A 115,343-nucleotide genomic window follows, 5' to 3' on the forward strand; every position below is an offset into this window, starting at 1 on the left:
AAAAGCCTTGAAAATCCGCTAATGACAGCTGATTACTGTAACCTTCCGCTGTCACAACCGTTACGCAATTGCCATTTAATTGGTAAGGCATTCGACACCCACGGAATAAAAAGTAGAAAGCCGTTCCAGTGAATGTGAAGAAGGTGTTGGAAATAGTTAAGCGTCAAAATTATGCGTTGGGTTTTCGGAATTTGCTTGTTTGAGCCGAATGGCGAGTTGCAAATTTCGGAAGCCCGTTTTTAGCATAATTTTGACGCTTTAGTATTTCCCACCGACGGAACCTGAACAGGAACGGCTTCCTACTTTTTATGCAGGTCCGGGTAGTCATGCCTTCTAAATTAAATCCCAACTAAATTTAAATAGCCCGGGTATATTCCTTCAACCACTCACGTTCCTCATCACTAAGATGCGGAGCAACAATCTCATAAACCTTCTTATGATACTCATTTAACTGCTCGCGCTCCTGATCGGTTAACATTTCAGGAATAATCGCATCCAGATCGATCGGTACGTATGTGATAGGTTCAAAGTACAGGAACTGTCCATATTCATTCTTAGGACCTTTTCTTACCAGAAGTTCGTTCTCTGTACGGACTCCGTGGCTGCCTTCGATATAGATACCAGGTTCGTCTGTGATGACAAGTCCGTCCATCAGAGGAGCCTGTTCTTTTTCACGGATCGCACAGCGGAATCCGCAGGAAGCTTCGTGGATGTTCATCAGATATCCGACATCATGTCCGGTACCGTGGTTAAAGTTGATGCCACGTCTCCATGCCGGCATTCTGGCCAGAACATCCAGGTTGTATCCGGTAGTTCCTTCAAGGAACACGGCATGTGCAAGATTGAAGTTACACTGTAATACAGTTGTGAAATCTTCTTTCATCTGCTGTGTGAGTTCACCAAATGCAAAAGTACGGCTGATATCGGTAGAACCTTCTAAGTATCCTCCGCCTGTATCGGTCAGGAATAATCCGTTCTGTGTCAGAGGAACATCGGTCTCCGGAGTCGGTTCATAGTGAACGATCGCAGCATGCTCAGCGGAAGCGCAGATTGGTTCAAAACTCTGCCATAAGTAACCTTCCTGTTCTTTACGAAATGTTTCCAGTTTAGCAGCAGCACTGAGCTCTGTGATCTCGATCTTGCCGATATTTGTCTTCAGCCAGTACATCCATTTTGTCATGGCTACGGCATCTTTTTTATGAGCGTTGATGATGTTTCTGATCTCGACATCATTTTTCTTTGCCTTCATTGCAATCGTCGGGTTCACCTGCTGAACAACCTTTGTGCCGCCAGGAATGTTGTTGAACAATGCATAGTTCAGACGGTTCGGGTCTACCAGAACAGTAGATGCGGTGTCTAAGTTCTTGATGTCCTCATAGATTGCATTATACGGATGGATGGTGATGTTGTTCTTTGCAAGATCAGATTTCATATCGTCATTTAATTTGCGTTCATCGATGTAAAGCTTCATTTCGTCCATTGTGATGACTGCATAAGAAAGTAATAATGGGAAGAAATCTACATCATCTCCACGTAAATTCGTGATCCAGCATACATCGTCAAGTGCAGCGATAACATGTACATCGGCACCTGCCTTTTTCATAGCCTCACGGACACGTGCAAGTTTGCTCTCTGTACTTTCACCTGTGTATTCTTCGCCGAGTGCGAAAGCCGGCTTTTCAGAAAGCGCAGGACGGTCTGTCCATACTTCTCCGACAAGATCTTCGGAATAGTTGATCTTGGCATCTTTAGAAGCAACGGCTTCTTCCAGTGCAGCTCCCTCTTCGATGGCAACGACACGTCCGTCGAATCCGAGTGTACCACCTTCCGGTAATGCAGAAGCAATAAATTCTTCTACTGTAGGAACGCCAGGCTCGCCCATCTTATAGAGCTTTACGCCTGTTCCGGCTAACTGCTGGTCAGCCTGAAGAAAATATCTTCCGTCAGTCCAGAGGCCTGCTTCATCCTTTGTGAAGACAGCAGTTCCGGCAGAACCTGTAAATCCTGTGATATATTCTCTTACTTTAAAATGATCGCCGACATATTCACTCTGATGAAAATCATCGGTAGGAACCATGTAGACGTCATATCCTCGTTCTTCCATTAATGCGCGAAGAGCGGAGATTCGTTCTGGTATATTCATAACAAAAACCTCCTTATAATGAATTGAATAACCTACAAGAATGAATTTTAGCACAATTAATTGAAAATGAACAGAAAGAATTATATAATAAATCAATATGTAAAGGAGAAATTAAAATTGATAAAAATAATTCTGATAATTATGTCGGTTTTCATTTTATACTGTATGATAGAAACGGCAAGAGAACTGCGGGATTTCCGTCTGACGAAGTACCGGATTTGTTCGCCGAAGTTAAATGGAATCAGGGGGACAAAGAAGATCATATTTCTGAGTGATCTGCACAACCGGATGTACGGAAAAGAAAATGAGCGCTTGCTGGAAAGCATCAAAAACCAACATCCGGATCTGATCCTGATCGGAGGGGATATGTTGGTCAGAAAGGATGGCAATTCCTATGACAGGACGGTACGCTTCCTGGAAAAACTTCCGGCAATCTGCCCGGTCTACTGTGCGAATGGTAATCATGAACAGAAGCTGAAAGAACTGCCGGATAAGTATGAACAGTCTTATGAAGGATATAAGAAGGCACTGACAGCATGCGGAATATATATGCTTGAAAATGCTTCGGAGACGGTAAGATTGGATGAAGCACCTGTAAGAATCTCCGGGTTGGAGATTCCGCTTGGGGCATATGCAAGATTGGGGAAGAAAGACCTTCCGTTAAAAGAGATCACAGACCGTATAGGAGAGCACGGTGAGGAATATCAGATCCTGCTTGCACATCATCCCGGATATATACAGGAATATCTGGAATATGGAGCAGATCTGATCCTGAGCGGACATTATCACGGGGGTGTGATGCAGCTTCCGGGGATCGGCGGGGTGATTTCACCGGATTTTACACTATTTCCAAAATACTCCGGAGGAATATACAGGGAAGGAGCACAGACGGTGGTCGTAAGCCGCGGACTGGGAACACATTCTGTGCCGGTAAGATTGTGGAACTGGCCGGAACTGATCGTTCTTGAACTGTCCGGCACTTCGGAAGAAATGTAAATGAGAGAAAGTAAATAAAAGATAAAGACTTGAGTAATTTTCAGATGTCCTGTATAATAATTAAGTTGTGACAATGGAGGATGTGTATGGGAATTCCGGTAAAATTACAGGTGTTTGAAGGTCCGTTAGACCTGCTGTTACATTTGATTGAAAAAAATAAAATAGATATCTACGATATTCCAATCGTTGAGATCACGAACCAGTATATGGAATACATCAAAGCCATGCAGAAAGAAGATCTGAATATTATGAGCGAATTTCTTGTGATGGCAGCGACGCTTCTGGATATCAAATGCAGGATGCTTCTTCCCAAAGAAGTGAACGAAGAGGGAGAAGAAGAGGATCCGAGACAGGAACTGGTAGAACAATTGCTGGAATACAAGATGTATAAATTCATGTCCTATGAGTTGAAAGACCGGGAGCTGGACGGTGATCGGATCATGTATAAGACGGCATCGATCCCGGATGAAGTGAAAGGATATGTTCCGCCGGTAGATCTGGATAAACTGCTGGGCGATCTGACGCTGGTGCAGCTCAACCGCATTTTCAAAGAAGTGATGAAACGGCAGGAAAGTAAGGTTGACCCGGTACGAAGTAAATTCGGCAAGATCGAGAAGGAAGAAGTAACACTTCCGGACAAGCTTGATTATGTAACGGAATATGCGAGATCTCATAGAAAATTCGGATTCCGTGCACTGTTAAAAAAGCAAAGTTCTAAGGTGCAGGTAGTCGTCACATTTCTTGCAATCCTGCAGTTGATGAAAGAAGGCGTGATTTTTATCGAGCAGAATCAGCCGTTTGATGAGATTATGATCACATCGAAAGTGGAAGAAGTATAGGGAAGAGAACATGGCAAAGTTAAAAATAAAACAGATGGAAGGAATCATTGAAGCGATTCTTTTTACAATGGGGGATTCTGTAGAGGTCGGGAAGATTGCCCGAGCATTGGAACAGGATGAAGCAACGACCCGTAAGGTGATACATAAGCTGATGGATAAATATGCGGCCGAAGACAGAGGAATCCGCATTATAGAACTGGACGGTGCGTATCAGATGTGTACAAAGACAGAGATGTATGAATATCTGATCCGTGTGGCATCCCAGCCGAAAAAACACGTTCTTACTGATGTCCTTTTGGAGACATTGTCGATCATTGCATATAAGCAGCCGGTCACAAAGCTTGAGATCGAAAAGATCCGCGGGGTGAAATCAGACCATGCGGTGAATAAATTAGTGGAATATAATCTGGTGTGCGAAAGAGGACGTCTGGACGCTCCGGGAAAACCGATCCTTTTCGGAACAACGGAAGAATTCCTGCGCCGGTTCAGTATTCATTCGCTGGATGATTTGCCAAGTCCGAATCCGGAACAGGTAGAGTCGTTCAAGGAAGAAGCAGAAGAAGAAGTACAGTTAAAATTAGATATATAGAAGATGTGGCAGGAAATAACATGGAAAATCATTTCACGCGGCAGACAGCCGGTGGAGTGATTTTTTTGTTTTTTCGGGCATATATTTTCTTAACGGAATATACCCGGAGTGGAGAAATATGAAAAGACGGCCGCATAAAATCGTATCGGTGGTATTGCTGGTGGTATTGATTGCCGGCATGGGCATGGCATGCCGTATACAGAGTTTGGAATCAAGGAATAAAAGGTGGGCAGAGAATACGGAGACTGCCGGAAAGATTCTGACCGAATCGGGGAAAAAAGAGGCACAGAAGCAGACGGATGGAACGGAGAACGATGCTGCTGCACAGAATGCGAAGCGGGTGTTCGGGGATGAACCGGCAGAACTTTATGCCAGATCGGCGGTGCTGATGGATGCGGACAGCGGCCGGGTATTGTTCGGGAAGGATGCAGATGTGGTCCGTCCGATGGCAAGTACAACGAAGATCATGACGTGTATCCTTGCGTTGGAATACTTGCGGGAACATCCGGATCAGACGATAGAAGTATCGGATCAGGCTGCGTCCCAGCCGAAGGTACATCTTGGGATGCAGAAAGGGGAAGTGTTCTACATCAAAGACCTGTTGTATTCCCTGATGCTGGAATCGCATAATGACAGCGCTGTGGCTGTGGCAGAGGGCATTGCCGGAAGTGTAGAAGAATTTGCAAAAGAAATGAATGCAAAAGCTGCAGAGATCGGCTGCAAGAACACCCACTTCATTACGCCGAACGGACTGGATGCGGAAGATGAAGGCGGCGTACATTCTACAACGGCGGAAGATCTGGCGAAGATCATGCGGTACTGTATTATGACATCCGGGGAAAAGGAGACATTTCTTGAAGTGACCCGGACGAAGGAATATCAGTTCCAGGATACAGACAGGAAGCGTACATTTTCGTGTCATAATCATAATGCATTTCTGGATATGATGGACGGGGCACTGAGCGGCAAGACGGGATTTACGGCAGAGGCGGGATATTGTTATGTGGGAAGCTTAAGACGGGATGAGCGTACCTTTATCGTGGCACTTCTGGCATGCGGATGGCCGGATAATAAAGGATATAAATGGAAAGATACCAGGAGGTTGATGGAGTATGGACTGGAACATTATCACTACCGGGAAGCGTACAGGAATACGGTACCGGATAAATTACTGATAGTGGATGCATTTGATCCGGAAATTCCGTATCAGACCTCAGAAAAGATCTCGTTGAGAGTGAAGAACAGCGAGAAATCAAAAAAAATCCTGCTGCGGGAGGAAGAAGAGATCCGCATGGAAATAAAGACGGTAAAATGCAAAAAAGCACCAGTAAAAAAAGGAGAAAAAGCAGGAACCGTTTCGTATTATCTTGCTGATGAAAAAATTGCAGAAAATGTGGTTGTAACGGAGCGTGCAGTTGAAAAAAGAACCTGGGAAAAATGCATGAAAATAGTAACGGCAAAATTCTTGACGCTGGAAAGCCTTGTGTGGTATGTTAAATATGTCTGAATCACAGATGGTTGTATTCTTTTACATTTCTGTAGAGTATTCCAGAATATACAAGAGAAAAATGATGAGGGGAAAATTAAATATTGACATTCGGGATGAAGTATAATACTATATTAACCAAAGGACGAACACTCGTTCGATGAACGAAAAAGGAGAATTAACATGGCAAATGAAGATAAAAAGCGCGCATTGGATGCGGCGATCGCAAAATTAGAGAAAGATTTCGGTAAAGGAACAGTTATGCGTCTGGGAGATCCGTCAGCACAGGTAGCAGTAGAGACCATTCCTACCGGTTCATTAAGTCTGGATCTTGCACTGGGACTTGGCGGAGTACCGAAGGGACGTATTGTTGAGATCTATGGACCGGAGTCCAGCGGTAAGACGACGGTTGCATTACATATGATCGCAGAAGTACAGAAGAGAGGCGGTATTGCAGGATTTATCGATGCAGAGCATGCGCTGGATCCTGTTTATGCGAAGAATATCGGAGTAGATATTGATGAACTTTATATTTCACAGCCGGACAGTGGAGATCAGGCGTTGGAGATCACAGAGACAATGGTAAGATCAGGAGCAATGGATATTATCGTAGTCGATTCTGTTGCCGCACTGGTTCCGAAGCAGGAGATCGAAGGAGATATGGGAGACAGCCATGTCGGACTGCAGGCAAGACTGATGTCCCAGGCACTTCGTAAGCTGACACCGGTAATCAGCAAGTCTAACTGTGTAGTTATCTTTATCAATCAGCTGCGTGAGAAGGTGGGTGTAATGTTCGGTAATCCGGAGACTACAACCGGTGGACGTGCGCTGAAGTTCTATTCGTCTGTACGTATGGATGTCAGAAGAATTGAGACACTGAAGCAGAGCGGTGAGATGGTTGGTAACAGAACCCGTGTGAAGATCGTGAAGAATAAGATTGCACCTCCGTTTAAAGAGGCAGAATTCGATATTATGTTCGGTAAGGGAATTTCTAAAGAAGGAGATATCCTGGATCTTGCAGTGAAATGTGATCTGGTAAGCAAGAGCGGTGCATGGTTCGCATACAATGGTGACAAGATCGGTCAGGGAAGAGAGAATGCGAAGACATATCTTTCCGAACATCCGGAGATCATGGAAGAGCTGGAGCAGAACATCCGTGCACACTATCATATTGGAGCGGAAGGTGACATGGAAGAGACCGAAGAAGCTGCAGCAGAAGGAATCACAAAAGAGGAAGAATAATATATGATGACGGTTACGAAGATAGAACCGCTGTCAAAGACAAGATATAAAGTGTATTTAGACGGACAGTTTGCCTTTACTCTCTATAAGGGCGAACTGTCCCGTTATCATATAGCGGAAGAATCTGTGATCGAAGATGACATCTATGACAGCCTCCGCCTGATCGTTATTAAGAGGGCGAAGCTGCGGGCAATGCATCTGCTTTCCGATATGGGAAGAACAGAATCACAGCTTAGGACCAAGTTAAAACAGGGCGGCTATGCGGAAGATGCAGTGGAGGCGGCAATCCGGTATGTGAAGTCCTTCGGCTACATTAATGATATGGAATATGCAAGGAGCTTTATTGACAGCAGGAAAGATCGGAAAAGTAAAAAAGAACTTTATGCGGCACTTTTGCAAAAAGGGGTTCCGGCAGAAATTGTAGAACAGGTATTTGAAGAAGTGGACTACGGGGAGAAAGATTCCAGACAGGCGATCGAGGCACTGATGCGGAAGAGAAGTTATAATCCGGAAACAGCCGATGTGAAGGAAAAACAGAAAATGATGGGTTATCTGATGCGTAAAGGATTCAGTTATCAGGATGTCCGCAATGTGTTACAAGTTTGTGAGTGAAAGCTTGACATATTTGTGTAAAAAGTATAAAATTGTTTTGTTGTAATAATCGTACAATGAAAATTTAATAAGGAGGTGCTCCTGTGCCGATAGGAACAATGATTGTTGTAGCAATCGTACTTATCGTTGTGGCTGTTGCGGCCGCTGTGCTCAGTCATTTTTTGACAGTCTCCAACCTGAAGAACAATGCAGAATCCAAAATCGGAAATGCAGAGGCAAAGGCCAGAGAGATCATTGATGATGCAGTAAAGACAGCGGAGACCAAGAAGAAGGAGTCTCTTTTGGAGATCAAGGAAGAGTCTATCAGAAATAAGAACGAACTTGAAAAAGAGACGAAGGAACGCAGATCGGAATTGCAGCGTTACGAGAAGCGTGTACTTTCTAAAGAGGAAGCTCTTGATAAAAAATCAGAGGCCATTGAAAGACGAGAAGCAGGATTTACAGCGAAAGAAGAAGAACTGAAGCAGCGCGAAGCGAAAGTGGAAGAGCTGAGTCAGCAACGTGTACAGGAACTAGAAAGAATCTCAGGACTTACCTCCGAACAGGCAAAAGAATATTTGTTAAAAACTGTTGAAGAAGATGTAAAACATGACACTGCAAAGATGATCAAGGAATTAGAAGCGCAGGCAAAGGAAGAGGCAGACAAGAAGGCAAAAGAATATGTTGTTACTGCTATCCAGAGATGTGCGGCAGATCATGTTGCGGAAACTACAATTTCGGTTGTACAGCTTCCAAGTGATGAAATGAAAGGAAGAATTATCGGACGTGAAGGACGTAATATCCGTACTTTAGAAACGCTGACGGGTGTAGAACTCATTATTGATGATACGCCGGAAGCAGTGGTTCTTTCCGGATTTGATCCGATAAGAAGAGAAGTTGCAAGAATCGCGCTGGAGAAGCTGATTGTTGACGGACGTATTCATCCGGCAAGAATTGAGGAGATGGTTGAAAAAGCGCAGAAAGAAGTTGACACGATGATTCGTGAAGAGGGTGAATCAGCCGCACTGGAAGTTGGAGTGCACGGAATTCATCCGGAACTGCTCAAACTTCTCGGACGTATGAAGTTCAGAACAAGTTACGGACAGAATGCTTTAAAGCATTCCGTTGAAGTGGCTCAGTTGTCAGGACTTCTTGCAGGAGAGATCGGATTAGATGTCAGACTTGCAAAACGTGCAGGACTTCTTCATGACATCGGTAAATCGATCGATCATGACGTAGAAGGCTCTCATATTCAGATTGGTGTGGATCTTTGTAGAAAATACAAAGAATCTGCTACTGTGATCAATGCAGTAGAAGCACATCACGGAGATGTAGAACCGGAAACTCTGATTGCGTGTGTGGTACAGGCTGCAGACACGATTTCGGCAGCAAGGCCGGGCGCAAGAAGAGAAACATTAGAAACATACACAAACAGGTTAAAACAATTAGAAGATATCACCAACCAGTTCAAGGGTGTTGATAAATCTTTTGCAATTCAAGCAGGTAGAGAGATTCGTGTTATGGTAGTTCCAGAACAAGTATCTGATGCAGATATGGTATTGCTGGCTAGAGATATTGCGAAACAGATTGAATTTGAATTAGAATATCCAGGACAGATTAAAGTCAATGTAATCCGTGAGTCACGTGTTACAGACTATGCCAAGTAGAAGATAAATGAATGACAAAAACCGGTTGATCCATGTGTCAGCCGGTTTTTTGTTATCAAAACAAATAGCAGAATCGGGAGGAAAAGATATGAGTGAAGACGTAAAGCGTATGGGAAGAGAACTGGCATACCAGGGGACTGTTTTGAAAGTATATAAAGACCATATGAAGTTTTCCAATGGAAATACGGAAGACTGGGATTTTATCCATCATGACGGAGCGGCAGCAGTTATTCCGGTTATGGATGATGGTAAGATACTGATGGTAAAACAGTATCGGAATGCGTTGGAAAGAGATACATTGGAGATCCCAGCGGGCAAGCTGGATGATCCGGATGAAGAAGGGATTGTATGTGCATCTCGGGAACTGAAGGAAGAGACCGGGTACAGTTCCGATGATCTGGAATGGCTCCTTACAATCCGTACAACGGTTGCGTTCTGTGATGAAAGAATTGAAGTCTTTGTTGCAAGGAATCTGATTCCGGGGGAACAGCATCTGGATGAAGATGAATTTGTAGATGTGAAAGCTTACAAACTGGAAGAACTCAAGGAGATGATCTTTGAAGGAAAGATTCAGGATTCCAAGACGATGGCAGCAATCCTTGCGTATGAGTCGAAGTATCTGCATGGACAGAATGCATAGAACAGATAAACTGCGATAAAAGCATATCCACGGGAATAGCACATATAATGAAGTATCCGGACGAAAAAAAGGAGAATGCTGTGTGAGGATACAAGGCGAACAAAAATATGTGCTTTTGGCAGGAATGACAGGTTTTTTGCTGGGGATATGCAGTGCAAATCTCTGGATGAAACAGTATGTGCTGGATATCGGAATACTGAACCAGTATTTTCTGGAACAATATAACCGGGCAGACATCGTATATGAAGCGTATTTGTGGTATCTGGTAAAAAGCAGAGGAACTCCGTTTGTGCTGCTTTTGGCTGCAGCAGGAACGCGCTACAGGAAAACGGCAGTTATGCTGACAGTGGTATGGCTTGGATTCTGTTTTGGTATGGTAATCTGTATGGCAATCATAAAATTAGGAAGCAAAGGGATCGTACTCATCGTTACCGCACTCGCACCACAGGGAATCTTTTATGCAATGGCAGGGATCGTGTTATTCCGCTATATGCTGGAATATCCAATGGTGAGATGGGATGCGGGAAGAAGTATCCGGCTTGGCCTGTTCCTGATGCTGGGGATCATTACAGAGTGTTATGTAAATCCGGTACTTACAGGCTTGTTTTTGAAGACACTGTAAATATACAAAAATGTAGAATAAAAGAACCGATACATGGAAAAATATGTTTTATATCATGTATCGGTTCTTTTTTATGCGGAAAATCAGTTAATATTTGCCGGCGTATACAGATAACCGGAGAATGCAGCAAAGAAACAGGAATATCTGGCTGATCAGCAGACCGTTCAGATATCCGCTGATTCCGGCGGCGGGGATGAAAAGAAAGACACCGGTGATCCGTATGCAGAGGCTGAAAAGGTTGAACAGAAAAGAACAGGTAGTCTTTCCCAGTCCGTTGATCATGCTGAGAAGTACAGTGTTCGTATACAGAAACGGACAGATCCATGCGAGTGTCAGAATAAAATTTCCGGCAAGCGGACTTTTGAACAGAAAAATTCCAATCCATTTCCCGAGTATCAGAAGAACACCACAACAAAAACATCCAAGCAAAATGCAGGAACAGGTGATTTTTAAAATTAAGGAACGAAGTTGCTGCCGGTCTTTCATTTCCTGAAGCCCGGCTACCGTCGGCAGAAGCATGGAAGAAACGGCATTGGTAACTGCGGATGGAAATAAAATACACGGAAGTGCCATCCCGGTAAGAACACCATAGGTCTGCAGGGATTGTGCAGCCGGCATTCCGTAATATTGGAGGCAGACAGGGATAGAGACAGCTTCCACACTTTGCAGGATATTTAAGAATACGCGGCTTGCGGTAAGTGGAAGAGCGTGTTCCAGAAGTCTCTGTAAATGCCGGCGGAATGCAGCAGGGGGAAGGAAAACACTTCTGCTTTTTTCTGAAATCGGCTTCCAGGACTGCCGGATGGAGTGCAGGCTGTAAAAAGAAGCGGCAATCTCTCCGAATGTGAGGCCGGCTACAGCGAATGCGATCGAGATGTTCTGCCCCTGTCTGGAACAGTACATACAGATGACAATGACGGACAAAATGCGGAATGCCTGCTCCAGAAGCTGGGATACAGCCGGAATCTTTGTCTGTTTCAGTCCCAGCGAGTATCCACAGATGCAGCTGTGAATGGATGCAAATGGAAATGTGTAAGATAATAAGAACAAAAGACTGCTGCATCTGGAATCGCGGAGAAAAGTCAGCGCAATGGTATCTGCATTCTGCCGGATGAAAAGAGAGATCATACAGGAAATGAAAAAAGTAAAGATCAGACTCGCTTTTAACAATTCCCGTGCTTTCTGCATTCTGCCGGCCGCTGCTTCCCTGGCAACGCATCGGGACAGGGCGAGTTCCATTCCTGCACAGGATAGAGAGATACCAAGTGCATAGACAGGAAAGACAAGCTGATACAGCCCTACATTTTCTTCCCCGAAGGTATGACTTAGAAACATGCGGTAGAAAAATCCCATAAACCGGGTGGACAGACTCGTGACTGTGAGAACTGCGGTTCCGCGTATAAGTGCTTGCTTTCTGGACATGAAAGACTCCTTTTTTATGACAGGATTGTATCTTTATAAGTTATTCCGGAATAGTGCTTGACAGAACCAAAAAGCAGTGATATTCTACAGAAGTAAAAATCCTAGTAAAATACTGGGGATTAAAAGAGGTGATAAGATGAAACTTTCCACGAAAGGGAAATATGGACTGCGTGCCATGATAGATCTTGCCAGATACAGTGAGAAAGAACCGGTGTCAATCGGCAGTGTGGCCGCAAGACAGGGAATTTCAGAACGATATCTGGAACAGCTTGTAGCACTTCTGAAAAAGGCGGGGCTGGTGAAAAGCATTCGTGGAGCCTCTGGCGGTTATGTATTGGAGAAAAAACCATCGGAAATCTCTGTCGGAGATATCTTAAGGGCACTGGAGGGAAGTCTGGAGCCGGTTAAGTGTGCGGCCTTTGATACCACAACAGGAGAAGGGTGCATGGCGTCAGACGGATGCGTGACAAAGTACGTATGGCAGAAGATTAATGACAGTATCAATGACACAGTGAACCAGATCATGCTGGATGAACTGATCAGAGAGAGCAAAAGCATCAATCCGGATGGCGAATGTGAGAATCCAAAATGCAGTCAGTAAGAAAGAAATCTGATAAAAGAAATATTACAGAATATACAAAAAATGGAGGAGATAAAATGAGTAAATTATTATATCTTGACAATGCGGCAACAACAAAGACAGCACCGGAAGTTGTAGAAGCGATGCTTCCGTATTTTACAGAAAAATTCGGAAATCCATCCAGTGTTTACAGTTTTGCGGCTGCAAATAAAGAAGTAATCAACCAGCAGAGAGATGCAATTGCTGAAATGATCGGTGCAAAGACGAATGAGATATATTTCACAGGCGGCGGATCCGAATCTGATAACTGGGCATTGAAATGTACAGCGGAAGCTTATGCCAACAAAGGAAATCACATTATCACAACAAAGATTGAGCACCACGCAATTCTTCATACAGCTGAATATCTTGAAAAAAGAGGATTCGAGATCACATATCTGGATGTAGATGAAGATGGTAAAGTAAAATTGGATGATTTAAAAGCGGCAATCCGTCCGACAACCATCCTGATCTCTGTTATGTTTGCAAATAATGAGATTGGTACGATTCAGCCGATCAAAGAGATCGGAGAAATCGCTCATGAGCATGGAATCCTGTTCCATACAGATGCGGTACAGGCTTTCGGACAGCTTCCAATTAATGTAGATGAATGTCATATTGATATGTTAAGTGCCAGCGGACACAAGTTCAACGGACCGAAGGGAATCGGAATCATGTACATCCGTACAGGAGTAAAGATCCGTTCATTTATTCATGGCGGAGCACAGGAGAGAAAACGCCGTGCAGGTACAGAGAATGTTCCGGGAATCGTAGGAATCGGAACTGCAGCAAAACGTGCAGCAGCGAATATGGAAGAAAGAACAGCGAAAGAAAGAGAAGTCAGAGATTATCTGATCGACAGAGTCCTGAATGAAATCCCATACTGCCGTCTGAACGGACACAGAACAGACCGCCTTCCGAACAATGCCAACTTCAGTTTTCAGTTTGTAGAAGGAGAATCTCTTCTGATCAAACTTGATATGAAAGGAATCTGTGCATCCAGCGGATCTGCATGTACATCCGGATCACTGGATCCGTCCCATGTATTGCTTGCGATTGGTCTGCCACATGAAATTGCACATGGATCTCTGCGTCTGACATTGAACGAAGAGATTGAGAAAGAAGACATTGACTATGTTGTAGACAATCTGAAAGAAATTGTTGCACATTTAAGAGAAATGTCTCCTCTGTATGAAGACTTTATCAAAAAACAGAAATAACAGAGACAGGAATAAAAATTCAGATAAAAGATATAAAAGGAGTAATTGAGATATGTATTCAGAAAAAGTAATGGATCATTTTGAACATCCAAGAAATGTAGGAGAAATTGAAAATGCCAGTGGCGTTGGAACCGTAGGAAATGCAAAATGTGGAGATATCATGAGAATTTACCTTGATATCGACGACAATCAGATCATCCGTGACGTAAAATTTAAAACGTTCGGATGTGGCGCAGCTGTTGCAACCAGCAGTATGGCAACAGAGATGGTAAAAGGAAAGACAATCCAGGAAGCAATGGAAGTTACAAATAAAGCAGTTATGGAAGCGCTTGACGGACTTCCGCCGGTAAAAGTACACTGCTCACTGCTTGCGGAGGAAGCAATCCACGCAGCTTTATGGGACTACGCAGAGAAGCATGATATTAAGATTGAAGGACTCGAGAAACCGAAGTCTGATATTCACGAAGGTGAAGAGGCAGAAGAGGAAGAATACTAAGCCGGAGAACTTTATATGGAAAAGAAAAAAGTTGTAGTCGGGATGTCCGGAGGGGTTGACTCCTCCGTGGCAGCCTGGCTTTTAAAAAATCAGGGATATGATGTAATAGGAGTTACGATGCAGATCTGGCAGGATGAAGAAGAAGCCGCGATGGAAGAACATGGCGGCTGTTGTGGACTCAGTGCAGTGGATGATGCCAGAAGAGTGGCAGCAGCGCTGGATATTCCGTATTATGTCATGAATTTTAAAAAAGAATTTAAAGAAAATGTCATTGATTATTTTATCGATGATTATCTGCATGGCAGAACGCCGAACCCGTGTATCGCCTGTAACCGATATGTGAAATGGGAATCATTATTAAAGCGAAGCCTTGATATTGGTGCGGAGTATATAGCAACGGGACATTATGCTAGGGTAGAGAAGCTGTCGAATGGAAGATATGCAATCCGTAATTCTGCGACTGCGGCAAAAGATCAGACATATGCACTTTATAACCTTACACAGGATCAGCTTTCGAAGACACTGATGCCGGTTGGAGAATATACAAAAGATCAGATCCGTGCAATGGCAGATGAAATAGGCCTTCTTGTTGCACATAAGCCGGACAGTCAGGATATCTGCTTTGTGTCAGATGGAGATTATGCGTCTTATATCGAAGAAAATTCAGATGCAAAGATTACGCCGGGCAATTTCGTGCTTTCGGATGGAACGGTTGTCGGAAAACATAAAGGAATCATTCATTATACGGTGGGACAGAGAAAAGGTCTGGGACTGTCTCTCGGACATCCGGTGTTCGTATTGGAGATCCGCCCGGAAACCAATGAAGTTGTAGTGGGATCAAATGAGGAATCTATGTCCCGTTATGTGCGCGCAGATCAGGTGAATTTCATGACAGTAGAAGATCTGACAGAGCCGAAAAGAGTGTGGGCGAAGATTCGTTATAATCACAGAGGTGCATGGTGTACCGTTGAAAAGACGGGAGAAGATGAGATCCTCTGTACATTTGAAGAGCCGCAGAGAGCGATCACACCGGGACAGGCTGTTGTATTATATGACGGAGAATACGTACTTGGCGGCGGAACGATCATTGCGGATAAGTAGGAAACATAAAGAATATTGATAAAATACAAAATAAAGAGGAATAAGTTATGATACAGGCGGATATGCATATGCACACATGGTTTTCAACGGATTCCGAAGCCTGTCCATGCGATATGGCGGATGAGGCAGTCAGAAAAGGGTTGAAAACCATTTGCTTTACGGATCATTTTGACAAGGATGATCTGGAATGGGGAGAAGAAGGTATCTTTGATGTGGATGCTTATTTTGTGGAAATGCAGAAACTTCAGGAAGAATATGCAGGAAAACTGAATATCAGGATTGGAATAGAACTGGGACTTAGGACATATCTGAAAGATTATTATGAAGAACTGACGAAGAAATATCCGTTTGATTTCGTGATTGGATCGGTTCACAATGTTCCGTATAAGAAAGATGTGGAAGGGAACATATTATATACTGATCCTGCGGCAGGAAAGCTTTTTACAGACCGTACTGACAAAGAGGCGTACCGTCTGATGATGGAGACAACGCTGGAAAATGTGAGAACTTCGGACTGCTTTCAGACACTTGGTCATTTGGATTATGTTGTAAGATATGGAAAATCAAGGGAAAAAGAATATTCGTATACAGATTATGCGGATATTATAGACGAGATTTTGAAACTATTGATTGAGAAGGAAAAGGGTCTGGAAGTGAATTCGGCCGGATTGAAGTATGGCCTTCCGTTCGCACATCCACATCCGGATGTATTGAAGCGTTATCGTGAGCTTGGCGGTGAGATCATTACGATTGGAGCCGATGCACATAAACCGGAGCATATTGCGTATGATTTTGCAAAGGCAGAAGAAATTTTAAAGTCCTGCGGCTTTAAATATTATACAGAATTTTTTGAACAAAAGCCTGTTTTTAAGCAACTTATATAAAAATAGGAAAACCTCTTGAAATTTTGTATCAGATAAAGTACAATTATTAGCAGTTGAGAGGTCTTGATAGAGCTTCTAAAGGGCTTGAGAAAGATTTCACAATGTAGACTGCATAAGTAGTTAATAAACAAACTTTAGGAGGAATTAATCATGGCAGTAAAAGTAGCGATTAATGGATTTGGACGTATTGGACGTCTTGCATTCAGACAGATGTTCGGAGCAGAAGGATATGAAGTTGTAGCAATCAACGACTTAACATCTCCTAAGATGCTTGCACACCTGTTAAAATATGATTCTTCACAGGGAAAATACGCTTTAGCTGATACTGTAAAAGCAACAGATGATTCTATCATCGTTGATGGAAAAGAAATCAAAATCTATGCTAAAGCTAACGCTGAAGAACTTCCTTGGGGAGAGATCGGTGTAGACGTAGTTCTGGAGTGTACAGGATTCTATACATCTAAAGAAAAAGCATCTGCTCATATCAAAGCAGGAGCAAGAAAAGTTGTTATTTCCGCACCAGCTGGAAACGACCTGCCAACTATCGTATATAACGTAAACCACGAAACACTGAAACCAGAAGATACAGTAATTTCTGCAGCTTCTTGTACAACAAACTGCCTGGCTCCAATGGCAAAAGCTCTTAACGATCTTGCACCAATCGAGTCTGGTATCATGTGCACAATTCACGCTTACACAGGAGATCAGATGACTCTTGACGGACCACAGAGAAAAGGTGACCTCAGAAGATCTCGTGCAGCTGCAGTTAACATCGTACCTAACAGCACAGGTGCTGCAAAAGCAATCGGACTTGTTATCCCAGAACTGAACGGAAAGTTAATCGGATCTGCTCAGCGTGTACCAACACCTACAGGATCTACAACAATCCTTACAGCAGTTGTAAAAGGACATGTAACAGTTGATGAAATCAACGCAGCTATGAAAGCAGCTTCTACAGAGTCCTTCGGATACAACACAGATGAAATCGTATCTAGCGATATCGTTGGAATGAGATATGGTTCATTATTCGATGCTACTCAGACAATGGTACTTCCACTGGAAAACGGAACTACAGAAGTTCAGGTTGTTTCTTGGTATGACAATGAGAACTCATACACTAGCCAGATGGTAAGAACAATCAAATACTTCTCTGAATTAGCATAATTTAGAGCATGAATTAAGACTCACAAAGGGTCCGGTCTTATTGGGCCGGACCCTTTTTGCAGTTATAAAATATATAACCAGGAGGCAGTACTATGCTTAATAAAAAATCTGTAGATGACATTAACGTAAAAGGGAAAAAAGTACTTGTAAGATGTGACTTCAACGTTCCACTTATCGATGGAAAGATTACAGACGAGAATCGTCTTGTTGCAGCACTTCCTACAATCAAAAAATTAATCGCTGATGGCGGAAAGGTTATCCTTTGCTCTCATCTTGGAAAGCCGAAGGGACAGCCGGTTCCAGAATTATCTCTTGCTCCTGTAGCAGTTCGCCTTTCAGAACTCCTTGGACAGGAAGTAAAATTTGCAGCTGATCCGGAAGTTGTTGGACCAAATGCGAAAGCAGCAGTAGCTGAGATGAAAGATGGAGATGTTATCCTCCTTGAAAACACACGTTACAGAGCAGAAGAGACAAAGAATGAAGATGCATTCAGTAAAGATCTCGCTTCTCTTTGCGACGTATTTGTTAACGATGCATTCGGAACAGCACACCGTGCACACTGCTCTAACGTAGGAGTTACAAAATACGTAGATACAGCAGTTGTTGGATACCTTATGCAGAAAGAAATTGATTTCCTTGGAAATGCAGTCAACAATCCGGAAAGACCATTCGTAGCAATCCTTGGCGGAGCAAAAGTTTCAAGCAAGATTTCTGTAATTGAGAACCTTCTTGAAAAAGTAGATACTCTGATCATCGGTGGAGGAATGGCATATACATTCGCAAAAGCACAGGGCGGAACAGTCGGAAAATCCCTTCTGGAAGAAGATTACTGCCAGTATGCACTTGACATGATCGAAAAAGCAAAAGCCAAAGGTGTAAAACTTCTTCTTCCTGTAGATAACGTTATCGGAGATGATTTCTCTAATGATGCAAATACTCAGGTAGTAAAAGCTGGAGAGATCCCGGAAGGATGGGAGGGACTCGACATCGGACCAGAGACAGCTAAGATCTTCAGCGATGCAGTAAAAGATGCTAAGACAGTTGTATGGAACGGACCAATGGGATGTTTCGAGATGCCTAAATTTGCAAAAGGAACAGAAACAGTTGCAAAAGCACTTGCAGACACAGACGCTGTAACAATCATCGGCGGAGGAGATTCTGCAGCAGCAGTTAACCAGCTGGGATATGGAGATAAGATGACACACATTTCAACAGGTGGTGGAGCTTCTCTTGAATTCCTTGAAGGAAAAGAACTCCCGGGTGTAGCAGCAGCTAATGATAAATAGAATAAGGAGATTTGGAAAGATGGCAAGAAAGAAAATCGTAGCCGGAAACTGGAAAATGAACAAAACTCCAAGTGAAGCAGTAGCTTTAGTTGAAGAATTAAAACCATTAGTAGCGAATGAAGATGTAGACGTAGTATTCTGCGTACCTGCAATCGACATTATCCCTGTAGCAGAGGCTGTAAAGGGAACCAATATCCAGGTTGGTGCTGAGAATATGTATTTTGAAGAAAGCGGAGCATATACAGGAGAAATCTCTCCGGCTATGCTTACAGATGCAGGAGTAAAATACGTTGTTCTTGGACACTCTGAAAGAAGAGAATACTTTGCAGAGACAAACGAGACAGTAAATAAGAAAATGCTGAAAGCTTTCGAGCATGGTATTACACCAATCATGTGCTGTGGAGAGACTCTGGAGCAGAGAGAACAGGGTGTAACAATGGACTTCATCCGTCAGCAGGTGAAAGTTGGATTCCAGAATGTAACAGCTGATCAGGCTAAGACAGCAGTGATCGCTTACGAGCCAATCTGGGCTATCGGAACAGGTAAGACAGCTACTACAGAGCAGGCTGAAGAAGTTTGCGCTGGTATTCGTGCATGCATCGCTGAAGTATATGATGAAGCTACAGCAGAAGCTATCCGTATCCAGTACGGCGGATCTGTAAACGCTGGAAATGCAGCAGAGTTATTCGCTCAGGCTGATATCGACGGCGGACTTGTAGGTGGAGCATCTCTGAAAGCTGATTTCGGAAAGATCGTAAACTACAAATAAGATTTAGAAAATCAGCCGCAGGAGGCTTTCGTTTGACTGCTTCCTGCGGTTTTATGCTGTAAAAGTGATATTTAAGACGAAAGGTGATATTAAAAATGAGTAAGAAACCAACAGTACTTATGATCTTAGACGGTTATGGACTGAATGAAAAGACAGAAGGTAATGCAATTGCTATGGCAAAAACACCTGTTATGGATAAACTGATGTCAGAATATCCATGTGTAAAAGGAAATGCCAGCGGACTTGCAGTAGGACTTCCGGACGGACAGATGGGTAACTCAGAAGTTGGTCATATGAACATGGGTGCCGGACGTATCATTTATCAGGAACTGACAAAGATCACAAAGGCAATTGAAGATGGTGTATTCTTTGAGAATAAAGCACTTCTGGCTGCATGTGAGAATGCCAAGAAGAATGATTCTGCACTGCACCTGATGGGGCTGGTATCTGACGGTGGTGTTCACAGCCACATCGGACATATTTTCGGCCTTCTGGAACTGGCTAAGAGACAGGGACTTGAGAAAGTATACGTACACTGCTTCCTTGACGGTCGTGATACACCACCGGCTTCAGGAAAAGAGTATGTAGAGCAGTTAGAAGCTAAGATGAAAGAAATCGGCGTAGGAGAGGTTGCGAGCGTTTCCGGACGTTATTATGCAATGGATCGTGATAACCGCTGGGATCGTGTAGAAAAGGCTTACAAGGCACTTTCAGCAGGCGAAGGCGAGACAGCCGCTTCTGCAACAGAAGGAATCCAGGCTTCTTATGACGCAGATGTAACGGATGAGTTCGTAGTACCATTTGTAGTAACAAAGGACGGCGCACCGGTTGCAACGATCAAAGAAAATGATTCCGTAGTATTCTTCAACTTCCGCCCGGACAGAGCAAGAGAGCTCACAAGAACATTTTGTGACGACAGCTTTGACGGATTTGACAGAGGAGACAGAATCAAGACAACATTTGTATGCTTTACAGAATACGATGCTACAATCGAAAATAAACAGGTCGCATTTGTGAAAGAAGAAATCACTAATACATTTGGTGAGTTCCTTGCAAAGAACGGCAAGAAACAGGCACGTATCGCTGAGACAGAGAAGTATGCTCACGTAACATTCTTCTTCAATGGCGGTGTAGAGGAACCGAATGAAGGGGAAGACAGAATCCTTGTAAAATCTCCAAAGGTTGCTACTTATGATTTGAAGCCAGAGATGAGTGCATATGAAGTATGTGATAAGCTCGTTGCAGCAATCAAGTCTGATAAGTATGATGTTATCGTAATTAACTTTGCCAACCCTGACATGGTAGGTCATACTGGTGTGATCGAAGCTGCTGTAAAAGCGATTGAAGCAGTTGACGAGTGTGTAGGAAAGGCTTACGAAGCATTAAAAGAAGCTGACGGACAGATGTTCATCTGTGCGGATCACGGTAATGCAGAGTACATGATCGATGAAGAGACAAAAGAGCCATTTACAGCACATACAACCAATCCTGTACCATTCATCCTTGTAAATGCAGATCCTGCATACAAGTTGAAAGAAGGCGGATGCCTGGCTGATATTGCTCCTACACTGATCGAACTGATGGGTATGGAACAGCCGGCTGAGATGACTGGAACATCACTGCTTGTGAAATAATATAAACATATTCAACGTATGTTATATGCTATAATGAACAGATTGTGGAAAATGTAAAAGTGCATTTTCTACAATCTGTTCTGTATTTATCAGTATAATTATAAAAGGAACATCATGAGGAGAACGACATGAAGATTGTTATTGTAGAAGATGATCCGGGTATCCGAAAGGAATTAAAACAGCTCCTGGAAAATGCTTTTTATGAAGCAGAGATAATCGAAGAATTTAAAGATACGGCAGAGCAGATATGCAACATGATACCGGCACCGGATCTGGTACTCCTGGATTGGAATCTTCCGGGGGAAAGCGGCTTTGACATCTGTACGAAGCTGAAAGAACATTCAGATATTCCAATCATATTTCTGACCAGCCGGACAGATTCCATGGATGAACTGACCGGAATCTTGAAAGGGGCAGATGATTATATCACAAAACCGTTCAATCCACCGATTCTGCTGGCAAGAATAGGAGTAGTACTAAAAAGAACTACTGATAAAAATGCAGAGAAATCAAGGGGTAATGCCTTGAACATGGAATATAAAGGTGTAATCCTAAATGTTGTGGGAGGCTGCATAGAGCATGAAGGAAAAAAGACAGATCTTACGAAAAATGAGTTGAAGATCCTGCACCTTCTATATCAGAAAAAGGGTGAGATTGTTCCGAGACTGGATATGATCGAATACCTGTGGGACAATGAAGTCTTCATAGATGACAATACATTAAGTGTGAATGTTACAAGACTCAGAGGAAAACTGGCTGACATCGGAGTGACGGATTTCATTGAGACAAAACGGGGAATGGGGTACCGCATATGAGATTTTCGGAATATATAAAAGATAAGATTCTGATATGTCTGCTGCACCTCCTGTGTATGATATTACTGATGGGGTTCTTCTATATTACAGGGTATAACAGAAACGCAGCTGCACTGATTCTCATTTTCTGGTGGATCATCCTTGGAATATGGATTGTGACAGGATATTATCGCAGGAAGAAATATTTTGACAGGGCAGAACATATTCTGGAAAATGTAGATCAGAGATATCTGCTTGGAGAATTGCTGCCAGCTTCACCATATCTGGAAGATCGGATCTACCGGGAGTTGATCAGACGATCGAATAAATCTGTGATCGAACGGATCCGTATGCTTGAAGATGAACAGAATGATTATCGGGATTATATCGAAAGCTGGGTGCATGAGATCAAAGCACCGATTACCAGTATCCAGCTTGCGTGTGAGAATCATAAAGACGAAGTGACCCGACAGATCGGTCTTGAGAATCAACGGATTGAAAATGACGTAGATATGGTTCTGTATTATGCCAGAATGGAAAAGGTATACAAAGACTATATGATTGAAGAGACAGACCTTGGGAAGGCGGCTTCTGAAATTTTGATAAAAAATAAGTATTATCTAATTAGTAACGGGGTGCGCGGGGAAGTGGAGTGCCCTGATCTTGCGTATACCGATAAAAAGTGGATCCTTTTTATACTGAACCAGCTTATGCTGAACAGTGTGAAATATAAAAGTGAGAATCCAAAGGTCCATCCGTATATTCATATTTACACGGAAAAGTACGGTCATGGTGTCCGGCTGATCGTAGAAGATAACGGAACCGGAATACGGGAAGAAGAGATGTCCAGAATTTTTGAAAAAGGTTTTACCGGTTCCAATGGAAGAAATGGTAAGAAATCTACGGGGATGGGGCTTTATCTGTGCAGACGGCTGTGTGAAAAGCTTGGAATTGCCATCGAGGCGGAATCTGTCCGTGGTGAAGGCACGAAGATGATCCTTACATTTCCGGTCAGCAGTTATCTTTCAAAAATGTAAGATAACTGAAAGATACATCGATACATCTTTCTGGTCCGGACGGGTAAAGTAGAGATGAAAAAGAGTATTACAAAAAGACCGGAAAGGATGATATGGATGAGAAGAATAAGAAAGCATGGCAAGACAACAGAGAAAAAAACAGACAGAATCCTGGCAGGAGGCAGAATCCCGGATGGAGAGATCCGGGTATGTGATGTGGAAAAATATTACGGAAGTGATACGAACATCACCAAAGCGGTAGACAGGGTAAGCTTTTGCGTCCAAAAAGGAGAATTTGTGGGAATCATGGGAGCATCGGGTTCCGGAAAGACAACACTTTTGAATATGCTGTCTACGATTGACCGTGTGACTGCAGGGCATATATACTACGGAGAAACGGATATTACGGAGCTGAGTGATGAGGCACTGGCGGAATTTCGGAAAGACAATCTGGGATTCATATTTCAGGATTACAACTTGTTAGATACACTTACGATAGAAGAGAATATTGTGCTGGCAATGACGCTGCACAGCAAGAGTAAAAGAGAGATCCAAGAGAAATGTGATCACATATTGAAGCTGCTTGATATCGAAGAAATCCGGGATAAATTTCCCTATCAGGTATCCGGAGGCCAGAAGCAGCGTTGTGCCTGTGCCAGAGCGATGATTCATCGTCCGAAACTGATCCTCGCAGATGAGCCGACCGGTGCGCTGGATTCCAGAGCGGCACAGATGCTGCTCGAAACATTCCGCAAGATGAATCATGATATGCACTCTACGATCCTCATGGTTACACATGATGCGTTTTCAGCCAGCTACTGCAGCCGTATTCTTTTCCTGAAAGATGGAAAGATATTCCATGAACTGGTAAGAGGAGTGGAAGAAAGGCGGGAATTTCTGAATAAGATCCTGGATGTATTATCTCTGACAGGAGGTGAACTGTCAGATGTTCGGTAAGCTTGCACTGCGCAATGTCAGACGTTCCGCCAGAGATTATCTGGTGTATGTGCTGACGATGACATTTGTGGTATCATTGATGTTTGCATTTAACAGTATCATTTTTTCGAAGGATCTTCAGAAAATGTATGAAATGGCAGCGATAATGGCAGCGATGATCGGTATTGCCACATTCTTTATTGTACTGATCGTTGCATGGCTGATCAATTATATGGTACGGTTCATGCTGGAAAAAAGGAGCCGTGAATTCGGTATCTATCTGTTGATCGGAATGAATAAAAAGGAAGTGTCCGGGCTTTATATGAAAGAAAATCTGCTGCTCGGTGTGTGTTCCTTTGTGATAGGACTGGGCCTTGGAATGTTGCTTCAGCAGGTGCTGCTTGTTGTCCTTTATAGTGTCATACAGGTGGAACTAAGACCCCATCTGGAATTCAATGGATATTGTTTCCTTATGACTGTGTGCTGCTTTGCAGGATGTTATCTGCTGGCACTGTTCCGGTGCAGCCGGAAATTCCGCAAGATGAACATTCATGATCTGATGAGAGAAAATCAGAAGAATGAGGAATTAAAAGAAAAGAATGAAAAAATAAAGCGGTTATTACTGCCGTTTTCCATTCTGTTCATCTTTGCGTTCGGTGTCTGGATACTGAGCGGAAATATACAGTCGCCGGGAGAGGCAGCAGTATTTCTGACGGGTCTGTTTATTACAATGTATGTGTTTTATACAGGGCTTTCCGCATGGATCATCTGCTATGTGAAGAAAAAAGGAAATGCGGTCTACCGGGGGCAGAATCTGTTCCTGCTGCGTCAGTTTGCATCTAAATTGAAAACGATGCGGTTTACCATGGGAACACTTACGGTGCTTTTTATGGTCGCATTTCTGGGGTGCTCGGTTGCATTAATGTTTACGGACTGGCAGAATCAGGTTTTAGAGATGAAATTTCCATTTGATGTACAGGTGAACAGTCAGAATCCGGAATATGATTTTGCAAAGGAATTGGATATTGTCGGAGAAGAAGCAGGTGTAAAGGATTCGTGCGTGTACCGTATTTATGAAAATCATACGAACACAATGAATACATGGCTGTATACGCATCTGCGGTATTTTGGAGATGAGTACCGCAGAGAAGACGGAACACCGGATGAGAAAAAGATACGTAAAGGTTCCGATGATGATGCATATTGCAGATATGATACATATATTGGGCTGAGTGATTACAATCATCTGAGAAAAATGCTGGGATATTCCACGGAAACGCTTGGAAAAAATGAATATATCCTTCAGATGAAGCAAAGAGTGTATAAGGAAACCGGAGATTTTACGGATGACGTGAAGCTTCAGGACCGTGGAGAGACACTGACCTGCAGGAAGATCTGCACCGAATCATTTTCGCAGGACGGACATAACGGCGGTGATTATATCATCGTTGTGCCGGATGAACGGATACAGCAGATGACACCGTACTATTCGGAACTTGCGGTGAGTGTGAAGAAAAAAGTGCCGGATAACCTGCAGAATAAGCTGGATGATCTGTCAGATAAACATGATTATGCCGGTCATACATACATGGAAGAAGACGATGATAATGTATGTTATGGTACGGATACCATTGTCGCATATGATGCGGTGAATCTTGTGCGGGAAAATGCATCGGCTGAGGTCAGATATATGATGAGTTGTATCACATTCCCATGTATGTATATCGGGCTGGTATTTTTGTGTATTGCATTGACGGTGTTATCGGTACAGCAGCTGAGTGATTCGGCAAAATATAGGTTCCGCTACCAGGTGCTTTCGAAAATCGGCCTTGGAAGACGCGAGATCCAACAGACCGTATTCCGTCAGCTGTCCGGGTATTATCTGTGTCCGGCAATCCTTTCAGCAGTGATCAGCGGGATCATAGCGGTGTATATGGGTGCCGGATTTAACTTCTATACAGGAGTCAGTACACCGGTGTTACAGTATTTTGCAATTTCATTCGCCCTGTTCTTTGGCGTATATATAGTTTATTTTGGAGCGACCTATGTCGGATTTATCAGAAATATCGAAGAATGAAAATGGAGAGGGAAGTATGAGTAGAAATGCAATAAAATATCTGGCAATGGCAGCTATGTTCTGTAATCATTTTGCCTATATATTTTTAAAAGAAGGCAGTACAGGGCAGGAAGTTATGGTTGATATCGGGTATTTTACAGCCATTACTATGTGCTATTTCCTTGTGGAAGGATATCATTACACAAGATCTGTAAAGAACTATGCACTGCGGCTGCTTGTATTCGGGATCCTTTCGCAGATACCCTTCATGCTGGCATTGAAACAGACGAACCTGAACATGATGTTCAGCCTTCTTCTATGTCTGGGAGTGGTGTGGGTTGCAGATCATGTAAAACATAAAGGGGAGAAAATGCTATGGATGTGCGTGCTGGTAATCTGTTCGCTCTGGACGGACTGGGCACTTCTGGCACCGGTATTTACGATGCTGTTTGTAAATGCATATGGGGACAGGAAAAAAGTATCACTGGCATATGGAAAAGCAGCGGGACTCTTCTTTCTGTTGAATGTGTTGTCATACAGGGCGGACTGCGGGCTGGAGAGTGCGCTCATACATTCTGCATGCGCCTGTATCGGGCCGGCAGCATCGGGAGTGGTTATACAGTGTATGTATAACAAAGCAGACAAAACAGCACACGGCTGGGAAAAATGGTTTTTCTACGGATTTTATCCGGTGCATCTTCTGCTTCTCTGGATGATACAGTTTGCAAAAGTATAGATGGAACGGTTATAATAATACCGGGGTGTGACGGATGCGGAAAAAACGCAGAAGGACGGCTCCGGTATTTTTTTGAAGCAGGCAGGTAGAGAATATGGAAAAAGAAAAGCTTGATAAAATGTATGATATCTGTTTCTTTGATCTGGATGGCACGATCATCGATTCTTCACCGGGAATTACGAATTCGGTGATGTATGCGCTGGAGAAATTCGGAATTGAAGAGACCGAACGGGAAAAATTATATAAATTCATCGGTCCGCCGCTTACCGATTCGTTCGCCAGATTCTATGGATTTGACGATGAGAAAAGCTGGAAGGCGGTGGAGTATTACAGGGAATATTATCAGGATACGGGGATTTTTGAGTGTTCGGTGTATCCCGGATTTGAAAAATCATTAAAGGCATTGAAGGCAGCAGGAAAAAGACTTTTTGTCGCGACGTCCAAACCGGAAGTATATGCGAGAAGGATCATTGAACATTTTGATCTGGATCAATATTTTGAATATGTGGCAGGTATGGAACTGGACGGAGGCAGAGGCAGTAAGGCAGAGGTGATCGGATATTTGATCGATACCTGCCGGGTGCAGGATAAGAAGAGGATACTGATGATCGGTGACCGTGAACATGATGTGCTTGGGGCAAAGCAGGAAGGGCTTGACTGTATGGGGGTATTATACGGATTCGGCAACCGTGAAGAACTGGAAAAAGCAGGCGCAGTATACGTTGCCGGGACGCCGGAAGACATTGCCGGGATCATCCTGAAATAATGCGGTAATCCTGCATTTTGTGAAAAATGTAAAAATATGGGTGCCAATACTTGACAAAAGAAGAAGTAGTTGTTATTATAAAAAAACAGAACGCACTCTGTTTTTTATAAATGATAGAAAAGAGGTGCAATATGCAAAGAGTATTTTCATTATTGGTAGACAATAATCCCGGTGTATTAAGCCGTGTATCCGGACTGTTCAGCAGACGAGGATACAGTATCGACAGTATAACTGCCGGAGTTACGGCAGATCCGAGATTTACCAGAATTACCATTGTGGCCAGCGGAGATGAGCTGATCTTATCGCAAATCGAAAAGCAGGTCAGAAAGCTGGAAGATGTCATTGAGATCAAAGTACTTCATCCGGAAGATTCGGTATATCGCGAACTGATCATGGTGAAGGTTCGGGCGAATAAGACGGAGAGAACGGAGATCATATCTGTGGCGGATATATTCCGCGCGAAGATTGTTGATGTAGAGAAGGATTCCCTGATGGTGGAACTGACAGGAAATGGTTCAAAAGTAGATGCGTTTCTGGAACTTCTGGAAGGTTACGAGATTCTTGAACTTGCAAGAACAGGTATTACCGGATTACAGAGAGGAATCAAGGATGTAACAGTCATTGATCAGGAAGGAAACATCAACACATTATAATTGATATATTATAATGGACAAACAGTAACACATTTTAATCAGACATTAAACAGAGACGAGCCCGGTGGAAGGGCGACCCCTTGTTTAAGAAAATAAAAAATCATTTATTTTTTAGGAGGTATGCTATAATGGCAGCAAGAATTTTTTATCAGGAAGATTGTAATTTATCAGTATTAGAGGGACAGAAGATCGCTATCATCGGTTATGGTAGCCAGGGACATGCACATGCTCTGAACTTAAAAGAGTCTGGATGCGATGTTATCGTTGGTCTTTATGAAGGAAGTAAATCATGGGCAAAAGCTGAAGCTCAGGGATTCAAAGTATTCACAGCAGCTGAAGCAGCAAAACAGGCTGACATCATCATGATCCTGATCAACGATGAGTTACAGGCAGATATGTACAAGAAAGATATCGAACCAAACCTTGAAGAAGGTAACATGTTAATGTTCGCGCATGGTTTCAACATTCACTTTGGATGCATCAACCCACCAAAGAATGTGGATGTAACAATGATCGCTCCTAAGGCACCGGGACACACAGTAAGAAGTGAGTATCAGGCTGGAAAAGGAACACCTTGCCTTATCGCTGTAGAGCAGGATGCTACAGGAAAAGCTTGGGATCGTGCACTTGCATATGGTCTTGCAATCGGTGGAGCAAGAGCTGGTCTTCTTGAGACAACATTCAGAACAGAGACAGAGACAGACCTCTTCGGTGAGCAGGCAGTACTTTGCGGTGGTGTTTGTGCACTTATGCAGGCTGGTTTCGAGACACTTTGCGAAGCTGGATATGATCCAAGAAACGCTTACTTCGAGTGTATCCATGAGATGAAACTGATCGTAGACCTGATCTATCAGTCAGGATTCGCTGGAATGAGATACTCTATCTCTAACACAGCTGAATATGGTGACTATGTAACAGGACCTAAGATCGTTACAGCTGAGACAAAGAAAGCTATGAAACAGATCCTGACAGACATCCAGGACGGAACATTTGCAAAAGACTTCTTATTAGACATGTCTCCAGCAGGACGTCAGGTACACTTCAAAGCTATGAGAAAACTTGCTTCAGAACATCCATCAGAGAAAGTCGGAGCAGAGATCAGAAAGCTTTACAGCTGGAATGGAGAAGACAAACTGATCAACAACTAATCAGATCTGTAAGAATACGATACATACAAAAAGGATATGGCATCAGCCATATCCTTTCAGACTGTAGACAAAGTCCAGCAATTGCTGGGCTTTTCTACTTTTAGAACCGTCTTTCTGATATAATAAATATCAGAAGGCGGTGTTTTTTATGATGACTAAAAATGCAGATAAAAAAAGAGAACAAATGCTTAGGTTTTGTATGGATGACATGGTTCCTCAGAATCATATGCTCCGTTTAATTGATAAGGCAATCGATTGGACTTTTATCTATGATCTGGTTGAAGATAAATATTGTTTAGATAATGGGCGACCAAGTATGGATCCTGTAATGCTGATAAAAATACCTATGATTCAATACCTCTATGGAATCAAAAGTATGAGACAGACCATGAAAGAAATCGAAGTTAATGTTGCTTATCGTTGGTTTCTTGGACTGGATATGCTGGATCCAGTCCCGCATTTTTCTACATTTGGAAAGAACTATACCCGCCGATTTAAGGACACGGATCTTTTTGAACAGATTTTTTCGAAGATTCTTGAAGACTGTATGAAATATAAACTTGTTGACACGGAGCAGATATTTGTGGATGCAACGCATGTGAAAGCATGTGCGAATAGTAAAAAAATGAGAAAACGCATTGCACGTGAACAGACACTTTGGTATGAAAAAGAATTAAATAAAGAGATTAAAAAAGACCGAATCGCACATGATAAAAAACCGTTGAAAGATAAGAAACCTCCGAAGCCTCCTTTGTCTGGAAATGGAGATGCAGATCATCCACAAGATAAAGAGGACGTTTCCGAAGATGTAAAAACACAAAAATGTAGCATCACCGATCCAGAAAGTGGATGGTTTCGAAAAGGAGAACACAAACATGTTTTTGCTTATGCAATAGAAACGGCCTGTGATAAACATGGATGGATTCTTGGATATAGTGTACATCCGGGAAATGAACACGACAGCCGAACATTTAAATCGCTGTATGACAAATTAAAAGGATATCAGCCAGAAATGATCGTTGCAGATGCTGGATATAAAACACCGGCGATTGCCCACTTACTATTGGAAGATGAAATTAAACCTTTGTTTCCGTATAAACGGCCAATGACAAAAGAAGGATTTTTCAAGAAATATGAGTATGCCTACGATGAGTATTATGACTGTTATATATGTCCCGAAAATAAAATACTGACTTATCATACTACGAACAGAGAAGGATATCGGGAATATAAAAGTTTTGGACTATTCTGCGAAAACTGTCCACAAATATCCCAATGTACAGAAAGCAAAGACCATACAAAAATGATTATGCGTCATGTATGGGAAGAAGATATGGAAAAAGCAGAAGAGATCAGATATGGGATAGGAAACAAACAAATTTATCAATTGCGAAAAGAAACTATCGAAAGAATCTTTGGAACAGCCAAAGAGCAGCATGGTTTCCGTTATACACAATACATAGGAAAAGCACGGATGGAAATGAAAGCCGGGCTTACCTTTGCATGCATGAATTTGAAAAAACTGGCAAAGATACTGGAACTCCGAGGCAAGATTAAGTCCAGTATTTCTTATATTTTTAAGAATGAGTCGAAATATTGGTTATATAATGAGAAATGGTGCTGGGAATAGATCCCAACACCAACTTTGTCTACAGTCTGAAAGGATATGGCATCAGCCATATCCTTTTTATTATGGACTTTACGGTTGTATTTATAACAAAAAGCCCGGATCATTGACGGGATGATCCGGGCTCGAAATTTGCAACTCGAGTTTAATCTCTATTATTAAGCAATTCCGTTAACAGCTTTTGTCAGACGGGAAATCTTTCTAGAGCATGTGTTTTTGTGGTAAACACCCTTGCTTCCAGCTTTGTTGATTTCAACGATTGCAACTTTTAATGCTTCTGCAGCAGCAGCGGCATCTTTCTTAGCTACAGCTGTTTCAACTTTCTTTACGCAAGTTTTTACTTTAGACTTGATTGCTTTGTTTCTAGCAGCTTTTGTTTCGTTTACTAAAATTCTTTTCTTTGCAGATTTGATATTAGCCAATTTGTCCACCTCCGATATCAATGTATTTCGATTTTTATAATTCGATTTCCAGTTCGTTAGAGCCGGACACGGACGATCTAACGAAACATACGAATTTATTTTAGGACATGAATTAGATTCTGTCAATACATATTTCTGAAAATATTGGAAAAACTAGTATTAATTTAAGAAAGGATGGAGAAAACGATGGTGGAAAAGTATACGATCCGGACGGATCTTGCGATGGAGCAAAAAGAACGGTTTGAATCAGATCATGTAGAAGTGTCCGGCGTTGTACTGGAAGAAGAATACGATGAAGAGAGGGAGATTAAGATTACAACCGTCAGGATTGAAACGGAGAACGGGGCGAAGATGATGGGAAAACCGGTGGGAACATATCTTACATTGGAAGTCCCTGATATGGCATCGGCAGACGATGGATATCACAGAGAGATATCAGAAACTCTGGCAGGATTTTTGGAAAAATATGTGGAAAATGAGGAAACGAAAAAAGAGCATTCGAAAGAAAAGGGATGCTCGATATTGACAGTAGGGCTTGGTAACCGTGAAGTGACGCCGGATGCGTTGGGACCATATGTGGTAGATCAGTTGAATATCACCAGGCATATGGTACAGGAATATGGAAGATATGGCGTAGAAGAAGAAAGCCGGATCGTAAGTGCAATCGTTCCGGGAGTGATGGCGCAGACAGGGATGGAGACGGCAGAGATTGTGCAGGGAGTCGTAAAGGAGACAAAGCCGGATATGATCCTGGTGATCGATGCGCTGGCGGCAAGAAGCAGTAAAAGACTGAACCGGACCATACAGATCTCGGATGCCGGGATCCATCCCGGAGCGGGTGTGGGGAATCACAGAAGCGTGATCACGAAAGAGACGATGGGAATCCCGGTGATCGCGATCGGTGTTCCGACGGTAGTGGATGCCGCAACGATTGTAAATGACACGATGGAGAATTTTATTGCGGCACTGGAGACGTCGGAGAATTTGAAAGGGGTAGGTGTCGTATTGCAAGGATACAATTCTGCGGAAAAATACGAACTGGTAAAAGAACTGATCGCACCACATCTGAACGGAATGTTCGTAACACCGAAAGATATCGATGAGACGATAAGAAGGATCAGCTATACCGTCTCGGAGGCATTGAATCTGTTATTTTCAGGAAAAGCAGGGGAATCAGAAAAAAAGAAGAAACAGCATAGAAAGTGAGATGACTGCATACCTTACCTTTAGAAAGTAGAGCGTAAGATTAACAAAATATCGGGGTGTGCAGGTGTGAAAGAACAAGACATGCAGAGCAGATGCAAAAAATATATACAGCATGCGGTGAGGATCATTGCCGGATGTTTTCTGATCTGTATCATGAAAGAAACAGGTGTCGGAAACGGAATAATAAATGAAAGGGTTTTTGCAGAAAAAGGGAAACAGGAGATTGCGGACGGTGCTGTCAGAATGATGCTGCCGGCACTTGTCTATGCGGCAGAAAAGGATCAGACGGATACTCCGTCAAAGGATCTGGCATGGGCAGTGATGCGGTGGTTATGGCCTGCCGGTGCATTTATGACAGAACAAGGGAAGGAAGAGACGGCCGGCGAAGATTCCAGGACGTATGCCATGATACTGGAAAAACAGGAAAATGATGAGAACGCTGTAGATAAAAATGGCAAACTGATCACACAGAATCCGGATACAGAGGAGAAGGAGACATGGAAAACACCAGTGGTAAAAGCAGATATTTCCATGGAAAAGCTAAGAGATTATGAATATCTTATGAGTCATTTCTATACCGTGGACAGCAGTACTATGGCAGATGAGGGACTGATCAATGCAGATAAGCTGATGGGAAAAGATATGAAATTAAATCCGGATACAAAAGGGGCTAAAGTCCTGATCTACCACACGCATTCCCAGGAACAATTTGCAGATTCTGTCCCGGGAGATGCCGGTACATCAATTGTGGGAATGGGGACGTATCTGTCTGAACTTTTGAATCAAAAGTATGGAATATCCACATATCATCACGAAGGGGTATATGATCTGGTGAATGGAAAACTGGATCGGAGTAAGGCGTATCAGCTTGCAGAGCCGGATGTGCAGAAAATACTGAAAGAGAATCCGGCTATCGAAGTTGTGATCGATCTTCACCGGGATGGCGTGGCGGAAGGGACGCACCTGGTGACAGAGATAGACGGTAAGCCGACGGCGCAGATCATGTTCTTCAACGGGCTCAGCAGGACGCGGGCAAATGGAAATATCAGTTATCTGTCCAACCCATACCTGGAAGATAACCTGGCATTTTCCCTGCAGATGGAGATTGCAGCGGCAACATATTATCCGGGATTTGCCAGACACATTTTTCTGCGTGCGTACCGTTATAATATGCATTTCAAGCCAAAGACACTTCTGATCGAAGCCGGAGCGCAGACCAATACAGTGGAAGAGATGCGCAATGCGATGGAGATTCTTGCAGAACTTCTGCATCAGGTGTTGTCTTGATTCAAAAATATTTTTATGATAAGATATTCAAAGTATGGAAAAATCTGTATGATCCTTATGAATAATATATGACAGAATAGCTTTCAGCATTTTTCATACGGATGAAACGGAGAAAGGATATAGAAAGAATGGCGAAAAAGAATACATATGATGCGGGCAGTATCGCGATCCTGGAAGGACTGGAAGCGGTAAGAAAAAGACCCGGAATGTATATAGGAAGTGTTTCTACCAAAGGCCTGAACCATCTGATTTATGAGATCGTGGATAATGCGGTGGATGAGCACCTGGCTGGATACTGCAACGAGATCCATGTGACATTGGAAAAAGATGGATCAGCAACGATCGCAGATAACGGACGTGGTGTGCCGGTAGACCTTCATGCGACCGGCGTATCGGCGGCACGTGTGGTATATACGACACTTCATGCGGGCGGAAAGTTCGACGATTCGGCATACAAGACCAGCGGGGGACTCCATGGTGTCGGTTCCTCTGTCGTAAATGCATTGTCAACTTATATGGATGTACAGATCAGCAGGGACGGATATATCCATCATGACAGGTATGAACAGGGAAAACCGGTGATCGAACTGGAAGACGGATTATTGCCGACGATCGGAAAGACAAGAAAGACCGGAACGAAGGTGAATTTCCTTCCGGATGATACTATATTTGAAAAGACAAAGTTCAAAGCAGAAGAGGTAAAAAGCAGGCTTCATGAGACAGCGTATCTGAACCCGGATCTTAAGATCGTGTTCGAAGATAAGAGGGGAGCGGAGCCGGAACAGGTCATTTATCATGAGCCGGATGGAATCCTTGGATTCATCCGCGAACTGAATCACAAAAAAGAAGTCGTGCATGATCCGGTGTATTTCAAAGGGGAAGCAGAAGGCATCGAAGTTGAGGTGGCTTTCCAGTATGTCAATGAGTTCCATGAAAATGTGCTTGGTTTCTGCAATAATATCTATAATGCAGAGGGAGGAACGCATCTGACCGGATTCAAGACGACGTTTACGACAGCAATCAACCAGTATGCAAGAGAACTTGGAGTTTTGAAAGAAAAGGATGCGAATTTTACCGGGGCGGATATCCGTAACGGTATGACTGCAATCGTATCGATCAAACATCCGGATCCGAGATTCGAAGGACAGACCAAGACAAAGCTTGATAACCCGGATGCGGCGAAAGCTTGTAGTAAGGTGACGAATGATGAGATCATCCGCTTTTTTGACCGGAATCTTGAGACCCTTAAGAAGGTGATCGGATGTGCAGAAAAGGCGGCAAAGATCCGCAAGACGGAAGAACGTGCGAAGACCAATCTGCTGACAAAGCAGAAATACTCATTTGACAGTAACGGAAAGCTTGCCAACTGTGAGAGCCGTGATGCGTCAAAATGTGAGATTTTCATTGTGGAGGGGGATTCTGCCGGAGGTTCTGCAAAGACGGCCAGAGACCGTATGTTCCAGGCAATCCTGCCAATCCGTGGTAAGATCCTGAATGTGGAAAAAGCAAGTATCGATAAAGTACTGGCAAACGCAGAGATCAAGACAATGATCAATGCATTTGGCTGTGGATTTTCCGAAGGATACGGAAATGACTTTGACATCAGCAAACTGCGTTATGATAAGATTATCATCATGGCTGATGCGGACGTGGATGGTGCCCATATCTCGACACTGCTCCTGACGTTGTTCTACCGCTTTATGCCGGAACTGATCTTTGAAGGACATGTCTATATTGCGATGCCGCCTCTTTACAAGGCGATGCCGAAGAAGGGCGAAGAAGAGTATCTGTATGATGACAAGGCACTGGAAAAATACAGAAAGACACATGACGGTCCATTTACCTTGCAGAGATACAAAGGTCTTGGAGAGATGGATGCGGAGCAGTTGTGGGAGACTACCCTGAATCCGGAGACCAGGATCCTGAAACTGGTAGAGATTGAAGATGCGAGAATGGCATCCGGTGTAACCGAGATGCTGATGGGATCGGAAGTACCGCCGAGACGTTCCTTTATCTATGAGAATGCGACGGAAGCGGAACTTGATATATAGAATAGGAGAGAGAAAATGCAGGATTCACAGATCATCAGAACCGAATATTCGGATGTGATGAAAAAATCATATATTGATTATGCGATGAGTGTAATCATTGCCAGAGCCCTGCCGGATGTAAGAGACGGATTAAAACCGGTACAGAGACGTACACTTTATGACATGCATGAACTGGGAATACGGTATGATAAACCGTACCGTAAGTGTGCGCGTATCGTCGGAGATACCATGGGTAAATATCACCCGCATGGGGACAGCTCCATCTATGATGCACTGGTGGTCATGGCACAGGAATTTAAAAAAGGGATGGTCCTTGTAGACGGACACGGTAACTTTGGTTCGATCGAAGGAGACGGTGCAGCGGCAATGCGTTATACCGAAGCGAGGCTTGCGAAGATCACGCAGGAAGCATATCTGGCCGATCTGGACAAGGACATTGTAGACTTTGTGCCAAACTTTGACGAGACAGAGAAGGAACCGGCCGTACTTCCGGTACGTATTCCGAACCTTCTGGTCAACGGTGCGGAAGGTATTGCGGTCGGTATGGCAACCAGTATCCCGACACACAATCTGGGTGAGGTTGTGGATGGGGTGAAAGCCTACATGAAAAATGATGAGATCACGACCCGACAATTAATGAAATATATCAAAGGACCGGACTTCCCGACAGGAGGAATCGTGGTCAATAAGGACGACCTGCCACAGATATACGAGACAGGAACCGGAAAGATCAAGATCCGCGGAAAAGTTGAAGTGGAAGATGTGAAGGGCGGAAAGAAGCGTCTGGTTATCACAGAGATCCCGTATACGATGATCGGTGCGGGAATCGGAAAATTCTTAAATGATGTCTGCAATCTGGTGGAGACCAAGAAGACAACGGATATCGTAGACATTTCCAACCAGTCATCCAAAGAAGGCATCCGTATCGTCATCGACCTGAAAAAAGGTGCAGATGTAGAAAACCTGACCAATATGCTTTATAAGAAGACCAGACTGGAAGATACTTTCGGAGTAAATATGCTGGCAGTTGCAGACGGAAGACCGGAGACCATGGGTCTGAAACGTATTATTGAGGCACATGTAGACTTCCGGTTTGACATGGCAACGAGAAAATATAATACACTGCTGAAGAAAGAACAGGATAAAAAAGAAATCCAGGAAGGTCTGATCAAAGCGTGTGATGTAATCGACCTGATCATTGAGATCTTAAGAGGAAGCCAGAGCATAAAAGATGCAAAGGCATGTCTGGTGAACGGTGAGACAGAGAATATCAAATTCAAGTCTTCTATTTCAAAAAAAATGGCAGGAATGTTAAGGTTTACAGAGCGTCAGGCAACTGCGATCCTGGAAATGAGGCTCTATAAACTGATCGGTCTGGAGATTGAAGCACTTCAGAAAGAGCACGAGGAGACACTTGCGAAGATCGCAAGATATGAAGATATCTTGAACAATTATGATTCTATGGCAGCTGTCATCATGGAAGATCTGGACCGTATCAAGAAAGAATTCGCAAGAAAGAGACGTACGGTTGTAGAGAATGCAGAAGAGGCTGTGTTTGAAGAGAAGAAAGTGGAAGAGCAGGAGATCGTATTCCTGATGGATCGTTTCGGATATGCGAAGACGGTTGATGTCAGTACGTATGAGCGTAATAAAGAGGCAGCAGATAATGAAAATAAATACATCCTGCACTGCATGAATACCGGCAGGATCTGTATTTTTACAAAGGATGGGAAGATGCATCAGGTGAAAGTGATGGATCTCCCATATGGAAAATTCCGTGATAAAGGACAGCCGATCGACAATATCAGTAATTACGACAGTACACAGGAAGAAATTGTATATATCTGTGATTCCGAACAGATGCGGTATGCGAATCTGTTGTTTGTCACAAAGCAGGGCATGGTCAAGAAGGTCGGCGGAAGCGAATTCCAGGTAACAAAACGCACCATTGCGGCAACGAAACTTCAGCCGGAAGATGAAGTCGTGAATATCAGGGTGGTGACGGAGAACCAGCATATTGTACTGCAGACGGCAGATGGATTTTTCCTGCGTTTTCCGGCAGCAGAAGTTACGGAGAAGAAGAAAGGCGCGATCGGAGTGCGGGGTATCCGCTTGAAAAAAGACGATGCATTGACGAATGTATACCTGTTTGAAGAGGGAACTGAGTGTAAGATTTCATACCATGAAAAAGAAGTCACCCTGAACCGTCTGAAGCTTGCAAAACGAGATGGTACAGGAACAAAGTACAGAGGGTAAACGATATGATACAGAACATTGAACCACATGTATATAGAAATGAATATGTCCCAGAGCCGCCAAAGGAAGACAGCGTGATCTTGTATTATGAAGGAAGAAAGATTCTGGTGAAGCTGGAAGATCAGGAGATTTCTTTCCTGACATTCAAAGAGGCTGCAGTCTGTTATCCGGATATCTATGAAGATTATACGTATCTCTTCTCGATTGACGGACAGGGATACTATCTGACGGATGGGATCGACCCGGCAGACTTTCCGGGGTTTGAACTGAAGGATAATCAGTATTTCCGCAAGGCCAGACCAAAGTACAGACAATTTGCCGCAGTGACAGGATGGCAGCTTTACCGCTGGTATCAGTCACGGAAATTCTGCGGCCACTGCGGGCAGCCTATGGTACATGACGACAAAGAACGTATGATGCGTTGTCCGGATTGTGGAATGATGGAATTTCCGAAGATATGTCCGGCGGTGATCATAGCTGTCACACATGGAAATAAGATCCTGATGTCGAAGTATGCGGGAAGAGAATACAAAAAGTATGCACTGCTCGCAGGCTTTAATGAAACGGGTGAATCCATTGAGGAGACAGTAAGGCGTGAGGTCATGGAAGAAGTCGGACTGAAGGTAAAGAATCTGCGGTATTATAAGAGTCAGCCGTGGTCCTTTACCGATACACTGCTGATGGGATTCTTCTGTGAACTGGACGGGGAAGACGGTATCACGCTCGATACCGATGAACTTGCTATGGCAGAGTGGTTTGAAAGGGAGCAGATGCCGGTAGAGGCCGAAGATCTGAGCCTGACAAATGAGATGATGATGGCATTCAAACATGGAAAAATGTAAAAAATACGCAAAATCCCTTGATTTTGCAGAAAAACGGTGCTATAGTTAATTCAGTTACATAAATCAACCGGCAGAAGAGTGGACATATCGTTCACTCTTCTTTGTTGCATATCAAAGTATGCAGCAGAATCTGACAGCAGCAGATCCTGCAGATAAGCAGGTGAAAAGCATAAATGAAAGAAGACCGGCTGATCGTATAACGTAGATAAATAAGGTCTGCATAAGGAGGATTTTAGATTGTCAAAAAGAGAAATGTATGAACAGAAAACAGAAGAGATCCTGCTTCCAATCGTGGAAGAGTATGGATTTGAACTGGTGGATGTCGAATATGTAAAAGAAGGAAGTAACTGGTATCTTCGTGCATATATTGATAAACCGGGCGGAATCGGAGTGAATGACTGTGAGGCTGTAAGCCGCAGACTTTCCGACATTTTGGATGAGAAAGATTATATCGAAGATTCCTATATACTGGAAGTCAGTTCACCCGGACTTGGCAGACCGCTGAAGAAGGAAAAAGACTTCAGAAGAAGCCTTGGAGAAGAAGTCGAGATCAGAACCTACCGCATGATTGACAGACAGAAAGAATTCACCGGAATCTTAAAAGATTACGATGAGACAACGGTTACGATCGAGATGGAAGATGAGACTGAGAAAACATTTGAAAAGAGCGAGATCGCACTGATCCGATTAGCGTTTGATTTTTAAACGGCATGGATAAGCAAGGAGGAAAGACCATGAATACAGAATTATTAGAAGCGTTAAATATACTGGAGAAAGAGAAAGATATCAGCAAAGAAACACTGTTAGACGCCATTGAAAATTCACTGATGAATGCCTGTAAAAACCATTTCGGTAAAACAGATAATATCAAACTGATCATGAACAAAGAAACATGCGAGTATCAGTTATATGCTGAGAAAACAGTTGTGGAAGAAGTAGAAGACAAACTGGAACAGATCAGTCTGGAAGATGCAAAAGAGATTGACAGCAAGTTTGAACTTGGTGATATCGTGCATATTCCGATCGAGTCTAAATCATTCGGACGTATTGCAACACAGAATGCCAAGAACCTGATCTTGCAGAAGATCCGCGAAGAAGAGCGTAAGGTTGTATACGATCAGTATTTTGAAAAAGAAAAAGATATCGTAACAGGTGTTGTGCAGCGTTATGTCGGAAAGAATGTCAGCATCAACCTTGGTAAGGCGGATGCTATGCTGACAGAGAACGAACAGGTAAAAGGCGAGGTATTCAAACCAACAGAACGTATCAAATTATATGTAGTAGAAGTAAAGAATACGACAAAGGGACCAAAGATCCTCGTGTCCCGTACACATCCGGAACTTGTAAAACGGCTGTTTGAATCAGAAGTTACAGAAGTGAAGGATGGTACCGTAGAGATCAAGAGCATTGCAAGAGAAGCGGGAAGCAGAACAAAAATTGCCGTATGGTCTAACGATCCTGATGTAGATCCGGTCGGAGCATGCGTCGGTATGAATGGAGCCAGAGTCAATGCGATCGTCAATGAGCTGCGTGGGGAGAAGATCGATATCATCAACTGGAGTGACAACCCGGCTATTCTGATCGAGAATGCATTAAGCCCGGCAAAGGTTATCTCTGTAATGGCTGATCCGGATGAAAAGACAGCCAGCGTTATCGTTCCGGATTATCAGTTATCTCTGGCAATCGGTAAAGAAGGACAGAATGCAAGACTTGCAGCAAGACTGACAGGATATAAGATCGACATCAAAAATGAAACGCAGGCAATCGAGTCCGGAGAACTTCCGGAAAACTACATGGAATTAAGCGAGGGCGTGTACGAAGAAGAGTATGATGACGATGCAGAAGAATTCGATGTAGAGAACACGGCAGATGCTGAATATGATGAAGACGACACAGAGATCACATTCGACGAAGTTGAGGACACAGAGGAATAGGTGATAATTCGTGGGAGTAAATAAAAAAGTTCCTATGCGCAAATGCGTAGGATGTCAGGAAATGAAGAGTAAAAAAGAGATGATTCGTGTCATCCGCACATCGGAGGGAGAATTTCTGCTGGATGCGACAGGAAGAAAGAACGGACGCGGTGCTTATCTCTGTCCGAATGGCGGCTGCCTTGCAAAAGCAGTGAAGAACAAAGGCCTGGAGAGATCCTTTAAGCAGGCTATTCCAAAAGAAGTGTATGAAGCACTGGAAAAGGAGATGGAAGTACTTGAGTCAGAATAAAGCATTATCTATGATTGGTCTGGCTACAAAAGCCGGCAAGGTTGCAAGTGGAGAGTTCTGTACGGAGAAAGAAGTAAAATCCGGAAGAGCATGTCTTGTGATCGTTGCAGACGATGCATCCGATAATACCAAGAAGAAATTTCAGAACATGTGTGACTTTTATCAGGTTCCGATCTATTTTTACAAAGACAAAGAGACATTGGGGCATGCAATGGGAAAAGAATTCCGCGCATCTTTGGTGGTCCTTGATGAGGGATTCGCAAAAGGTATCCGGAAGCATATAGACACAGAGAATCAGACAATTGCGTAGAGGAGGCAGATCATATGTCAAATAAAGATATAGAAACAAATATAAACGAAAATACAGAAAAATCAGAAACACCAAAGAAAAAGAATATCGTGCATGTATTCCGTCCGCAGAATACACAGAACGGCGGTAATAAAGGAAGAAGATCCGGCGGAAACCGTCAGAATTCCGGACAGGGAAAACAGATGCAGGCAAATAACGGCCGTCCGGCAAAGCGCCCTGCGGCACAGAACACAGCAACAGGAGAGGCACAGGCTCCAAAGAGAACAGAGAGGCCGGCAGCAGAAAGAGCACAGGGCAGACGTCCGGAAAGAAACGAAAGACCGGACAGAAATGAAAGAACAGAAAGAACAGATAGATCAAACAGAGACGACAACAGAAATAACCGCGGCAGCGACAGACGCGGCGGTGGAAGAGACGGACGTAGTGATCGTCAGGAAGGAAGAGGCGGACAGAGATTCCAGAGAGGTGACCGTCCGCAGAATGGACGTTCCGACAGAAATCAGGGAGACCGCGATAACAGATATGACAACAACCGTGGTGATGACAGACAGGGACGCAAATTCGGAGAAAAATCAGATAACAGAAGAAATGACAGAAGAAATAACACAAGCATTCCGGCTCCTGCAATCGAAGGGCAGAAACCACAGAGAAAGAATGCCAAGGGAAAAGACGATCACAAGAAGAAAGATTATCGTCGTGATGATGAAGAAAGAATGCCAAAGGGTAAGAAGAAAAACGAGCCGAAGCAGCAGCTTCAGAAACCACAGCAGAAAGAGCAGAAGGTAGAAGAAGAGATCAAACAGATCACAATCCCGGAAGTTCTGACAATCAAAGAACTGGCAGACAAGATGAAGATCGTACCATCTGTGATCGTGAAAAAGCTGTTTATGCAGGGCAAGATCGCTACTGTAAACCAGGAAATCGATTACGAGACAGCAGAAGAGATCGCACTGGAATTCGATGTTCTGTGTGAGAAGGAAGAAGTTGTAGATGTAATCGAAGAACTTCTGAAGGAAGACGAAGAGGACGAAAAGAAAATGAAGAAACGTCCGCCGGTAGTCTGTGTTATGGGTCACGTTGACCATGGTAAAACTTCTCTTCTGGATGCGATCCGTCATACCAATGTTATTGACCGTGAGGCCGGTGGTATCACACAGCACATTGGTGCGTATGTTGTAGAAATCAACGGAGAGAAGATCACATTCCTGGATACTCCGGGACATGAGGCGTTCACAGCAATGCGTATGCGTGGAGCAAGTTCTACAGATATCGCTGTTCTTGTAGTAGCAGCAGATGATGGTGTTATGCCGCAGACAGTAGAAGCGATCAACCATGCAAAGGCTGCGGGTGTAGAGATCATCGTTGCTGTTAATAAGATGGATAAACCTAGTGCCAACATCGACCGTGTAAAACAGGAACTGACAGAGTATGAACTGATTCCGGAAGACTGGGGTGGAAGCACGATCTTTGTTCCGGTATCTGCCAAGACAGGTGAAGGACTGGAAGATCTGATGGAAATGATCGCTCTGACAGCAGAAGTAATGGAATTAAAGGCAAATCCAAACCGTCGTGCCAGAGGTCTTGTCCTGGAAGCAAAACTGGATAAGGGAAGAGGTTCTGTTGCCAATATCCTGGTTCAGAAGGGAACACTTCGCGTCGGAGATCCAATCGCTGCCGGTTCTGCGTTTGGTAAAGTAAGAGCCATGATGGATGATAAGGGAAGAAGAGTCAAAGAAGCAGGCCCGTCTACACCGGTAGAGATCCTGGGACTGAATGATGTACCGAATGCCGGAGAGGTTATCGTTGGATGCGGAAATGAAAAAGAAGCAAGAAACTTCGCAGAGACATTTATCTCACAGAGCAAAGTAAAACTTCTGGAAGAGACAAAATCCAAACTTTCTCTGGATGATCTGTTTACACAGATCCAGGAGGGTAACTTAAAAGAACTTGGAATCGTCGTAAAAGCAGATGTACAGGGATCTGTAGAAGCAATCAAACAGAGCCTGCTGAAACTCTCGAACGATGAAGTGGTCGTTAAGATCATCCACGGTGGTGTTGGTGCGATCAATGAATCGGATGTAAGTCTTGCTTCTGCATCAAATGCTATTATCATCGGATTCAATGTACGTCCTGATGCAACTGCAAAAGAAACGGCAGACCGTGAAGGTGTAGACATTCGTCTGTACCGTGTCATCTACAATGCGATCGAAGACGTAGAAGCGGCCATGAAAGGTATGCTGGATCCTGTATTTGAGGAGAAAGTACTCGGACACGCAGAAGTACGTCAGACATTCAAGGCTTCGGGAGTCGGAACAATTGCCGGATCTTATGTCCTTGATGGTCTGTTCAAGAGAGACTGTTCTGTCCGCCTGACACGTGACGGTATTGTAATATTTGAAGGACCTCTGGCATCACTGAAGAGATTCAAAGACGATGTAAAAGAAGTAAAAGCAGGTTACGAATGCGGATTCGTATTTGCAAACTTCAATGACATCAAAGAAGGTGACCTCGTAGAGGCATTTGAGATGGTAGAGATTCCACGCTAGGAGTTGATATAAAAATGAGAAAAAGAAGTATTAAGAATACAAGAGTAAATACAGAGGTGCAGCACGAGTTATCGAACATCATCCGCGGGGGCTTAAAAGACCCGCGTGTTGCACCGTGGACTTCGGTTGTAGCCGCAGAAGTTGCGCCGGACCTTAAGACATGTAAGGCATATATCAGTGTGCTCGGAGATGCTTATGAGCAGGAGCAGACGATCAAAGGCCTGCAGAGCGCGGAAGGATATATCCGCCGTGAGCTGGCCAGAACACTGAATCTGCGTAACACACCGGAGATTAAGTTTGTACTGGATCAGTCCATTGAATATGGTGTCAATATGTCAAAGAAGATTGATGAAGTAACCAGGGACCTGAAAACGGAAGGTGTTGAGGAAGATGCTGAATAAAGTATTGGAAAATGTGTCGTCGATCGCGATCGGCGGACATATACGTCCGGATGGAGACTGTGTGGGTTCCTGCGTGGGACTCGGACAGTATATCCGCGAGAATTACAGTGATAAAACCGTAGACATTTATCTGAAAGACATCCCGGAATCTTTTCATTTCTTAAACGGAACAGAGACAATTCTGGAGTCTGTGGATAATGAAGAAAAAATATATGATCTCTTTATTTCCCTGGATTGTGGGGATACAGACAGACTGGAGTATTCCAAACCATTGTTTGTAAAAGCAAAGCATACATTCTGTGTAGATCATCATATCAGCAACATTGGTTTTGCAGAGGTCAATCATATCGTTCCGGAAGCAAGTTCAACATCAGAGCTGGTATACGGACTGCTGGATGAAGAGAAGATTTCTAAAAATGTAGCGGAAGCACTTTATCTTGGAATCGTGCATGATACGGGAGTATTCCAGTATTCCTGTGCCGGACCGGAGACATTCCGGGTGGCTGCAAATCTTCTGGAAAAAGGCATTGACGGGCCGAAGATCATAGAAGATACATTCTATGCGAAATCTTATGCGCAGAATCTTGTGATGGGCCGTGCACTGATGGAAAGTATCCTGTTTTTAAATGGAACAGGTATCGCGTCCTATATTCGGAAAGATGTGATGGATTTTTACGGTGTGGGACCTAAAGATCTGGAAGGAATTGTAAGCCAGCTTCGTGTGACAGAAGGAGTAGAGGTTGCTGTATTCATGTATGAGTTGAAACAGAATGAATTCAAAGTAAGCCTCCGTTCCAAAGAGAAAATCGATGTCAGCAAGATCGCACAGTATTTTGGCGGCGGTGGTCATAAGAAGGCATCTGGGTTTACAATGACAGGAACACCGTTTGATGTGCTGAACAATCTGTCCAAACAGATCGAAGCACAGATGGAAAAACTGGAAAAGACACAGGAGCAGTAAACTATGATACACGGAATCATCAATGTGTATAAAGAAAAAGGGTTCACTTCCCACGATGTAGTAGCAAAACTTCGTGGGATCGTGGGACAGAAAAAGATCGGACACACCGGAACACTTGATCCGGATGCGACAGGTGTTCTTCCGGTTTGTCTGGGAAAAGCAACAAAGCTTTGTGATCTTCTGACGGATAAGGATAAGACTTATGAGGCAGTTATGCTTCTGGGTAAAACGACTGATACACAGGATATTACAGGCGAGATTCTGGAAGAAAGAAGTACAGAATCACTTACGGAAGAGAAAGTAAGAGAAGCAATCGAAAGCTTTATCGGAGATTATGATCAGATCCCGCCGATGTATTCGGCACTTAAGGTGAACGGGAAAAAGTTATATGAGCTTGCCAGAGAAGGAAAGGTCATAGAAAGAAAAGCCCGTCCGGTTAAGATCCTGGATATCAGGATCCTTGAAATGGATCTGCCAAGAGTCCGTATGGAAGTAGCGTGTTCCAAGGGAGCCTATATCCGGACGCTTTGCCATGATATCGGAGAAAAGCTTGGATGTGGCGGATGTATGGAATCACTGATTCGTACAAGAGTATCGGCATTTCAGATAAAGGATGCAAAGACGCTGGCAGAGATCGAAGCGTTAAAGCAGGAAGGAATGCTTGAGAAAATTCTTGTGCCGATCGATGAGATGTTCCCGTCTTATCCGAAGATCACGGTAAAAGATGACTGGAAAGCATTTGCGAAAAACGGGAATCCACTGGAACTTAAGATGTTGAAAGAGGCAGATGGACAGAATGAAGAAAATCAGGTGCGTCTGTATGAGGAATCGGGTAAATTCATTGCCATTTATCAGTGGAAAGAAAAAGAAAAAAAATATCACATCGTCAAGATGTTTTTTAACGAGTAAACGAGGAAAAAATGACTATGCAGTATATCAGGGAGCTTGCGGAATATAACGAAAGCGGCAGGGCAGCGGTGACTTTTGGAAAGTTCGATGGATTACACAGAGGCCATCAGATGCTGGTGAAGAAAGTCCGTGAATTAGGAGAACAAGAGAAGTTAAACAGTATCGTATGTTCGTTTGACATGAGACCGTTATGGAAGGAAATGGGAATCACCCCGGAACTTCTGATGGTCGGAGAAGAACGGCAGGAACGGGTAAAAGACGAAGTGGATTACCTGATCGAATGCCCGTTTACCGAATCTTTCCGTCAGAAAAGTGCGGAAGATTTTATACAGGAGATCATTCATGATCTCTTTCATGCCAAATATGTTGTGGTAGGAACAGACTTTACATTCGGATGTGAGAAACGCGGGGATGTGCATATGCTGGCGGAATATGCAGATCAATATGACTATCAGCTGATCGTCATAGAAAAAGAATGTTATCATGACCGGATCATCAGCAGTACTTATGTAAAAGAAGTGGTAAAAGCCGGAGATGTGGAACTGGCAGAAAAGCTGCTTGGTTATCCATTTGAAGTAGAGGGGATGGTCGAACATGGCAGACAGCTTGGCCGTACGCTCGGATTTCCGACACTGAATGTTGCATGGCCTGACGGGAAGATCGTGCCGGCACACGGAGTCTATTTCTGTAAGATTGATGTACAGGACAAGACCTATCCGGGGATTGCAAATGTCGGTATTAAGCCCACTGTAACGGAAGAGAAGAAGTTGTTGATCGAAGCGTTTCTTTTTGGATATTCGGGAAATGCATACGGAGAAAAAGTTCGTATTAATCTTAAGGAATTCCGGAGACCGGAACAGAAATTTGACGGGATCGATGCGCTGAAAAGACAGATTGATAAGGATATTGCAAAGGGAATGGAATATTTTGGAATTGTATAAATTTCTCTTTACACAGGGAAGTTCATATGATATACTAAGCAACGTTGAAGCCGGTGTTCGGTAACTGGAAACTCCAACCGTTACTTAATATCAGGCGTTTTAATTTAAGAGAATACAGGAGGAAACAAACATGATTTCTAAAGAACAGAAAGAACAGATCGTAGCACAGTATGGCAGAACAGCAGGAGATACAGGATCACCGGAAGTACAGATCGCTATCCTGACAGCAAGAATCAATGATCTTACAGATCATTTCAAAGCTAATCCAAAGGATCACCACTCAAGAAGAGGACTTCTTAAGATGGTAGGACAGAGAAGAGGACTTCTTGCATACCTGAAGAAGACAGACATCGAAAGATATCGTGCACTGATCGAGAAACTTGGATTAAGAAAATAATTCATGCTTTTTATGGGGACATTCGGAAGAATGTCCCTTTTTCATTGTCGGAATAAGCAATAGAAGTCATCGGCGGCAGATTATGTGAACGATTTTGGGTATAGCTTTTTGTGAAAGTGTATGCTATAATAAATAAGATTGTGGATTGGGAAAACTTCACCGAGACCACTGAAAAGTATATTTGATATAAAAATGTGTTTTTCAGTAGTTTCGGGGTGATCTTGAACCACAAAAGAAAAAATAAAGGAGAACACATTTATGTATAAAACATTTGAGATGGAACTCGCCGGAAGAACCTTAAGAGTTGATGTCGGCAGAGTTGCAAAACAGGCAAATGGTGCTGTGTTAATGCATTATGGTGATACAACTGTACTGTGTACAGCAACTGCTTCAGAGAAGCCAAGAGACGGAATCGATTTCTTCCCACTGAGCGTTGAATACAACGAAAGAATGTATGCAGTAGGAAAGATCCCTGGAGGATTCAATAAGAGAGAGGGGAAAGCATCTGAAAACGCAATCCTTACATGCCGTGTAATCGACCGTCCGATGAGACCACTGTTCCCAAAGGACTACCGTAACGATGTAACACTGGAGAACCTTGTATTATCTGTCGATCAGGACTGTTCACCGGAGCTTACAGCTATGCTTGGTGCAGCAATCGCAACAACAATCTCTGATATCCCGTTTGACGGACCGATCTCTACTACACAGGTAGGTCTGGTTGACGGAGAATTCGTATTCAACCCTACAGCAGCTCAGAAAGCAGTGTCTGACATGGCTTTAACGGTTGCTTCAACAAAAGAGAAAGTCATCATGATCGAAGCAGGAGCAAACGAAGTTCCTGAGCAGCAGATGATCGATGCGATCTTTGCAGCGCATGAATTAAACCAGAAAGTAATCGCATTTATTGACACAATCGTGGCAGAATGCGGAAAACCAAAACACGAATATGAAAGCTGTGCAGTTCCGGAAGAACTCTTTGCAGCAATCAAAGAGATTGTTACTCCGGAAGAGATGGAAGTAGCAGTATTCTCCGATGATAAACAGACAAGAGAAGAGAATATCCGTGCCGTAACAGAAAAATTAGAGGAAGCATTTGCTGAAAATGAAGAGTGGCTTGCAGTTCTTCCGGAGGCTGTATATCAGTACCAGAAGAAGACCGTACGTAAAATGATCTTAAAAGACCACAAACGTCCGGACGGAAGAGAGATCGACCAGATCAGACCACTTGCGGCAGAAGTTGACCTGATCCCTAGAGTACATGGTTCAGCAATGTTCACTCGTGGACAGACACAGATCTGCAATATCTGTACATTAGCACCACTTTCTGAAGCTCAGAAACTGGATGGTCTGGATGAAGCAGAGACAGTCAAGAGATATATGCACCACTACAACTTCCCATCATACTCTGTAGGTGAGACAAAGCCATCCAGAGGACCGGGACGCCGCGAGATCGGACATGGAGCACTGGCAGAGCGTGCGCTGCTTCCGGTACTTCCAAGCGAAGCAGAATTCCCGTATGCGATCCGTACTGTATCTGAGACATTCGAATCTAACGGTTCTACTTCTCAGGCAAGTGTATGTGCATCTTCTATGTCACTGATGTCAGCAGGTGTACCAATCAAGGCTGCAGTAGCAGGTATCTCATGTGGACTTGTTACCGGTGATACAGACGATGATTATCTGGTGCTTACAGATATCCAGGGACTGGAAGACTTCTTCGGAGACATGGACTTCAAGGTAGCCGGTACACATAAAGGTATCACAGCGATCCAGATGGATATCAAGATCCACGGACTGACAAGACCGATCATTGAAGAGGCTATTGCTAAGACAAGAAAAGCAAGACTTTACATCATTGATGAAGTTATGAATAAAGCAATCGATGCTCCAAGAGCAGAGGTTGGAGAATTCGCTCCGAAGATCATTCAGATGCAGATCGATCCACAGAAGATCGGTGATGTTGTTGGACAGCGTGGAAAGACAATCAATGCGATCATCGAGCAGACAGGTGTGAAGATCGACATTACAGATGATGGTGCCGTATCTATCTGCGGAACAGATGCCAAAGGTATGGAAGAAGCACAGAAGATGATCCACATCATCGTCACAGATTTTGAGGCCGGACAGGTTCTGGAAGGAAAAGTTGTCAGCATTAAAGACTTCGGTGCATTCCTTGAGTTCGCACCTGGAAAAGAAGGAATGGTACACATTTCTAAGCTTTCCAAAGAAAGAGTGAATCGTGTAGAAGACGTTCTCACACTTGGCGATGTTGTTAAGGTTGTATGCCTTGGCAAGGACAAGATGGGAAGAATCTCATTCTCTATGAAGGATGTAGCGGAATAAGATTATAATTTAATATCAGATGTTATGTGAAAGCCTCGGATTTCCGGTAGTGGAAACCCGAGGCTTTTTTGTGTTTCTGGAAAAATACCAGTCATAATCTCCGCCCATCCACATATACATGGGTGTAAAGAGGTGATGAACATGAAAGAAGATACAATCTTAAAAGTCCTGCCATGGGATGTCAGAAGTATTATACAAAAGGAAAAGCTGGAGTTCGAATACTTACAGGAGATCCGTCTCCGGGAGGGAAAGCCGCTGATCTTCCTGTATCATGACACAGAAGTTATTCCCGGAGCGAAAGCCAGACGGCCATACCTGGTGACGAAAGATAATATCCGCGAAATGCTGGAATACATCAGTAATTATTCCCTATATGCGTGCGAGCAGGAGATGCGGCAGGGATTTATCACGATCGAAGGAGGACACAGAGTGGGATTGTCGGGACAGGCTATTATGGAAAATGGGAAGGTAAAGAACCTGAAATACATTTCCTCGGTAAATATCCGTGTGGCACATGAGATGATCGGATGCGCCGATGCGGTATTTCCCTATATTGTATGTAACCGGTTGTTATGTCATACATTGATCGTATCGCCGCCGGGATGTGGTAAGACGACACTGTTAAGAGATCTGATCCGTCAGATATCGGAAGGAAATTCCTGGCTTCCGGGACTTGCGGTAGGTGTGGTGGATGAACGTTCGGAGATTGGCGGCTGCTATATGGGTGTGGCGCAGAATCATCTTGGAATCCGTACGGATATTCTGGATGGGTGCCCGAAAGCAGAAGGGATGATCATGCTGATCCGTTCAATGGGACCGCAGGTGATCGCTGTGGATGAGATTGGGACACCGGAAGATGTACATGCCATAGAATATGCCATGCACTGTGGATGTAAGATGCTGGCGACCGTACATGCAGAGTCAATGGAAGAACTTAGAAAAAAACCACTGTTCAACCGGATGATCGGAGAAGGAAGGTTCGAACGGTATATTTTACTTGGAAATGACGCACACGTGGGACAGATCGAAGGAATCTTTGATAACAGGGGAAGCCTTCTATACAAAGAAATGATGGAAATGGCGAAATGATAAAAGGAATCGGGGCAGTCATGGTCATTCTTGCAGGCGGGGGCTGGGGAATGTTGCAGGCTGCAAAAATAGAAGAGTGTTACAGACAGATGCGATATCTGAGAAAACTGATTTTTCGGATCAGAAGTGAGATCCGTTATTCCAGACAGGTGCTTCCGGAAGCGTTTCTGCATGTAGGGAGCGAAGCGCAGGAGCCGTATAAGATGTGGCTGCTTTCTTTGTGCGAGAGGCTGACGAAAAGACAGGGTACAAGTCTGGCGGGAATATGGGAAGAAGAGACGAGAAAATATCTTGCGGAAACCGGAATCCCACAGGATATGACAGAGAGTCTGATACGCCTGGGCAGTGAATTGGGAACGATCGATATCGAGATGCAGGTAAGGACGCTGGATTTGTACCTGGAACAAATGGAACAGAAAATGGAGGACATGAGAACGGAGCAGAAGGAGAGAATCCGTCTGTACCAGTGTGTCGGAGTGACCGGAGGCATATTTCTGGCAATTATCCTCCTGTAAAAAATAGGAGGCAGTATATGAGTGTGAATCTGATATTTAAAATTGCGGCGGTAGGGATTCTTGTATCCATACTTTGTCAGGTGTTAAAGCACAGCGGAAGAGAAGAACAGGCATTCTTGACCAGTCTGGCAGGACTTTTACTGGTTTTATTCTGGATCGTGCCATATATCTATGATCTGTTTGAATCTATCCAGGATCTGTTTTCGTTATAAAATGTGTGATGTCTGAGAAGTATGTGCTATATGGGATGGGAGGCGGAACATATGAGTATGCTGCAGATCGGAATACTGGGAGTGGCAGGAGTTCTTCTGGCTTTGCAGTTCAAAAATGGTAAATCCGAATATGGCATCTATATCAGTATTGTCCTTGGTCTTTTGATCTTTGCCACTTTGCTTGGGAAGATCAGCCTGATCAAAGATGTACTGAATGAGATCAACGGTGTTGCCGGGCCTGGCAATGATTATTGGAAAACATTGTGGAAGATTCTTGGGATCACATATGCGGCCGAATTTTCTTCGGCAATATGTAAAGATGCGGGGTATCAGACGATTGCATTACAGATCGAAGTGTTCGCCAAGATTACGATCCTGGTGTTAAGTCTTCCGGTGTTAAGTGCGCTTTTGCAGACGATACGGGGATTTCTGATATGAGATGTAGTGCGGGATATAAAAAAATAACGGGCGTTTATATCGGGTGTGTTTTGATATTTTTGCTATTGTTTCCGATAGTGGGGCATATCGGAGTTACATATTGTTATGCGGCGGATCCAGAACAGGAACAACAGAAAATAAAAGAAAGCATCCTCTCAGAATTTGAATACGGCAAAATTGACGATTCCTTACAGTCTCTGTTCCCTGAAAAACGGATCATATTTAAAGAAGTAATATCGGAAATCTTAACCGGAAATCTGAAGGCATCTGCAAAGTTTCTTTCAGAATTCGTCAGGGAGCAGATGTTTTATCTGCTTCAGACGGGCAAAAAGAATTTGATACATATATTGCTGATTGCAATGATTGCAGCATTCATGAATCAGTTTGCAGGTACCCTTCAGAACCGACAGGTGGCAAGTGTCGGATTCTATATGATTTACATGTTATTGGCGGCACTGACGGTCGCTGCTTTTGATGTGGTTCTTAAGTGGGTGGAATCCGGGATACGGAATATCACTGCTTTTATGGGAGTATTCTATCCGGTTTATTTTCTGGCGGTTGCGGTGGCGAAGGGAAGTGTGACAGGGGTGGCATTTTACAATCTTGTTCTGTTTTTAATCTATGCGGTTGAGATCATAATCGAAAATGTACTGCTGCCGATGGTGAGGGTATATATGATCATCCGTATCCTGAATTTTCTGGGACCGGAAGATATGTTGGAGAAATTATCGGAATTCCTGGAAATTGTCATCCGCTGGACGCTTAAGACAGCACTTGCGTGTGTCATCGGTGCGAACCTGATCCAGGGAATGATCAGTCCTGCGATCGATACGGTGAAAAGAAGCACCGTACTGAAAGGTGCAGAGGCAATCCCGGGAATAGGCAATCTCCTGGGCGGAATGACGGAGGTGGCGCTTGGAACGGCAGTACTGGTAAAGAATGGAATCGGGATGGCAGGAGCGGTGATCTGTATTGCCCTGTGTGTCATACCGTTAGTCCAGACTGCGGGAACAGCTCTTCTTTATAAGCTTGCGGCTGCCATGATCCAGCCGGTGTCGGATGAACGTGTCACGGGCTGCGTAGAAGCGGTAGGAGAAGGATGTCAGATACTGATGCAGATTGTATTTACTGTGGGAGTGTTATTTCTGCTGACGATCGCAATCGTGGCGGCGGTGACGAATGCATGACCAAAAAGGAGCGGGACAGATGGAGTTTATCTATAACTGGATCTTAAAGTTATCATTTTTTGCAGTGCTTGGAAGCATGATCTTACAGATGCTGCCGGATCATGGGTTTCAAAAATATGTCCGTTTCGTTCTGGGACTGATTCTGACAGCAATGTTGGTTGTTCCGGTATTGGAATTATTGGATAAGAGAACCGCATTTGAAGAAATTTATCATAACAGTGTATATAAGATTCAGGTCAGTGAACTGGAAGAAAAAAGTCAGAAAGTTCAGGAAGAGATTCTCAGGATAGACGGACAGAATGATGAAAATACAAGCCAGAACAGAAGAATCGAGGTGGAGCAGATTGAAATCGGCAAAGAATCTGAGTGAATTGTTTCCGAACAAACTTACAAACTGGAAAAAGTTTTCGTTTAAAAATTTAAAAAAAGATCAGCTCCTGATTCTGCTTCTTGCAGGAATTCTTCTGATGGTGATCGCAGTTCCGGCAGGAAAGACGAAAGAACATGCTTCGTCCGCATCAGACGGCAATGCAGGAAAAACTGTAAGGGGGACATCTGATGGGACAGACGAAGAAGCGTATACTACCTATCTGGAAGACCGCCTGAGCCGGATCTTATCGCAGATTGAAGGAGCCGGAGAAGTAAAGGTGATGATCACACTGAAATCTTCAGCAGAAAAGGTGCTGGATAAGGATACAGAATCGGATCAGGAAACGGTGACGGAAGAAGACAGCCAGGGAGGAACCAGACAGTCGTCAAAGGCATCCAAAAAAGAAAATACGGTATATGCAAGTGACAGTGACAGCACTACTCAGGGTAGCGGATCTCCATATGTAAGCAAAGAATTAAGTCCCGAAATCGAAGGTGTGGTCGTGATCGCAGATGGCGGCGGGAATGCAGTGGTGAAAGAAAATATCAGCAGTGCGGTCCAGGCATTATTTGATATCGAACCGCATAAGATTAGAATAATGAAAAAGCAGATGAATTAAAGCAGTGTAAAACGGACAGGAGGGCATAACATTGAAAAAGATTGCAAAGAAGAATCAGATTGTGATCGCAACACTGGCAGTGATGATTGCAGCCGCAGGGTATATGAATTACTCGGGCAAATTATTTCCGAACAAGACGAAGACACAGGAGACCAATTCTGAACTCGCGAACAAGGAATTGCTGGATATTTCCGATGAAGATGCATCGGTGCCATCCGGAGATATGAAAAGTCAGGAGGGGGATTCCGGCAGCGGCGCAGACAGCAATGCCGGAAGCACAGATGACGGAAGTGTAGACGGAACACCCGGAGAAGCAGTCCTTACAAATGGATCGGTAAGTTCGGTTGTGTCGCAGGCAAAGGTGAGCAGGGAACAGGTGCGCTCTAAGAATAAAGAAACATTACAGAATATTATCGATAATAAGAATCTCAGCGCCGAAGAAAAAGAAAAAGCCGTGAACCAGATGGTACAGATGACGGAGACCGCAGAAAAAGAATCGGCTGCAGAGTCACTCCTGGCAGCCAAAGGATTTCATAATTCCGTTGTGAGCATCACGGATGATCAGGCAGATGTGATCGTAGGAGCTTCCGAGTTAAGTGATGCAAACCGTGCGCAGATCGAAGATATTGTGACCAGAAAGACGGGGGTGGCAGCACAGAATATTGTGATCAATCCGGTGAATGCGGATTCGAAGTAAGCTGCAGAAAACAAGGGAAAACCTTGAAAATACAGGAAAAATATGTTTGAGCATTTTAAAGACATATGTTATACTGATTAATAGTGCCTATAAACGGATATACTATAAATTAGGAGTGTATAATATATGTCACAGATTACGAATGAAGTAAAGAATCAGATAAAGAAAAGAAGAACATTTGCAATTATCTCACATCCCGATGCAGGTAAGACGACACTGACAGAGAAGTTCCTTCTCTACGGAGGTGCCATCAATCAGGCGGGAAGCGTAAAAGGAAAGGCAACTGCAAAACATGCGGTTTCTGACTGGATGGAGATTGAGAAAGAAAGAGGTATCTCGGTTACTTCTTCCGTATTGCAGTTTAATTATGACGGATACTGTATCAATATCCTGGACACACCGGGACATCAGGACTTTTCGGAGGATACTTACCGTACCCTGATGGCAGCAGATTCTGCGGTGATGGTTATCGATGCATCCAAGGGTGTCGAGGCACAGACGAGAAAGCTGTTTAAAGTATGTACGATGCGCCATATCCCGATCTTTACATTCATCAATAAGATGGACCGTGAAGCAATGGATACATTTGAACTTTTGGATGATATTGAAAATGAACTTGGAATCGCAACATGCCCGATCAACTGGCCAATCGGTTCAGGTAAAGAGTTCAGAGGTGTATATGACAGAGCAAGTAAAAAGGTGGAAATCTTCTCGGATACAAAAAAGGGAACAACGCAGGGAGAAGTAAAGAAGGTAGATATCAATGATCCGGAGATCTCGTGGCTGATCACAGATGATCAGAGAGTGCAGCTGGAAGAAGAAATTGAACTTCAGGATGGTGCCGGAGCAGAATTCGACCAGGAACTGGTAAGCAAGGGAGAACTTTCACCGGTCTTCTTTGGATCCGCGCTTACCAACTTTGGAGTGGAGACATTCCTCCAGCATTTCCTTCAGATGACGACATCACCGCTTCCGAGAACATCTGACAGAGGTCCGATCGATCCGATGGAAGAAGGAGATTTCTCGGCATTTGTATTTAAGATCCAGGCGAATATGAATAAAGCGCACCGGGACAGGATTGCATTTATGCGTATCTGCTCCGGAGAATTCGAAGCCGGTATGGATGTATATCATATGCAGGGCGGAAAGAAAGTACGTCTTTCCCAGCCGCAGCAGATGATGGCAAGCGAGCGTAAGATGATCAGTAAAGCTTACGGCGGAGATATCATCGGTGTATTTGATCCGGGAATCTTTTCAATCGGAGATACACTGACGACCGCACAGGATAAATTCACATATGAAGGGATCCCGACATTTGCGCCGGAGCATTTTGCACGTGTGCGCCAGGTTGATACTATGAAGAGAAAGCAGTTCATTAAGGGAATCAACCAGATTGCTCAGGAAGGTGCAATACAGATATTCCAGGAATACAATACCGGTATGGAAGAGATCATTGTCGGTGTTGTCGGAGTGCTTCAGTTTGATGTGTTAAAATATCGTCTGGAGAACGAATATAACGTGGAGATCCGTCTGGAAAATCTGCCGTATGAGTACATCCGCTGGATTGAAAATGAAGAAATTGATCTGGATAAACTGACCGGAACTTCGGATATGAAAAAGGTAAAAGATCTGAAGGGACGTCCGCTTCTGTTATTTGTCAATGAATGGAGCATCCGTATGACGGTAGACAGAAATGAAGGACTGAAACTGACCGAGTTCGGCAGATCATAAAAATATCAGCAGAAATAAAACTCCCGGGATGACTGGGGGTTTTCAAATGTATATAAGTTTGTTATAATAAAAGACAGTGAAAAACCAGACGGGAGGTCGCTTAGAATATGAGTAAAGAAGAAAAAAATACGTATACAATAAAAACAGATGAAAATCTTGGAGAGATCAAGATTGCAGATGAAGTTGTAGCGATCATCGCAGGTCTTGCTGCAATGGAAGTAGAAGGTGTTGCTTCTATGGCGGGAAATGCGACAAGAGAACTGATCAGCAAGCTTGGAATGAAGTCTCTATCCAAAGGTGTAAAAGTAGATGTGCTGGACGGGATCGTAACGGTATCCCTGGCATTGAACCTGAATTATGGTTACAGCATCAAAGACATCACTTCTAAAGTGCAGGAAAAGGTAAAAACTGCAATTGAGAATATGACAGGACTTGAGGTGGCAGATGTGAACATCCGCGTTGCCGGAGTCGAGATACCGGAGGAAGCATAAGTGAAGAGAACAGAGCAGAGAGAACATATCTTTAAGTTGATATTTGGTGCTGATTTTAACGAAGAAGCAGAACAGGGAACACAGGCAGAACTGTATTTTGAACAGATCGAAGGGGCCACAGAAAAAGATATGCAGTATATCAGTGAAAAAGCGCAGAAAGTTGTAGAGAAGATTGATGAAATCGATGCAATGATCAATGAGCATACGACCGGATGGAAGACAGGACGTATGAACAAGGTAGATCTTACAATCCTGAGACTTGCGGTTTATGAGATGAAGTGGGACGAGGATGTCCCGACAGGTGTTGCAATCAACGAGGCTGTCAATCTTGCGAAGAAATACAGCAGTGAAGACGGTGCATCATTTGTAAATGGAGTACTGGCAAAGCTTGCAGATTAATCAGAGGTAGGAAATGGCTCGAAATGTATATACAGTAAAACAGGTGAATGCATATATCAAGAATATGTTCACCCAGGACTTTATGCTGAACCGTATCTATGTAAAGGGAGAAGTTTCTAACTGTAAGTATCACACATCGGGACATATATATTTTTCATTAAAGGATGAGTCCGGAACGATTGCCTGTGTCATGTTTGCGGGGCAGCGAGGCGGGCTCTCTTTTCATATGAGAGAAGGACAGCAGATCATTGTGCTTGGTTCCGTAAATGTCTATGAAAGAACCGGCGCTTACCAGCTTTATGCGAATGAGATCCGGCTGGATGGAGAAGGAGCACTTTATGAGAAGTACCAGATGCTGAAGCAGGAACTCGAAGAGATGGGAATGTTCGCACCCGAATATAAGCAACAGATTCCGGCATATGCAAAGCGGATCGGTGTCGTGACTGCGCCGACGGGAGCTGCAGTCCGGGATATCATGAATATATCTGCGAGACGCAATCCGTATGTACAGCTGATCCTTTATCCGGCTCAGGTGCAGGGAGAAGGCGCCAAAGAGTCCATTGTGCGGGGAATCCGTATGCTGGAGATGAAAGAAGTAGATGTGATCATCATTGGAAGAGGCGGCGGCTCGATCGAAGATCTGTGGGCCTTCAATGAAGAAGAAGTGGCAAGGGCAATCTTCGACTGTACGGTTCCGGTGATATCGGCGGTAGGTCATGAGACAGACGTGACAATCGCAGATTACGTGGCAGACTTACGTGCCCCGACACCTTCGGCGGCTGCGGAGCTTGCAGTGTGGGATTACAGACAGGTGGAGAATTATTTGGCAGAATGCCGTCTGCGCATGAATCGGAGTGTAGCAGGAGCCGTCCGTATGAACCGGCTGCGGCTGAAAGAGATGGAGACCAGACTCTCTTATCTGCATCCGCGTCATAAGTTACAGGAACAGCAGCAGAGGCTGGCTGAGCTGGAAGATGAACTCCGTCAGATGATGAATGACCGTGTGAAGGAAGCAAGATACCGTCTGGCGATCCAGATCGAGAAGATGAATGGATTGTCTCCGATCCGGAAGCTGAATCAGGGATTTTCTTATGTAGAAGAAGCGGATGGCAGTGTGATAAAGAGTATCCGGCAAGTAAAAAAAGGTGATGAGCTGACGGTGTATGTGACAGACGGACTGATTCAGACATCCGTAGAAGCTGTGCAGAATAAGACGTATGAGATATAAATGATGCCGGTGCAAAGCACGGAACAAATAGAACAGACAGATACCAGGAGAAACAAATGGCGGGAAAAAAAGGACAATCTTTGGAAGAACAGAGCCTTGAGGAGATATTCTCAGATCTGGAACAGACGATAAAAAAGATGGAAGAAGGAGAGATTTCACTGGAGGAATCTTTTCAGCTGTATCATCAGGGCATGGATATGCTGAAAGCCTGTAACAGCAAGATCGATAAAGTAGAAAAGAAGATGCTGTTATTAGATGAAGAGGGTGAGGAACATGAATTCTAAAGAAGAATTTACAATACAGATGAAAACGAAAGTGGCAGAGATCGAAGAAATCCTGAAACGATATCTTCCGGAGGCAGAAGGATATCAGAAGGTGATCATGGAGGCAATGGAGTACAGTCTGATGGCAGGCGGGAAAAGACTCCGGCCGATGCTGATGCAGGAGACCTGCAGACTTTTTGGAGAAGAACCGGAGACATTAAAGCCTTTTATGGCAGCACTTGAGATGATCCATACATATTCACTGGTGCATGATGATCTTCCGGCAATGGATAATGATGAGTACCGCAGAGGCAGAAAGACGACACACATTGTATACGGGGAAGATATGGGAATCCTGGCAGGAGATGCACTTTTGAATTACGCATTTGAGACAGCATTCCGGGCATTTGAGCAGTCTCCGGAAGACAGTCTTAAGATCGGGCGTGCACTTACTGTCCTTGGGAGAAAAGCAGGTATCTATGGAATGATCGGCGGGCAGGTGATCGATGTAAAAGAGACCGGACATGCGGTTTCAAAAGATGTGCTGGATACCATATATGAACTGAAGACGGGCGCTCTGATCGAATGTGCAATGATGATCGGCGCAATCCTCGGTGGTGCTTCGGATGCAGAAATACAGAGCGTAGAAAAGATTGCACATTATGTAGGTGTTGCATTCCAGATCCAGGATGACATTCTGGATGTGACGAGTACAGAAGAGGTACTTGGAAAGCCAATCCACAGTGATGAGAAGAATCAGAAGACCACTTATGTAACACTTCTGGGAATTGAACAGGCACAGAAGAAAGTGGAAGAATTATCGAATGAAGCAATTGCACTGCTTCATCAGTTTACAGGGGAGAATGCGTATCTGGAACAGTTACTGATACAGCTGATTCACAGAGACAGATAAAGGGGATACCTTGTTATGTTAGAAAGAATTCAAAAAGCAAATGATATAAAAGATCTGAAGCCGGAAGAACTTCCGGAACTGGCACAGGAGATCCGAAAGTTCCTGGTCGAGAAGATCAGTAAAACCGGAGGACATCTGGCATCGAATCTCGGCGTAGTAGAACTTACAATGGCAATGCATCTGGTCTTTGATCTGCCGAAGGATAAAATTATATGGGATGTAGGACATCAGTCCTATACACATAAGATCCTGACCGGAAGAAAAGACGGATTTGATGATCTGAGAAAATATGGCGGGATGAGCGGATTCCCGAAGAGAAAAGAAAGTGCATGCGATGCATTTGACACCGGACACAGCTCTACTTCTATCTCGGCGGGGCTTGGGTATGTGTGCGCAAGAGATCTGCAGAGGGAAGATTACAGTGTGATCTCGGTAATCGGAGATGGGTCGCTGACAGGTGGGATGGCATATGAAGCACTGAATAATGCATCCACGCTTAAAAAGAATTTTATCATTGTATTGAATGATAATCATATGTCTATTTCGGAAAACGTTGGAGGAATGTCGGATTATCTGGCAAAGCTGCGTACGGCGGACTTCTATACAGATCTGAAAAAAGGTGTAACAAATGTACTGCATAACGTTCCGGTCGTGGGAGATCCTGTGATCGAGCGTATCCGCAAGACCAAGAGCAGTCTCAAACAGCTGATCGTTCCGGGGATGTTCTTTGAAGACATGGGAATCACCTATCTAGGGCCGATCCAGGGGCATAATATCCCGACGATGGTACGTGCATTTAAAGAGGCAAGAAAGATTGAAGGACCGGTATTGCTTCATGTAATTACCAAAAAAGGAAAAGGATACGGGCCGGCAGAAGAAAAGCCGGAAAAATTCCATGGAATCGGACCGTTCCGGGTAGAGACGGGAGAACCGGAAAACCCGAAAAAGAAAGATACGTATACAGATGTTTTTTGTAAAGTAATGTGTGATGAGGCGGCAAGAAATGATAAGCTGGCAGCGATCACAGCAGCAATGGAAGACGGCACGGGACTTGCAGGATTCCGGAAAAAATATCCGGACCGCTTTTTTGATGTGGGAATTGCAGAAGAACATGCAGTGACATTTGCGGCGGGACTCGCAGCGGGTGGAATAAAGCCGGTATTCGCCGTGTATTCGTCATTTTTACAGAGGGCATATGACCAGATGATCCATGATGTGGCACTTCAGAATCTTCCGGTAATGTTCGCAGTAGACCGTGCAGGGCTGGTGGGAAACGACGGGGAAACCCATCAGGGAATCTTTGATCTGTCCTACTTAAGCACTATCCCTAATATGGTTGTACTGTCGCCGAAGCATAAATGGGAACTGGCTGATATGATAAGATTCGGTATCGCATATGATGGTCCGGTAGCTATCAGGTATCCTAGAGGCAGTGCATGCGATGCCTGTCCGGAATTCAGAAGTCCGGTAGTATACGGAAAGAGTGAAATGCTATACGAAGAACGGGAGATTGCAGTGATCTTTGTCGGACATATGTTTGGCGAGGCGCTGGAGGTCAGAAAACAGTTAAAAGAAGCCGGATATCACTGCTCGCTGATCAATGCAAGATTTGTAAAACCACTGGATACAGAGATGCTGGATCACCTGACAGAGCAGCACAAGCTGATCGTTACGATCGAAGAAAATGTAAGATCCGGCGGATTCGGTGAACATGTAACAGAGTATCTGATGAGGACGGGTTCGGATGCGAGAGTGCAGATCCTGGCACTTCCGGATGAATATATAGAGCATGGCAATGTGGAGGTTCTGCGCAAAGAGACTGGTCTGGATGTAGAGACCATGACAGCGAAGATCCGTAAGTTATATGAGACATTATAGATATGTGACACGATAGATAACAGGAGAGATTATGAAAGAACGATTAGACGTATTACTGGTAAAGAGAAATCTGGCAGCTTCCAGAGAAAAGGCAAAAGCCATCATTATGTCCGGAATCGTATATGTAGATGGGCAAAAAGAAGACAAGGCCGGGACTACTTTTCCGGAAGAAGCTATGATCGAAGTACGCGGACATACGCTTCCGTATGTCAGCCGCGGAGGATTGAAACTGGAAAAAGCAATTAAGAACTTTGATGTGAACGTAGAAGGAAAAGTATGTACGGATGTAGGTTCTTCTACGGGTGGGTTCACAGACTGCATGCTGCAGAATGGCGCAGTAAAGGTATTTGCGATTGATGTGGGACGCGGACAGCTTGATTGGAAATTAAGACAGGATCCACGCGTAGTGTGTATGGAAAAGACAAATATCCGTTATGTGACACCGGAAGATATAGGGGAACCGGTGCAGTTTTCATCCATTGACGTATCCTTCATCTCACTTACGAAAGTACTGCTTCCTATCCGTAATTATCTGACGGATGAAGGACAGATCGTAGCATTGATCAAGCCGCAGTTCGAAGCAGGCAGGGAAAAGGTTGGAAAGAAAGGCGTTGTACGTGAGAAGAGTACACATATAGAAGTGATTCATAAAGTGATCGATTATGCAATGTCTATTGGATTTGAAGTGCTGAATCTGGAATTTTCTCCGATCAAAGGACCGGAAGGCAATATCGAATATCTGGTCCACTTACAGAAATGTGAAGCGACTGACAGAATCTCGCCGCAGATCGATGTCGAAAAGACGGTAGATCTGTCGTTTGCTACACTTGCGAAAGGTTAGAGGCAGATGTTAAAAAAGTTTTGGATCGTTACCAATGACGGGAAAGATACGAATCATGCGGTGACAGGAAAAGTAAAAGAATTGCTGGAGATAGCAGGAAGAAACTGTGCATTGTGTGAAAAGGATGCAGAAAAGAATATTATCAGGGAACGGATTCCGGACATGATAGACTGTGCGATCGTGATCGGCGGTGACGGAAGTCTGATTGAAGTGGCAAGAACACTTTGGAAAAGAGATGTTCCAATTTTGGGTATCAATATGGGAACGCTTGGGTATCTTACAGAAGTAGAAGTGAATAATCTGGAAGAAGATATCACGCAGATGCTGCAGGGTGATTATCTGTATGAAGAACGCATGATGTTAGAAGGAACATTTCAGGATGGGAAAAAGGATGTCGCGCTAAATGATATTGTTGTGTCGCGAAGGGGCGATGACCTGCGCATTATTTATTTCAAATTGTTTGTAAACGGGGAACTTTTGAATTCTTACGAAGCGGATGGAATTATCATATCCACACCGACCGGATCTACGGCATACAATCTGTCGGCTGGAGGTCCAATCGTGGAACCGACAGCGTCACTTACCGTGATCACACCAATCTGCTCTCATGCATTGAATACAAGAAGTATTGTTCTGTCTTCAGACGATGAGATCGTAATTGAGATCGGGGAAGGACGAAGAGGAAATATCGAAAAAGTACTGGTCACATTTGACGGTGCGACCAGTGTGCCGATCCAGACCGGGGATAAGCTGACAATCTGTAAGGCGGAAAAGACGACAAAGATAATGAAGATCAATAAAATCAGTTTTTTGGAAATATTACGGAGAAAGATGAAGGGAAATTGATGAGATGAAAGTAAACAGACATGCGAAGATCATAGAACTGATCAACAAATATCATATTGAAACGCAGGAAGAACTGGCAGAATATCTGAACCGGGAAGGGTTTAAAGTAACACAGGCAACGGTATCCAGAGATATCCGGGACCTGAAGCTTACAAAGATACCGTCTGAGAACGGCAAGCAGAGATATGCACTGCATCAGCATCATGAGAGTGCAATGAGTGAAAAATATATCCGTGTCTTAAGAGAAGGATATCTGTCCATGGATATGGCGCAGAATATCCTGGTGATCAAGACAGTAGCGGGAATGGCAAGTGCGGTATGTGCGGCACTGGATGCAATGAAATGGAATGAGATTGTCGGAAGTATTGCAGGGGATGATACGATCATGTGTGCGATCCGAAGTGTGGATGACACGGTAAAAGTAATGGACAAGATCAGCAAGATTATCTTATAGGAGGATGCATGTTACAGTATTTACATGTGAAAAACCTGGCTTTGATCGATGAGATCGAAGTAGAGTTCGGCAGAGGACTGAACATATTAACTGGAGAGACCGGTGCCGGGAAGTCGATCATTCTTGGCTCGGTCAATCTTGCTCTTGGCGGGAGATACACGAAAGATATCCTCCGACAGGGAACGAGATACGGACTGGTAGAACTGACATTTTCGGTAGAAAGTGAACGACAGATCCGCAGATTAAAAGAACTGGATGTTTACCCGGAGGACGGGTTTGTTACGCTTCAGAGAAGGCTGATGGAAGGAAGAAGTGTCAGCAAGATCAATGGAGAGACGGTGCAGATGGCGACGCTTAAAGCAGTATCCGCCATCCTGATCGATATTCACGGACAGCACGAACATCAGTCATTGCTTTATAAAAAGAATCATCTGGCAATAGTGGATGCATTTGCCGGAGAAGAAACGAAAAAGCAGAAAGAAAAAGTGGCGGAAACATGGCAGCAGTATAAAGAAAAAATAAGAGAACTGTCGGAAGCAGGAACAAATGGATCTGAGCGGGCAAAGGAACTGGCTTTTCTTAAGTTTGAAGTGGATGAGATCGTCCGGGCAGAATTAAAAGAGCACGAAGATGAAGAACTGGAATCATGTTACCGGCGCATGTGTAACGGAAAGAAGATTGCCCAAAGTGTTGCAGAATGCTACCAGTATACGGGCGAAGATGGGGAAAGTGCGAGCGAAAAGCTTGGAAGGGCACTCCGAACACTGTCGGAAGCTGTGGATGCCGATGAGCAGCTGTCACAGTTATATACCCAGCTGGCGGATGTAGACAATCTGCTGAATGATTTTAATCATGAACTGGCAGAATATCAGAAAAACTGTGAATTCTCGGATGAAGAATTCTATGAGACAGAAAAGCGGCTGAACGAGATCAATCATCTGAAGACAAAGTATGGGAATTCTTATGAAGAGATCATGGCATACTGTAAGAAGCAGGAAGAACGAATCGGGATTCTGGAAAATTATGATACTTATATGCAGGAACTGGAGAAATCCTGTGAGCAGTTGTCGCAGAAGTATCTGGAACTGGCAGGAAAGCTTTCGGCACTGCGGCAGAAGAAGGCTAAAATGCTTGAAAAAAAGATTCAGAAAGGTCTTGAAGATCTGAATTTTGAACAGGTACAGTTTGAGATACATTTTGCGGAAAAGAAAGAATATGCCAAAGATGGCATCGATGATGTGGAATTCAGGATCTCGCTTAATCAGGGACAGCCGGTGAAGCCGCTGACAGAAGTGGCATCCGGCGGGGAACTTTCCAGAATTATGCTGGCGATCAAAGCGGTAATGGCAGACAAAGATGAGATTGAGACGTTGATCTTTGATGAGATCGATGTCGGGATCAGTGGACGTACTGCTCAGAAGGTTTCGGAAAAAATGGCACTGATCGGAAAAGAACACCAGGTGATCTGTATTACGCATCTGGCGCAGATCGCAGCTATGGCAGACCGGCATTTTTTGATTGAAAAAAAGACAGAAGATGCCGTGACACGAACGCAGATCTATCCATTGAATGAAGAAAATTCCGTGGAAGAACTTGCAAGGATCCTTGGCGGAGCCAGGATCACAGATACGGTGATGCAAAGTGCCAGAGAGATGAAAAATCTGGCATCACAGATGAAATAAAAAATGTAAAGATCCAGAGTATTTTTTCTGAAATACCATATACTAAGACAGACATTTGTAACAGAGTGTCTGTTTTTTTATTGCTGTGCAGACAAAAGACAGGATGGAGTGTGGGATATGAGAAAATACTGGTATCGTAGATTCCTGCTTGTGCTGCTTGTGTTATCTATCCTTGGTTATGCAGGATATGAGATTACAAAGCGGCAGGAACAGGGGAGAAAAAAAGAAGTAAGTGCAGATACGGTTTCTTCGGACACTGTGATCCCGGGAGGAATGCCGGTTGGGATCTATCTGGAGACGGAAGGTGTCATGGTCTTAGGTACAGAGAAGATTACCGGAGCGGATGGAAAAATGACAGAACCGGCCAGGCATCTTGTGAAAGCCGGGGATTATATAGTGGAATGTAACGGAAAGAAGATTGCCGATAAAAAGAGGCTGCAGGACACATTAAAAAAGCTGGATGCGGAAGAAGTGGTCCTAAAGCTCAGGAGAGATTCCGGATATCTGGATGTGAAGATAAAACCGGTGCGGAATAAAAAGAATCAGTACATGCTGGGAATATGGGTAAGGGACAATGCACAGGGGCTTGGAACTGTGACATTTCTGAACACGGACAGTCGTTTTGGAGCATTGGGGCATGGAATCCATGACACAGATACGAACACTCTGATGGAGATTAAAGACGGAAGGGTCTACGAGACCAGCATTCGCAATATCCAGAAAGGAGCAGGAGGGGAACCGGGCGGGATAGAAGGAATCATCGTTTATAACCGGTATAATGTTCTGGGAACTATTGATAAAAATACAGATTGTGGGATATTCGGAACCCTTGAACGTACAGACAACCTGTTCCGGAATACAGAGCCGGTCGGCATTATGGCAACGGATGAGATCAAAAAAGGGGATGCGGTTATACGATGCTGTGTAGAAGGAAAAGTAAAAGAATACAAAATTCGTATAACAAAAACCGACAAACATACAAAAGAAGAAAATAAAGGTCTGGAGATCAAGGTGACAGATCCGGAACTTCTTGAGATTACAGGCGGAATCATACAGGGAATGTCCGGGGCACCAATCCTTCAGAACGGGAAAATCGCTGGTGCAGTCACCCATGTATTCGTCAATGATCCTGCAAGGGGATATGGGATTTTTATCGAAAATATGCTGAAACATGTAGAATAATTAGAATATTGTCGATGCAGGTCAGGTTTTTACGACAGCATTTTCTTGTTCGAAAATTACAGGAATTATATAATAAAACTCGACATGATTATTAAGGGACAAGGAGGCATAACGTAAAATGAGAGAAGTTAATGTAGCAATCGCTGACGACAATGAGAGAATTTTGGATATGCTGGGGGAAATCATAGAGCAGGATCATGATCTGAATCTGATAGGCAAAGCCAATAATGGAGAAGATATGTATCGTCTGATCAAAGAAAAAGAACCAGATGTAGTACTACTGGATCTGATCATGCCTAAGCTCGATGGTTTAAGTGTGATGGAAAAAATAAATGCAGATGACCAGATCACCAAGCGTCCGGAATTTATCATAGTAACGGCTGTTGGACAGGAACGGATCACAGAAGATGCTTTCCGAAAAGGAGCAAGTTATTATGTGATGAAACCATTTCACAATGATATGATCTTAAGCCGGATCAAAGATGCAGGAAAAGGAGAGAGGCGGAATAGTTCTGAAGCAATACCCGGAAGCACAGTGCAGAAGAAGCCGGAGTATAATCTGGAGACGAGGGTGACAGATATGATCCATGAGATCGGAATACCGGCACACATCAAAGGATATCATTACCTGAGAGATGCGATCATCATGGCAGTGGATGATATGGATGTATTAAATGCAATCACAAAAGTTCTGTATCCGACGATCGCTAAGATGCACCAGACGACGGCAAGCAGAGTAGAAAGAGCAATCCGCCATGCAATCGAAGTTGCATGGAGCAGAGGAAAACTGGATACACTGGATGAACTCTTTGGATATACAGTAAGCAACGGAAAAGGTAAGCCGACAAACTCGGAATTTATTGCACTGATCGCAGATACGATCCGTCTGGAAAATAAAAACCGGTAAACAACCCTTTTATTCTGAATAAAAATACGTTATAATGATAAAGTATTCTAAGGTTGGGAGGAAAATGCAATGAAGAAAATATTATTTGCGGCATCTGAGTCAGTCCCATTTATCAAGACAGGAGGACTTGCTGATGTTGTCGGCTCATTACCAAAATATTTTGATAAAGAAAAATTCGATGTGCGTGTAATGCTTCCGAAGTATATGTGCATGAAAGATGAATGGAAAGAAAAACTTCAGTATCACACACATTTTTATATGGATCTGAACTGGAGAAAGCAGTATGTAGGTGTTCTCGAAATGGAATACGACGGAATCAGGTTTTATTTTATAGATAACGAGTATTACTTTAACGGATATGCACCGTACGGTGATATATATGCGGATATTGAAAAATTTGCATTCTTCTCAAAAGCTGTATTAAGCGCACTTCCATTGATTGATTTCAGACCAGATATCATTCACTGTCACGACTGGCAGACAGGGCTGGTTCCAATCTATCTGGATAATTTCAGATATGGCAATGAATTTTACCGTGGAATCAAGACGGTCATGACCATACATAATCTGAAATTCCAGGGAACATGGGATCCGAAGCGTGTCAGAGATATTACCGGATTACCTCAGTATTATTTCGCACCGGATAAACTGGAGGCATATAAGGATGCAAACTACCTGAAGGGTGGAATTGTATATGCAGACAGAGTGACGACGGTAAGTAATTCCTATGCAGAAGAGATCAAGACACCATTCTATGGTGAAAAGCTGGATGGTCTTATGAATGCAAGGGCAAATTGTCTGTCAGGAATTGTAAATGGAATTGACTACGAAGATTATAATCCGCTGACAGATAATAAGATTGAGAGAAATTATGATGTCAGCAATTTCCGTAAAGAAAAAATCAAGAATAAGATCGCACTTCAGAAAGAACTTGGTCTGGAGGAAAACCAGAAGACCATGATGATCGGTGTGGTTTCCAGACTGACAGACCAGAAAGGCTTTGATCTTGTTGCCTATGTAATGGATGAACTGTGTCAGGATGCAGTACAGATCGTAGTTCTTGGTACAGGGGAAGAGCAGTATGAGAATATGTTCCGTCATTTTGCCTGGAAATATCCGGGAAAAGTATCTGCAAACATTTATTATTCAGAAGCAATGTCCCATAAGATCTATGCCTCCTGTGATGCATTTCTTATGCCATCCCTGTTTGAACCATGCGGACTCAGCCAGTTGATGAGTCTGCGTTACGGAACAGTCCCGATTGTACGCGAGACAGGTGGATTAAAAGATACGGTAGAGCCATACAATGAGTATGAAAAGACCGGTACAGGATTCAGCTTCATGAACTACAATGCACATGAGATGCTGGCAACTGTACGTTATGCAGAACAGATCTATTACGATAAGAAGCGTGACTGGAACAAGATTGTTGAACGTGCCATGAATAAAGACTTCTCATGGAAGAATTCTGCAAAACAGTACGAAGAATTATACGAAGGAATGTAAAAACAGACTAAAGGAGAACGACAGAAAAAATATGAAAATCAGTGATATATTAGTAGAAAAGACACCGCATCTTTCTTTTGAGGTATTTCCTCCGAAGACAGATGCAGCATATGAAGGAGTATTAAAGGCGACAGAAGCAATTGCAGAATTGAAACCGTCATATATGAGTGTTACATATGGTGCAGGCGGCGGTACCAGTAAGAATACTGTAAAGATTGCATCACATATCAAAGATAAATATAATGTACCAAGCCTTGCACATCTTACTTGTGTATCATCAACAAAAGAAGAAGTGCATCAGGTAATCGATCAGTTAAAGGCATCAGGAATAGAGAATATCCTTGCTCTCAGAGGAGATATTCCACAAGAGAGTGAATTCCCACTTCCGAATCATTATCAGTATGCATATGAGCTGATCGAGGATATCAAGAGTCAGGGAGATTTCTGCATCGGGGCTGCATGTTATCCGGAAGGACATGTAGAGTCCGAACATAAGAAGGATGATATTGCACATCTGAAACAGAAAGTAGACTGTGGTGTAGATTTCCTGACTACACAGATGTTTTTTGATAACAATATTCTTTATAATTTCCTCTATAGAGCGAGAGAAAAGGGTGTTACCGTTCCGGTTATTCCGGGAATCATGCCGGTAACAAATGCAAATCAGGTAAAGAGAATCCTGTCTATGTCCGGAACCAACCTTCCGGAGAGATTCAAAGCAATCGTAGATCGCTTTGGAGATAATCCGAAAGCAATGCAGCAGGCAGGTATTGCGTATGCGACAGACCAGATCATCGATCTGTTCGCAAATGGCATTAACCATGTTCACGTATATTCTATGAATAAACCGGAGGTTGCTGCGGCAATCCAGGCAAATCTTTCAGAGATTCTGAATAAATAGAGGAAGCAAAATGGACGCAAGAACGAAAGAAGCAATTCGTTACTTGGGATATGGCAGACATGCGGTAGATGATCATACGCTGAAGCTTGTGGAAAGCTGTTTTGAAGAACTTTCCCAGGCGGCGTGCGGCAGGATCGTCTACCGCATTTTTGAATTAGAATTCCCGGAGAGTGGAAGAATCCTTCTGGGAAATCTGGATATCCACAGTAAAAATCTTTATAAAAATCTGACGGGATGTAAAAAAGCAGTGCTGCTGGGTGCAACGCTTGGACCGAAAGTTGATCTGCTATTGCGGAAATATTCCATCGGAGATATGGCAAGAGTGGTAACACTTCAGGCGTGTGCGGCTGCTATGCTGGAAGAATATTTGGATGAATGGCAGACTGCTCTGGAAGCAGATATGAAGAAAGAGGGTTATTATATCAGACCGAGATTCAGTCCTGGATATGGAGACTTTGATATTGCACATCAGGATATGATCCTCCGTATGCTGGATACGGCAAAGAAGATCGGGCTGACACTTACCGGCGGCAATATGCTGACACCGTCAAAATCGGTGACGGCAGTGATCGGTCTCAGTGAAACAGAGACTTCCTGCCATATCAAAGGTTGTGAAGTGTGTCAGAAGAAGGACTGCGCATATCGCAGGTCATAAGATACAGGAAAAGGATAGGAGCAGACAGATGTTATTAGAACGACTGGGAAAAGAATTATTATACTTTGATGGCGGCATGGGAACGCTTCTGCAGTCAAAAGGATTGCAGCCAGGAGAACTTCCGGAAGTCTGGAATCTGGAGCATGCAGAAGAGATCGTTGATATTCATAAGTCATATTTCGAAGCCGGCAGTGATATCGTGCTTAGCAATACATTTGGTGCCAATGCGATCAAATTTCATGATTCCAAGTATGGACTGAAAGAAATCGTGACGGCCGGGATCCAAAATGCGAAAAAGGCCGCAGAGCTCGGCGTGCATGATGGAAGAACGACTTATGTAGCGTTAGATGTGGGCCCGACGGGTAAATTATTAAAACCAATGGGTGATCTTTCTTTTGAAGATGCATATGAGGCATTTAAAGAGACCATGATCTATGGAGAAGAAGCAGGAGCAGATCTGATCCATATCGAGACCATGAGTGACAGTTACGAAGTGAAAGCAGCAGTACTTGCAGCAAAAGAGAATACGTCACTTCCGGTATTTGCAACCATGATCTTTGATGAAAAGGGAAAACTTCTGACAGGTGGAGATGTCCCGGCAGTGATTGCCATGCTGGAGGGACTCCGCGTGGATGCACTTGGAATCAACTGTGGTATGGGACCGGAACAGATGCTTCCGATCCTGGAGGATATTCTGAAATACGCATCGGTTCCGATCATCGTAAAACCGAATGCAGGACTTCCGAAGCAGCGTGACGGGGAAGTCTATTATGATGTAGAACCGGAACAGTTTGCCGGATATATGGCAAAAATCGTAGAGATGGGAGCGCACGTGATCGGCGGATGTTGTGGAACAACACCTGCACATATCCAGAAGATGGTTGAGACGACCAGAGAAATGAGTGTGAAGCCGGTAACAAAGAAAGATATCACAATGGTATCTTCTTATGGACATGCGGTTATCCTTGGCGGCAAGCCGATGATCATCGGAGAGAGAATCAACCCGACCGGTAAGAAGAAATTTAAACAGGCATTAAAAGACCATGACATGGATTATATCCTGAAAGAGGGTATTACGCAGCAGGATAAGGGAGCACATATTCTGGATGTCAACGTAGGACTTCCGGATATTGACGAGCCGGCGATGATGAAAGAAGTTATCATGGAGCTGCAAAGCGTATCCAGCCTGCCGCTTCAGATTGATACAGTTGATATTACAGCAATGGAAACGGCTATGCGTATCTATAATGGAAAGCCGATGGTGAACTCTGTAAATGGAAAACAGGAAAATATGGATGCTGTCTTCCCGCTTATTAAGCGTTACGGAGGTGTTGTGATCGGTCTTACGATCGATGAGGACGGAATCCCGGCAACCGCAGACGGAAGAGTCCGTGTGGCAGGAAAAATCATCGAAGAAGCGAAGAAATACGGCATTGACAAAAAAGACATCGTGATCGATGTGCTGGCAATGACGATCAGTTCTGAACCGGAAGGTGCGAAGGTCACGCTGGAAGCACTCAAAAAAGTCAGGGAGATTTATGGTGTCTGTACGGTTCTTGGTGTATCGAACATTTCGTTCGGTCTTCCGTACCGTCCGGCAGTTAATTCAAATTTCTATACGATGGCCATGCAGAATGGATTAAGTGCGGGGATCATTAATCCTTCTTCTGAGGATATGATGCGCTCGTATTATTCATTCTGTGCGCTGATGAATTACGATAAGAACTGCGAGGAGTATATCCGTGTATATGGCAGTCAGAAAGCAGGAACACCTGCACCGGCAGCCAAGGCAGAACTGACTTTAAAAGAGGCCATCGAAAAAGGTCTGAAAGAAGAAGCACATCATGCAACAGGAGAACTGTTAAAGAAACAGGCACCGCTGGAGATCATCAATGAACATCTGATCCCAGCACTGGATACGGTAGGAAAAGGATTTGAAAAGGGAACTGTCTTCCTGCCGCAGCTTCTGATGAGTGCCGATGCGGCAAAGATCGCATTTGCAGTGATCAAGGATGTACTCGCACAGGAAGGCGGGGAAGTCCAGGCGAAGAATAAGGTCATTCTCGCAACGGTAAAAGGAGATATTCACGATATTGGTAAGAACATTGTAAAAGTCCTTCTGGAGAATTACAGTTTTGATGTGATCGATCTGGGGAAAGATGTACCACCGGAGGTGATCGTAGATACTGCAGTGGAGCAGGATATCCGGCTGGTAGGTCTAAGCGCGCTTATGACGACAACGGTTGTAAGCATGGAAGAGACCATCAAGTTATTGAGAGAACGTAAACCTGAATGTAAAGTCATGGTAGGGGGAGCTGTGCTGAATCAGGATTATGCAGATATGATCGGGGCAGATTTTTACGGCAAAGATGCAATGCAGTCCGTATATTATGCACAGAGAGTATTTGAAGAAGAGTAATCAGTGAGCAAAGAATTTCATAAAAATATACAGCAGACAAAAAGGAGACAGAAAAAATGGGATTAATATTACCAGAACATTATGACCCTCGCTTAAGCGTAAGAGAGACACAGGAAGCAATCAAGTACATTCGTGACACGTTCCAGAAGGAATTCGGAAAAGAGATGAATCTGGAGAGAATCTCTGCACCGTTATTCGTAGAAAAAAGCAGTGGTCTGAACGATGACCTGAACGGTGTGGAAAGACCGGTACAGTTTGATATCGCAGGCGTTCCGGGAGAGACAATAGAAGTTGTACATTCCCTTGCAAAATGGAAACGTATGGCATTATACAAATATGGATTCCAGCCGGGTGAGGGACTTTATACAAATATGAATGCGATCCGCAGAGATGAAGAACTTGACAACTTACATTCCTGCTACGTGGATCAGTGGGACTGGGAAAAAGTGATCAAAAAAGAAGAACGTACCGTTGAGACACTGGAAGCTACCGTACGCAATATCTTCAAGATCATCAAACATATGGAACATGAAGTATGGTACAAATATCCACAGGCAGTAAAGAAACTTCCGGAGGACATCTATTTCATCACTTCCCAGGAACTGGAAGATATGTATCCGGATAAGACTCCGAAGGAAAGAGAAAACCTGATCACAAAAGAACACGGCTGTGTATTCCTGATGAAGATCGGTGACAAACTCGCAAGCGGCGAACCGCACGACGGACGTGCACCGGACTACGATGACTGGCAGTTAAACGGAGATATCCTGTTCTGGTTCGAGACACTGAACTGTGCACTTGAGATCTCCAGCATGGGTATCCGTGTAGATGAAAAAGCGCTGGAAGAGCAGCTTGTAAAAGCCGGCTGCGAAGAGAGAAAGAATCTTCCATATCACAAAATGCTGTTAAACGGCGAACTTCCGTACACCATCGGAGGTGGTATCGGACAGTCCAGACTGTGCATGCTGCTTCTCGACCGCGCACATGTCGGTGAAGTACAGGCAAGTTTGTGGCCGGAGCAGATGCGGAAAACCTGCAAAGAACACAATATGATTCTGCTTTAAATTGATTTTCAAAATTAGTTGATAACATTTTCTCAAGTGTCTATAATAGAACTATAGACTGTTATAAAAATGACAAAGGAAAAACAGGAGGAACTCCAACTATGATGAGAGGCATTAACACAACCGTAAGACGGTTGAGAAGAAAAGTTTTTGAAGAAGTTGCAGCACTTGGCTTCAAAGCAGATGCAGATACTCTGTGCGATGATATGGAAGCAATCCCATATGCACTGGTGAATGATGAGACAGAGCAGTACCGTGACAGTGTTTACCGCGCAAGAGCAGTTGTACGAGAACAGGTAAGACTTGCAATGGGACTTTCACTCCGGCCGGAAGACAAACCGGTACATCTGACAGCGGGGGTGGAAGCAAGTAACATATCAGATAAGTATTATGAACCGCCGCTTATGCAGGTGATTCCATCCGCATGCATGAGATGCGAAGCGAAAGGATATGAGGTCAGCAACATGTGCAAAGGATGTCTGGCACATCCTTGTATGGAAGTCTGTCCGAAGGGTGCGATTTCCATGGTAAACGGCAAATCCCATATTGATCAGGAAAAATGTATCAAATGTGGAAAGTGCAAGAGTGTCTGCCCATATGATGCAATTTCCAAAAAAGAGCGTCCGTGTGCAAAAGCATGCGGTGTAAATGCAATTGAATCGGATAAAATGGGACGCGCCTATGTCAATCCGGACAAATGCGTATCCTGTGGTATGTGTATGGTAAGCTGTCCGTTTGGAGCAATTTCAGACAAATCCCAGATCTTCCAGCTTGCAAGAGCATTGTCGGAAGGCGAGCAGATTATTGCTGAGATCGCACCGGCATTTACCGGACAGTTCGGAGATAATATCAATGCGAGAAACTTAAAAGCAGCACTGGAAGAAATTGGATTTTCACAGGTGTATGAAGTGGCGCTTGGTGCAGATATCGGAGCTGTTGCGGAGGCACATCATTATGTAGAGAAGGTTGCGACAGGAGAATTACCGTTCCTTTTGACATCCTGCTGTCCGTCATGGGCAATGCTGGCAAAGAAATATTTTCCGGATATGATCGATGAAGTGTCTCAGGAACTGACTCCTATGGTCGCTACTGCACGTACGATCAAGAAAGAACATCCGAATGCTAAAGTAGTATTCATCGGACCATGTGCGGCCAAGAAACTGGAAGCGATGCGCAGAACCGTAAGAAGTGATGTTGATTTTGTAGTGACATTTGAAGAACTGCAGGGAATGTTTGATGCGAAAGGAATCGACCTTTCCGAATATGAGGCAGAGTCTTCCTTCCACAATGCAACAGGTGCGGGACGCGGCTATGCGGTTGCAGGCGGCGTGGCATCTGCAATTGAAAAATGTGTAAATGAGTACTATCCGGGTGTGGAAGTAAAGATTGAGCATGCAGAAGGTCTTGCGGATTGTAAGAAGATTCTTTCTATGGCGAAGATCGGAAGAATGAACGGATGTCTGATCGAAGGAATGGGCTGTCCGGGCGGATGTGTAGCCGGTGCGGGAACGAACATCCCGGTGCCAAAAGCACAGAAGAAAGTGAAAGAATTTGTAAAAGCATCCAGCAAGCAGCTTCCGCCAAAAGAACTCGGTGAAATCGAGCTGAAATAAGTAAAAAAGAGACCAAAAAAGAGACAGGCGTAAAGATTGACAAAACGCCTGTCTCTCTTTATAATTAAAAGTTAGTATTGATAAAAATATTTATACTGATTAGATACATGAATGTAGAGCAGGAGGAAATTATGCAGAAGTATGGCGTAAACGAATTAAGAAGAATGTTTCTTGAGTTTTTTGAAAGTAAGGGACATCTGGCAATGAAGAGTTTCTCGTTAGTGCCTCATAACGATAAGAGTCTGTTACTGATCAACTCTGGTATGGCACCATTGAAACCATATTTTACAGGACAGGAGATACCACCGAGAAGACGAGTTACCACCTGTCAGAAATGTATCCGTACAGGAGATATCGAGAACGTAGGAAAGACAGCCAGACATGGTACATTTTTCGAAATGCTTGGTAACTTCTCATTTGGAGACTATTTTAAAAACGAAGCAATTCACTGGACATGGGAGTTCCTTACAGAAGTAGTGGGACTGGATCCAGATAGATTATATCCATCCATTTACCAGGATGACGATGAGGCCTTCGAGATCTGGAATAAAGAGATTGGAATTCCGGAGGAGAGAATCTTCCGTTTCGGAAAGGAAGATAACTTCTGGGAGCATGGAGCAGGACCTTGCGGACCGTGTTCAGAAGTATATTATGACCGTGGAGAAAAATATGGATGCGGAGAGCCAGGATGTACAGTCGGATGTGAATGTGACCGTTACATGGAGATCTGGAACAACGTATTTACACAGTTTGACAACGACGGACATAATAACTATACAGAATTAGAGCAGAAGAACATCGATACAGGTATGGGACTGGAACGTCTGGCATGTATCGTGCAGGATGTTGATTCCATGTTCGATATCGATACATTAAAGGCTTTAAGAGACCATGTATGTAACATGGCAGGAGTAGAATATCAGAAAGATGATAACACAGATACTTCAATCCGAGTACTGACAGACCACATCCGTTCAGTAACATTTATGATCTCTGATGGTATCCTTCCATCAAACAGCGGACGTGGATATGTATTGAGACGTCTTCTCCGCCGCGCATGTCGTCACGGAAGACTTCTTGGAATCAAGGGAGCATTCCTTGTAGAACTGGCACAGACTGTCATTGACGGATCGAAAGACGGATATCCGGAACTGGAAGAAAAGAAAGACTTTATCTTTAATGTAATCGCAAAAGAAGAAGCACAGTTTAATAAGACGATCGACCAGGGACTTTCTATTCTTGCAGACATGGAAGAAGAGATGAAGAAGAACGGAGAGACGGTTCTTTCCGGAAAGAATGCATTTAAGCTGTATGATACTTATGGATTTCCAATCGACCTGACAAGTGAGATCCTGGAAGAGAAGGGTCTGACTTATGATGAGAAAGGATTTGAAGAAGCACAGAAAGAACAACGTGCAAAATCCGAAGGAACATTCGGTACACACAACTACAGTGGTAAAGATGCAAGTGTATACGACCAACTGGAGGCAGAATTATCTTCTGAATTTGTTGGATATGACCAGCTGGAAGTGGAATCTGAAGTAACAGCTATGACAAGTGAGACAGAAGTGGTAGATGCACTGACAGACGGAGATAAAGGAACGATCATTACTGCTAAGACTCCGTTCTATGCGACGATGGGTGGACAGGAAGCTGATAAAGGCGTGATCTGTACAGAAGACGGCGAATTTGTAGTGGAAGATGTTGTGAAGCTTGCAGGTGATAAATTCGGCCATATCGGACAGGTTACAAAAGGTATGGTCAAAGTCGGTGACAAGGTAATGCTGAAAGTTGACAAAGAGAATCGTGCACTTGCTGAGAACAATCACAGTGCAACGCATCTGCTTCAGAAAGCTCTTCGCATGGTACTCGGAAATCATGTAGAACAGGCAGGGTCTCTGAACAATGCACAGAGACTGCGTTTCGACTTTACACACTTCTCTGCCATGACAGCAGAAGAACTGCAGAAGGTTGAAGATATCGTAAATGAGAAGATCCGTGAGAATCTTCCGGTTGTAATTAAAAATATGCCGATCGAAGAGGCTAAGAAGACGGGAGCTGCAGCTCTGTTCGGAGAAAAATACGGAGACATTGTACGTGTTGTAAGTATGGGTGATTTCTCTATCGAATTCTGTGGTGGTACACATGTAAAGAATACAGGAAACATCATGGCATTTAAGATCCTGTCCGAGACAGGTGTGGCTGCCGGAGTACGCCGTATTGAAGCCCTGACATCCAAAGGACTTCTGGATTACTATAGCGCTCAGGAGAAGAAGCTTCATGAGACTGCAAAATTACTGAAAACAACACCGGAAAACATCGAAGAGAAGGTTTCTCATCTGATGAATGAAAATAAGGTATTAAAGGGCGAAGTAGAGAGCCTGAAGAGCAAACTTGCAAAAGATGCCATGGGTGATGTAATGAACCAGGTAGAAGAAGTAAAAGGTGTGAAATTCCTTGCTACAAGCCTGGAAGGTGTAGATATGAACGGCCTTCGTGATCTTGGAGACCAGTTAAAAGAGAAGCTGGGCGAAGGTGTGATCCTGCTTGCTTCTGTTAATGATGGTAAAGTAAGCCTGATGGCTACCGCTACAGACGGAGCTATGAAACAGGGAGCTCATGCAGGTAACCTGATCAAAGCAGTTGCCAAATTAGTTGGCGGTGGTGGCGGCGGACGTCCGAATATGGCGCAGGCCGGCGGTAAGAATCCGGCAGGTGTAGAGGATGCTCTGAAGGCTGCAAAAGAAGCATTAGAAGGACAGCTTGCATAAAATTTTACTGTCAATTCGCGAAATTTTGCAATTTTTTCCAAAGTGGAAGAAAGTTGTTGACGTGAGAAAAAAATATGTTATAATCATATGTAGTGCAATAAAAATACCCGAACAGTCGTATGATGCACAATATAGGACTGGAGGGGAGGTTAGGTGTGAGACTATGTCAAATGTAATCGTTAAAGAAAACGAATCGTTAGATAGCGCTTTACGCAGATTCAAAAGAAACTGTGCAAAGGCTGGTATTCAGCAGGAAATTCGTAAAAGAGAACATTACGAAAAACCAAGCGTAAGACGCAAAAAGAAATCTGAAGCTGCTAGAAAACGTAAGTATAACTAATATGTGCAGAAATAGAGTGTCGTATGACACTCTATTTTTTATACCTGTGTATGTCGGAAAAGTTCATGATAAAAATATTTAAAAAAATTTTCAAAAAACATATTGACGTTTCAAAAACACAGGTATATACTGTGAATCGTTGAAAGGCAAAGGCGCCATACCCGTTTGGGTGTGGTGCCTTTTTTCGTTCTAATGACAGAGTGATAAAAGGATAGGAAAACGAACGAGATCATAATTCAACAAATTCGAAAATGAATGAAAGTGAGGAGTTTTATTATGAGATTAAAGGATACGGGACTTACAGCACAAGAGTTGAAGGACATGGTCAATAAGTATATGGTGGAGACTTATGAAAGATATGATTTCATTGCAGAGAGAGCAGAGGGCATGTATCTGTATGATGAAGAGGGAAATGCATATCTTGATTTCTACGGTGGAGTTGCCGTTAACAGCTGTGGTAACAGAAATCCAAAAGTCATTGCAGCAATCAAGGATCAGTTAGATGATATCATGCATACATTTAACTACCCATACACAATTCCACAGGCATTACTGGCTAAGAAAATCTGTGATACGATTGGAATGGATAAGATCTTTTATCAGAACTCCGGAACAGAAGCCAATGAGTGCATGATCAAGATGGCAAGAAAATACGGTGTGGATAACTTTGGACCGGAAAGATATCACATCATTACAGCAAAACATGGTTTCCATGGAAGAACATACGGAGCAATGTCTGCAACAGGACAGCCGGACAATGCCATCCAGATGGGATTCAAACCAATGCTTCCGGGATTCGATTATGCAGAATATAATAACCTTGAAGATTTCAAATCTAAGGTAACAGAGAATACGATCGCAATCATGATTGAGCCTGTACAGGGTGAAGGTGGTGTGCATCCTGCAACACAGGAATTCATTGAAGGACTTCGTAAATTATGTGATGAAAAAGATATGTTACTCCTGTTTGATGAGGTTCAGACAGGATGGGGACGTACCGGAGCACCGATGGCATACATGGGATATGGCGTGAAACCAGATGCAGTGTCCATGGCAAAAGCAGTCGGAGGCGGAATGCCATTAGCAGCATGCTGTGCAACAGAGAAAGTAGCAAAAGAATTTACGGCAGGAACACATGGTTCTACATATGGCGGACACTGTGTAACATGTGCAGCAGGTCTTGCATCTGTAACAGAAATTCTTGATAATAACTTAAGTGAAAATGCAAAAGAAATGGGAGAATACATGAAACAGGAACTTGCAAAACTCCCGCATGTGAAAGAAGCAAGAGGACGTGGACTGCTGGTCGGATGTGAATATGATATTCCGATCGCTGTAGAGGTAAAACACGGATGCCTTGACAGAATGGCACTGATCACAGCAATCGGAGACAGTGTAAACCGTATGATCCCGCCACTTATCGTAACAAAGAAACAGATTGATGAGTTGATGTTGATCATGAGAGCGTCTATCGAAGATGCAGCTGCAAAATACTAATTCAGACAATACCACAATTTTGATTCATAAAACTACCTTTAAAAAGAGGCTGCCGGCAATTATGCTGGCAGCCTCTTACGTATTATGCTTCTTCTTCATCGGGAACGGGTTCGGGAACCTCTGTATCCCCGTTGTATTCAATGTCCGGAAGTAGTTCAAAATAAAAATCCTGATATTCTTTTGAAAGCGCCTGGATAATCTCTTTCTGCACAGATTTGAATTTGGAAATAGAAATCATATCACGGTTCATGGTGATATACACGCTGATCCATAATTTCCGTCCGGTACGCAGGATATCATAATATAATTTTGTGTCCCCGTATGTAGCAAGGATCGGAGATACGATATCTTTGATTTCCTGAACCGTTTCTTCTTCCGGTGGGAGTAAGAACAGATCCCTAAGTCCCGTAATCACGGTTTTTACCGGAACCGGAAGCATGAAAAGTGACAGAATGATTGCCAGTGCCGGGTCAAGATAAGGAATCAACGGCTGAAACCATTCTCCGGTTATGATCTGCGGCAGAAAGAATGCGATGCACATACCAAATGATGCAACAGAGTCGATCTGCCATTCCTGGATCTCCATGATCACGATCGGTGAAGTCAGTTTGCTGTTCATCCTGCGAAGCAGGAAGATTACAGCAATACTGACTAAGGTGGCACTCATTTCAAAATACGCAACCATGGAAAAGTTGACATGCTGGCCGCCGTGGAAGATGATCTGGATGTTGTTAATGATCAGTCCGACGGTAACAGCAATCATGATCGCACCTTTTACAACAACAAATAAGGATTCAATCTGCTGGTAACCAAATGGGTGGCTTTCGCTGGACGGCTTGTACATCAGCGGAACCAGTGAAAGTGACACGAATACCATCAGAATCTCGACGCCGTCATAGACACTGTCCAGAAGGACGGCCTGCGACCTTGTGATGACCGCCATAACGATCTCCAGGATTACGAAAATCGTACTTCCTGTGATGGAGATACGGAGTGCGGATTTTTCGTATTTCTGTTTATTCCGGCTAGAATGCATAATGTATCTTCTCCTTTGGCAAAATAGAATCAAGTTCATGGTAGAGTCGTGCGATCGGAAGGCCGACTACATTATTATAATCACCTTCGATCCCTTTTACGTGGATGGCAAATACGCTCTGGATGCCGTAAGCGCCGGCTTTGTCAAGAGAATCACCGCTGTCAACATAAGTATGAAGATCCTCTTTTGTGACTGGATAAAATGTAACATCCGTTTTTTCGTAAAATGTATGTAGGATCTGCTTCCCGCTGATATGTCCTGCGAATGTGACTCCGGTATAGACTTGATGTGTGCGGTCCGCGAGCATGGAAAGCATATCAAAGGCTTCCTCGTTATCAGCCGGTTTTCCGAGAATCTCACCGCGATAAGATACAATGGTGTCGGCACCGATCACGATACAGTCTTCTGTCTGATATGCAGGATTATCTTTTATCCGTGATTCGTATACATCAAGAGCTTTTTGATATGCCAGTTCCATCACGACATCGGATGGAATATCTTTTGTAATCTTTTCCTTAACTGCAGACGGGATAACATCAAAAGAAAATCCTGCCTGGGTAAGCAGCTCCTGCCGTCTGGGAGAAGCTGAGGCTAATACGTATTTCATGACTTTTTCTCCTTGTGACTTTTTAGATATAAAGGTGTCAGAGGCAGAGATCCCCCGACAACATCAATTATAGTATAGCATAAAATGAAAAAAACAGAAATTTATAAGAAATAAATTTGTAATGTAAAAATTGCAATCGCTGTGCAGATTCGATATAATGTTAACAAGTATAAGTATCAGAAACGGAGGTTTAGTGTTATGTATATCAGTGAAATAAGGACAAAAGCACCGGCAGACGAGAGAATGCCGTTAGAGCGTAAATTCTATGATACATTGGAAAAATTAAAAATCCCATATGAACAGGTAGACAATGATCCGGCATCTTCTATGGAAGAATGTGCGGAAGTAGACAAGGCGATCGGAACGGAGATACGGAAGAATGTGTTCCTATGTAATCAGAAGAAGACGACATTCTTCTTGCTGGTGATGCCGGCCGATAAAGCGTTTGACACGTCTTCTTTCAGTAAGAAGCTGGGCGTATCCCATATGTCATTCGCACCACCGGAGAAGATGCTGGAACATCTTGGTACAACACCGGGATCTGCAAGTGTTGCGGGACTTCTGACGGATGAAGATGATTATGTGCAGGTGATCATAGATAAGGAAGTTGCAGAGGCAGAATGGTTCGGATGCAATCCGGGGATCAATACCAGCCATTTGAAATTCAAGACAAAAGATCTGCTTCAGAAATATCTTCCGGCGATTCATCACAGAGCAAGGATTGTGGATCTGTAGAGTGCAGAAAAAACGCAAAAGCAGACTTCTAAAAGAAAGAGAAGAAAATAAAAAGGAATAGTAGCAGTTACAAAAATATGAAGACATCAGAAGATTTAAAACAGATATTGGAACGCATTGATCACAGGGGATATCCGGCATATAAGGATACAAGAGGCGTATACCAGTTTGGAACATATATACTGGGAATTGATCATGTACAGGGAGATCCGTTTGCAGCACCGTCCAGGTTACATATACAGGTGGCCGGAAGAGCAGTACGGATTCCGAAAGAACTATATGACAGCAAACATAAAAAGACGGCGGTGGCAGATTATCTGCTGCGAAATTTTGCAAAGCAGCTGGAACGGCATTCGTTTCAGGCACATGGTTCCGGAAAAAGCGGAATTATTCAGGTGACGAGATGTGGTCAGGAAGTGCTGGAACGTACGGCGTGTGAGATAGATGAAAAGACAGGGGATGTGACTGTCCGCTTTGAAGTCGGATTTCCGGCAAGAGGACGTACGATACAGGCAGGAGAGCTGGTTAAAATTCTTTATCAATATCTCCCGGCATGTGTGGAAAAAGCATTATATTATAAAAATATGGACCGCAATGCAGTAAAGCAGGCAGCAGAACTTTCCGTGGATCAGGAATATATCCGTGAACAGTTGAAAAAAGAAGGACTGGTCGCATTTGTTGCTGACGGATCTATACTTCCGAGAGAATCGGGGGTTTCCAAGAGACCGATGAAGGATGCGGTACCGTTTGCTTCACCAGATTCTATGAGAATTACTATGAAGCTTCCATATAAAGGTATGCTTACCGGAATGGGGATCCGAAAGGGGGTTACCTTGATCGTAGGTGGCGGCTACCATGGCAAATCTACACTTTTGAAAGCATTAGAAAGTGGTGTATATCCACATGTTGCGGGAGACGGAAGAGAATATGTGGTCACGGATGATACGGCAATGAAGATCCGTGCGGAAGACGGAAGAAGTATCCGGCATACAGATATTTCCATGTTTATCAATGATCTGCCAAATGGAAAAGATACTTATGCGTTCGATACAGAAGATGCGAGCGGAAGTACATCACAGGCGGCAAATGTCATAGAAAGCATGGAAGCGGGAACACAGGTATTCCTGATTGATGAAGATACAAGTGCAACGAACTTTATGGTCAGGGATGAACTGATGCAGCAGGTGATTCACCGTGATATGGAGCCGATCACACCATTTATTGAGCGAGTGAGGGAGCTTTATCGGGAATATGGAATATCGACCGTGCTGGTAGCGGGAAGTTCCGGATCCTATTTCCAGATTGCGGATCAGATCGTTCAGATGGATAAGTATGTTCCGAAAGAAATTACGGAACTTGCAAAGAAAGCAGCTGCAGACTATCCGGCATTGAAGTTCCCGGAAGAAAAGCCAAAAGAGCCATCCTATGACCGGAAAGTACGCAGAAATCCGGGTATTCGACAGAAAGGCAGAGTAAAATTGAAAACAATGGGGCGTGATGCAATCATGATCGGTCATGAGACGATCGATCTGCGGTATGTGGAACAGCTCGTGGACAGTGAACAGTTGAATACGCTGGGGCAGATTGTGCGCTTTCTGGAAGAGGAGGTATTTGATGGAAAGAAGACGCTTGGACAGGCTGTGGAACAGGCGGAGAAGCTGTTGGATAAAAGGGGACCTGCCGGAATGTGTGAAGGAAACATTGTACCGGGCAATCTTGCAAGACCGCGTATACAGGAGATTTATGCCTGTATGAACCGTTACAGAAAGCTTGGAACAGACAGGAAAGAGAGGGGATAGAATATGAGAGTCATTGCTGGAAGTGCAAGAAGAACACAGTTAAAGACGTTAGAAGGCATGGATACCAGACCGACGACAGACAGGATCAAGGAGACATTGTTTAACATGATCGCTCCATATTTATATGACAGCATCTTTCTGGATCTGTTTGCCGGAAGCGGCGGAATCGGGATTGAAGCTCTGAGCAGGGGAGCAATGGAATCTGTATTTGTAGAGAAAAATCCAAAAGCTATGGCATGTGTCAAAGAGAACCTTCAGAAGACGCATTTTGAAAGAAAAGGGATGACCATGCAGATGGATGTGATGACAGCTCTCTATAAATTAGAGGGAGAAAAGCAGTTCGATTATATATTTATGGATCCACCGTATAATCATGAATTAGAAAAAAGCGTGCTGACTTATCTTGCGGAATCATCGCTTTTGTCAGAGGAAGGAATCATCATTGTAGAAGCTTCCAAAGAGACAGAATTTGATTACGCGGAAGATCTCGGATATCATATCATCAAAGAAAAAGAATATAAAACAAACAAGCATGTATTTTTGGAACCTGCGGGAAGGAAAGAAATATGTTAACTGGAATCTATCCGGGAAGCTTTGACCCGGTTACATACGGACATCTGGATATCATCAGAAGATCTGCCGGAATGGTGGATGAACTGACAGTCGGAGTGTTGAATAATAAAGCAAAAACCCCGTTGTTTTCCGTAGAAGAACGTGTTAAAATGTTAGAGGAAGTAACGAAAGACATAGCAAATGTTAAGATTATTCCATTTGAAGGACTGCTGGTGGATTTTGCCCATAAGCTGGATGCGAAGATTGTAATAAGGGGACTGCGGGCAATCACCGATTTTGAATATGAGTTACAGATGGCGCAGACAAATCATAAGCTTGCGTCGGATGTTGAGACAGTTTTTCTGACAACGAATCTGCAGTATTCATATTTAAGCTCTACTACAGTGAAAGAAGTAGCGGCCTTCGGAGGAGATATATCCCAATTTGTGCCGGAATACATAGAGCAGAAAGTCTGGGAGAAAATGAAACATAGAAGGAGAGTGTAAATATTATGAGCAGCCGTATTGAGCAGATCATAGAGGAAATTGAAGAGTATATCGACAGCTGTAAATTCCAGCCGTTGTCGACAACAAAAATAATTGTAAATAAAGATCAGATGGACGAACTGTTAAGAGAGCTTCGTATGAAAACACCGGATGAGATCAAGCGTTACCAGAAGATCATTGCGAACAAGGATGCGATTCTGGCTGATGCACAGGCAAAAGCAGACGGCATGATCCAGGAAGCACAGATTCAGACAAATGAGCTGGTAAGTGAGCATGAGATTATGCAGCAGGCATATGCACAGGCAAACGAGATCGTAACCGCAGCAACTGCACAGGCACAGCAGATACTGGACAATGCAACGAACGATGCAAACCAGATCCGTGTCGGAGCCATTCACTATACAGATGATCTCCTTTCTCAGGCGGAGAGTGCGATTGGACGCACACTGGATACATATACATCGAAGTATGACAGTCTTGTAAACTCTCTTCAGGAATGTTACGACATGGTACGTAACAACAGAGCAGAGCTTGATGTTCCGCCGGAGACAGAACAGAATGTACAGCAGGAGTATCCGCAGGATCAATATCCGGCAGAAGAATATCCGCAGGATACTTATGAGCAGGATACTTACGGACAGGATGATTATCTGGATGATGGAAATTCATATCCGGATGATATGCCGATTTCTGATTATGATATTCAGGAAGACGATACATTGGATTAAGATACAATCAAATAGCATATATGTAAGCGGAGATAAGAAGACTGGTTACCAATGCGGTGACCAGTTTTGCTGTTATATAGGGAAGAATCGGTAATTGGCTGCTGGAGATCATGGAATATGTTTGGGCGATGCAACACCATCCGCCGAAAGAGGTCAGGAAAGCGCAGAGGATAATCTTCTCAGTTGTATATAATGCAGATGAAAAGAGCAGTCTGATTCCGGTGCTGATCTCCAGACTGGAATACAGAAGAAGCGAAAAGATAGTGTTTGGAAGAACCGAAGCAAGCAGTTGTATCAGGACAGAGAACATCATCATATATCCTCCGACTTTTGTGACGGATTCGAATGCATTCAAGATACAACGGTCAAGAAAGCTGTCAGAGATACTTTCAGATGGATTGGAGAAAGGACCGGGTGTTACCTGTGGAAAGGAACAAGAGGATTCTGGCAGGCGGTAGAAGAGGCGGAAGATAAAACTCAACATAAGCGGTGTAAATGTAAGAATCAGGAAAAAAGGAATGCAAAGATTACGTTCCTTCATATTTTGGGCCACTACATAGCTTAAGATAAAAGCAGGGCTTGTATTGTTGCAGAAAGATAAAAGGTAAGAGGCTTCCGAACGCGAGATTTTATTGACATTCAGAAGATCAGAGGTGGTCTTCGCACCCATCGGATATCCACATAAGAATCCGGTGAGTACTGCGAATGTGCCATAATAAGAGGTGCCGAGAAGCGGACATAAAAAAGTGGATGTGATACGGCAGATCCAGTGAAGTGCAGGTGTGCAGATCAGAACATTGATCAGTATCATATAAGGAAGCAATGTGGGAAGGACATGCCGGAACCACAGAACAAGTCCGTAACTGGCACCGGTAAAGACTGTCTGCGGAAATGACAGCATGCTAAAAAACAGAATCAATATCGGAATGGTAAGGGCAGGATGTCTGGACATGTGATCACCCGGAGAACCTTGTTAATTCATTGTATGGATAAGGTTGATTTTTTATGAAGACTGTTAGATAATAGATATCAGTGTAACATAGGAGGAATGTAGGAAAATGGCAGTATTAAATGAATTAGAACCGAAAGAAGTCTTTCGCTTTTTTGAAGAAATAAGTGCAATCCCGAGAGGAAGCCGCGATACAAAGCGCATCAGTGATTATCTGGTCGCATTTGCAAAAGAAAGAGACTTGAAAGTGATTCAGGACGAAGTGAATAATGTAATCATATTTCAGCCAGGAACACCCGGATATGAGGAAAGCGAACCTGTAATCTTGCAGGGGCATATGGATATGGTATGTGAAAAGACATCGGAATCCACACATGATTTTGAAAATGACGGATTGGAATTGTATGTGGAAGATGGATTTTTAAAGGCAAAAGATACCACTCTTGGGGGAGATGACGGAGTTGCTGTCGCAATGGCACTTGCACTGCTGGATAGCAGAGAGATTCCACATCCGCCAATTGAGGCAGTATTTACCGTGGACGAAGAACTTGGAATGGAAGGCGCGGAAGCTATCGACCTGACTGTACTAAAAGGGAAAAAACTCATCAATCTGGATTCGGAAGAAGAGAAGACCCTGACGGTTGGATGTGCGGGCGGAGTCCGCTATCAGGGACTGATCCCTGTAGAAAAAGAGACGGCATCCGGTGATGAGATCAAGATTACCATCCAGGGACTTCTTGGAGGACATTCCGGAGAAGAAATCCACAGACAGCGTGGCAATGCAAATAAGATGATGGCACGTCTGTTGTATCACATTGCAGAAGAAAAGAGTTACTGTTTAAGTGAGATTTACGGCGGCTCTAAAGACAACGTGATCGCAATGGAAGCACATGCATCTCTCGTAGCAGCACCGGAAGATACCGAACAGATACTGGCCATGATCCGGAATATGGAGGATGTATGGAATGCGGAATTCATGGGAGAAGAACCTGGTCTGACAGTAAAAACAGAAACAGAAAAAAATACAGATACAGTAGTGTTCTCAAAAGATACTACGCAAAAAGTAGTAGGGTATCTGAAGGCGAGCCCAAATGGATTAAAAGAATACAGCCGTAAGGTTGCCGGCGCGACAGAAACTTCCTTAAATCTTGGTGTTGTATCTATGAAAGAAAACGGTGTGGAAGCTGCTTTCCTGATCAGAAGCGCCGTGGACAGCAGAAAGCAGCAGGTATTGGAAGAAGTCGATGCTGTGACAAAAGCGTTCGGAGGAACAGGAACAATTTCCAGTGCATATCAGGCATGGCAATACAAACCAAAGTCAGAGCTCCGTCCGGTCATGATAGAAGCATATAAAGAAATCTACGGAAAAGAACCGGAGATATGCATTATCCATGGCGGACTGGAGTGCGGAATCTTCCTTGGAAAACGGCCAGATCTGGATTGTGTATCTTGCGGACCGGATGTTCTGGATATTCATTCATATAATGAACGTCTGGATATTGCATCTACGCAGAGAAGCTGGGAATTCCTGAAACTGGTACTTAAGAACTGCAAATAACAGGAAATAATAACAACATTCATAATGACGACAGTAAGACAGTCAGAACAAGAAAAAGATGACGGAGGATAAATATATGGAACTGCCAGCAGCATTTGAGGAGAAGATGCGGGCACTTCTGCAAGAAGAGTTCGACGACTATATTGCCTGCTATAAAGAACCAAGATACTATGGCATGCGTGTAAATACAGGTAAGATATCTGTGGAAGAATTTGAAAAGATATGTCCGTTTGAGATCAGAAAGATCCCGTGGATCGAAAATGGATTCTATTATGACGGGGACAAAGTGTCTCCTGCAAAGCATCCGTATTATTTTGCCGGCCTTTATTATCTTCAGGAGCCGAGTGCCATGACACCGGCGAACCGTCTTCCGGTAGAGCCGGGAGATAAGGTTCTGGATGTATGTGCGGCTCCGGGAGGAAAGGCGACAGAATTAGGAGCAAAATTACAGGGAGAAGGCGTGCTGATCGCCAACGATATCAGCAGTTCGAGAGCCAAGGGACTGCTTAAGAATATTGAGGTATTCGGAATCGGAAATGTTCTGGTGTTAAGTGAGGAACCAGGACGTCTGGAGAATTATTTTACGGAATATTTTGACAAGATCCTGATCGATGCACCATGTTCCGGAGAAGGAATGTTCCGAAAAGATAAAAAGATGGTAAAAGCATGGGAAGAACACGGACCGGAATTCTTCAGTAATCTGCAGCGGAATATCATTCTGCAGGCTGCAAGAATGTTAAAGCCGGGCGGTCTCATGCTGTATTCGACGTGTACATTTGATCCAAGTGAAAATGAGAGAATCATTGAACACCTGAAAAAAGAATATCCGGAATTCCATGTACTTCCGATGGAAAACTATGAGGGATTCTGCCCGGGAATACCGGAAGTGACAGAAGAAAAGGATGAAGAACTGAAAAAAACAGTCCGCATCTTCCCGCACAAGATGAAAGGGGAGGGACATTACGTTGCCCTTCTGCAAAAGGGAGAACCATTGCCGGCAAAAGAGCTGAAACCAAAGAAGAAATCAGGAAAAATTCCGGCAGATCTGGAAGAATTCATGAAACAGGTAACATGGAAACTGGATGGTTCCAGACTGGATATCCATGGAGAGCGCATTTACTATATGCCGGAAGGGCTTCCGGATGTGAGAGGAATCCGTTTCTTAAGAACCGGACTGCTGCTTGGAGAACTGAAGAAGAACCGTTTTGAACCGAGCCAGGCATTTGCCATGTGCCTGAAAAAGGATGAATATGCACAGATCATCGATCTTCCATGCGAAGATGAAAGAGTCAGACGTTATCTGAAAGGGGAGACGCTGGATGTAGATGATCTGACAGAGAGAAAGGCAAAAGGCTGGTATCTGGTCTGTGTAGACGGATTCCCGCTTGGATGGGGAAAAGTATCGAATGGTACGTTGAAGAACAAATATCTGCCGGGATGGAGGCTGTGTTAAGATGATGCGTCTGGATAAATATCTGGCAGAGATGGGTGTGGGTACCCGCCAGGAGGTAAAGAAGCAGATCCGTCAGGGGAAAGTTACCGTTAACGGGACGGTGGTAAAAGCAGCAGATACGAAGATTGATGAGACATGCGATGAAGTTACAATAGGCGGCCGTAACATTTCCTATGTGTCGTATGAATATTATATGCTGAATAAACCGGCCGGCGTGGTATCGGCAACTGAAGACCGGAGAGATACTACGGTGATCGATCTGATCAAAGAGAAGAAGCGAAAGGACCTCTTCCCGGTTGGACGATTGGACAAAGATACGGAAGGATTACTTCTGATCACCAATGACGGAGATTTGGCACACCGTCTGCTGGCACCGAAAAAGCATGTGGATAAAGTCTATTATGCAAAAATAGATGGAATGGTTACAGAAGAGGATGTAAAGCGGTTCGCAGAAGGAATCGATATCGGCGCAGAGGAAGAAGAGATGACAAGACCTGCAAAACTTGACATTATGAAGAGCGCGGAAGAATCTGAGATCCGCCTTACGATCCATGAAGGAAAGTTCCATCAGGTGAAGAGGATGTTCCTTGCAGTGGGTAAAGAAGTTACTTATCTGAAGCGAGAACGCATGGGAACCCTGTGCCTGGATGAAAATCTGAAGCCCGGAGAATACCGGCTGCTGACAGAAGAGGAGATAGAGAATGTCAGAAAATAAATTTTTACCGATTTGCAAAAAGGATATGGAAGAACGGGGATGGGAACAGCTGGATTTTGTCTATATTTCCGGAGATGCTTATGTAGACCATCCGTCTTTCGGACATGCGATCATTACGAGACTTCTGGAAGCGCATGGATTTAAAGTCGGTATCATTGCGCAGCCGGACTGGAAAGATAAGAACAGCATTACGATCCTTGGAGAACCGAGACTGGGATTCCTTGTTTCTGCGGGAAATATGGATTCGATGGTGAATCATTATTCCGTGTCGAAAAAGCATCGCAGAACGGATGCTTATACGCCGGGAGGCGTGATGGGAAAGCGTCCGGATTACGCAGCGGTTGTATACAGTAACCTGATCCGTCAGGTATATAAGAAGACACCGATCATCCTCGGAGGGATCGAGGCAAGTCTCAGACGACTGGCACATTATGATTACTGGTCAGACAAATTAAAACGTTCGATCCTACTGGATTCCGGTGCAGATCTGATATCTTATGGAATGGGAGAACATTCGATCATTGAGATCGCAGAAGCTCTGGAAAGCGGTATTGCGGTCAGTGATATCACATTTATCGCTGGAACGGTTTATAAGACGAAGAGTCTGGACAGTGTCTATGATGCGGAGATTCTTCCGGGATACGAAGATATGAAGCAGGATAAGCTGGAGTATGCAAGAAGCTTTTATACACAGTACTGCAATACCGATCCATTTGCCGGGAAAAGGCTGGTAGAGCCATATAATGCTCATCTGTATGTAGTACAGAATCCACCGGCACTTCCGCTTTCGGAAGGAGAAATGGACGATGTCTACGGACTGCCGTATATGCGTACCTACCATCCTTCTTATGAGAAGGACGGCGGCGTACCTGCAATCTCAGAGGTCAAGTTCAGTCTGATCAGCAACCGTGGCTGCTTTGGCGGCTGCAGCTTCTGTGCACTTACCTTCCATCAGGGAAGGATCATGCAGGTGAGAAGCCACGAGTCGCTGTTAGATGAGGCGAAGATGATTACGCAGGAAAAGGACTTCAAAGGCTATATCCACGACGTGGGAGGTCCGACGGCGAACTTCCGCCAGCCATCCTGCGAAAAACAGCTTACACGTGGCGTGTGTAAGAACCGCCAGTGCCTGTTTCCGAAGCCGTGTCCGAATCTGAAAGTAGATCACAGAGACTATATCAAACTTCTGAAAGAACTGCGTGACATTCCAAAAGTGAAGAAGGTATTCATCCGTTCGGGAATCCGGTTCGATTATGTTGTTGCGGATAAAAGTGATACATTTCTGGAGGAACTCTGCCGTTATCATGTAAGCGGACAGTTAAAGGTTGCACCGGAGCATGTATCGGATGATGTTCTTACACTGATGGGAAAACCAGAGAACAGTGTATATCAGGAATTTGTGAAAAAGTACAATAAGATGAATCAGAAAATCCACAAAGATCAGTATCTTGTGCCGTATCTGATGTCTTCGCATCCGGGATCCAGAATGAAAGATGCGGTAGAACTTGCAGAGCATATCCGGGATCTTGGATATATGCCGGAACAGGTACAGGATTTCTATCCGACACCGTCAACGATCTCGACGTGTATGTATTATACAGGCGTGGATCCAAGAACGATGCAGCCAGTCTATGTGCCGAAGAATCCGCATGAAAAGGCAATGCAGAGAGCTCTGATCCAGTACCGGGATCCGAAGAATTATGATCTGGTCATGGAGGCTCTGAAGAAGGCACACCGCATGGATCTGGTAGGATTTGATAAACACTGTCTGATACGCCCGAGAAAATTCGAAGGCAGATCACAGCAGAAAGTACCGGGACAGAAAACGCAGAATCAGAAGTCTTCCGGAAAACCGGGACAGAATGACCGTAGGAAAAACAAAAACGAGCATTCCAGAAGAAATACTGTGCAAAGTGACAGACAGAACAGCAGACAGAATACAGGAACGGATAGAAGCAGACAGAAAAAGAAATCGATCCGGAATGTGCATAAGAAGAAATAACAGCAAGAGAAATAGCATAAAGGGAAAATGATGAAAAACCGGCAGCCGGATGGATGTAGAGAGGTGTTAAAGTTGAAAATAGCGATCGTTACAGGAGCATCGTCGGGAATGGGCAGGGAATTTGCGCTTCAGATCCCGCAGCTGTATAAGAACCTGGATGAATTATGGGTAGTGGCAAGACGGACAGACCGTCTGAAAAGTCTGCAGGAACAGGTAAAGATCCCGGTCAGGATCTTCGACGGGGATATGCAGAGAGACTATATTTTCGAAAAACTGCAAAGAGAACTGGATCGCCGGCAGGCAGATGTAAGGATGCTTGTAAATGCGGCAGGATATGGAAAGATCGGTAACGTCAGTGACATTGATCTGAAAGAACAGTGCGGCATGGTTGATCTGAATTGTACAGCACTCACCAGAATGACAGGAATCTGCCTGCCATATCTGTCGAAAGGCAGCCGGATTGTCAATCTGGCTTCGGCAGCTTCGTTCTGTGCACAGCCGGGATTCTGTGTATATGCGGCTTCCAAAGCATATGTACTGCGTTTTTCACAGGGACTGGCAGCAGAATTGAAGAAACGGGGAATCCTGGTAACGGCAGTGTGTCCGGGACCGGTACGTACAGAATTCTTTGACCGGGCCGGTGCGCTTGCGGCAAGTGAAAAAGAAGCACTCTGTGCCGAACCGGAAGCGGTGGTGACACAGGCACTTACAGACAGTGTGCGTGGAAGACGCGTTTCGGTATATGGAGCAGCAATGAAAGGTTCCAGAATCCTTTCCAAGATCCTTCCGGATCGCCTGCTTGTATGGGGGATGATGAAGATCAACCATGCGGATAGATAAAGGCATATACGGAATGTCTATGAGCTTGGGAAAATGTTTTTTCATGATAGAAAAAGACGATTACAGAAAAATTATAAATAGAAAACAAAAAGGACAGACAATATGAGAACAGAAAAAGGACAGCCGGGATATGTAAAGGCAAGAAAACAGAAATATCTTCTTGGAGCGGTCGTAGAATTTGCAATTGTGATCGCAATCTTTGTAACCGGATATATTCAGACCGGATCCAGACTGAATTTGCTTACCGTTGTAGCGGTAGTCGGATGCCTTCCGGCAGCAAAGATGCTGGTTGAATTTATCACAATGGCACCGTACAAGAGTATTGAAGAAGCAAAATATCAGGAACTGGAGGAAAAAGCACCTTTGATACTGAAGGCATATGATATGATCATTACCAGCTCACAGAAGATCATGCCTCTGGATGCAGTGGTAGTATCCGGACACATTGTCTGCGGATATGCCAGCAATCCGAAGACCGATGAGACAGCACTTGCCCGTCATATCAAAGACATTTTGAAAGACAATCATTATGATAAGATGACGGTGAAGATTTTCCATGATTATACTGCATTTTTAGCGCGTGCGGAGGGCATGAATAATATGGCAGAAGTAGAACAGAAAGAATCTTTACGGAGAGAAAAAAAGATCCGGAAGGTCATCTTAAACATTTCTATGTAGAAAACAGCGGGAGTTAGAAGAGAATATGAAAGAACTGATCATTCATGACAATGAGGCGGGACAACGCCTGGATAAACTGCTGCGCAAATATCTGAGCGAAGCACCGGGAAGCTTTATTTATAAAATGCTGCGTAAAAAGAATATTGTGCTGAATGGAAAGAAAGCAACCGGGAACGAACATCTGAAAAAAGGAGACAGCGTGAAACTGTTTCTGGCAGATGATACCATTGCCAAATTTCAGGCAGCTGGAAAGACGGTGGAAGAAAGCATAAAGAATACGGTGAAGCTGGACGTGATCTATGAAGATCAGAATGTGATATTTATCAATAAACCGTCCGGAATGCTGTCGCAGAAGGCGAAGGAAACAGATGTATCGGTAGTGGAAAATGTGACAGCATATCTTCTGGAATCCGGGCAGCTCACTAGAGAGAATCTTAAGACCTTCCGCCCGTCGATCTGCAACCGTTTGGACCGGAATACCAGCGGTCTGATCGTTGCCGGGAAGAGTCTGGCAGGCTTACAGCAGATGGGAGAATTATTCAAGAAACGTACACTGAAAAAATATTATCTGTGTATTGTAAAGGGCAGGATCACGGAGCCGGCACACATCAGGGGGTATCTTGTGAAAGACGAGAAGACGAACCGTGTCAGCCTTTCAAAGGGAGGCTTTTCCAAAGATGCAAAAGGCCTTCCTATAGAAACAGAATATGTCCCGATCGCGTGGAATGAAGAGATGACGCTTCTGAAGGTACATCTGATCACCGGACGTACCCATCAGATCCGTGCACATCTGGCGAGTACCGGACATCCGCTTCTCGGAGATTACAAATACGGCTCTAAGAAATGGAATGACCGCTATAAAAAAGAATGGAAGATCGAAGACCAGGTACTGCATGCTTATCAGCTTACAATGCCAGGGATGAAGAAAGAACTGGAGAATCTTTCCGGAAAGACATTTTATGCAAAGGTACCGGAGGTTTTCTGGAAACTGATAAAGGAGACAGCATGGGAACATGGAACTCGAGAGGCCTTAGAGGTTCTACATTAGAAGATATGGTCAACCGTACCAATGAGTGGTATCTGGAAAAGAATCTGGCACTGATGCAGAAGATTCCGACCCCGATCACACCGGTGCGGATGGATAAAGAACACAGACAGATCACGCTCGCTTATTTTGAGCAGCGCAGTACGATCGACTATATTGGAGCGGTACAGGGAATTCCGGTGTGTTTTGATGCAAAAGAATGTGTGGCGGAGACATTTCCGCTTCAGAATATTCATGAACATCAGGTAGAGTTTATGAAGAACTTTGAAAAACAGCAGGGAATCGCATTTATCCTGATCTACTATTCTTCCAGAAATATCTTATATTATATGCGTTTTGAAGAACTGTATAAGTTTTGGATGCGGGCGCAGAACGGGGGTCGAAAGAGCTTCCGTTTTGATGAGCTGGATGAGCGCTTTTTTATGAAATTTTTCCGTGGATGCTATGTTCCGTATCTGGATGCACTGAATCTTGATCTGGAACTTCGGGATGAACTTGACAAAACGGATGAAACTGCGTATAATGCAAAGTGATTTTTTAACATGGTAGCACACTAAAGTACCAAAAAGAACATTACTACTTGGAGGACATATGAAGAAGAAATTACACACTCCGGAGGGAGTACGGGATATATATAACGTAGAATGTGGTAAGAAACTTGCGTTGGAAAGCAGATTGAAAAAAGTATTTCATTTATATGGATATCATGATATCCAGACTCCGACGATCGAATATTTTGATGTGTTCCGTGAAGAGATCGGAACGACACCGGCCAATGATCTTTATAAATTCTTTGATAAAGACGGAAACACACTGGTATTAAGACCGGATATCACACCGTCGATCGCAAGAGCATCGGCAACGTTGTTTAAAGATGAGAATCTTCCGATCCGTCTGTGCTATACAGGGAATACATTCGTGAACCATTCCAGCTATCAGGGACGTTTAAGAGAGACAACGCAGATGGGTGCGGAATTTGTCGGAGATGATTCAGTAGAAGCAGATGCAGAGATGCTTGCTCTGGTGATCGAATCAATGCTGACAATCGGCCTGAAAGAATTCCAGCTCTGCGTCGGCAATGTTGATTTCTTCCAGAGCCTGATCGAAGATGCAAGTCTGGATGAAGAGGCGGAAGAAAGGGTAAGAGAACTGATCGGTAACCGCAATTACTTCGGTGTAGAAGAATTTCTGGACAGTATTCAGGCAAAGAGAAGCTCCAAAGAAGCATTTTCAGCATTGAATGAACTGATCGGAGGAATTGATATCCTGGAAAAAGCGGAAAACCTTGCGCCGAACTCCAAAGGTGTGATGGCAATCAGACGCCTGGAGAAGATATACCACATCCTGCGCTATTACGGAGTGGAAAAATTTGTCACTTTTGACCTGAGCATGACAGGAACCTATGGATACTATACAGGAATCGTGTTCCGTGGTTATACTTACGGAACCGGGGATGCAGTTGTAAAGGGTGGACGTTATGACCATCTGATCGAAAAGTTCGGTAAGAAATCACCATCTATCGGTTTTGCGATTGTAATTGATGAACTGGTGAGTGCACTGACCCGTCAGAAAATCCGCATCGTATATCCAAGAAAGAATACGATCATCATATATGCGGAAGGAAGACAGCTTGAAGCAATCCGCCTTGCGAAGGATTTCCGTAGAAAAGCCAAGAATGCAGAACTTCTGAAGAAGGATGAAAATAGTGGATTGGAAGATTATATCCGTTACGGAAATGATTATTATGCCGGAAGTCTGGTATATATCGAGGAGACCGGAGAAGTAACGATGGTCAATCTCGTTACCGGAGAGCAGAAGATCGTGAATAGTACAGATAGGAGTTAGACATTATGAGATACCTGACATTTGCCCTGGGAAAAGGACGTCTGGCAAAACAGACATTAGAATTATTTGAGAAAATCGGGATTACCTGTGAAGAGATGAAAGATAAAGACTCCAGGAAGCTGATTTTCACCAATGAAGAATTGAAACTCCGTTTCTTTCTTGCAAAAGGACCGGATGTTCCGACATATGTAGAATATGGCGCAGCGGATATCGGAGTCGTTGGAAAAGATACAATCCTGGAAGAAGGACGTAAGGTACATGAAGTACTGGATCTTGGATATGGAAAATGTAAGATGTGTGTATGCGGATACAAAGATGCCGCACCACTTCTGCAGCATCATGAACTGATCCGGGTAGCAACAAAATATCCGAATATTGCAAAAGATTATTTCTATAACACGAAGCATCAGACTGTAGAGATCATTAAGTTAAATGGTTCCATTGAACTTGCACCGATCGTCGGACTGTCCGAAGTGATCGTGGATATTGTAGAGACGGGGTCAACCCTCCGTGAAAATGGTCTGGAAGTGTTGGAGGAAGTATGTCCGTTGTCTGCTAGGATGATCGTGAACCCGGTCAGTATGCGTATGGAAAGCGCAAGGATCAAAGACCTGCTGACAAGACTGCGGGAGCAGGTATAATACTGTACAGACAGAAAGAAAATAAAATGAGAGGATGGCGGTTAAGGCTATGAGAATACAGCGTTTGACAAAAGATGCAAAAGAGAACTTACTGGAGGATCTTCTGAAGAGAAGCCCGAATAATTACGGTCAGTATGAACAGGGAGTTCAGGAAATCCTCGCTCATGTAAAAGAAGAAAAGGATCAGGCAGTATTTGCATATACGAAGAAATTTGATCATGCAGATATCACTGCAGACAATATTAAGGTTACAGAAGAGGAGATCGAAGAGGCATATAAAGAAGTAGATCCAAAACTGGTGGAGATCATCCGCAAAGCTCTTTTGAACATCCGTACGTATCATGAAAAACAGAGACAGTACAGCTGGTTCGACAGCAAACCGGACGGAACAATCCTGGGACAGAAAGTCACACCACTTCACAGAGTCGGTGTATATGTGCCGGGCGGGAAAGCTGTATATCCATCTTCTGTATTGATGAACATTGTACCTGCAAAGGTAGCCGGAGTTGATGAGATCGTGATGGTCACACCGCCCGGAAAAGATGGAAAAGTGACACCAAACACACTGGTTGCAGCACATGAAGCCGGTGCGGATGTCATCTATAAAGTCGGTGGGGCGCAGGCTATTGCTGCTCTGGCATACGGAACAGAGAGCATTCCAAAAGTCGACAAGATCGTAGGACCTGGAAATATATATGTTGCTCTGGCGAAAAAAGCAGTTTATGGCTATGTAAGCATTGATGCAATTGCCGGACCAAGCGAGATTCTTGTTATTGCAGATGAGACGGCAAATCCAAGATTTGTGGCAGCAGATCTTCTTTCACAGGCAGAGCATGATGAACTTGCATCTGCAATTCTGGTCACAACATCTGAAGAACTTGCCCGGAAAGTATCGGATGAAGTGGATGGCTTCTTAAAAGAACTTTCCAGAAGTGAGATCATCCGGAAATCACTGGACAACTACGGTTATATCCTGGTCGCAGATACGATGGATGATGTGATTGATATTGCAAATGAGATTGCATCCGAACATCTGGAGATCCAGACAAAGAATCCATATGATGTGATGACAAAAGTAAGGAATGCCGGTGCCATCTTTATCGGGGAATACGCAAGTGAACCACTGGGAGATTATTTTGCAGGACCGAACCATGTTCTTCCAACCAATGGTACAGCAAAATTTTTCTCACCGCTTTCTGTGGATGATTTCATTAAAAAATCAAGTATCATCGGATATTCGGAAGAAGCATTACGCGATATACATAAAGATATTGAAGCATTTGCCGAGGCAGAGCAGCTGACGGCACATGCCAATTCTATCAAAGTCCGTTTTGAGGGCGAAGAGTAGAAGACAGCAGAAAAATAAGGAGGCGAGGAGCTATGAACAGAACAGTCACCAGGACAAGAACGACAAAGGAGACGGATATTACGGTAACTCTGAACCTGGATGGAACCGGAAAGACGGAGATTGATACAGGAATCGGTTTTTTTGATCATATGCTGAATGGATTTGCAAGACACGGATTGTTCGATCTGACGGTACATGCGAAAGGGGATCTGGAAGTGGACAGTCATCATACCATCGAAGATACGGGAATCGTACTTGGACAGGCTATTCTGGAAGCAATAGGAGATAAAGCCGGAATCAAACGTTATGGCCACTTTATGCTTCCAATGGATGAGACACTCGCACTTTGTGCGGTGGATCTCTCCGGAAGACCATATCTGAATTATAATGCAGAGTTTGTGTCAGATAAGATGGGTGAGATGGATACTGAGATGGTAAGGGAATTCTTTTACGCAGTTTCTTACAGCGCAATGATGAATATCCACCTGAAGATTCTGGATGGTATCAACGATCATCACAAGGCGGAGGCGCTGTTTAAAGCGTTCGGAAAAGCACTTGATATGGCGACAATGGAAGAGCCAAGGATAAAAGAGGCATGGACCACAAAGGGAAGCCTCTAAAAGGAGACGGACAGACATGAGTTATAAAAGATTAATACCTTGCATTTTCATAAAAGATGGGAAAGCGGTCAGATGGATTGATGATCCGACTGTTGTATCCAAAGACGTAATTGAACTTGCAAAATATTACAGTGATCACGGTGCAGATGAACTGATCGTGCTGGATCTCTCAGATTCGGATGAAGAACATGATGAAACGATCACATTGATGAAACGGATCAATCGTGTGATCAGGATCCCGATGATCGCAGGCGGCAATATCAGACGCCAGGAAGATATTAAGAAGATTCTGTATACAGGTGCAAAACGGGCAATGCTGAATTTCTCTAAGCCGGATAGTGTCAAACTGATTGAGGATGCGGCAAAGAGATTCGGAAAAGAGAAGCTTGCGGTATCATTAAATGATTTTGATGCATTGTTCAAACATCAGCATCTGATCCAGGATTACAGCAGTGAAATTGTCTTTATGCACAGACTGGATCTGAATTCCATTATGAATGTAACAGATGTACCGTGTGTGATCATTACGGATACGGAAGAAGAGTCAGAGTTATTTAAAATTTTGAAATGCCCGGGTGTCCGGGGGCTTTCGGGAAGATATGTAAGCCGTACAGATATTGATTGTGTGGCATTCAAAGATAAGTGTACGGAAGAAGGAATTAAGATGACATCTTTTGAGAGTATGATGGAGTTCTCACAGTTTAAGACCAATGATCAGGGCCTGATTCCTGTCATCGTCCAGCATTATAAGACACAGGAGATCCTGATGCTGGCATATATGAATGAGGAATCTTTCTATGAGACGATCAAGACAGGAAAGATGACGTATTTTAGCAGAAGCCGGCAGAAACTCTGGGTAAAGGGGGAGACGAGCGGTCATTTCCAGTATGTAAAATCCCTGACGATTGACTGTGATCTGGATACATTGCTTGCAAAAGTAGATCAGATCGGAGCAGCATGCCATACCGGTAATCCGACCTGCTTCTTCCAGCCGCTTGTAGGAATTGACTATGATGAGACGAATCCGCTTCGGATCTTTGAATCGGTATATGACACGATCGCAGACCGTAAAGAGAATCCAAAGGAGGGGTCTTACACGAATTATCTGTTTGATAAGGGAATTGATAAGATCCTGAAAAAAATTGGAGAAGAAGCAACGGAAGTTGTGATCGCAGCAAAGAATCCGAATCCGGAAGAAGTCAAATATGAGATCGCGGATTTCCTGTATCATGCAATGGTTCTGATGGTAGAAAAAGGTCTGACATGGGAAGATATCGTAAAAGAACTGGCAGATCGTTAAGCAGAAACTCTTAAAAAACATGAAAAAGAGTCTGTATGCAGTAAGTTTTGCACATGAGCGAAACAGATATCTCATATATTGTTTCAGAGGTGAGCGCATGTGAATGAAGCGGAAAAGCGAAGAAGAGAACTTCTAGAACAGACACGTTACAGCTATCAGGAATCCGGGATACCGGCAATACATCCCAGATACAGGGCATCTTATAGTGAACTGTATGGTGAGGAAGAGGCAGAACAGGGAAGCCTGGGAATCCGTACATTTATTTGTATGATTCTGTTTGCGGTGTTTGTATTTATGCAGAATGAAGGGAAAGATATTCTACATATAAGCAGCACAAAAGTGGTGCAGGAGGTCAGTAAAAACGCTGACATTACCGATGTGTGGAAAAAAATACCATAGAGGAGTAGATTTGAGACCGTTGGTTAAGAATTGAAACTGACGGTTTTTTTGTGTATACTAGCTATATTAAAAGGAAAGCAGAGAGACTGGCGTCAGCCGGTCCCGGCAGATGAGGAGGAAGCAGATATGTTAAAATTATGGATTGTTGGTGCATCCGGACAGATCGGATCGGCCATCAATGAAGTGTTGGATCCATTAGAAATGGAAGTGTTTAACACAGATAAGGAAGAATTAGACATTACGGACACCGATGAGGTGCTGAATTTCGGAGTGATCAACCGTCCGGATGTGATCATCAACTGTGCGGCAGTCACAGATACAGATTTCTGTGAAAAAGAACCGGAGCTTGCATACCGTGTGAATGCGCTGGGAGCAAGAAATTTAAGTATTGTGGCAAGAAAGACAGGGGCCAAGATGGTACAGATATCCACGGATGATGTATTTGACGGAATCCGGCATACCCCATATACGGAGTTCGACGACACAAATCCGAAGACCGTTTACGGACGTTCCAAGAGAGCAGGGGAGAATTATGTAAAGGAATTTACACACAAGCATTTCATCCTGCGCAGTAACTGGGTGTATGGAAATGGCAATAATTTTGTAAACCGCGTACTTCATGCAGCAGATACAAAGGATGAACTTCTGATTGCATCAGATCAGTTTGGTTCTCCGACCAGTGCAAAAGACCTGGCACGTATTATTCTTTATCTGATCAAAACGAATGAATACGGAACGTACCATGCAACCTGTCAGGGTGTATGTAATCGTTATGAATTTGCGCAGGAAGTTTTGAAACTTGCAGGAAAGAGGATCACTCTGCGCCCGGTAGTGACCAGCGAATCGGATCTTTCTTCTGCAAGACCAGCATATGCGGTCCTGGATAATTTTATCCTTCGTATCATCAATGTATACGAGATGCCGGACTGGAGAGCTTCACTGAAAGAATATATGGATGAGAGAATGGAGGACTAATATGGGAGAGACACAGAAGAAGGAAAAGAAGAAAATAGGACTTACAACGAAGATTTTTATTGCATTGCTTGCAGGAGCGGTATTTGGAATTATTTTATGTTATGCGGTTCCAAGTGGACATATCAAAGACGACATTATCGTAGAAGGTGTACTGTACGTGGTCGGACAAGGCTTTATCAAACTGATGAAGATGTTGGTTGTACCACTGGTATTCTGTTCGCTTGTGTGCGGAAGTATGTCGATCGGGGATACGAAGAAGCTTGGTACAGTCGGTGCAAGAACACTGATCTTTTATCTGGCAACAACAGCACTTGCGGTTACCGTAGCATTGTCTGTCGGAAACCTGATCAATCCGGGTGTGGGACTGGACATGAGCACGATCAAGACCAATGCAGCATCTGTAGAAACTATGAAGGCTACTTCATTGACAGACACGCTGTTAAATATTATCCCGGATAACCCGATTAATTCTCTTGCAAGCGGAGAGATGCTGCAGATCATCGTATTTGCATTGATCATCGGTGTGATCCTTGCAAAATTAGGAGAACGCGCAGAGACAGTTGCGAACTTCTTCAGCCAGTTTAACGATATCATGATGGAAATGACGATGATGATCATGGCACTTGCCCCAATTGGTGTCTTCTGCCTGATCAGCCGCACATTTGCAAACATCGGATTCAGTGCATTTGTACCGCTGGCAAAATATATGATCGGTGTATTGATCGCACTGGCAATCCAGTGTTTCGGTGTATACCAGATCTTACTGAAGATATTTACCGGACTGAATCCTCTGAAATTTATCAAGAAGTTCTTCCCGGTTATGGCCTTCGCATTCTCAACAGCAACATCAAATGCAACGATTCCGCTGTCAATCGATACCCTGACAAAGAAGGTGGGTGTATCTAAGAAGATATCATCTTTCACCATTCCTCTTGGAGCGACCATCAATATGGATGGTACTTCGATCATGCAGGGGGTAGCCGTTGTATTTGCCGCACAGGCATTCGGAATCCACTTAAGTATGACAGATTATATTACTGTAATCGGAACTGCAACACTTGCATCCATCGGTACGGCCGGTGTGCCAAGTGTAGGTCTGGTAACACTGACAATGGTATTCAATTCTGTCGGACTTCCGGTTGAGGCAATTGGTCTGATCATGGGTATCGACCGTATTCTGGATATGACAAGAACTGCCGTTAATATCACAGGTGATGCTGTATGTACAACAATCGTTGCACACCAGAACAAGGCACTGGATAAGAATGTGTTCTATGCGGAAGAGAATTAAGATCGAAGATATTAATTTTTAAAAGATGTTCTAATAAATAAAAAACGTATCTCTGAGATGCTTCCTTTTCAGACAGTGGAGAAACATTGCAGAGATACGTTTTTTATATTGTTATACATTTGAAAGAGATTGTCTTACAGGTAATGATACTTGTCTTTCTGACGGACGAAAAATGTAGTGGTCATGATAAGTGTCAGCGCCTCCGCAATGCTGATCGCACTCCAGATACCGTTGATCCCGAACCAGAGTGGAAGTGTCAGGACCATGATGACCTGGAACACTAACGTTCTCAGAAATGAGATGACAGCCGATATCAGGCCGTTATTCAGTGCAGTAAAGAACGAGGATCCGAAGATATTGATACCGATGATCAGGAATGCAATGGCATATACACGGAAGCCGTGCAGTGTCATAGCGTACAGGCCGGTATTGTAACCGACAAATATCTTAGACAGAACAGGTGCCAGTAACTGTGCGGCACCGAACAGGATCACGCCCCAGACCAGTATGATAGACATACTTTTTTTATACAGATTTTTAAGCTCTGCGTGATTTCCAGCACCATAATGGTAGCTGATAACCGGGGCACAGCCAATTGCATAGCCTAAAAAGGTGGCAACAAAGATAAAATTGACGTACATAACTGCACCATAAGCAGCAACACCATTTTCTCCGGCAATCTTCATGAGCTGGAGATTGTATAATGCATTGACTAAGGACATGGACAGGTTAGTCATGAGTTCCGAGGAACCATTGGTGCAGGTCTTAAGAAATACACGTCTGTCGAATACCGGTTTTACAAAGTGAAGGAGGCTGTCGTTCTTACGGAAGAAATATACCACCGGGAGCAGACCGCCGATAAATTCACTGGTCATGGTTGCGAACGCGGCGCCTGCAATTCCAAAGTGTAATACACCGATGAACAGGGCATCGAGAACAATGTTTGTACAACCGGCAGCCACAATGACTTTCAGTCCAAGCTGGGGTTTTCCGGCAGCCACAAAGAAACTCTGGAAGACATTCTGCAGCATGAAGGCGGTCAGGGATATGCAGGAGATCCGTCCGTAAAGGGTACAATAATCAATCAGATCACCGGCGGCACCAAATGCCATGACAATCCGCCTCATAAATATAAAACTGAGAACAGATAACACAAACCCTCCGATAGCAGCAATCGTAACCAGCATCGAAAAATACTGATTTGCCAGTTCTTTCTTTCCTTCACCAAGGGTTTTTGATACAAAAGCACTTCCTCCGGTACCGATCATAAATCCAAGTGCACTGATTCCCATCAGGTAAGGCATAATGAGATTCACGGAAGCAAATGCTGATTTTCCCACAAAGTTCGATACAAAGATGCCGTCCACCACACTGTAGATGGAAGTGAATACCATCATAATAATGGAGGGCAGGATAAAACGAAGTAATTTTTTATAGGTAAAATGCTCTGAGAGCTGAATATTCATACGTATTCTCCTTTTTTATATTTACTGATATGGATGTTTACAATGAATGTAAATGAAAACATATAAGCTAAGTGATTATAGGTTGTTTTTGATGTTCTGTCAAGGAAAATGTCTTTACACATATAAAACGAATTAATAATTAAATGTTCACAAACGATAAATCTATGCTACAATAAAAATTACGGCTTTATGCTTTGATTGAAGATATTACTATAAAAGGAGAGAGTTGTTTTGAAGAAAAATAAATATGAGATTGATATGTGCAATGGAACCATCATGGACAAATTGATTTCATTTTCCATACCACTGATGCTGTCAGGAATCTTACAGCTGATGTTCAATGCGGTGGATATCGTGGTAGTGGGACGTTTCAGCGGAAGTCAGGCGCTCGCAGCGGTGGGTTCGACAACGGCACTGATCAATGTGTTTACCAATCTTTTCATCGGAATCTCATTGGGAGCAAATGTACTTGCAGCGAGATATTATGCGACCGGAAAAACAAAAGAAATGTCGGAGACGGTACATACGGCTATTGCACTTGCTCTGGTAAGCGGAGTGGCGATGGCGGTGATTGGAGTGGTCTTTGCCAGAGGCGCGCTGGAAATTATGGGGACACCGGATGATGTAATTGCCAAATCCACACTTTATATGCGGATTTATTTCTGCGGTATGCCATTTTTTATGATGTATAACTATGGAGCAGCCATATTAAGGGCAGTGGGGGATACCAAACGTCCGTTGATCTTCCTGATCGTATCCGGAGTGATTAATGCAGTATTGAATCTGTTCCTGGTCATCGGTTTTCATCTGGATGTAGCAGGCGTCGGGATTGCGACCGTTATATCCCAGCTGGTATCCTGTATCCTGGTACTCCGGTGCCTGCATCACACAGAGAGCAGCTATCAGCTTCACCTTGCAAAGCTTCGGATCAGATCCGTGTATCTGAAGCAGATTTTTGAAGTCGGGGTTCCGGCGGGAATCCAGAGCACGGTAATCAATATTTCAAATGCGATGCTGCAGTCATCGGTCAATTCTTTTGGATCGATCGCAATGGCAGGATATACGGCATCGAATAATATTTTCGGATTCTTATATGTGTCGGTGAACTCCTTCACACAGGCCTGTATGAGCTTCACAAGCCAGAACTACGGAGTGAAGAAATTAAAACGTATGGACAGGGTTCTGATCGACTGTATGATCCTTTCAGTTGTGGTAACTTTGATCCTCGGAAGCAGTGTGTACATATTCGGACCGGAACTTCTGCATATTTACAGTAATCAGTCAGATGTTATCAAATACGGTATGGAGATCTTTTCTTATACAACCGTTACCTATTTCCTGTGCGGTCTGATGGATCTGTTCCCGGGAGCACTGAGAGGAATGGGATATTCCACGGTACCGATGATCCTTTCTATCATCGGTACGGTCGGAGTCCGGATTATCTGGATCTATGGACTGTTCCCTTCACACAGATCACTGACTTTCTTGTTTCTGTCTTATCCGGTATCCTGGATTGCAACGATCATTATGCAGGTGATCTGCTTCTGGTTTGTAAGGAAGAAGATTCACAGGACGATGGCGGTTACGGCAGAGTGAGCTTTTTCGAACATATAAAGATATAAAACTCCCGGAGTCTTTGGGGCTCAGGGAGTTTTTTATATCAAAGGATGCAAGACATATTTTGCAGATTATTCTAAAATAAATGTAAAAGGCTGTAACAAAAATGGAATTCATGCGTCTAATAGATAACAGAAGGGAGGTGACAGGTACTTGAAGCTTGAGTTGGAAGAGATTTATAAAACCTATTTTCAGGATGTGTATTATTTCGTTCTCGCAATGAGTAAGGATCCGCACATTGCAGAAGAGATCACACAGGAGACATTTTTCAAAGCACTAAAAGGAGTAAAGCATTTTCAAGGAAAATGCAGCATCAAATCCTGGCTGTGTCAGATTGCCAGGAATGAATACATTTCTTATACCAGAAAAAAACACCGTACAGATCAGGAACTGACAGAACAGGCATACAGTGACGGAAAAACGGATGGACCCGAACAACGTATGCTTCGGAAGGACGAAGCCATGACGGTTTATCAGATCCTTCATTATCTGGACGAACCTTATAAAGAAGTATTTACACTAAAGGTACTTGGCGAATTAAATTATAAAGAGATTGCACAGATATTTGGAAAACAGGAGACATGGGCGAGAGTTACCTATCACAGGGCCCGGGTGAAGATACAGGACATTCTGGAAAGGAGGAGTACATAATGGCAAAGATTCCATGTGAGATCATAAGAGACCTGCTACCGTTATATAAGGATGATATATGCAGTGAAAAGAGCAGAAATGCAATAGAAGAACATATAAAAGAATGTGAATCGTGCAGAACATATCTGAAAAAAATGGAAGGTGAGATTCCGGTGGAAACAGATAAAATAGAAGGCACAGACGAGGAGTGGAAAGGGTTCCGGGAGTTTTCTGAAAAAGTATCAAGAAAATTAAACAGTAGAATCGTTATGGCGTGCGGAGTTGTTTTCCTGATCTGTATGATGCTGACCGTGGCTCTATATTCGGATGCCTTTCAGTCTTATCATTTGTCAAGAATTGCAGCAAAAGATATAAAAGCTGAAGAAGTCTATCAGTTAAAGGATGGCAGACTGTATGTACAAGTGAAGAGCAGACGCAGGATCACAGGCCTGTCCTATCCTCAGACAGATATGGATACAGCTACCGAAACAGCGGTGGGGAAAGATGCTGTTGGAGCAACACGTGAGCCAAAGAACACTGTCACATATGAACTATCTATGGATTCGAGCATCAATCCATTTGTAGGGTTGATATATATTACATCCAAAGAAGCTGCATATGTCATTCCGTTTGAAGATGGACAGATTGTCACAGAAAACGGAACAAAGGCATCGGAATTTGACTATGTCGGAAGATCCGGTGAGAAAAAGATCCTGTGGCAGGAAAATGAAGAAGTTAAGAAGGCTCCGGCGAGGGTCGAAAAATTTGTGAAGGAATCATTGGAGAAGGAAGAGGAGAATCCGGCAAATGAAAATGCGGTGAAAGTATTATGGGTGAATCCGCAGATGCCGCTTCAGTGATATCTGATTCCATTTTCATGAGAATTAGCGGCATTTAGAGGCGTTCAACCATAAGTGGAGTGCTTTTCCGGGAGAAATATGGTATAATAAAGCCGACAGGAGGTGACGCATATGGTTGAACCATTAGAACTTGGAAGGTTTATATCGACATGCAGGAAGGAAAAGAATCTGACACAGAAGCAGCTGGAAGAAGAACTGGGCGTGACAGACAGAGCATCTCAAGACCTGCAGTACGGAAAGAAGTTGAAAAGTAACAAGTAGAAATAAGATCGCCGAGTTTTACGCGGCAATCTTATTGTGTAATATATATTATTAGGTAGGAATTTAATATGTTTTATCACATAATCATGAAGAATTTTAAAAGCAATCTAAAGAATTACATACTTTTTTTCGTGAGCAATATTCTTGCGATTGCAGAGCTTTTTGCATTCTGGGGATTGAATGATGTGGTCAAGAAGGCTGTAAAAGATGGAGTGACTGCAGCAACGCTTAAGTCAGATTTCGTGCTTGCGGCAGGGCTTATTACATTTATTACGGTCTTCTTGATGATTTTTTCTATGAAATACTATATGAAGCTTCGTATTAAAGATTACACAACGTTTATTGTTCTTGGGATGAAAAAGAAAACATCGTATCTGCTCCTGTTAGTAGAGTATACGGTGGGATGTGTATTTTCTCTTGTGTTCGGAATTTTAATGGGAAACGGAATCTTATATGGAGCACAGACCGCACTTCATAAACTGTATCCGGAATTTCTTAAGGTGACAGCACCGGGATGGAAGATTTACCGGAATACCTGCGGGATGAGTGTTGCAAACATGACAGGTGTATTCCTGATCTTATTGGTCTGGATGGATGGAAGGAATCTAAGTACACTCATTTCAAAGAGTGAGTATAACGAGAAGCGTCCGGTCGGAAAGAAATGGATACTAATGGTATTGATCGGGATTGGCGTTCTGGTGTTAGGAGAAAACCAGTATCAGGGAAGTGACCTGTCATATATGTATTCCCACGTTATCTTTATTGTAGGGCTTTTTCTGGTGGCTGCATTTGGCGTGGCATTGATTCTGGAAGGGCTGAAGCATCGAAAACAGTTTTATCATCGGCATATTTTACAGATGAATCAATTGTACAGTAAATACATGAATAATCTGTTGATTCTGCTGATTCTGCTGGTCATTCATTTCTTTGCGCTTACATATCTGACGGTTGAAATTGCAGAGGTGCTTCCATTGGATAAGTATCGGGAAAACTATCCTTATGACATGGTGTGGATGGCAAAGGAGGAAGATGAAGCATTTGCGGAAAAACTGGTCAGAAAGTATGATGGAAATATGACAGAGCTTCCGATGATCCGGGTGACGACATATTATGGAGCACAGCATATAGGAGTTTCAGCTTCAGAATATGAGAAGCTGACCGGGAAAGATGTGAATCTGTCGGAGCGTGAAATTCTGGTGGGCATTGAGGATTCTGAGTATCAGAAAGAAAAAAAGATTACAGATGAGGATTATTTGAATACGTATAGTCTCTTATTCACAGGAAAGTATCAAGAATATATGGCGGAGATTTCACACACAGATCCGCAGTACCTGTACGATATCAAGGACATATTTACCCAGAATGTGATCGGACAGTATTCTACAGATCAGTGGCATGAGAACATTATCGTGTTTTCGGATACATATTTTCAGAAGCAGTGGGAAGCGATGCGTGGAGATGATCAGGAGGCAACGGTATTAAGATTATTTACATTTTCGGGAAAACGTAAGGAAAATGCATGGAAGGAACTGTCGGAGTATCAGAAAGAATGTGGCGTAAAGAATGACAGCGATACGAGGATGGAGAGTTATCTCTACGGGACGGAGGAGTATCTGATCGGGCAGAAAATGCGTGTGTTGTTCAGCTTATCCAGTAAATTATTCCTGATGATGGCGCTATTTATCAGTGCATTCTTTGTGAATGGGATTAAGATATTGTCGGAACTTTCGGGATATGAGAGACGCTATGAGTTCCTGCGATGTATGGGCATGAAGCAGAAGCAGCGCAGGAAAACCATTCGCTTTGAAACCCAGATGTTGTCGGATATTGCTTTGTTTGCTACGGTAATGATGGGTATTGTATATGTGTTCTCTTATGAATGGCGGTGTGCATCAAAAGATGCCGGAAGTCTGGACGTAACATTTTGGATGTACTGGATTCTGATTGTTGGAATATATCTGTTGGCAGACCGGCTAGTACAATGGCTGTTTGCACAATATGTTATAAAGAGAGTAGAGAAGGGGAATGATTAGAATGAAAGTATTGGAAGTGGAAAATCTGATCCGGAATTACCGGAGGTCATCGCTCAAGAAGAGTGAAGAAGACGTGAAAGTGTTAAAAGGATTAAACTTTGCAGTAGAAGAGGGCGAATTTGTCGGAATCATGGGAAAATCTGGCTGCGGAAAGACAACACTGCTAAAGGTCCTCGGAATGATCGACAAGCAGACCGGCGGGACGGTACGGTTTATGGGAGAAGATGTCAGCGAAATCTACGGAGACCGGCTGGCGGATGTACGAAGAAAGCAGATCGGCTTTATATTTCAGGATTTTTATCTGATGGACAGTTTGTCCGTTGAGGAAAATATTATGCTTCCGATGATCCTTGGCAGGGAGAAGGAAAGTGTCATGACAAAGGCGGCACAGGAGTACGCAGAAAAATTTCTGATTTCCCATCTGGTGAAAAAGAATCCTTACGAATTATCCGGCGGTGAGAAACAGCGTGTGGCAATCTGCAGGGCGCTCATTAACGATCCGGATCTGGTGCTTGCGGATGAGCCGACGGGGAATCTGGATTCCAAGTCGGGTAAGATCGTGATTGATGCGCTGACACAGATTAACCGTGAATTTAAGAAAACCATTGTTATGGTTACCCACGATCCGCAGATGGCAAGCTACTGCAGCAGAATCATCCTGCTGAAAGACGGGCTGATTCTGGATACTTTGAAGCGTGGAGAAAGCCAGGAAGCATTTTATCAGGAAATTATTGGACGGATGGCGGAATTATAGATGAATAGTAAATATTATAAGAATGTTTTGAAAAAAGGATTGGATATTTAGTGCTATTAGTTTGTGTTATAGCTATAGGGGCAATACTGGCATCTTATCTAACGAATAATCCGATACTATCTTATGTATTGCAGCATATGTACCAACCCGCAGACAGCTGCTACGCTCTGTTCGGTCTTCCATACCTGATAAAACTGCATCTGGAAAGTATTTCAGAAAGGCTTCATTAGGGATCATCATAGTGTCATCATCTGCACACACCTTGCCTATAGTTGCTCTCTGTGGATAGGTATATTTTTTCTCTGGATCATAATAGTGATCATACTCATACTTAATATATGTGATATCCCCGCGTCTTAATCGGGTCAATTTTCCATGCACATCCGGTATTTTGACTCTTGATTTCAGGTACATATTTGCCTCCTTTATTTAGGCTTATATAGCCCTAAAACCATTATACAAAAAAACAAAACCCGTATTTTTGCAAGAGACTCCGTGGTATGCTCCCCGTCAAGAGGACAATAAAAAATAATAAATTTTTGTATCGTCAGCCATGCTATGGCTGGCGATATTTTATGCTGCTTTTGTATATTGCTCATGATATTTCATTGGTGTCATTACATGCAGTTTCCTTTGAAGTCGTTGGTTGTTGTAGTAATCTATGTAATTAGCTATCGCAGTAATCAAAGAGCTTCTGTCATTAAAACGCTGTTTATAATACATTTCTCGTTTTAGAATTCCCCAAAACCCTTCCATTGGTCCATTGTCAATACAGTGGGCAACTCTAGACATACTCTGCTTCATATGATGTTTTTTTAATCTAGTATAAAACTGTGCGCTTGTATATTGAAAGCCTCGATCAGAATGAACTAATGGGTGTGCATCTGGCTCCTGACGAACAGCCTCATCAAACGTGTCCATAACTAATGGATTATCATTATGATCGCTGATTTTAAAGGAAACAATCCTTCTATCATATAAATCTAAAATAGCACTCAGATAAACTTTATGAACTTCTATTCCGTTGTAGTATTTAAATTCAGAAACATCTGTAAGCCACTTTTCATTCGGTTTTTCGGCGTGAAATTCACGGTGTAAATAGTTTTTTGCTATGTGATCAGGATTTCTGTCTCCTCTGGTACAACTCTTAGGTTTCCATTTAATATTTGATTTTATATCGTATTTCCTACAAATACGAAGTACTCGTTTATCATTCACATGAATTCCTTTATGTCCATCTAATTCATCACGAATCCTTCGGTATCCCATATCTGGATGCTGGTGATGAATCCTTTGGATTTCAGTGGATAGTCTTTCGTTTCGAAGTTCATTATTACTTTTCGGATATTTTCCCCAGCGGTAATACGCAGAACGTGTAACATTAAGATATTTACAAAGTCTATCTATGGGATAATGCTTAGTAGACGATAGTTTTTGGATGGCTTCATATTCGGCTAACCGATGGATTAAAGATAGCGACCCCTCCTTTCCAGTTCTCTGACTTTTTTTAACAGATCATTCTCCATTTGTAAGTCTAGATTTCTTCTTTCCAGTTCAGCTATCTTGTCACGTAGCTCTTCTTCAGGTGTTCTGCTTGGAAGAGAAGCTATACGACGTCCACGTCTGTCTTCCAGACCCGCTTGACCCATCTTTTCGTATCGTATTACCCAATTGCGAACTTGTTGATAGGAACAATCATATTTGAGTGCCATTGCACCATAATTCTTATCATTTGCAAGACAATCTGTTACTATTTTTAATCTCTCATCAAGTGTAGTGTTCTTTGCCTTTTTCATGTAAGCACCTCCAGTGGATGTTTTTAATATTCCACCAGAATTATACACCTTAATCCAATCGGAAAGCTGTCTGTGTGAACGAATTCCGTATTTTGTGCAAATATCCTGAAGAGATCCTTCTCCGTTAAGATAATCATTTATAGCAGATATTTTTAAATCTTTTGAATAAGATTTGTTTTTCGGTTGATTGAGTAATCCAGTTGGTCCATCATACTGATAAATAGAAATCCAATTTCGAATACTATGATGATCAACTCCCAATTCTTTTCCTGCTTGCTGTATGCCAATTTCTCCTGCAAGGTAGCGTTCGACTATTTTTACTTTTTCTACTGGTTCTATCTTACTCTTTCTGAACATGAAAATACCCCCATATAGGACTTTTATATTTCATTGTCCTATATGAGGGTAGCATATCATCGCTCGCCAAAGTTCCGGGGTGGTTTTTCTATACTACTACATTATCTGATAAATGAAAATACAAATGTCAGTAATGCAAGAATGAACATTCCAAAAGCCATCAAATCTTTGAAGTCAAAATGTTTATTGTTCATCAGCATCACCTCCCATTCTATGTAAGAATAGAGGTCAGCCACCCTGTAACACGATTGTTCCCACAAAGTATAACATTCGTATATTCCATATGCAATCACTTTTATCTTATTGTTATAAAAAACTTTTCTATATTTCTCATGACATAGACACTACTTTACATTCGGGTATTCCCTATAACTTTCCATTGCCATCTTCTCTTGCATACTTTGATCTACACGTCCTGCCATTGGCAGCTCTTTTCGAATATATAGCAATATAAAAAGCCGGTCCCACCCCTACGACAGATGATTCCGGCTTTCACCTTTCTTTCTAACTTTCTGCAAACAACTTAAGCAACATACGGATATTCCCCTTATCTTTTTCCTTTTCTTCTTCCGTCAATTCATCATATGGTATCAGGTCCTTGTGGATCCGAAGTGCGGCATCTTTTCTCGCACCATTTTCCGGAATTCCCATTCGCCAGTTGTGGAACTGATGATACCTGCACCACCGGATATGTTCGAGTTCAGCCAGAAGTTCCATCTGTTTCTGGCTCAGTCCGGCAGCATCCATACTCCATCCGTCTGTCTTCATCATATGTACCCGTATCTTATGATAATCGGCTGCACTGACATTGGAATATCTCGTAAATCCATCCAGTTTTCCCCATTCCAGTTCCATATTTTCCGAATTTTCCTCCACACCTCCGTACAGATGTGCATAATGAAGATTCAATTTCTTTGCATGCTCGAACATCTCTGTTCCCAGTACGTTGGCCGGATTCCATGCTTCTTTTTCCCATTCCACTACATGCAGACGTTCTCT

General features: G+C 43.5%; 110 protein-coding genes and 1 pseudogene (1 of these 111 running past the window's edge). 100 read left to right on the plus strand and 11 right to left on the minus strand.

What is annotated here, in order from left to right; genetic code table 11:
• Positions 1-355: 355 nt before the first annotated feature.
• Positions 356-2,143, minus strand: coding sequence for an aminopeptidase P family N-terminal domain-containing protein (locus GT508_RS02170; protein WP_161143482.1), 1,788 nt, complete (start codon positions 2,141-2,143; stop codon positions 356-358).
• Positions 2,144-2,260: 117 nt separating this feature from the next.
• Here GT508_RS02170 and GT508_RS02175 point away from each other — a divergent pair, with 117 nt between their 5' ends.
• The 9 genes from GT508_RS02175 (at position 2,261) to GT508_RS02215 (ending at position 10,815) form a co-directional block, all read left to right on the plus strand.
• On the plus strand, positions 2,261-3,139 hold the full coding sequence (locus tag GT508_RS02175) for a metallophosphoesterase (protein WP_243144049.1): 879 nt from the start codon (positions 2,261-2,263) through the stop codon (positions 3,137-3,139).
• A gap of 86 nt (positions 3,140-3,225) precedes the next feature.
• Positions 3,226-3,978, plus strand: coding sequence for a segregation and condensation protein A (locus GT508_RS02180; protein WP_028085818.1), 753 nt, complete (start codon positions 3,226-3,228; stop codon positions 3,976-3,978).
• A 10-nt stretch (positions 3,979-3,988) separates the two neighbouring features.
• Positions 3,989-4,567: an SMC-Scp complex subunit ScpB gene (gene scpB / locus GT508_RS02185; RefSeq protein ID WP_028085817.1), complete on the plus strand. Its 579-nt coding sequence runs from the start codon at positions 3,989-3,991 to the stop codon at positions 4,565-4,567.
• 118 nt (positions 4,568-4,685) lie between these two features.
• On the plus strand, positions 4,686-6,074 hold the full coding sequence (locus tag GT508_RS02190) for a D-alanyl-D-alanine carboxypeptidase family protein (RefSeq protein WP_243144050.1): 1,389 nt from the start codon (positions 4,686-4,688) through the stop codon (positions 6,072-6,074).
• Positions 6,075-6,236: 162 nt separating this feature from the next.
• A complete protein-coding gene (recA, locus tag GT508_RS02195) occupies positions 6,237-7,295 on the plus strand; it encodes a recombinase RecA (protein ID WP_028085816.1) in 1,059 nt (352 codons plus the stop codon).
• A gap of 6 nt (positions 7,296-7,301) precedes the next feature.
• The gene (locus tag GT508_RS02200; RefSeq protein ID WP_161143554.1) at positions 7,302-7,907 is read left to right on the plus strand and encodes a regulatory protein RecX; all 606 of its coding nucleotides are present in this window, start codon (positions 7,302-7,304) and stop codon (positions 7,905-7,907) included.
• 98 nt (positions 7,908-8,005) lie between these two features.
• Entirely contained in the window at positions 8,006-9,553 is a 1,548-nt protein-coding gene (gene rny / locus GT508_RS02205; RefSeq protein ID WP_055283522.1) for a ribonuclease Y, read from the plus strand.
• Positions 9,554-9,641: 88 nt separating this feature from the next.
• Complete coding sequence (locus tag GT508_RS02210) at positions 9,642-10,193, plus strand: NUDIX hydrolase (RefSeq protein ID WP_117597399.1); 552 nt, start codon at positions 9,642-9,644, stop codon at positions 10,191-10,193.
• An 82-nt stretch (positions 10,194-10,275) separates the two neighbouring features.
• On the plus strand, positions 10,276-10,815 hold the full coding sequence (locus GT508_RS02215) for a hypothetical protein (RefSeq protein ID WP_055283397.1): 540 nt from the start codon (positions 10,276-10,278) through the stop codon (positions 10,813-10,815).
• Positions 10,816-10,902: 87 nt separating this feature from the next.
• Here GT508_RS02215 and GT508_RS02220 read toward each other — a convergent pair whose 3' ends face one another.
• A complete protein-coding gene (locus GT508_RS02220; RefSeq protein WP_161143484.1) occupies positions 10,903-12,237 on the minus strand; it encodes a polysaccharide biosynthesis protein in 1,335 nt (444 codons plus the stop codon).
• A 136-nt stretch (positions 12,238-12,373) separates the two neighbouring features.
• On the opposite strand from GT508_RS02220, the gene GT508_RS02225 reads away from it, so the two are divergent.
• The 18 genes from GT508_RS02225 (at position 12,374) to GT508_RS02310 (ending at position 31,145) form a co-directional block, all read left to right on the plus strand.
• The gene (locus GT508_RS02225; protein ID WP_044924177.1) at positions 12,374-12,838 is read left to right on the plus strand and encodes an RrF2 family transcriptional regulator; all 465 of its coding nucleotides are present in this window, start codon (positions 12,374-12,376) and stop codon (positions 12,836-12,838) included.
• A gap of 56 nt (positions 12,839-12,894) precedes the next feature.
• A complete protein-coding gene (gene nifS / locus GT508_RS02230) occupies positions 12,895-14,076 on the plus strand; it encodes a cysteine desulfurase NifS (protein WP_028085809.1) in 1,182 nt (393 codons plus the stop codon).
• A gap of 52 nt (positions 14,077-14,128) precedes the next feature.
• The gene (gene nifU / locus GT508_RS02235) at positions 14,129-14,572 is read left to right on the plus strand and encodes a Fe-S cluster assembly scaffold protein NifU (RefSeq protein WP_055283401.1); all 444 of its coding nucleotides are present in this window, start codon (positions 14,129-14,131) and stop codon (positions 14,570-14,572) included.
• A 15-nt stretch (positions 14,573-14,587) separates the two neighbouring features.
• On the plus strand, positions 14,588-15,673 hold the full coding sequence (mnmA, locus tag GT508_RS02240) for a tRNA 2-thiouridine(34) synthase MnmA (RefSeq protein WP_055181892.1): 1,086 nt from the start codon (positions 14,588-14,590) through the stop codon (positions 15,671-15,673).
• Positions 15,674-15,720: 47 nt separating this feature from the next.
• Positions 15,721-16,557, plus strand: coding sequence for a histidinol-phosphatase HisJ family protein (locus GT508_RS02245; RefSeq protein ID WP_161143485.1), 837 nt, complete (start codon positions 15,721-15,723; stop codon positions 16,555-16,557).
• Between the two features lie 150 nt (positions 16,558-16,707).
• Positions 16,708-17,721, plus strand: coding sequence for a type I glyceraldehyde-3-phosphate dehydrogenase (gene gap, locus GT508_RS02250; RefSeq protein WP_006427597.1), 1,014 nt, complete (start codon positions 16,708-16,710; stop codon positions 17,719-17,721).
• Positions 17,722-17,813: 92 nt separating this feature from the next.
• Positions 17,814-19,007 (plus strand): phosphoglycerate kinase, encoded by a 1,194-nt coding sequence (locus tag GT508_RS02255; protein ID WP_055283408.1) that lies wholly within the window; start codon positions 17,814-17,816, stop codon positions 19,005-19,007.
• A 19-nt stretch (positions 19,008-19,026) separates the two neighbouring features.
• Positions 19,027-19,776: a triose-phosphate isomerase gene (tpiA, locus tag GT508_RS02260; protein WP_006427595.1), complete on the plus strand. Its 750-nt coding sequence runs from the start codon at positions 19,027-19,029 to the stop codon at positions 19,774-19,776.
• A gap of 95 nt (positions 19,777-19,871) precedes the next feature.
• Complete coding sequence (gene gpmI, locus GT508_RS02265) at positions 19,872-21,410, plus strand: 2,3-bisphosphoglycerate-independent phosphoglycerate mutase (RefSeq protein ID WP_161143486.1); 1,539 nt, start codon at positions 19,872-19,874, stop codon at positions 21,408-21,410.
• Between the two features lie 128 nt (positions 21,411-21,538).
• On the plus strand, positions 21,539-22,225 hold the full coding sequence (locus GT508_RS02270; protein WP_161143487.1) for a response regulator transcription factor: 687 nt from the start codon (positions 21,539-21,541) through the stop codon (positions 22,223-22,225).
• The gene (locus GT508_RS02275) at positions 22,222-23,241 is read left to right on the plus strand and encodes a sensor histidine kinase (RefSeq protein ID WP_161143488.1); all 1,020 of its coding nucleotides are present in this window, start codon (positions 22,222-22,224) and stop codon (positions 23,239-23,241) included. Before GT508_RS02270 ends, GT508_RS02275 begins: the two co-directional genes overlap by 4 nt.
• Positions 23,242-23,337: 96 nt before the next feature.
• Positions 23,338-24,177 carry an ABC transporter ATP-binding protein gene (locus tag GT508_RS02280; RefSeq protein ID WP_022415546.1) on the plus strand — a complete coding sequence of 280 codons (840 nt, stop codon included), beginning with the start codon at positions 23,338-23,340 and terminating at the stop codon, positions 24,175-24,177.
• On the plus strand, positions 24,167-26,233 hold the full coding sequence (locus GT508_RS02285) for an ABC transporter permease (protein WP_161143489.1): 2,067 nt from the start codon (positions 24,167-24,169) through the stop codon (positions 26,231-26,233). Before GT508_RS02280 ends, GT508_RS02285 begins: the two co-directional genes overlap by 11 nt.
• A 16-nt stretch (positions 26,234-26,249) precedes the next feature.
• Complete coding sequence (locus tag GT508_RS02290) at positions 26,250-26,948, plus strand: TraX family protein (protein ID WP_161143490.1); 699 nt, start codon at positions 26,250-26,252, stop codon at positions 26,946-26,948.
• Positions 26,949-27,042: 94 nt separating this feature from the next.
• Positions 27,043-27,714 (plus strand): HAD family hydrolase, encoded by a 672-nt coding sequence (locus GT508_RS02295; protein WP_161143491.1) that lies wholly within the window; start codon positions 27,043-27,045, stop codon positions 27,712-27,714.
• Between the two features lie 131 nt (positions 27,715-27,845).
• On the plus strand, positions 27,846-28,367 hold the full coding sequence (ilvN, locus tag GT508_RS02300; protein WP_055214034.1) for an acetolactate synthase small subunit: 522 nt from the start codon (positions 27,846-27,848) through the stop codon (positions 28,365-28,367).
• A 128-nt stretch (positions 28,368-28,495) separates the two neighbouring features.
• A complete protein-coding gene (gene ilvC / locus GT508_RS02305) occupies positions 28,496-29,515 on the plus strand; it encodes a ketol-acid reductoisomerase (protein ID WP_055214036.1) in 1,020 nt (339 codons plus the stop codon).
• Positions 29,516-29,663: 148 nt separating this feature from the next.
• Positions 29,664-31,145, plus strand: coding sequence for an IS1182 family transposase (locus GT508_RS02310; RefSeq protein ID WP_161143492.1), 1,482 nt, complete (start codon positions 29,664-29,666; stop codon positions 31,143-31,145).
• 155 nt (positions 31,146-31,300) lie between these two features.
• Here GT508_RS02310 and rpsT read toward each other — a convergent pair whose 3' ends face one another.
• Positions 31,301-31,564, minus strand: a complete 264-nt coding sequence (gene rpsT / locus GT508_RS02315) for a 30S ribosomal protein S20 (protein WP_028085796.1) — start codon at positions 31,562-31,564, stop codon at positions 31,301-31,303.
• Positions 31,565-31,750: 186 nt separating this feature from the next.
• Here rpsT and gpr point away from each other — a divergent pair, with 186 nt between their 5' ends.
• The 46 genes from gpr to GT508_RS02545 all read left to right on the plus strand — a co-directional run bounded on the left by gpr (position 31,751) and on the right by GT508_RS02545 (position 80,948).
• On the plus strand, positions 31,751-32,770 hold the full coding sequence (gene gpr / locus GT508_RS02320; protein WP_028085795.1) for a GPR endopeptidase: 1,020 nt from the start codon (positions 31,751-31,753) through the stop codon (positions 32,768-32,770).
• 66 nt (positions 32,771-32,836) lie between these two features.
• Positions 32,837-34,057, plus strand: a complete 1,221-nt coding sequence (locus GT508_RS02325) for a stage II sporulation protein P (RefSeq protein WP_227080052.1) — start codon at positions 32,837-32,839, stop codon at positions 34,055-34,057.
• Positions 34,058-34,185: 128 nt separating this feature from the next.
• Complete coding sequence (locus GT508_RS02330; RefSeq protein ID WP_028085793.1) at positions 34,186-36,108, plus strand: DNA gyrase/topoisomerase IV subunit B; 1,923 nt, start codon at positions 34,186-34,188, stop codon at positions 36,106-36,108.
• Positions 36,109-36,123: 15 nt separating this feature from the next.
• Positions 36,124-38,364, plus strand: a complete 2,241-nt coding sequence (locus GT508_RS02335; RefSeq protein ID WP_161143493.1) for a DNA gyrase/topoisomerase IV subunit A — start codon at positions 36,124-36,126, stop codon at positions 38,362-38,364.
• Between the two features lie 5 nt (positions 38,365-38,369).
• Entirely contained in the window at positions 38,370-39,206 is an 837-nt protein-coding gene (nudC, locus tag GT508_RS02340) for an NAD(+) diphosphatase (protein WP_055283417.1), read from the plus strand.
• A gap of 237 nt (positions 39,207-39,443) precedes the next feature.
• Positions 39,444-39,911, plus strand: a complete 468-nt coding sequence (gene rimP, locus GT508_RS02345) for a ribosome maturation factor RimP (RefSeq protein WP_028085790.1) — start codon at positions 39,444-39,446, stop codon at positions 39,909-39,911.
• A 29-nt stretch (positions 39,912-39,940) separates the two neighbouring features.
• A complete protein-coding gene (nusA, locus tag GT508_RS02350) occupies positions 39,941-41,140 on the plus strand; it encodes a transcription termination factor NusA (protein WP_144101009.1) in 1,200 nt (399 codons plus the stop codon).
• A 34-nt stretch (positions 41,141-41,174) separates the two neighbouring features.
• Positions 41,175-41,429, plus strand: a complete 255-nt coding sequence (rnpM, locus tag GT508_RS02355) for an RNase P modulator RnpM (protein ID WP_055283529.1) — start codon at positions 41,175-41,177, stop codon at positions 41,427-41,429.
• On the plus strand, positions 41,416-41,739 hold the full coding sequence (locus tag GT508_RS02360; RefSeq protein ID WP_028085787.1) for a L7Ae/L30e/S12e/Gadd45 family ribosomal protein: 324 nt from the start codon (positions 41,416-41,418) through the stop codon (positions 41,737-41,739). Before rnpM ends, GT508_RS02360 begins: the two co-directional genes overlap by 14 nt.
• A gap of 14 nt (positions 41,740-41,753) precedes the next feature.
• The gene (gene infB / locus GT508_RS02365) at positions 41,754-44,285 is read left to right on the plus strand and encodes a translation initiation factor IF-2 (protein ID WP_117597411.1); all 2,532 of its coding nucleotides are present in this window, start codon (positions 41,754-41,756) and stop codon (positions 44,283-44,285) included.
• A 14-nt stretch (positions 44,286-44,299) separates the two neighbouring features.
• Positions 44,300-44,686, plus strand: coding sequence for a 30S ribosome-binding factor RbfA (rbfA, locus tag GT508_RS02370; protein ID WP_161143494.1), 387 nt, complete (start codon positions 44,300-44,302; stop codon positions 44,684-44,686).
• Entirely contained in the window at positions 44,676-45,647 is a 972-nt protein-coding gene (locus GT508_RS02375) for a DHH family phosphoesterase (RefSeq protein WP_161143495.1), read from the plus strand. The genes rbfA and GT508_RS02375 overlap by 11 nt, the downstream gene beginning before the upstream one ends.
• Positions 45,648-45,650: 3 nt before the next feature.
• Positions 45,651-46,556 carry a tRNA pseudouridine(55) synthase TruB gene (gene truB, locus GT508_RS02380; protein WP_161143496.1) on the plus strand — a complete coding sequence of 302 codons (906 nt, stop codon included), beginning with the start codon at positions 45,651-45,653 and terminating at the stop codon, positions 46,554-46,556.
• A 17-nt stretch (positions 46,557-46,573) separates the two neighbouring features.
• The gene (gene ribF, locus GT508_RS02385; RefSeq protein WP_161143497.1) at positions 46,574-47,497 is read left to right on the plus strand and encodes a riboflavin biosynthesis protein RibF; all 924 of its coding nucleotides are present in this window, start codon (positions 46,574-46,576) and stop codon (positions 47,495-47,497) included.
• Positions 47,498-47,627: 130 nt separating this feature from the next.
• Positions 47,628-47,894, plus strand: coding sequence for a 30S ribosomal protein S15 (rpsO, locus tag GT508_RS02390; RefSeq protein WP_006427570.1), 267 nt, complete (start codon positions 47,628-47,630; stop codon positions 47,892-47,894).
• A gap of 258 nt (positions 47,895-48,152) precedes the next feature.
• Positions 48,153-50,240 carry a polyribonucleotide nucleotidyltransferase gene (locus GT508_RS02395; RefSeq protein WP_118224107.1) on the plus strand — a complete coding sequence of 696 codons (2,088 nt, stop codon included), beginning with the start codon at positions 48,153-48,155 and terminating at the stop codon, positions 50,238-50,240.
• 141 nt (positions 50,241-50,381) lie between these two features.
• Positions 50,382-51,329: a stage III sporulation protein AA gene (spoIIIAA, locus tag GT508_RS02400; protein WP_028085781.1), complete on the plus strand. Its 948-nt coding sequence runs from the start codon at positions 50,382-50,384 to the stop codon at positions 51,327-51,329.
• Complete coding sequence (locus GT508_RS02405) at positions 51,326-51,844, plus strand: stage III sporulation protein AB (protein ID WP_161143498.1); 519 nt, start codon at positions 51,326-51,328, stop codon at positions 51,842-51,844. The genes spoIIIAA and GT508_RS02405 overlap by 4 nt, the downstream gene beginning before the upstream one ends.
• Before the next feature lie 17 nt (positions 51,845-51,861).
• On the plus strand, positions 51,862-52,056 hold the full coding sequence (gene spoIIIAC, locus GT508_RS02410) for a stage III sporulation protein AC (protein WP_028085779.1): 195 nt from the start codon (positions 51,862-51,864) through the stop codon (positions 52,054-52,056).
• Positions 52,057-52,107: 51 nt separating this feature from the next.
• The gene (locus GT508_RS02415; RefSeq protein ID WP_161143499.1) at positions 52,108-52,494 is read left to right on the plus strand and encodes a SpoIIIAC/SpoIIIAD family protein; all 387 of its coding nucleotides are present in this window, start codon (positions 52,108-52,110) and stop codon (positions 52,492-52,494) included.
• A complete protein-coding gene (locus GT508_RS02420) occupies positions 52,491-53,681 on the plus strand; it encodes a stage III sporulation protein AE (protein WP_161143500.1) in 1,191 nt (396 codons plus the stop codon). The genes GT508_RS02415 and GT508_RS02420 overlap by 4 nt, the downstream gene beginning before the upstream one ends.
• A gap of 19 nt (positions 53,682-53,700) precedes the next feature.
• Positions 53,701-54,051 (plus strand): stage III sporulation protein AF, encoded by a 351-nt coding sequence (locus GT508_RS02425; RefSeq protein WP_028085777.1) that lies wholly within the window; start codon positions 53,701-53,703, stop codon positions 54,049-54,051.
• On the plus strand, positions 54,026-54,670 hold the full coding sequence (locus tag GT508_RS02430) for a hypothetical protein (RefSeq protein WP_330576875.1): 645 nt from the start codon (positions 54,026-54,028) through the stop codon (positions 54,668-54,670). The genes GT508_RS02425 and GT508_RS02430 overlap by 26 nt, the downstream gene beginning before the upstream one ends.
• Before the next feature lie 31 nt (positions 54,671-54,701).
• A complete protein-coding gene (locus GT508_RS02435) occupies positions 54,702-55,367 on the plus strand; it encodes a SpoIIIAH-like family protein (RefSeq protein ID WP_161143501.1) in 666 nt (221 codons plus the stop codon).
• A 126-nt stretch (positions 55,368-55,493) separates the two neighbouring features.
• Entirely contained in the window at positions 55,494-57,098 is a 1,605-nt protein-coding gene (locus GT508_RS02440) for a peptide chain release factor 3 (RefSeq protein ID WP_028085774.1), read from the plus strand.
• Between the two features lie 107 nt (positions 57,099-57,205).
• On the plus strand, positions 57,206-57,589 hold the full coding sequence (locus tag GT508_RS02445; protein ID WP_055283448.1) for an Asp23/Gls24 family envelope stress response protein: 384 nt from the start codon (positions 57,206-57,208) through the stop codon (positions 57,587-57,589).
• Complete coding sequence (gene nusB / locus GT508_RS02450) at positions 57,590-57,988, plus strand: transcription antitermination factor NusB (protein ID WP_028085772.1); 399 nt, start codon at positions 57,590-57,592, stop codon at positions 57,986-57,988.
• A gap of 13 nt (positions 57,989-58,001) precedes the next feature.
• On the plus strand, positions 58,002-59,216 hold the full coding sequence (gene xseA, locus GT508_RS02455; protein ID WP_161143502.1) for an exodeoxyribonuclease VII large subunit: 1,215 nt from the start codon (positions 58,002-58,004) through the stop codon (positions 59,214-59,216).
• A 56-nt stretch (positions 59,217-59,272) separates the two neighbouring features.
• Entirely contained in the window at positions 59,273-59,500 is a 228-nt protein-coding gene (gene xseB / locus GT508_RS02460) for an exodeoxyribonuclease VII small subunit (protein WP_161143503.1), read from the plus strand.
• Positions 59,490-60,392, plus strand: coding sequence for a polyprenyl synthetase family protein (locus GT508_RS02465; RefSeq protein WP_055283453.1), 903 nt, complete (start codon positions 59,490-59,492; stop codon positions 60,390-60,392). The genes xseB and GT508_RS02465 overlap by 11 nt, the downstream gene beginning before the upstream one ends.
• A 15-nt stretch (positions 60,393-60,407) precedes the next feature.
• Positions 60,408-62,270, plus strand: coding sequence for a 1-deoxy-D-xylulose-5-phosphate synthase (dxs, locus tag GT508_RS02470; protein WP_161143504.1), 1,863 nt, complete (start codon positions 60,408-60,410; stop codon positions 62,268-62,270).
• Positions 62,271-62,301: 31 nt separating this feature from the next.
• Positions 62,302-63,111, plus strand: a complete 810-nt coding sequence (locus GT508_RS02475; protein ID WP_055283458.1) for a TlyA family RNA methyltransferase — start codon at positions 62,302-62,304, stop codon at positions 63,109-63,111.
• A gap of 6 nt (positions 63,112-63,117) precedes the next feature.
• Positions 63,118-63,957, plus strand: a complete 840-nt coding sequence (locus tag GT508_RS02480) for an NAD(+)/NADH kinase (RefSeq protein WP_117597424.1) — start codon at positions 63,118-63,120, stop codon at positions 63,955-63,957.
• A 4-nt stretch (positions 63,958-63,961) separates the two neighbouring features.
• A complete protein-coding gene (gene argR, locus GT508_RS02485; protein ID WP_028085765.1) occupies positions 63,962-64,411 on the plus strand; it encodes an arginine repressor in 450 nt (149 codons plus the stop codon).
• A gap of 8 nt (positions 64,412-64,419) precedes the next feature.
• Positions 64,420-66,093 carry a DNA repair protein RecN gene (gene recN, locus GT508_RS02490; RefSeq protein ID WP_161143505.1) on the plus strand — a complete coding sequence of 558 codons (1,674 nt, stop codon included), beginning with the start codon at positions 64,420-64,422 and terminating at the stop codon, positions 66,091-66,093.
• A 117-nt stretch (positions 66,094-66,210) separates the two neighbouring features.
• Positions 66,211-67,275 carry a SpoIVB peptidase gene (spoIVB, locus tag GT508_RS02495; protein ID WP_161143506.1) on the plus strand — a complete coding sequence of 355 codons (1,065 nt, stop codon included), beginning with the start codon at positions 66,211-66,213 and terminating at the stop codon, positions 67,273-67,275.
• A 118-nt stretch (positions 67,276-67,393) separates the two neighbouring features.
• On the plus strand, positions 67,394-68,182 hold the full coding sequence (gene spo0A, locus GT508_RS02500; RefSeq protein WP_117597426.1) for a sporulation transcription factor Spo0A: 789 nt from the start codon (positions 67,394-67,396) through the stop codon (positions 68,180-68,182).
• A 69-nt stretch (positions 68,183-68,251) separates the two neighbouring features.
• The gene (gene glgA / locus GT508_RS02505; protein WP_055283470.1) at positions 68,252-69,688 is read left to right on the plus strand and encodes a glycogen synthase GlgA; all 1,437 of its coding nucleotides are present in this window, start codon (positions 68,252-68,254) and stop codon (positions 69,686-69,688) included.
• Positions 69,689-69,719: 31 nt separating this feature from the next.
• Positions 69,720-70,589 carry a methylenetetrahydrofolate reductase [NAD(P)H] gene (metF, locus tag GT508_RS02510; RefSeq protein WP_055283472.1) on the plus strand — a complete coding sequence of 290 codons (870 nt, stop codon included), beginning with the start codon at positions 69,720-69,722 and terminating at the stop codon, positions 70,587-70,589.
• 10 nt (positions 70,590-70,599) lie between these two features.
• The gene (locus GT508_RS02515) at positions 70,600-71,244 is read left to right on the plus strand and encodes a vitamin B12 dependent-methionine synthase activation domain-containing protein (protein WP_055214113.1); all 645 of its coding nucleotides are present in this window, start codon (positions 70,600-70,602) and stop codon (positions 71,242-71,244) included.
• Positions 71,245-71,272: 28 nt separating this feature from the next.
• The gene (locus GT508_RS02520) at positions 71,273-73,663 is read left to right on the plus strand and encodes a homocysteine S-methyltransferase family protein (protein ID WP_161143507.1); all 2,391 of its coding nucleotides are present in this window, start codon (positions 71,273-71,275) and stop codon (positions 73,661-73,663) included.
• A 56-nt stretch (positions 73,664-73,719) separates the two neighbouring features.
• Positions 73,720-74,727 carry an aspartate--ammonia ligase gene (gene asnA, locus GT508_RS02525; RefSeq protein ID WP_055283476.1) on the plus strand — a complete coding sequence of 336 codons (1,008 nt, stop codon included), beginning with the start codon at positions 73,720-73,722 and terminating at the stop codon, positions 74,725-74,727.
• Between the two features lie 101 nt (positions 74,728-74,828).
• Positions 74,829-76,340 (plus strand): 4Fe-4S dicluster domain-containing protein, encoded by a 1,512-nt coding sequence (locus tag GT508_RS02530; protein WP_055283478.1) that lies wholly within the window; start codon positions 74,829-74,831, stop codon positions 76,338-76,340.
• Positions 76,341-76,471: 131 nt separating this feature from the next.
• Positions 76,472-79,111, plus strand: coding sequence for an alanine--tRNA ligase (alaS, locus tag GT508_RS02535; RefSeq protein ID WP_161143508.1), 2,640 nt, complete (start codon positions 76,472-76,474; stop codon positions 79,109-79,111).
• 163 nt (positions 79,112-79,274) lie between these two features.
• Positions 79,275-79,451 carry a 30S ribosomal protein S21 gene (rpsU, locus tag GT508_RS02540; protein ID WP_005603101.1) on the plus strand — a complete coding sequence of 59 codons (177 nt, stop codon included), beginning with the start codon at positions 79,275-79,277 and terminating at the stop codon, positions 79,449-79,451.
• Positions 79,452-79,727: 276 nt separating this feature from the next.
• Positions 79,728-80,948 (plus strand): aspartate aminotransferase family protein, encoded by a 1,221-nt coding sequence (locus GT508_RS02545; RefSeq protein ID WP_118224092.1) that lies wholly within the window; start codon positions 79,728-79,730, stop codon positions 80,946-80,948.
• Between the two features lie 82 nt (positions 80,949-81,030).
• Here the strand turns inward: GT508_RS02545 and GT508_RS02550 are convergent, their stop codons facing one another.
• Both GT508_RS02550 and GT508_RS02555 read right to left on the minus strand, forming a co-directional pair.
• A complete protein-coding gene (locus GT508_RS02550; RefSeq protein WP_118377835.1) occupies positions 81,031-81,984 on the minus strand; it encodes a cation diffusion facilitator family transporter in 954 nt (317 codons plus the stop codon).
• Positions 81,974-82,591, minus strand: a complete 618-nt coding sequence (locus tag GT508_RS02555) for a Maf family protein (RefSeq protein ID WP_161143509.1) — start codon at positions 82,589-82,591, stop codon at positions 81,974-81,976. The genes GT508_RS02550 and GT508_RS02555 overlap by 11 nt, the downstream gene beginning before the upstream one ends.
• A 198-nt stretch (positions 82,592-82,789) precedes the next feature.
• On the opposite strand from GT508_RS02555, the gene GT508_RS02560 reads away from it, so the two are divergent.
• From GT508_RS02560 to GT508_RS02580, 5 genes are all read left to right on the plus strand, one after another.
• Positions 82,790-83,326, plus strand: a complete 537-nt coding sequence (locus GT508_RS02560) for a prolyl-tRNA synthetase associated domain-containing protein (protein WP_006426481.1) — start codon at positions 82,790-82,792, stop codon at positions 83,324-83,326.
• 77 nt (positions 83,327-83,403) lie between these two features.
• The gene (locus GT508_RS02565; RefSeq protein ID WP_161143510.1) at positions 83,404-85,125 is read left to right on the plus strand and encodes an ABC-ATPase domain-containing protein; all 1,722 of its coding nucleotides are present in this window, start codon (positions 83,404-83,406) and stop codon (positions 85,123-85,125) included.
• Positions 85,126-85,128: 3 nt separating this feature from the next.
• Positions 85,129-85,698 (plus strand): 16S rRNA (guanine(966)-N(2))-methyltransferase RsmD, encoded by a 570-nt coding sequence (gene rsmD, locus GT508_RS02570; protein ID WP_055283492.1) that lies wholly within the window; start codon positions 85,129-85,131, stop codon positions 85,696-85,698.
• Positions 85,692-86,183 (plus strand): pantetheine-phosphate adenylyltransferase, encoded by a 492-nt coding sequence (gene coaD / locus GT508_RS02575; RefSeq protein ID WP_161143511.1) that lies wholly within the window; start codon positions 85,692-85,694, stop codon positions 86,181-86,183. Before rsmD ends, coaD begins: the two co-directional genes overlap by 7 nt.
• Positions 86,184-86,188: 5 nt before the next feature.
• Positions 86,189-86,911, plus strand: a complete 723-nt coding sequence (locus GT508_RS02580; protein ID WP_028085748.1) for a hypothetical protein — start codon at positions 86,189-86,191, stop codon at positions 86,909-86,911.
• A gap of 7 nt (positions 86,912-86,918) precedes the next feature.
• Here the strand turns inward: GT508_RS02580 and GT508_RS02585 are convergent, their stop codons facing one another.
• Positions 86,919-87,863 carry a transporter gene (locus tag GT508_RS02585; RefSeq protein ID WP_243144051.1) on the minus strand — a complete coding sequence of 315 codons (945 nt, stop codon included), beginning with the start codon at positions 87,861-87,863 and terminating at the stop codon, positions 86,919-86,921.
• 106 nt (positions 87,864-87,969) lie between these two features.
• On the opposite strand from GT508_RS02585, the gene GT508_RS02590 reads away from it, so the two are divergent.
• The 16 genes from GT508_RS02590 to GT508_RS02665 all read left to right on the plus strand — a co-directional run bounded on the left by GT508_RS02590 (position 87,970) and on the right by GT508_RS02665 (position 104,570).
• A complete protein-coding gene (locus GT508_RS02590) occupies positions 87,970-89,418 on the plus strand; it encodes an aminoacyl-histidine dipeptidase (RefSeq protein WP_161143512.1) in 1,449 nt (482 codons plus the stop codon).
• A gap of 76 nt (positions 89,419-89,494) precedes the next feature.
• The gene (locus tag GT508_RS02595) at positions 89,495-90,871 is read left to right on the plus strand and encodes an RsmF rRNA methyltransferase first C-terminal domain-containing protein (RefSeq protein WP_161143513.1); all 1,377 of its coding nucleotides are present in this window, start codon (positions 89,495-89,497) and stop codon (positions 90,869-90,871) included.
• A gap of 1 nt (position 90,872) precedes the next feature.
• Positions 90,873-91,586: a pseudouridine synthase gene (locus GT508_RS02600; RefSeq protein WP_161143514.1), complete on the plus strand. Its 714-nt coding sequence runs from the start codon at positions 90,873-90,875 to the stop codon at positions 91,584-91,586.
• Positions 91,573-93,588 carry a YgiQ family radical SAM protein gene (locus GT508_RS02605; protein WP_161143515.1) on the plus strand — a complete coding sequence of 672 codons (2,016 nt, stop codon included), beginning with the start codon at positions 91,573-91,575 and terminating at the stop codon, positions 93,586-93,588. Before GT508_RS02600 ends, GT508_RS02605 begins: the two co-directional genes overlap by 14 nt.
• A 27-nt stretch (positions 93,589-93,615) precedes the next feature.
• A complete protein-coding gene (locus tag GT508_RS02610) occupies positions 93,616-94,428 on the plus strand; it encodes an SDR family NAD(P)-dependent oxidoreductase (protein WP_161143516.1) in 813 nt (270 codons plus the stop codon).
• Between the two features lie 102 nt (positions 94,429-94,530).
• On the plus strand, positions 94,531-95,106 hold the full coding sequence (locus tag GT508_RS02615) for a hypothetical protein (RefSeq protein ID WP_161143517.1): 576 nt from the start codon (positions 94,531-94,533) through the stop codon (positions 95,104-95,106).
• 25 nt (positions 95,107-95,131) lie between these two features.
• Positions 95,132-96,154 (plus strand): RluA family pseudouridine synthase, encoded by a 1,023-nt coding sequence (locus GT508_RS02620; RefSeq protein WP_006426495.1) that lies wholly within the window; start codon positions 95,132-95,134, stop codon positions 96,152-96,154.
• A complete protein-coding gene (locus GT508_RS02625; RefSeq protein ID WP_044919540.1) occupies positions 96,112-96,684 on the plus strand; it encodes a Holliday junction resolvase RecU in 573 nt (190 codons plus the stop codon). The genes GT508_RS02620 and GT508_RS02625 overlap by 43 nt, the downstream gene beginning before the upstream one ends.
• A 58-nt stretch (positions 96,685-96,742) precedes the next feature.
• Positions 96,743-97,996, plus strand: coding sequence for an ATP phosphoribosyltransferase regulatory subunit (gene hisZ / locus GT508_RS02630; RefSeq protein WP_006426497.1), 1,254 nt, complete (start codon positions 96,743-96,745; stop codon positions 97,994-97,996).
• Positions 97,997-98,001: 5 nt separating this feature from the next.
• Entirely contained in the window at positions 98,002-98,637 is a 636-nt protein-coding gene (gene hisG, locus GT508_RS02635; protein ID WP_006426498.1) for an ATP phosphoribosyltransferase, read from the plus strand.
• A 49-nt stretch (positions 98,638-98,686) separates the two neighbouring features.
• Positions 98,687-99,985, plus strand: coding sequence for a histidinol dehydrogenase (gene hisD, locus GT508_RS02640; RefSeq protein ID WP_055181918.1), 1,299 nt, complete (start codon positions 98,687-98,689; stop codon positions 99,983-99,985).
• Between the two features lie 32 nt (positions 99,986-100,017).
• Positions 100,018-100,605: an imidazoleglycerol-phosphate dehydratase HisB gene (gene hisB, locus GT508_RS02645; protein WP_006426501.1), complete on the plus strand. Its 588-nt coding sequence runs from the start codon at positions 100,018-100,020 to the stop codon at positions 100,603-100,605.
• A 16-nt stretch (positions 100,606-100,621) separates the two neighbouring features.
• On the plus strand, positions 100,622-101,905 hold the full coding sequence (gene hisIE / locus GT508_RS02650; protein WP_006426502.1) for a bifunctional phosphoribosyl-AMP cyclohydrolase/phosphoribosyl-ATP diphosphatase HisIE: 1,284 nt from the start codon (positions 100,622-100,624) through the stop codon (positions 101,903-101,905).
• Between the two features lie 99 nt (positions 101,906-102,004).
• Entirely contained in the window at positions 102,005-102,304 is a 300-nt protein-coding gene (locus GT508_RS02655; RefSeq protein ID WP_022415495.1) for a hypothetical protein, read from the plus strand.
• 126 nt (positions 102,305-102,430) lie between these two features.
• A complete protein-coding gene (gene rfbD, locus GT508_RS02660; protein ID WP_055181920.1) occupies positions 102,431-103,279 on the plus strand; it encodes a dTDP-4-dehydrorhamnose reductase in 849 nt (282 codons plus the stop codon).
• A gap of 1 nt (position 103,280) precedes the next feature.
• The gene (locus tag GT508_RS02665; protein WP_022415493.1) at positions 103,281-104,570 is read left to right on the plus strand and encodes a dicarboxylate/amino acid:cation symporter; all 1,290 of its coding nucleotides are present in this window, start codon (positions 103,281-103,283) and stop codon (positions 104,568-104,570) included.
• 134 nt (positions 104,571-104,704) lie between these two features.
• Here GT508_RS02665 and GT508_RS02670 read toward each other — a convergent pair whose 3' ends face one another.
• Entirely contained in the window at positions 104,705-106,036 is a 1,332-nt protein-coding gene (locus tag GT508_RS02670) for an MATE family efflux transporter (protein WP_022415492.1), read from the minus strand.
• A gap of 258 nt (positions 106,037-106,294) precedes the next feature.
• Between GT508_RS02670 and GT508_RS02675 the strand changes: the two genes are divergently transcribed.
• The 6 genes from GT508_RS02675 (at position 106,295) to GT508_RS02700 (ending at position 112,191) form a co-directional block, all read left to right on the plus strand.
• Positions 106,295-107,632 carry an MATE family efflux transporter gene (locus GT508_RS02675; RefSeq protein ID WP_161143558.1) on the plus strand — a complete coding sequence of 446 codons (1,338 nt, stop codon included), beginning with the start codon at positions 106,295-106,297 and terminating at the stop codon, positions 107,630-107,632.
• A gap of 174 nt (positions 107,633-107,806) precedes the next feature.
• On the plus strand, positions 107,807-108,304 hold the full coding sequence (locus GT508_RS02680; RefSeq protein ID WP_055284897.1) for an RNA polymerase sigma factor: 498 nt from the start codon (positions 107,807-107,809) through the stop codon (positions 108,302-108,304).
• Positions 108,304-109,143, plus strand: coding sequence for a zf-HC2 domain-containing protein (locus tag GT508_RS02685; protein ID WP_161143518.1), 840 nt, complete (start codon positions 108,304-108,306; stop codon positions 109,141-109,143). Before GT508_RS02680 ends, GT508_RS02685 begins: the two co-directional genes overlap by 1 nt.
• A gap of 111 nt (positions 109,144-109,254) precedes the next feature.
• Positions 109,255-109,404: a hypothetical protein gene (locus tag GT508_RS02690; protein WP_161143519.1), complete on the plus strand. Its 150-nt coding sequence runs from the start codon at positions 109,255-109,257 to the stop codon at positions 109,402-109,404.
• Between the two features lie 68 nt (positions 109,405-109,472).
• The gene (locus tag GT508_RS02695; RefSeq protein ID WP_161143520.1) at positions 109,473-111,437 is read left to right on the plus strand and encodes an ABC transporter permease; all 1,965 of its coding nucleotides are present in this window, start codon (positions 109,473-109,475) and stop codon (positions 111,435-111,437) included.
• The gene (locus tag GT508_RS02700; RefSeq protein ID WP_334296711.1) at positions 111,430-112,191 is read left to right on the plus strand and encodes an ABC transporter ATP-binding protein; all 762 of its coding nucleotides are present in this window, start codon (positions 111,430-111,432) and stop codon (positions 112,189-112,191) included. Before GT508_RS02695 ends, GT508_RS02700 begins: the two co-directional genes overlap by 8 nt.
• 90 nt (positions 112,192-112,281) lie before the next feature.
• Here GT508_RS02700 and GT508_RS02705 read toward each other — a convergent pair.
• The 4 genes and pseudogenes from GT508_RS02705 to GT508_RS02715 form a co-directional block, all read right to left on the minus strand.
• Positions 112,282-112,605, minus strand: a pseudogene (locus tag GT508_RS02705) (IS1634 family transposase); the annotation flags it as partial.
• A 159-nt stretch (positions 112,606-112,764) separates the two neighbouring features.
• Positions 112,765-113,658 (minus strand): IS3 family transposase, encoded by an 894-nt coding sequence (locus tag GT508_RS14510; protein ID WP_226851847.1) that lies wholly within the window; start codon positions 113,656-113,658, stop codon positions 112,765-112,767.
• Positions 113,658-114,344, minus strand: a complete 687-nt coding sequence (locus GT508_RS14515; RefSeq protein WP_006426148.1) for a helix-turn-helix domain-containing protein — start codon at positions 114,342-114,344, stop codon at positions 113,658-113,660. The genes GT508_RS14510 and GT508_RS14515 overlap by 1 nt, the downstream gene beginning before the upstream one ends.
• Positions 114,345-114,848: 504 nt before the next feature.
• Positions 114,849-115,343, minus strand: partial view of a RyR domain-containing protein gene (locus GT508_RS02715; protein ID WP_161143522.1) — the 3' portion only. Its footprint extends 948 nt past the window's final position; 495 of the gene's 1,443 nt are visible here — the last part of the coding sequence; its start codon lies beyond the right edge, outside the window — the gene reads right to left on this strand; it ends in the stop codon at positions 114,849-114,851.

Source organism: Dorea sp. BIOML-A1 (assembly GCF_009875615.1).
Taxonomy (GTDB): Bacteria; Bacillota; Clostridia; order Lachnospirales; family Lachnospiraceae; genus Dorea_A; species Dorea_A amylophila.

What these genes read in the sequence shown, in the direction of transcription:
- GT508_RS02170 (WP_161143482.1), bottom strand. Translation starts at nt 2,143, where the DNA reads ATGAATATACCAGAACGAATCTCCGCTCTTCGCGCATTAATGGAAGAA.
- GT508_RS02180 (WP_028085818.1), top strand. Translation starts at nt 3,226, where the DNA reads ATGGGAATTCCGGTAAAATTACAGGTGTTTGAAGGTCCGTTAGACCTG.
- scpB (WP_028085817.1), top strand. Translation starts at nt 3,989, where the DNA reads ATGGCAAAGTTAAAAATAAAACAGATGGAAGGAATCATTGAAGCGATT.
- GT508_RS02190 (WP_243144050.1), top strand. Translation starts at nt 4,686, where the DNA reads ATGAAAAGACGGCCGCATAAAATCGTATCGGTGGTATTGCTGGTGGTA.
- recA (WP_028085816.1), top strand. Translation starts at nt 6,237, where the DNA reads ATGGCAAATGAAGATAAAAAGCGCGCATTGGATGCGGCGATCGCAAAA.
- GT508_RS02200 (WP_161143554.1), top strand. Translation starts at nt 7,302, where the DNA reads ATGACGGTTACGAAGATAGAACCGCTGTCAAAGACAAGATATAAAGTG.
- rny (WP_055283522.1), top strand. Translation starts at nt 8,006, where the DNA reads ATGATTGTTGTAGCAATCGTACTTATCGTTGTGGCTGTTGCGGCCGCT.
- GT508_RS02210 (WP_117597399.1), top strand. Translation starts at nt 9,642, where the DNA reads ATGAGTGAAGACGTAAAGCGTATGGGAAGAGAACTGGCATACCAGGGG.
- GT508_RS02220 (WP_161143484.1), bottom strand. Translation starts at nt 12,237, where the DNA reads ATGTCCAGAAAGCAAGCACTTATACGCGGAACCGCAGTTCTCACAGTC.
- GT508_RS02225 (WP_044924177.1), top strand. Translation starts at nt 12,374, where the DNA reads ATGAAACTTTCCACGAAAGGGAAATATGGACTGCGTGCCATGATAGAT.
- nifS (WP_028085809.1), top strand. Translation starts at nt 12,895, where the DNA reads ATGAGTAAATTATTATATCTTGACAATGCGGCAACAACAAAGACAGCA.
- nifU (WP_055283401.1), top strand. Translation starts at nt 14,129, where the DNA reads ATGTATTCAGAAAAAGTAATGGATCATTTTGAACATCCAAGAAATGTA.
- mnmA (WP_055181892.1), top strand. Translation starts at nt 14,588, where the DNA reads ATGGAAAAGAAAAAAGTTGTAGTCGGGATGTCCGGAGGGGTTGACTCC.
- GT508_RS02245 (WP_161143485.1), top strand. Translation starts at nt 15,721, where the DNA reads ATGATACAGGCGGATATGCATATGCACACATGGTTTTCAACGGATTCC.
- gap (WP_006427597.1), top strand. Translation starts at nt 16,708, where the DNA reads ATGGCAGTAAAAGTAGCGATTAATGGATTTGGACGTATTGGACGTCTT.
- GT508_RS02255 (WP_055283408.1), top strand. Translation starts at nt 17,814, where the DNA reads ATGCTTAATAAAAAATCTGTAGATGACATTAACGTAAAAGGGAAAAAA.
- tpiA (WP_006427595.1), top strand. Translation starts at nt 19,027, where the DNA reads ATGGCAAGAAAGAAAATCGTAGCCGGAAACTGGAAAATGAACAAAACT.
- gpmI (WP_161143486.1), top strand. Translation starts at nt 19,872, where the DNA reads ATGAGTAAGAAACCAACAGTACTTATGATCTTAGACGGTTATGGACTG.
- GT508_RS02270 (WP_161143487.1), top strand. Translation starts at nt 21,539, where the DNA reads ATGAAGATTGTTATTGTAGAAGATGATCCGGGTATCCGAAAGGAATTA.
- GT508_RS02275 (WP_161143488.1), top strand. Translation starts at nt 22,222, where the DNA reads ATGAGATTTTCGGAATATATAAAAGATAAGATTCTGATATGTCTGCTG.
- GT508_RS02280 (WP_022415546.1), top strand. Translation starts at nt 23,338, where the DNA reads ATGAGAAGAATAAGAAAGCATGGCAAGACAACAGAGAAAAAAACAGAC.
- GT508_RS02285 (WP_161143489.1), top strand. Translation starts at nt 24,167, where the DNA reads ATGTTCGGTAAGCTTGCACTGCGCAATGTCAGACGTTCCGCCAGAGAT.
- GT508_RS02290 (WP_161143490.1), top strand. Translation starts at nt 26,250, where the DNA reads ATGAGTAGAAATGCAATAAAATATCTGGCAATGGCAGCTATGTTCTGT.
- GT508_RS02295 (WP_161143491.1), top strand. Translation starts at nt 27,043, where the DNA reads ATGGAAAAAGAAAAGCTTGATAAAATGTATGATATCTGTTTCTTTGAT.
- ilvN (WP_055214034.1), top strand. Translation starts at nt 27,846, where the DNA reads ATGCAAAGAGTATTTTCATTATTGGTAGACAATAATCCCGGTGTATTA.
- ilvC (WP_055214036.1), top strand. Translation starts at nt 28,496, where the DNA reads ATGGCAGCAAGAATTTTTTATCAGGAAGATTGTAATTTATCAGTATTA.
- GT508_RS02310 (WP_161143492.1), top strand. Translation starts at nt 29,664, where the DNA reads ATGATGACTAAAAATGCAGATAAAAAAAGAGAACAAATGCTTAGGTTT.
- gpr (WP_028085795.1), top strand. Translation starts at nt 31,751, where the DNA reads ATGGTGGAAAAGTATACGATCCGGACGGATCTTGCGATGGAGCAAAAA.
- GT508_RS02330 (WP_028085793.1), top strand. Translation starts at nt 34,186, where the DNA reads ATGGCGAAAAAGAATACATATGATGCGGGCAGTATCGCGATCCTGGAA.
- GT508_RS02335 (WP_161143493.1), top strand. Translation starts at nt 36,124, where the DNA reads ATGCAGGATTCACAGATCATCAGAACCGAATATTCGGATGTGATGAAA.
- nudC (WP_055283417.1), top strand. Translation starts at nt 38,370, where the DNA reads ATGATACAGAACATTGAACCACATGTATATAGAAATGAATATGTCCCA.
- nusA (WP_144101009.1), top strand. Translation starts at nt 39,941, where the DNA reads ATGAATACAGAATTATTAGAAGCGTTAAATATACTGGAGAAAGAGAAA.
- rnpM (WP_055283529.1), top strand. Translation starts at nt 41,175, where the DNA reads ATGCGCAAATGCGTAGGATGTCAGGAAATGAAGAGTAAAAAAGAGATG.
- infB (WP_117597411.1), top strand. Translation starts at nt 41,754, where the DNA reads ATGTCAAATAAAGATATAGAAACAAATATAAACGAAAATACAGAAAAA.
- rbfA (WP_161143494.1), top strand. Translation starts at nt 44,300, where the DNA reads ATGAGAAAAAGAAGTATTAAGAATACAAGAGTAAATACAGAGGTGCAG.
- GT508_RS02375 (WP_161143495.1), top strand. Translation starts at nt 44,676, where the DNA reads ATGCTGAATAAAGTATTGGAAAATGTGTCGTCGATCGCGATCGGCGGA.
- truB (WP_161143496.1), top strand. Translation starts at nt 45,651, where the DNA reads ATGATACACGGAATCATCAATGTGTATAAAGAAAAAGGGTTCACTTCC.
- ribF (WP_161143497.1), top strand. Translation starts at nt 46,574, where the DNA reads ATGCAGTATATCAGGGAGCTTGCGGAATATAACGAAAGCGGCAGGGCA.
- rpsO (WP_006427570.1), top strand. Translation starts at nt 47,628, where the DNA reads ATGATTTCTAAAGAACAGAAAGAACAGATCGTAGCACAGTATGGCAGA.
- GT508_RS02395 (WP_118224107.1), top strand. Translation starts at nt 48,153, where the DNA reads ATGTATAAAACATTTGAGATGGAACTCGCCGGAAGAACCTTAAGAGTT.
- spoIIIAA (WP_028085781.1), top strand. Translation starts at nt 50,382, where the DNA reads ATGAAAGAAGATACAATCTTAAAAGTCCTGCCATGGGATGTCAGAAGT.
- GT508_RS02405 (WP_161143498.1), top strand. Translation starts at nt 51,326, where the DNA reads ATGATAAAAGGAATCGGGGCAGTCATGGTCATTCTTGCAGGCGGGGGC.
- spoIIIAC (WP_028085779.1), top strand. Translation starts at nt 51,862, where the DNA reads ATGAGTGTGAATCTGATATTTAAAATTGCGGCGGTAGGGATTCTTGTA.
- GT508_RS02415 (WP_161143499.1), top strand. Translation starts at nt 52,108, where the DNA reads ATGAGTATGCTGCAGATCGGAATACTGGGAGTGGCAGGAGTTCTTCTG.
- GT508_RS02420 (WP_161143500.1), top strand. Translation starts at nt 52,491, where the DNA reads ATGAGATGTAGTGCGGGATATAAAAAAATAACGGGCGTTTATATCGGG.
- GT508_RS02425 (WP_028085777.1), top strand. Translation starts at nt 53,701, where the DNA reads ATGGAGTTTATCTATAACTGGATCTTAAAGTTATCATTTTTTGCAGTG.
- GT508_RS02440 (WP_028085774.1), top strand. Translation starts at nt 55,494, where the DNA reads ATGTCACAGATTACGAATGAAGTAAAGAATCAGATAAAGAAAAGAAGA.
- GT508_RS02445 (WP_055283448.1), top strand. Translation starts at nt 57,206, where the DNA reads ATGAGTAAAGAAGAAAAAAATACGTATACAATAAAAACAGATGAAAAT.
- xseA (WP_161143502.1), top strand. Translation starts at nt 58,002, where the DNA reads ATGGCTCGAAATGTATATACAGTAAAACAGGTGAATGCATATATCAAG.
- xseB (WP_161143503.1), top strand. Translation starts at nt 59,273, where the DNA reads ATGGCGGGAAAAAAAGGACAATCTTTGGAAGAACAGAGCCTTGAGGAG.
- GT508_RS02465 (WP_055283453.1), top strand. Translation starts at nt 59,490, where the DNA reads ATGAATTCTAAAGAAGAATTTACAATACAGATGAAAACGAAAGTGGCA.
- dxs (WP_161143504.1), top strand. Translation starts at nt 60,408, where the DNA reads ATGTTAGAAAGAATTCAAAAAGCAAATGATATAAAAGATCTGAAGCCG.
- GT508_RS02475 (WP_055283458.1), top strand. Translation starts at nt 62,302, where the DNA reads ATGAAAGAACGATTAGACGTATTACTGGTAAAGAGAAATCTGGCAGCT.
- GT508_RS02480 (WP_117597424.1), top strand. Translation starts at nt 63,118, where the DNA reads ATGTTAAAAAAGTTTTGGATCGTTACCAATGACGGGAAAGATACGAAT.
- argR (WP_028085765.1), top strand. Translation starts at nt 63,962, where the DNA reads ATGAAAGTAAACAGACATGCGAAGATCATAGAACTGATCAACAAATAT.
- recN (WP_161143505.1), top strand. Translation starts at nt 64,420, where the DNA reads ATGTTACAGTATTTACATGTGAAAAACCTGGCTTTGATCGATGAGATC.
- spoIVB (WP_161143506.1), top strand. Translation starts at nt 66,211, where the DNA reads ATGAGAAAATACTGGTATCGTAGATTCCTGCTTGTGCTGCTTGTGTTA.
- spo0A (WP_117597426.1), top strand. Translation starts at nt 67,394, where the DNA reads ATGAGAGAAGTTAATGTAGCAATCGCTGACGACAATGAGAGAATTTTG.
- glgA (WP_055283470.1), top strand. Translation starts at nt 68,252, where the DNA reads ATGAAGAAAATATTATTTGCGGCATCTGAGTCAGTCCCATTTATCAAG.
- metF (WP_055283472.1), top strand. Translation starts at nt 69,720, where the DNA reads ATGAAAATCAGTGATATATTAGTAGAAAAGACACCGCATCTTTCTTTT.
- GT508_RS02515 (WP_055214113.1), top strand. Translation starts at nt 70,600, where the DNA reads ATGGACGCAAGAACGAAAGAAGCAATTCGTTACTTGGGATATGGCAGA.
- GT508_RS02520 (WP_161143507.1), top strand. Translation starts at nt 71,273, where the DNA reads ATGTTATTAGAACGACTGGGAAAAGAATTATTATACTTTGATGGCGGC.
- asnA (WP_055283476.1), top strand. Translation starts at nt 73,720, where the DNA reads ATGGGATTAATATTACCAGAACATTATGACCCTCGCTTAAGCGTAAGA.
- GT508_RS02530 (WP_055283478.1), top strand. Translation starts at nt 74,829, where the DNA reads ATGATGAGAGGCATTAACACAACCGTAAGACGGTTGAGAAGAAAAGTT.
- alaS (WP_161143508.1), top strand. Translation starts at nt 76,472, where the DNA reads ATGCAGAAGTATGGCGTAAACGAATTAAGAAGAATGTTTCTTGAGTTT.
- rpsU (WP_005603101.1), top strand. Translation starts at nt 79,275, where the DNA reads ATGTCAAATGTAATCGTTAAAGAAAACGAATCGTTAGATAGCGCTTTA.
- GT508_RS02545 (WP_118224092.1), top strand. Translation starts at nt 79,728, where the DNA reads ATGAGATTAAAGGATACGGGACTTACAGCACAAGAGTTGAAGGACATG.
- GT508_RS02550 (WP_118377835.1), bottom strand. Translation starts at nt 81,984, where the DNA reads ATGCATTCTAGCCGGAATAAACAGAAATACGAAAAATCCGCACTCCGT.
- GT508_RS02555 (WP_161143509.1), bottom strand. Translation starts at nt 82,591, where the DNA reads ATGAAATACGTATTAGCCTCAGCTTCTCCCAGACGGCAGGAGCTGCTT.
- GT508_RS02560 (WP_006426481.1), top strand. Translation starts at nt 82,790, where the DNA reads ATGTATATCAGTGAAATAAGGACAAAAGCACCGGCAGACGAGAGAATG.
- GT508_RS02565 (WP_161143510.1), top strand. Translation starts at nt 83,404, where the DNA reads ATGAAGACATCAGAAGATTTAAAACAGATATTGGAACGCATTGATCAC.
- rsmD (WP_055283492.1), top strand. Translation starts at nt 85,129, where the DNA reads ATGAGAGTCATTGCTGGAAGTGCAAGAAGAACACAGTTAAAGACGTTA.
- coaD (WP_161143511.1), top strand. Translation starts at nt 85,692, where the DNA reads ATGTTAACTGGAATCTATCCGGGAAGCTTTGACCCGGTTACATACGGA.
- GT508_RS02580 (WP_028085748.1), top strand. Translation starts at nt 86,189, where the DNA reads ATGAGCAGCCGTATTGAGCAGATCATAGAGGAAATTGAAGAGTATATC.
- GT508_RS02585 (WP_243144051.1), bottom strand. Translation starts at nt 87,863, where the DNA reads ATGTCCAGACATCCTGCCCTTACCATTCCGATATTGATTCTGTTTTTT.
- GT508_RS02590 (WP_161143512.1), top strand. Translation starts at nt 87,970, where the DNA reads ATGGCAGTATTAAATGAATTAGAACCGAAAGAAGTCTTTCGCTTTTTT.
- GT508_RS02595 (WP_161143513.1), top strand. Translation starts at nt 89,495, where the DNA reads ATGGAACTGCCAGCAGCATTTGAGGAGAAGATGCGGGCACTTCTGCAA.
- GT508_RS02600 (WP_161143514.1), top strand. Translation starts at nt 90,873, where the DNA reads ATGATGCGTCTGGATAAATATCTGGCAGAGATGGGTGTGGGTACCCGC.
- GT508_RS02605 (WP_161143515.1), top strand. Translation starts at nt 91,573, where the DNA reads ATGTCAGAAAATAAATTTTTACCGATTTGCAAAAAGGATATGGAAGAA.
- GT508_RS02610 (WP_161143516.1), top strand. Translation starts at nt 93,616, where the DNA reads ATGATGAAAAACCGGCAGCCGGATGGATGTAGAGAGGTGTTAAAGTTG.
- GT508_RS02615 (WP_161143517.1), top strand. Translation starts at nt 94,531, where the DNA reads ATGAGAACAGAAAAAGGACAGCCGGGATATGTAAAGGCAAGAAAACAG.
- GT508_RS02620 (WP_006426495.1), top strand. Translation starts at nt 95,132, where the DNA reads ATGAAAGAACTGATCATTCATGACAATGAGGCGGGACAACGCCTGGAT.
- GT508_RS02625 (WP_044919540.1), top strand. Translation starts at nt 96,112, where the DNA reads ATGGGAACATGGAACTCGAGAGGCCTTAGAGGTTCTACATTAGAAGAT.
- hisZ (WP_006426497.1), top strand. Translation starts at nt 96,743, where the DNA reads ATGAAGAAGAAATTACACACTCCGGAGGGAGTACGGGATATATATAAC.
- hisG (WP_006426498.1), top strand. Translation starts at nt 98,002, where the DNA reads ATGAGATACCTGACATTTGCCCTGGGAAAAGGACGTCTGGCAAAACAG.
- hisD (WP_055181918.1), top strand. Translation starts at nt 98,687, where the DNA reads ATGAGAATACAGCGTTTGACAAAAGATGCAAAAGAGAACTTACTGGAG.
- hisB (WP_006426501.1), top strand. Translation starts at nt 100,018, where the DNA reads ATGAACAGAACAGTCACCAGGACAAGAACGACAAAGGAGACGGATATT.
- hisIE (WP_006426502.1), top strand. Translation starts at nt 100,622, where the DNA reads ATGAGTTATAAAAGATTAATACCTTGCATTTTCATAAAAGATGGGAAA.
- rfbD (WP_055181920.1), top strand. Translation starts at nt 102,431, where the DNA reads ATGTTAAAATTATGGATTGTTGGTGCATCCGGACAGATCGGATCGGCC.
- GT508_RS02665 (WP_022415493.1), top strand. Translation starts at nt 103,281, where the DNA reads ATGGGAGAGACACAGAAGAAGGAAAAGAAGAAAATAGGACTTACAACG.
- GT508_RS02670 (WP_022415492.1), bottom strand. Translation starts at nt 106,036, where the DNA reads ATGAATATTCAGCTCTCAGAGCATTTTACCTATAAAAAATTACTTCGT.
- GT508_RS02675 (WP_161143558.1), top strand. Translation starts at nt 106,295, where the DNA reads ATGTGCAATGGAACCATCATGGACAAATTGATTTCATTTTCCATACCA.
- GT508_RS02685 (WP_161143518.1), top strand. Translation starts at nt 108,304, where the DNA reads ATGGCAAAGATTCCATGTGAGATCATAAGAGACCTGCTACCGTTATAT.
- GT508_RS02690 (WP_161143519.1), top strand. Translation starts at nt 109,255, where the DNA reads ATGGTTGAACCATTAGAACTTGGAAGGTTTATATCGACATGCAGGAAG.
- GT508_RS02695 (WP_161143520.1), top strand. Translation starts at nt 109,473, where the DNA reads ATGTTTTATCACATAATCATGAAGAATTTTAAAAGCAATCTAAAGAAT.
- GT508_RS02700 (WP_334296711.1), top strand. Translation starts at nt 111,430, where the DNA reads ATGATTAGAATGAAAGTATTGGAAGTGGAAAATCTGATCCGGAATTAC.
- GT508_RS14515 (WP_006426148.1), bottom strand. Translation starts at nt 114,344, where the DNA reads ATGTTCAGAAAGAGTAAGATAGAACCAGTAGAAAAAGTAAAAATAGTC.